This is a genomic window from Boudabousia marimammalium (assembly GCF_001936115.1).
In the GTDB taxonomy this organism is placed as follows: Bacteria; Actinomycetota; Actinomycetes; order Actinomycetales; family Actinomycetaceae; genus Boudabousia; species Boudabousia marimammalium.
The window spans coordinates 57,672-173,014 of the sequence record NZ_MPDM01000005.1 but is presented as its reverse complement, the minus strand read 5'-3'; the positions used below and the strand labels follow the sequence as shown (position 1 = coordinate 173,014).

The window sequence follows — 115,343 nt, the reverse complement described above, 5'->3', positions numbered from 1 at the left end:
TCTGTAACGGACTGGAGTAGCCGAACAGGTTGACGTTCGGGCCCATCGGGATGACCGCGTAAATCATGAAGGCACAGAAAGCCGCGATGGTAGGAGCCAGAATGTAAATAAACTTATCAGATTTTCGGGTCCAGATGTCTTCCTTGGTGAGCAGCTTTACTGCGTCAGCAATGGCCTGCAACAGACCGAAAGGACCGTGCACATTCGGGCCGGGGCGAGTCTGCATCCGACCCAAGCCACGACGCTCAACCCACAGTGCCATCAGCACGGACAGGATCAAGTACACGATAATGAAAACTGCCTTTAGTGCAGACAGCCACCAAGTCTCCTGGGAGAAATCAGCGGGCTGGTAGGCCGAGGCTATCGCAACCGCACTAAGTGTAGCTACAGTGGGAATCATTTGCTTTCCTCCATCACGCTGACAGTGGCAATGGAGCCAACTTCGCCCAGCTTCTCAAACACGTTTACTCCGTTGTTCTGAGGCAACCACACCATCTTGTCCGGCATGCTTGCGGTAATGACTGGCATCGTTACGTGACCACGCTCAGTGGAGATAGTGATCTGCTCCCCTACCTTTAAGTTGAGTGCCTGAGCGGTGCCACGGGAGACTCTGGCGACGGGGCGACGTGCAGACAGCTGCAGGTCGGTGGCGCCGGCAAGAGTCAAAGCGTCATCAATCATCAGCTTATGAGTATCCAAGACCAGCTGTCCGGGCTGCAGCTTCGGTAGCGGGGCGGCAACCACGGCGGGGCCGGAAGCACGCTTGCCGTCCCAATCCATGAGCTGATTGACTTCCTCATAGAGGGACTTCAAAGTGGAAAGACCCAAGTCGAAGCCGCATACCTGCGCAATGCGCTGCAGAATCTGACGATCATCCAAAGCGGTCGAAGAAATCGCCTGACCGAAGGGACGCAAGCGACCCTCCCAGTTGATGAAAGTACCCGGCTTTTCAACTGGCGGAGCGACCGGCAGCACCACGTCGGCGCGTTCGGTAACCTCCGTCGCGTTCACCTCGAGGGCGACTACGAAACCAGCATGATCTAGCGCATCGCGGGCCATTTCCGGGTTCGGGAAGTCACGCACATCAACACCGCCGACCAGCAGAGTGTTGATGGAGCCGGCACGGGCGGCAGCTAGGATACGTTCGGCATCGTAGCCGTTCTCGCTGGGGATTTCAGTTCCCCAAGCGGCTGAGATATCAGCGCGAGCTTCTGGGTCGGAAACCAGACGACCGAAAGGCAACAGGTTGGGCAACGCGCCAGCTTCGAGGCCGCCTCGTTCACCGGCGCGGCGGGGAACCCAGGCGATCTTCGCGCCGGTCCGCTCCGCCAAGTGAAGGGCTGCGGTCAAAGTGCCGGCAATATTGGCGGCACGTTCACCAATCAAAATGACCCCACCGGACGCCAGTGCGTCGGCATGCTCAGCATAGGGGTTACCCTGATCCATGGCGGCCAAAACTTCCGGCTCAGTGCCGGGGGCTGCCTGCACCAGTTGGGCGCGAAGCTTACGGCTACCATGCGAAGCGAAAGGCGCTACCATGGTGACCTTGACTGAACCGGCGAGCACTCCCTTACGCAGGCGTAAGAAAATGGAACCGCATTCATCCTCGGGCTCCAAACCAACTAGGAGAACCTGACCGGCAGTTTCCAAATCGCGGTAGGTTACACCCAGTCCCGTACCAGCCACGCGGGCGGCTAGAAATTTGAGTTCTTCGTCGCTCCCGAAGCGCACGCGCTGGTCAATATCATTGGTGCGTCCCACCACGCGAGCGAACTTAGCCCAAGCGTAGGAATCTTCAAAAGTGAGACGGCCACCGGGAAGATAACCGGAAGTGCCGCTGCGAAGGGCCTGAGCAACCCGGTCAAGGGCATCAGCCCAAGAGGTCGGTACTAGCTCTCCAGCTTCATTGCGCACCAGCGGGTGACGCAGACGCCTGTCTTGGCTCTGCCAAGTGAAAGCGAAACGGTCCTTATCGGTAATCCATTCCTCATTCACGTCCATGTCCTCACCGGCGAGACGGCGGGTCACCTGACCGCGACGCACGTCAATGCGGATGGCGGAACCAGAAGCGTCATGTTCCGTCACGGACGGGGTGGAAACCAGATCGAAGGGGCGGGAGCGGAAACGGTAAGACTTCGAAGTTAGCGCACCGACCGGGCAAATCTGGATGACGTTGCCGGAGAAATAGGAAGCGAAGGGACGACCACTCATATCCAGTTCGTCCTCGGTGGACGGACCGAAGTTGGTGGAGCCAATCACGGCAGACTGTCCGGTGGGACCGGAAAGACTTTCCAGGCCGGTCAGGGTGTGACCGTCAGGGTTAGAAACCGGATCGGTGAAGCCCAGCACCTGAGTGTCGAAGCTACCAATCTGTTCACCCATATGCTGATGATGCTCGGTGGGGGCAGAACCGCCGCCGCGACCTTGCAGATCAATGAAGGGGTCGCCGGCAATCTGCTTAGCGAAACGTACACAACGCTGGCAAAGGATACAACGATCACGATCAAGCAAAATCTGGCTGGTCAAGCTGACCGGCTTGGCGTACACGCGCTTCACATCTGCGAAACGGGAGGTTTCACGGCCGTTGGAAAGAGCCTGATTCTGGAGGGGGCATTCGCCGCCCTTATCACAAACCGGGCAGTCCAAGGGGTGGTTGACCAGCAGGAATTCCATGATGCCGCGCTGCGCTTTTGCTGCGGTTTCAGAAGTGCGCTGCGTGTTGACCACCATGCCGGGCATGACGGTCATCGTGCAAGATGCCTGCGGCTTCGGGAAAGCCCGCACGTTACCTTCACGGTCAGGGGCAGCCACATCCACGAGGCACTGACGGCAGGCACCGGCAGGCTTCAAAAGCGGGTGATCACAGAAACGAGGAATCCTAATTCCGACCTGTTCAGCGGCACGGATAATCAGGGTGCCACGCTCGACCTCTACGGGCACACCATCAATGGTTAACTGCACCATGTTATCGCTCATCGGACACCTTCTTTCTGGGTCGCCCGCGCAAATACTGCGGAAGCTTCATAGGGGAAGAGCTCTCGCGCGGGAGTAGTCAGGCCCGCTTCAAACTCCTCACGGAAGTGCTCAATACCGGACTTAATTGGGGTCGCTGCCGCATCGCCCAGCGCACAGAAGGAACGGCCCGCAATATTGTTCGCAATATCGAGGAGCAAATCCACATCACCCTCCTGGCCTTGACCGGCTTCCAGACGCAGCATCACCTGCTTCAGCCAGTAGGTACCTTCACGGCAGGGCGTGCACTTACCGCATGATTCATGCTGATAGAACTCAGTCCAGCGAGTGATGACGCGAACCACGGAGGTGGTTTCGTCGAAAACCTGCAAGGCACGGGTACCCAGCATGGAGCCCGCTTGACTACAAGAATCGTAATCGAGCGGCATATCTAGCTGTTCGGCGGTAAAGATTGGGGTGGAGGAGCCACCTGGAGTCCAGAACTTGAGCTGGTGACCTTCCCGAATTCCGCCCGCCATTTCGATTAGCTCACGCATGGTGATACCGAAGGGCGCTTCGAACTGTCCCGGATGCTTGACATGTCCAGAGACGGAGAAAAGGCCATGTCCCTTGGATTTTTCGGTACCCATCGCACCGAACCATTCAGCGCCGTGGTTTAGAATACCGACCACGGAGGCGATAGATTCGACATTGTTTACCACGGTAGGCCGCGCGTATAGACCGGCGACCGCGGGGAACGGGGGCTTGAGGCGAGGGTGTCCGCGCATTCCTTCGAGGGAGTCGAGGAGGGCGGTTTCTTCACCACAGATATATGCGCCAGCGCCCGCGTGGACGGTGATCTTCAAGTTGAAGTCGCCGTTGGGGCCAAGGCCTTCACCGATGATGCCGGCTTCTTCCAGTTCACGTACCGCGTTCAGGAGACGACGGTAAACGTGGACGACTTCGCCGCGCAGGTAGATGAAGGCGTGCTCGCAACGTATCGCGCGGGAGGTAATCGCGATACCTTCCAGCAGCACATGCGGGTTACCCATCATGGTGGGAATGTCTTTACAGGTGCCCGGTTCTGACTCATCGGCGTTAACTACTAGGTAGCGCGGTTTACCGTCATCTGGGGGCAGGAAGGACCATTTCAGGCCGGTGGGGAAGCCGGCGCCGCCACGGCCACGCAGGCCGGAGGCTTTAACTAGGTCAACAATCTCCGAACGTTCCATGCGGAGAGCTTTGTCCAAGCCTTGGTAGCCGCCGTTACGACGGTAGCTTTCCAGGCTGTATCCCTGTTCTTTATCCCAAGAATCGGAAAGGACTGGGGTGAGTTTCCCGGCGGGGGTCACGACTGTCACTTCTCGCCCTCCTTTTCAGTTTGCGCCGCGGCGGCAACGGGGGTGGCCTCGACGACCGGGGCACTCCAGTTGTTCTCGCGGGCGATCTTCAAGCCCAACAGTGAAGCACTGCCGGCGACTGGGCCTTCCACAGCAAGACCGTCATCGAAGCCGGCCAAGGTGTGGGAAACCTCTTTGAAGGTGTGCACGGTGTTCGGGCCGCGGGTCGGATGGATTTCGCGTCCAGCCTGGATGTCGTCAACGATCTGCAAGGCAGAGTCAGGAGTCTGGTTATCGAAGAACTCCCAGTTGACCATCACCACGGGGGCATAGTCACAGGCGGCGTTACATTCCAAGCGTTCCAAGGTAATCTTGCCATCCTCGGAAAGCTCTTCATGGCCAATCCCTAAATGCTCAGAGAGTGTCTCCCAAATCTGGTCCCCACCCATCACTGCGCAGAGCGCATTGGTGCACACGCCCACGGTGTAGTCACCGTTGGGGTGGCGCTTGTACTGGGTGTAGAAGGTGGCTACCGCACTGACTTCGGGGCGGGTCAGGCCCAGCACGTCGGCACACAGAGTGATGCCGGCGGCGGACACGTAGCCGTCCTCGGACTGCACTAGGTGCAGCATGGGTAGCAAAGCTGAACGCTCATGACCCTTCGGGTAGCGTGCCACAATCTGGGCAGCTTCAGCGCGGAGACGTTCCTCCACTTCTGGAGCGTAAGCATTCATCGGTCAACACCTCCCAAAACGGGGTCAATAGAGGCTAGGGAAACCACCACGTCAGCTAGCTGTCCGCCTTCGGTCATCATGGCGAAGGACTGCAGGTTGGAGAATGACGGATCACGGAAATGCGCACGGTAGGGTCGGGTGCCGCCATCGGAGACAAGGTGAACGCCCATGATGCCCTTCGCATGCTCAATGGTCTGGTAGACCTGGCCGGCAGGAACACGGAAGCCTTCGGTGACCAGCTTGAAGTGGTGAATCAGGGACTCCATGCTTTCACCCATGATTTCGCGAATGTGTTCGAGGGAGTTGCCCTGCCCATCCTCGGAAACGGAAAGCTGCGCGGGCCAGGCAATCTTCTTGTCGGCAACCATGACGGGAGCGCCATTGCATTCATCTAGGCGATCCAGCACCTGGTAGATGATGCGCAGAGACTCATAGCATTCCGCGAAGCGAACCTGCACCCGGTTGTAGGCGTCAGACTTATCGCGGGTAGGAACGTCGAACTCGAAGTTCTCGTAGCCACAATAGGGCTGGAGCTTACGCATATCCAACGGCAGTCCGGCAGCACGAATGCAGGGACCGGTCAATCCCAGCGCCAAACCAGCGGCCAGAGGAATATAGCCAACATCAACGTGACGGAGCTTGAAAATAGGGTTTTCCTGAGTCAGGTCCTGCAACTGACCAATATCGCGGCGCAGTGAAGGCAGTAGCTCACGAGCCCAGTCGGTGGTGCCCGGAGGGAGATCCTGAGCCACGCCACCGGGACGAATATAGGCATGGTTCATGCGCAGGCCGGTGACGGATTCAAAAATCCGGAGCACGTTTTCACGGCCGCGGAAAGCAATCGTCATCATGGTGGTGGCACCCATTTCGTTACCACCGGAGCCGATTGCCACCAGGTGGGAAGCAATGCGGTTCAGTTCCATCATGAGGACACGAATCAAGTTGGCGCGCTCTGGAATCTGATCGGTGATTCCCAGCGCCTTCTCTACCGCCAGGCAGTAGGCAGTCTCATTGAACATGGGGGCTACGTAGTCCATGCGGGTCGCGAAAGTGGAACCCTGCACGAAGGAGCGGTACTCCATGTTCTTCTCAATGCCGGTGTGTAGGTAACCGGTCCCGACGCGCATCTCGCGGACGGTTTCGCCGTCGATTTCCAGAATCAGACGCAGCACGCCGTGAGTGGAGGGATGGACCGGACCCATGTTAACGACCATGCGCTCAGAGGAGAGCTTGTGCATTTCGTTGATGACGTCGTCCCAGTCACCGCCAGAAGCGACCAGCTCATCCAGTTCGTCCTCGCCGAGGGCGGGGCCCGTAGCGGTAAACAATGGTTTCGAGGATGCCATTAGTTGTAGGACCTCCTAGTATCTGCGGGAGGCACTGTCGCGCCCTTATATTCAACGGGAATGCCGCCCAGCGGGTAATCCTTACGTTGCGGGTGACCAATCCAGTCATCCGGCATGGCGGTACGGGTCAAGGCGGGATGTCCATCAAAGACGATGCCCATCAGGTCCCAAGTTTCACGCTCATGCCAGTCATTGCCCGGGTAGGTTTCCACAATGGAAGGGATGTGCGGATCAGCATCGGGGCAGGTAACTTCCAGACGCAGCAAGCGGGAGTGGGTGATGGAGAAAAGATGGTAGACGGCATGTAGCTCAGCGCCCTGATCGTGCGGGTAGTGCACGCCGGAAACACCTAGGCATAGTTCAAAACGAAGATCTTGATCGTTTCGCAGCATCAGCGCCACTGCCCGAATATGCTCACGGTTAATGAAGATGGTGAGTTCATCGTTTTGAACGACTACGCGCTCAATCACTTCACCGACTTTCAAGCCGCCCTCGGCAATGAGCTCTTCGAGGATGTCGACGACCTCATCGAACCAGGAGCCGTAGGGGCGGGCTGATTCGCCCGGCAATACGACGGGCTGCACCAGGCCACCAAAACCACTGGTGTCGCCCGAACCTGTCACACCGAACTGCCCGTGGCGGGCAGCTACCGGGTGCGGCTCAGGGGAGCGGCGGTCGCTGGGCTTTGCGATTTCCGCGTTCAAGTTCTGTTCTTCGCTCATGCCAGCAGTCCCTTCCGCAGGTGAGTGGGGGTTGCCTCGAGAGCGGCTTTTTCAGCGGCGCGAGCAGCTTCGACGCGGTTCACGCCCAAAGGTGATTTACGCATGTGATCATGCAAAGTGAAGATAGCGTTCAGCAGCATTTCTGGACGCGGCGGGCAGCCGGGCAGGTAGACGTCAACGGGGACGATATGGTCGCAGCCTTGGACCACCGCATAGTTATTGAACATGCCGCCAGAAGAAGCGCAGGCACCCATGGAGATAACCCACTTGGGTTCAGGCATGGAATCGTAGACGCGGCGCACAATCGGAGCCATCCGGTGTGAGACACGACCGGAAACAATCATCAGGTCGGCGTGACGCGGGGAGGCACGGAAGACCTCCATCCCGAAACGAGAAATGTCGTAGCGGGGCGTACCGGTCGCCATCATTTCAATCGCGCAGCAGGCCAGACCCATGGTTACCGGCCAGACGGATGCTTTTCGGGCTAGGCCCAGCATTGCCTCAACACTGGTGAGTGCAACACCAGCGGGGAGCTTTTCTTCAATTCCCATCTTTTATCCTTAATCCCATTCCAGGCCGCCACGGCGCCATTCGTAAATGAACGGCACAGTAATGAGGGCAATAAACAACATCATGGCAACAAAAGCGGCCACTCCGAGAGGTACAAAGTTAATCACCCACGGGTACATGAATACAACTTCGATGTCGAAGATGATGAAGGTCATCGCAACCAGGTAGTACTTCACAGGGAAACGTCCCGAAGTCTCTTGGTGCGGCGCCGGGTCGATACCACATTCGTAGTTCGCAACCTTGGTCCGGTTTTTCTTGCTGGGACCAAGAATTGCCGACATGCCGAGACCACCCAACGCTAGCGCGAGGGCGCCAATGGCCATAACCAGCAATGGCGTGTAATCGTTCATCGGGTCTCCTTCAGAGGGTGACTGATAGTTAGTTGATGATTCATCATGCGGATGGCACCAACTTGGTGAGAAGCTGTAGGGTGCGGTCAGTGAGATCGCCGCCTTGACGCTCATAGCCGTCAGAAAGGAGCTTGTGCACGACCCGCATCAAGCGTTTGCGGGGGAGCCCATACTTGGTGCACAGGCGCATCACTTCGGGATGCTCAATCAGGGCAACGAAAGCGCGGCCCATCATGTAATAGCTGCCTAGCTGCTGTTTCAAAGCGGCGGGGTAGTTTTCCATCGCTAGGTCGAAACCATGATCGGTGCTGCGAACCGAGGCGGAAGCGTAAGTCTGGGCAATAATCCGACCCGCAGCAAGGGCCGGGGCGATACCTTCACCGTTGTAAGGCGAGACCAGACCGGCAGCATCACCGGTAAGGAGCAAACCATCTTCATAGAGCGGCTTGCGGTTAAAAGCCATGGGGAGGGCAGCGGAACGCAAGGGTCCCTGCTGGTTCTCCGGAGTGAAGCCCCATTCTTCGGGCAGGTTCCGAGTCCAGGCTTCGAAAATCTGCTTGTAGGGTAGGCGCGTGGCTTTCTTCGTGGAGGAAACAGAGCCTAGGCCCACATTCACGATGCCGTTACCGAGGGGGAAAATCCAGCCGTAACCCGGCAGCAGGTTAGATTCACCGGGCTTGCCATCCCAAAGCTCCAGATGGGAAACCATCCATTCGGTGTCAGCCAGCGGTGAGGTGAAGTAGGTGCGGGCGGCCACGCCCATCGGCCGGTTTTCGATTGCGGCACGCCCCGCCGAGGTGGCTAAACGCGCGGCCACTCCCCCGGCGTCAATTACTAGGCGGGCATGGAACTCGATTTCCTCCGCCTCTTTGCCTTTGCCGCGGGTGGCTTTCACGCCAACTACGCGGTCTCTGAAGTCAGTAATGAGTGAGGTTGCGGTGGTGCCTTCGTAAACTTGGGCACCACTGTTTTCCGCGTGACGGAGCAGATCATTATCGAGCTCCACGCGACTGCGACACATTCCGTAGTTGGGGAAGCTGCGTTGCTCTGGCCATTCCATCTTGATGTCATGACCGCCGCCAACCACTTGGAGGCCACGGTTGCGCGCCCATCCGTCCGTGTTGATTCCCATTAGGGATAGTTCGTTTACGGCCGAGGGGGTAAGGCCGTCGCCACAGATCTTATCGCGCGGGAAGATCGCCTTATCCATAATGACGACATGCACGCCCAAAGCAGCTAGGTAGTGGGCTGCAGATGAGCCAGCCGGACCTGCCCCGACGATGACCACATCAGATTGCACTACTGTCACAGTCTGACTCCCCTCCCGTGCACACTATTTCATAGCCTAAGCATTTGCTTACACTATGCTGACTATCTGTCTGATAAATATTTGACAGTAGTCAACTCTTCTAGCCTAGCCGGGCATTGTGGGTGGCCGCACCAGCTTGAACAAAAGCGCACTATTATGCGGATTGCGTCCAAGCATGACATCTCGAACAGAAATGTTTAATGCAACTAAAGTCTTACCTAATTGTAAAAGACGGCAACAATTAGGCGTCCACAATCGGAATTGAGTGCGGTTTGCCCGAAATTCGAGACGGCATCGACACCACTTCCGAAACCGGACGCAAGCCCAACCACCACTGTGAAACGGGACGGCGATTCTCCAGTTCAATCTCATCCATGAAGTTCTTCAAAGGTACCGTAGCGATTGAGTTAGTAGACAGTCCAATGTAGACCGCATTTGCTTCACGGCCATTATGTGCGGCCGGATCATTTTGGTCAGCAAAGTACTGCTCCAGCCAGTTCATGCCGTGGAAGACCAAACGTGTCGCCAGCAGACGGTCGAAGGGCGTGGGAGAGCCACCCTGTTGCAAATGTCCCAGCGCTGTCTGTCGAACGTCGAAGAGGCCGCCGCCCTCTTCCTCGAACACTCGCGCCAAGAAGTCACGGTTGTATAAGCCGGAAGCCTCCTCGTTACTAATCACCATGAAGAGGCGACGCCCGCCCTCGAAAGACTGACGCATTCGCTTGCAGTCATTGTTGAGCTGCTCCAAGCTAATACCGTCCTCATGCAGGTAGGTGAGCTCCGCGCCCGCGGCAATCCCAGACATTAAAGCCAAGTAGCCGCAACGACGCCCCATGGTTTCCGCCACGAAGCAGCGCCGGGAAGCTGCCGCGGATTCCTTAATCCGATCCAGTGCCCACACTGCGTTATTGACGGCAGTGTCAGCACCAATCGAAAGCTCCGAACCGGGCAGGTTATTGTCAATGGAGGCAGGCACACAAATCATTGGCAGGTTGAATGCGGGGTAACGAACCCGCTCCTCCATGAGTTTATGCGCGGCCAGGTAAGCATTAAAACCGCCCACAATCATGAGCGCATCGATGCCGTTATTTTCGATGGCGCGACCGAGGGCGTACAGTTCCTCCACCGTCGGAACCGGACGGCGGGTACCCAGCTCGGCGCCGCCGTCGAAAGCCCAGCCTTCCACTGCGTCCCAGGTCAGTTCTGAAACCTGATTATCCATCAGGCCTTTCAAGGACCCCTGCACGCCCAGCATGGTGAAGCCCTTATCGAGGCCGAGGCGGACCGCGGCGCGCGCCGCCGTGTTCATCCCTGGGGCGAGACCACCAATATGAACAATGGCGACCCGCTTACCGGCAGCGGGACGCTCCGAAGTCTGCTCCCACATATGTCCGGGAGAGACAGCCACATCCTCGGTCTGCTCCACCCGATTCAGGTGTTTAGCCTGCTGCGCCGCAAAAGGCGGGGTGGACATAATGCGGTTAATCTGCACCATCTCAGTGAAGGAAGATCCGCGCAGGCGCATCGCTTCCGCATAGTTTCCAGCTTTCACGTGACGGGCCACCGAGCGGGTGTCAGCGACCGCTTTCATCATTGGGATCCGGGCCATGCGGTTATGGCGCACCCCCAAAATGGTGGGTTCATCCTCCGGGGTTACGGACATGATTTCCTGCACGGCCGCGTATCCCAGCACGGTAGACATCCAGCGGTCATAGGCCGAGGGTGAACCACCGCGTTGCACGTGTCCCAAAATGGTGACGCGCACGTCTTCTTGAAGTTTTTCTTCCAAGGTTTCAGCGACCTGGGTGGCGGTAATCGGATTTCCTTCCCGGTCGATGGCACCCTCGGCCACCAGCACGAGGGATTCCCGACGTCCCGCCGCACGGCCAGCTTTCAGCTTGGTTGCCAGTTCATCTTCCCAGCCGTCTTCTGGCGGCACCTCAGGAATGAAAACGTAGTCGCAGCCGCCCGCAATGCCAGCCATCAGCGGCAGGTAACCGCAGTGGCGGCCCATTACCTCGACCACGAAGGTGCGTTGATGCGAAGCAGCGGTGGAGGAAATATCGTCGATGGCTTCCATAATCCGATGCAGGGCGGAGTCCGCGCCGATAGTCATATCGGAGCCGACCAGGTCATTATCGATGGAGCCGACCAGGCCGCAAATCATGAGGGCGGGATGCTCATCGGCATCAGCTTGGGTAATTTCCCCCATCTCCACGAGTTCCTGTACCAGTTCAGGCCAGAGCAGACGGAACTCATTAGTTCCAGTGAGGGAGCCATCACCGCCAATCACAATGAGACGGTCAATACCGTATGCGAGGAGGTTCTTAGCGGCCTGACGCATGCCTTCACGCTCACGGAATGCCTTGGAGCGGGCGGTTCCAATCACGGTGCCACCCTTGTGAAGAATACTGGAAACATCGGACCAGCCGAGGGGGCGGATACGGTCACCGCCTTCAACGGCGCCTTGCCAGCCTTCCATGATGGCGCAAGGTTGCACCCCCATGGCGAGGGCGGTACGGGCGACTGCGCGAACCGCCGCATTCATGCCCTGCGCGTCACCACCGGAAGTCAAAACTCCGATCCGGTGCGCGACCCGGTTCTGGGAATGTGAAGCTGACTGCTCAACCTCAGTTTCGGTTGCCGGGACGGGGTTTAGCTCCTCGACTACCACGCCGTCGTAGCTGCCTGCCTTCGTTGCAGTGGTGCTGTTATCGCTGGACATTGGTCCTCCGAATTGTTAAGAATATGTGCTCCAATTCTCGCATCTAGTGCGCTTTTGCGCCACCAACTTAAAAAAACTCACGCCGGTTGCGAACACTGCGGGCGATTCCTAGGGGCTCTCCTCTAGACTGGGTACACACATTTAACTCTTTTGTCTCTAACTTAATTTTTGACTTCCGTAAGCACTTTAAGGACCGATCTATGCTGTTCAAACTAATCCGCGAATACGCGCGACCACACGTGTGGTCAATTCTGGTGATTTTACTGATGCAGCTAATCCAAACCGTAGCTTCACTGTGGTTACCGTCCTTGAACGCGGCCATTATTGACGACGGCGTCGTCATCGGAGATACCAACGCCATCTGGCATTACGGCCTACTGATGCTAGGGATGACCGTGGTGCAAGTTGCCGCCACCATTGTGGCAACCTACTACGGCGCTAAAGTCGGCACCTCAATTTCTCATCAGATGCGGCGGGACACTTTCGCTACCGTGCAGACTTTTTCCCGCGCAGAAATTCATGAGTTCGAGGCGGCTTCACTAATCACCCGCGCGACCAACGATATTCAGACCCTGCAGATGGTCACCATTTTGGCCTTCACCGAAATGATAATGGCGCCCCTGATTGGGGTTGGCGCGGTCATTATGGCGATCCGTCAAGATGCCGGCCTCTCCCTGCTGCTGGTAGTCGTAGTGCCCCTACTGGGCTTTGCCATGGGAATGATTATGTGGCGGCTCCAGTTCCACTTCCGCCGCGTCCAAACCCGCACCGACCGGATTAACGCGGTCTTACGTGAACAGCTCAGCGGCGCCCGTGTGATTCGCGCTTTCGTCCGCCAGGACGCAGAGCGGGAGCGCTTCGACAAACGCTCCACCAGCCTGCTGGAAGCCAAACAGGGTTTGAGTTTCCTGTTCTCTCTGATGTTCCCAACTATCAACGTACTGCTGGGAGTTTCCTCCGTCGCCGTGGTAGGTTTCGGTGCTTTACGCGTCACCGGCGGCCATATGGAGATTGGCTCCATGATCGCCTTCTTGAACTACCTGATGCAGGTGTTCTTCTCTGTCATGCTGCTCTCTTTCGTCTTCATGATGGTGCCGCGCGGACAGGTCGCCGCGGAGCGTATCGGGGCCGTACTAGAGACCAAAACCAGCATTCATTCACCGCAGACCCCTCGCCCCCTCGGCCCCTACCAAGAAGGCGAGCATCCCACCTTTGCTTTGGAGGATGTCACCGTCCAATACGAGGGCGCGGAAGTCCCTGTCTTAGCGCATGTGAATGCGACTTTGCGGCCCGGCCAAACCACCGCGGTAATCGGTTCGACGGGTTCAGGTAAATCCACTTTGGCGACCCTGCTGCCCAGGCTCCATGATCCTTCCAGCGGCAAACTCACCGCCGACGGAATTGATTTGCGGGAGCTTGATTTGGCGGATCTGCGGGCGCGAATCGCCTACGTCCCACAACACACCTACCTGTTCTCCGGCACGATTGCTTCCACGGTTTCCGGTCTGGCTCCCGAAAATATTACTGAGGAAGTCAAAGAAAAAATCGCGCAGGCCCTGAAAACCGCGCAGGCTTGGGAGTTCGTGAGCAGACTGGAGGAAGGCATGGACGCGCCCGTTTCCACCGGCGGCTCCAACTTCTCTGGCGGCCAGCAGCAGCGCCTCACGATTGCTCGCGCCCTCTACCGCGCCGCGGACCTTTACATATTTGATGATTCATTTTCCGCACTTGACTACGGAACGGAGGCGCGGCTTCGGACCGCCCTCGGCCCCGCCATTAAAGGCGCGGCCGTCCTCATGGTGGCGCAACGCGTTTCCACCATTGCGGGCGCGGACAATATTTTAGTGCTAGATCGCGGCGAAGTGGTCGGCCAAGGCACCCATGAGCAGCTCCTTGAGACTTGTGAAACCTACCGAGAAATTGTGGATTCGCAGATTGATGCACAGGAGGCGACAGCATGAGAGGCGACTTGCAAAAACCCTCCGGCGGTTTCAAAGAATTCCGTGGCATTATGCGCCGGCTCGCGCAGAATATGCGGCCTGAACGGACGGGACTGATCTGGTTCTTCATTCTGTCTTTGGCTTCTATCGCGATGAGCTCAGTGGCGCCCATGATTTTGGGTAACGCCACAAACCTGGTTTTCGAGGGCGTATTCAACCAAAAAGCCGCCCTCGGCACCACGAAAGAGCAGCTGATTGCCCAATATGAGGCGGATGGGCAGAGCCAGATTAGCCAGATGCTTTCCGCAATGGACCTACACCCGGGCGCCCTCTTCGACTGGAGTGGGCTGCTGTGGCTGCTGGGTGTAGTAGCAGTCCTCTACCTGCTGAGTGCCCTGATCTTGTTCTTTAGTGGCTTGCTAGCCCGCTACGCGGTGCTGCGCACAGAAAACCGCCTCCGGCAAAAGGTGCAGCGCAAGATTGATAAGCTCACGCTCTCCTACCTGGATGACTCCTCACGCGGTGATCTGCTTTCCCGTGTCACCAACGATATTGACAATGTGAAAGACACCTTGATGCAGGTTTTCGTGCAGCTGGTGCCGTCAATGATTTCTCTGGTGGCCATGCTCTCCATGATGTTCTGGATGTCTTGGAGCTTGGCGCTGCTAACCATCATTATTATTCCGCTGGCCATCTTGCTGGGCCGGGTGCTGCTGGGTCGCGCGAAACCGCACTTCAAGGAACGCTGGAAGGCGACCGGCGACGTATCGAATGTGGTGGAAGAAAACTTCACCGGTCAGGAAGTTGTCACCCTGTACGGTCTCCAAGATAATTTCAATGACCAGTTCGCTGAAGCTAATGATCGCGTCCAGCACGCCACTTTCATGTCGCAGTTCCTCTCCGGCATTATGTGGCCGCTGATGTCCATGTTGGCGAACCTCGCCTATGTGCTGGTGGCGGTCGCCGGCGGCTTCTATGTCGCGCACGGTCGCATGACTTTGGGTGCGGTGCAGGCCTTCATCCAGTATTCGCGAAACTTTACTCAGCCGCTCAGTGGCCTCGCCCAAATGGCTCAGGTACTGCAATCTGGCGCGGCCTCCGCGGAACGTATCTTCAGTTTCTTGGACGCCCCGGAGCTGTCTTACGATGTCCGCTCCGCTGAGCTGAAAGCCGCTCCGGAGGCTACTCCCACCCACCTAGGGACCTCGCCTAAGGAAACCCCGGTGGTGACTTTCCAGGATGTTACCTTCAGTTATGAGCCGGGCAAACCGGTCATTACTGGCTTGAACCTGAGCGTTAAGAAGGGTCAGACTGTGGCCATTGTGGGCCCGACCGGCGCCGGTAAAACCACGCTAGTTAACCTGCTGATGCGTTTCTATGAGATTGATTCTGGAGCCATCTACGTTAATGGGGTAAACACCCTCGACATTCCCCGGGACGAACTACGTGCCCAGATGGGCATGGTGTTGCAAGAAACCTGGCTGTTTAACGGCACTTTGCAAGAAAACGTCCAGTTCGGCAAGACTGACGCAACCGATGAGGAAGTTCAGGCGGCCACGAAGGCAACCAGTGTGGACCATATTATTCGGGCCATGCCGGACGGCTACCACACCATGATTGACGATGAAGGCAATGGCATTTCCCAAGGCGAAAAGCAGCTGCTGACCATTGCGCGTGCTTTCTTGAGCGACCCGTCCATCCTGATTTTGGATGAGGCGACCTCATCGGTGGATACCCGCACTGAGGTGCTGGTGCAGCGGGCCATGAACCAGCTGCGTTCGGGCCGCACCAGTTTCGTGATTGCGCACCGGCTTTCCACGATTCGTGACGCCGACCTGATTGTAGTCATGGAAAACGGCAACGTCGTGGAGCAGGGCACGCACCGGGAGCTGATGGCTGCCCATGGCGCCTACCGCAGGTTGCATGACGCGCAACTAACTGCCGGCACCGACGCGGATGAAGGCGGCGCCCTACTGGACTGAGTCGCTGGACTGAGTTGCTGGAATAGGCTGCTGGGGCTGGTAGCTTAGGCCAGACGCAAGGCTTTCCGCTCGGCGTCAGTCAACCAGACTGGATCTTTAGCAAGACGCTGATAGTAGCGGTCCACTTCACTCCAGTCAGCGAAGGGTGAACCGGCCCGAGCAACCGCATCAAAGCCCGCCACCTCCGCGCCTTCCTCATCTGCACCCTGCCGAATCGCAGACTCATAACCCACCTGGTAGGCGGCCTCAGCATGCATCGCAGCCAATGGAATCAAGGTGGCGAATAATGCCACATCGCTGGCCCTGATCTGAGCGTCGACTGTCAAATCGCGATCTTTCAGATAGTCGTTGAGATTCACCAAGGCTTCCACGATGCGCCGCTGCGCCAGATCTTTATCTTCCTGCGTGGCAGCATTCTTCACCTTCCCCCAGTACGGGGTCAAATCCTCATTCAACCAGTTCAGGAAAGCGGCAATCTGTTCTGCAACTTCCTCATCCCCATCCAGCGGATGGAGCTGGGGCGCCCCCTCGGCATGATAGGCAGACCAAGCCACCGCTAAATCGTAAACAATCTGGTCGGTTTTGTTCATGACGATTTCGCCAAGGAAATGCGGGTTTCGGTCATTCACTACGACCGGTACCGGGGTAGGCTCACCGGGTTCCCAGCTAGACTGTCGCCGGTAGAGTTCCTGATGCGTGCGCGACCGTAAATCCGGATCGAAGCCCAACTTCGGTCCGGTTGCCGGGGCGATTTCTTCAGAATCCTCGAACACAAAACCATCCGCGCTAGCAGACCAAGCCACAGAGGCTGCCAGCACCGGCTCCAAACCCAAGAGACGGCGGGCGGTAATGACGCGCCGGCACCAAGGACAGCCCATGAAACCCACTATCCGGTAGTGTCCCGGTTCCGGCTGGAGAGTAAATTCGGCGGGATAATCCGCGGCTGGGAAGGAACCCTCAGACGGGATGAAACGAAGCGATTGCACTGACATGGTTCCTCCTCAGGAGACAAAATAATCGTCGGTTATAGCCTTTTCTTTAACTCTATCGCACCGCCGGGACTTTAGAAGCGTGAAAGTCCCGCAGACAGTCACTGGGTGAAGCCCGCTTCAGGCAGGTAGACTGGGAGAGACTTTATTTCAGCAGTGAAGGAGCACTCATGGACATCAGTTGGAAAGTAGTCAATGGCTTAACCCTAGCGGGGGCGGCGATTGTGGCGAACCTAGTGGTGAAAAACGGTTGGAAACTGGTGACCGGGCATAAGCCCCCGACCGAGGGCGAAGAAGAACTCCAAGCCCGTATGCTTGAGGTGCTCGCCTTCGGCGCGATTTCTGGTCTGGTCATGGCGGCTACCCGCCGTTTTGCCCTCGGCAAAGCTAACCAGTGGTACGGCGGTAGCAAGTTTAATCAGCTGGAGGTCTAATTATCTCCTCGCTTAGTGCCGTTTCTTTTTTTCTGGCGCTGACAGCTACCCTAGTCGGGTTAGGGTCTTTTATCACCGGCTGCGTGAAAATCCTGCAGCGGATGCAGATGGGTGCCCCCGCCCCTGAGCGGGTTCGGCCTGTCGGGGCGCGACTTTGGCGTGCTTTCGTTTCCATTTTTTCCCATTCTGGGTTCCGAGGGCGTCCGGTGGTGCGGGTCGCCCACTGGCTGGTGATGGTTTCTTTCCCGCTTCTTTTCTTAACGCTAATCACCGGTTACGGGCAGCTACTCAACCCCGGTTTTGCGCTTCCCTTTTTAGATAGTTTCGCCCCCTACACGTGGACGGTAGAGCTGATTGCCTGGCTGAGCTTGCTGGGCATTTTGGCGCTGATGGTGGTGCGCTTACGTAATGGCGGCGTGCTGCCGTGGCGGAAAGCTGAACAGTTAGAGCGCGGCAATCAGACTGGGGAGGCGTCGAATTTGCCGCGTCGCTTCTTCGGCTCTACCCGCTGGCATGCCATTTTTGTGGAGCTAGTGGTACTGGGCGTCGTTATCTGCGTGCTGGTGTTACGCGCCGCTGAGTATGCTTACTCTCAGCCGGCTCTTTCCCCTGACCATTCTGCGCTACTTTTGCATCCTTTTACCGCCTGGATGGGTACGCTTCTAACCGGCTATTCTCAGGCTACTTTGGCGAATCTGATCACGGTTACCGCCTGCGCGAAGATTGTGATTTCCATGCTCTGGATGATGGTGGTCGGCGTGCAAACCAGTATGGGCGTCGCCTGGCACCGTTTCTTGGCGGTAGTAAATATTTATGCTCGCCGTGAGGTTGATGGCAGTAACGCCCTCGGCCCCCTCGAACCCATCCGGGTTGCCGGTGAGCCCCTCACCATGGAGACCCTAGAGGAGCTCCCGGAGGACGCCAAACTAGGTGTGGGCAGTATTTCTGATTTCACTTGGAAGGGCCTGCTGGATTTTTCAACCTGCACGGAGTGCGGCCGCTGCCAAGAGCTCTGCCCGGCCTGGTCCACGGGCAAACCTCTTTCCCCGAAGCTTTTCACCCTGGCGCTACGCGACCATCATGCCGCCACGGCGGCTTTCATGCGTGCCGCCCAGGAACTGGAACAGCCTGGCGAGTCGCCAGCTGAGGACGCTAACGGGGATTTCCCTTCCGACCTGTTCACCCCCATCCCGGAGCATTCGGGGGATGTTTTAGCGGCCCTGCGGGCCTCCGGCGCGCAAAGCGCTGAGGCTTCCGCTAATCCGCTGGAGCGGCAGCTGGTGCCAGAAGTGATCACCCCGGATGTGCTGTGGGCTTGCACGACCTGCGGTGCCTGCGTGGAGCAGTGCCCGGTAGATATTGAGCACGTGGATCATATTGTGGATGTGCGCCGCCACCAGGTGCTGATGGAGTCCGCTTTCCCGAAGGAACTAGCAGGCGTTTTCAAGCAGCTAGAAAAGAAAGGCAACCCTTACGGTCAAGCCGCCCGCAAACGAATGGACTGGGCAAAGAACCTGGACTTCCCGGTTCCTGTCTTGGGCGTGGACGTGGAGGATGCCACCGCAGTTGAATACCTGTTCTGGGTCGGCTGCGCGGGTGCTTTCGATGATCAGGGGAAGAAAACCTCTGCCGCAATTGCGGAGCTTTTGCACCGTGCCGGGGTGAGTTTCGCAGTCTTGGGTCAGGGCGAGTCCTGTACTGGCGATCCGGCCCGCCGAGCCGGCAATGAGGTGCTGTATCAGATGCTGGCCGAAGCGGCAGTCAGCACTTTGAATGAGGTGAAGGCACGCAAAATTGTGGTGTCTTGTGCGCACTGTTTTAATACGATCGCCCGCGAGTTCCCGGACTTGGATGGCCATTTTGAGGTGGTTCATCATACCCAGCTGCTAAACCGGCTGGTGCGAGAGAAGCGCCTGATTCCGGTGCCGCCGCAGCCGGGTGCAGAAAAGACCATCACCTACCATGATCCGTGCTATCTGGGCCGTCATAATCAGATTTACGAGCCTCCACGTGAACTTTTGGACGCGATTCCCGGCGTGAAGCAGGTGGAGATGCCGCGCTCACGTGAAGGCGCCATGTGTTGTGGTGGCGGTGGGGCTCGCGCTTGGATGGAAGAAAGCGAAGGCACCCGGATTGCGGTCGCCCGCATGGGTGAAGCGGCGGGCACTGGTGCGGCTGAGGTCGCTACCGCCTGCCCCTTCTGCACGCAAATGTTGGGCTCTGCCGGGCAGATTCCGAAGCAGTCTGGAGCTGGCGAAACTGACAGCAGCGTTCAGGTTCACGATATTTCTTTGACTCTACTGGAGGCGGTTCGCCGCGGCGATCAGCCAGATTTAGCATCCGCCAGTGTAGGAGGTAGTAATGAGTAAGATGCCCGCATTCGCAATTTTTGGCCCCACCCTAGGCTGGCTGGTGCTGATGAGTGTCAGCTTCACCGGCTGGACCGTTGCTTCTCTCTTAGTTTCCGGGGTTCTCTATATCTTTAGTGCTAGTGCCCTGCTGGTGGGCCGAAGGCGCCTGTCCGAGGGCGTAAAGAAGTCAGCGAATCAGGGGACCCCAACCTGGTTTATTGCGGGGGTTTCTGGCTATTTCTTGCTACTGCTAACTTTCGGCATGCTGATTTGGGCGCCCTCTAGCCAGACGTGGGCAGTCATAATTCAGGTGAGTCTACTGCTGGGAACCCTCGTTACCAGTATGGGAGCTTGGATGTCATCCTCGGCTCTACTAAAAAACTCCTAGCCCAGCGATTGCCTCTCGCACCCTCATGCCTGAGCAAAGCCTGTGTCGCAAAATGCAACAGTGTGCCGCAAAATCACCCCAAAAACAGCACTTTGCAACACACCACCTCAAACACTAATCCTTTTAACGGTTTCCCGGCTTGCTGGTAAAGTGATGAAAATGAAAAAGATCATCAACCTGTTGCGGGTAACGACGTTAATTTTGGGCACTTTGACAGTCATCTTTGGAGTTACTGGGACAGTTTATTCCTGGCAAGGTACTCCCTCACATATGCTGAACGCTCTGACGAGTTCTTTCGCAATGTTCAGTCTGGCTGCGCTACTCGCATTGATACTGTTGACGAAACCTTCCAAGAAGAAGTGAAACTATTTCGACACAATCGTGACAGTATCAGTCGCGCCTTGCCGCCTTGTAAAGCACCAAAGACATAAAACGAGGATGCGAGAGAAATCCACTGCTCTCAGTTAAAGAGATGGGGTTCTACTCCCGCGATTAAGGTTTTTTGAACTGCGGCTGAGGGCACCATCTCTTTCTTCTATTCGCCAAGAACGTCGTAATAAACCCACATGAGGATGAAATCTGCGTCCTCCGACAATGTATTTCACCCGCTGTGTCGCAAAATGCAACAGTGTGCCGCAAAATCACCCCAAAAACAGCACTTTGCAACACACCGCTGCTCCACACAGCGAAGCCTGAGTAAAACCAGTGTAAGAAATCCCGAAAGCTGTGTGATAAGCGCCTTTACACTAACTAATGTTTGGGACGAAAACCGGTTGAGAAAGCCTAAGTGTCGATAAGTGCATCTGGGCGGTATGCTCTCAGGTCTACGATTTGGTCACAGGCTTGCGCTAGTTCGAAATCATGGGTGGAAATGATTACGAGGGCGCCGCGATTACGTTCATTTAACAGTAGTTCTTGCAGAATGAAAGTTGATTAGCGCCCCGTGAGACGATTTCTGTTTTCAAAACCCCATCAGTGGCAGAAAGTTGATAAATCTCTAAATCATGTTTGACGCCAAAATCCAGCAATGATTCGTTGATTTGGTGGGCAGGTAGCTGTGAAGTTTGAAAGTTGATAAACCCAGTAGTGTCTGCCCCTAAAGGTAGCGCGTTCTCTATTTGCATACCATTTAGATACGCGATACAAATCACGACGATACCTAAAAATACGGCACCCAAATTTATTAACCGCTTCACAACTACCCGCCGACCATTCTCTAGGTTGAGGATACTTTTCGGCAGTACCCCACCCCTGTATCTCTACATTCTTTCTATCGATCAGCTAGTTACTTAGACTTCTCGATTCCGGGAGCAACAATCTGTATCGCCGGATAATTCTCACCGTTACACGTAAAGCCGTCGGGAAGTTTAGCAAAGGAAGGTCCGCTAAACTTTTCTCCGACTTTTACGACGGTTTCACCAACTGTGATGGATTTTCCAGCAGCGTCAGCAGTACCGTCTTCACTGAAAACAATCAGCTGATTGTCACTAGTGAACGGGCAAGCCTGATCTTTCCCGACAACAATCTTGCCCAGCTCATATTCAGCCAGCATGGAGTTGTGTGCTTTATGCGGTTCCAGCTTTGGTAACGGATATGAAGCAGAGCTACATGCTGAGAGAGACAGTGCTGCCAAAGTCAGCACGGTAAACGAAACCAGTTTGACTCCCATGATTTCTCCTCTCAGGGTAGCTAGTTCGCGCTGAGTTCGGCCTGATTTGCCAGCTCAACTTTGAACAAGGAAGGGTCCAAGACTGAACTATTACCGGGCAAGGCCAGCATGGCTTCCGCTTCCGAATTCTTTTCTACAGCCAATGAAACAGTGTTGTTCATTGAATCGATTGAGGCCGCGACCAAGTCTTTACCGTGCAATACCTCTATCGCCTTATCTCTGTGCGATTCCAATTCGGTAATGGAATAGTTGACGTCAACAACTTTGATTAAAGCAGGATTGTCTCTCACAATAGCGTCAATTGCAGAAATTCTAGAAATGCTACTTGGATCGACCACAAATAGCTTCACCATCTGTCGGTCATAGGACAATGCCACACCCCCAAACAAATCGGGGTATTGTGCAACTTCCCCACCCAGTCTCTCAATCAGTCGATCGACTTCCGGTGAAGCCTCGCCATGCCACAATCGTTCTTGACCCATTTCTACAGGCTGTGCCTTGGGTGTAGCAACAGCATTACCAGCAACCATTGGTAATGCGACCAATGCGGGCACAGCTAAAAGTACAACCGCACTTGCAATAATAACCTTCTGGTTCATGGTTTCTCCTTTGAAACTATCAGGTAAAAGCACTTCTCAAATCGATAGAAAAATGCTTATACAACAACAATACCCTAATTGCAAGCCCAAAACCATGAGTTTACCTGTCACAATTAGGGCTATAGGACAAACTGTGGTGGTGTGGAATGCGTCCTTGTGGTTGGGCAGTTCTGGTGTGAAGGGACTGTGATGAGTCGGAAAACTGGGGGTTGGTGTTTGAAGGTTTTGTGCTACTGCTGTGGCGTGTCCGAGGGTCGTGCCAGTGCTGTGAGGAGTGGTGTAAGGGCGTTCTCGCTGTGATCTTTTCCAGCCCGCTGGCTACTCTGTCCACTGGCTGCTCTGCCTACTGTTCATGGAGTGTGTGGGAAAACGTATTTTGTACTAGATAATTTCTAGTACAAAACGCAAAATCCCACACAGTCCGAATGCGCCACCGCAGTTACGTATGAGTTATTCACAAAAACAGGGGTAAAACCGACCATTTCAGCAAATAAGTCATACATAAACGGTGATGTGGGTGGTTTTTCAGTATTTATGTATGAGTTTTTTACCCAAACAGGGGTAAAACGGGCTGTTTCAGCAAAAAACTCATACGTAAACGGTGCGGGTGGCTGGGTGGGACTGTAGTGCGTTAAGGGTGCGGGCACCCCGCACCACAGCAAGGGAAACCAAGCACAACAACACCCAATGTCCTATAGCCCCACAATTAGGTTTAGTTGATTTGCTTTCCCCAGAAGCATTTAGTCCCTATCCTGCTCCTTAAACCACATCAGTTGGTGAAGGCGCGGCAGGTAGCAGCCGGTAGTTCATCCGTACCGGCCTGCCAGTAGCAGTCTCGTAGATGTGCCCGGAGGCGTCCGCAGCGAAGACGCGGTGGCGGGAACGCGCTCTGGCAGCTTCAGCTTCCGCAACCTGACGAAGCATCTGCTCCGCCCGCTCCACGCGGGCTTCGAGCTCCAGAATCCGGCGGATTCCCTCCAGATTAATGCCTTCTTCTTGGGACATGTACTGCACGCGACGCAAAATTGTAATGTCGCGTTGCGTGTAGCGGCGCCCTCGACCGCGAGTGCGCCGCGGGGTGACCAGTCCCAGTCGATCGTATTGGCGCAGAGTCTGTGGATGCATTCCGGCCAGCTCAGCTGCCACCGAGATCACATAGGTTGTTTCAGCCACGGACTCTTTCACCTCCTCGTTAAGTCAAAGCGCGGAGCTAAGCCGGTGCGGCTAGCTCCACGCCACCATTGTATTACTGCGCTGCCAAGTCGAACAGGTCTGCCCGCGGGTCATTTCCCGCCATCGCCTGCGCATACTGCTCTACAGCTGCCCGGGCGGCATCGTTGAGCTCGGCGGGAACCTGCACCTGGATTTCCACGAACATGTGTCCGGTCCTCAGCTTTGAACGTTTCAGGCCACGGCCTCGCAAACGCAGGCGCGTGCCCGAGACAGTCCCGGCGGGAACCTTCACCGTCACGGAGCTGCCATCCACCATGGGCACCTTCATTTTGGTGCCGAGGATGGCTTCATCGAAACTCACCGGGACACGAGCGATCACATCGTCACCCTCAATGGAGAAGACGGGATGCTCAGCAACCTGGATTTTGATAATCAAATCCCCGGCCGGTCCCCCGTTTTGTCCGGGACGTCCCTTGCCGGCCAGTTTGATTTTCTGGCCATCATGCACGCCCGCTGGGATACGGGTTTTTACGGTGCGTCCTTCAACTTTCAGGGTCAAGGTGGTGCCTTCGAAAGCCTGCCTGAAGCTCAGCGTAGTGGAGGCGTTCAGATCTGCACCGCGCCCGGCGGTGGGACCGAAGCCACCAAAGCCTGCGCTGCCGCGGCCGCGACCGCTCGCAGCCCCAAACATAGAGCCGAGGATGTCATCAAAGTTGGCCCCGCCGGCCCCGCCGCCAGTTCCGAAATTGACGTACTGGGCGTTTTGCCCACCGCCAAACATTCCTCCGAAGAGATCTTCGAAGCCGCCCGATGCGCCATTTGCACCAGTTGCGAAGCGGGCTCCACCGCCCGCCATCTGACGGATCGCATCGTACTGCTTGCGCTCTTTTGGGTCAGATAGCACCTGGTAGGCTTCACCAATCTCCTTGAACTTCTCTTCCGCGGCTTTATCACCGGGGTTCTTATCGGGATGGTATTTGCGGGCGAGTTTACGATACGCTTTTTTGATTTCGTCTTCGCTTGCCGTTTTGGAAACGCCTAGGACCGCGTAGAAGTCCTTATCGAACCATTCTTGTGCGCTCATTGTTACTCCCCCTTTCTAGTTAAAAGTGTTTTCACTGTGTCTGTCTTTATCTTTACCTGACTCAGGCTGGATTGTGGACGATTACGCGGGCGGGCCGCAAGATTCTGTCACCGATCCGGTAGCCGGGCTGCAGGACCTGGACGATAGTGGTTTCTTCCACCTCGTCGGAAGGTTCCGCCATCAGGGCCTCATGTAGATTCGGGTCGAAGAGTTCCCCGACGCCACCGTAAATCTCTAGGTTCATCCGGTTGGCGAGGGCTTCCTCGATCTTCTTCACAATCGCGGCGAAGGGGCCTTCTTCAAGCTGTCCGTGTTCCCGGGCGGCATGCACGTCATCGAGGGCAGGAAGCAGCGCTTCTACGACCTCGGCCTGTCCGTTTTGCCGGTGGGTGGGGATTTCTCCCTTAGTGCGGCGCACATAGTTGTTGTATTCCTGCTGCACATTGTAGGTGTCAGCTTGCGCGCGGGCGAGGAGGTCCTCCAGTTCCGCGATACGCGCCTGGGCTGTTTCCAGCGGGTCAGGGGCGCTGTCGGCGGGAGCGTCCTCACCGTCCATGCCTTCCCCCGCTTCCGCTTCCTTCGGGCTGGGGGCATCGCTCGGCGTCTGCTCGGCGGCTTGTTCAGCCAGCCATTCCTCGGCCTGGTCCCCAATCGGGGTTTCTTCGGGGTTATTCGGGTTGGTCATGGTTTCTCCTTTTCGCTGAGTTAGGTGAGCGGCAGGGGCCGAGGACGTGTGTAGTGTCCTCGGCCCCAATCTTAGTTCACACTGCGTGGGGTGCCACGAGGTGATCTATTCTGCTCACTTTTCTTCGTCGTCTACGATTTCAGCGTCGACAACATCATCCTCAGCGGCGGCCTGCTCGGCGCCACCAGCCTGGGCTTCTTCCGCCTGAGCGGCTGCGTAGATGGCCTGGCCGATCTTCTGAGACTTCTCATTGAGCTCATCCAGGGCGGACTTCACCTTTTCGGTGTCATCCCCCTCAAGGGCGTCCTTGACGGCCTGGTTGGCTTCGCGGACCTCAGTGACTAGCTCATCGGAGAGCTTGTCCTCATTCTCCTTGAGTAGCTTGTCAATGGAGTATGCGGTCTGCTCCGCGAGGTTACGGGTTTCAGCTTCTTCACGACGCTGCTTATCTTCGGCGGCGTGCTCTTCAGCTTCCTTCACCATGCGGTCGATGTCTTCCTTGCCCAGTCCGGAGCCACCGGTGATAGTCATGGACTGTTCCTTACCGGTGCCCTTATCCTTCGCGGAGACGTGGACGATACCGTTCGCGTCAATGTCGAAGGTGACCTCAATCTGCGGCATGCCGCGCGGGGCGGGAGCAATCCCGGTCAGTTCGAAGTTACCCAGCGGCTTATTGTCGCGAGCGAACTCACGCTCACCCTGGTAAATCTGGATCATCACAGAAGGCTGGTTATCTTCTGCGGTGGAGAAGATTTCGGACTTCTTGGTGGGGATAGCGGTGTTACGCTCAATCAGCTTCGTCATGAAGCCACCCTTGGTTTCAATACCGAGGGAGAGCGGGGTCACGTCAATCAGCAGGACGTCCTTACGGTCACCCTGGATAACGCCAGCTTGCAAAGCAGCGCCCACAGCAACGACCTCATCGGGGTTCACGCCCTTGTTGGGTTCCTTGCCGCCGGTCAGTTCCTTCACGACCTCAGTCACGGCCGGCATACGGGTGGAGCCACCCACCAGCACGACGTGGTCAATGTCGGAGACCTTGATGCCGGCGTCAGCGATTACCGCACGGAACGGCTTCTTGGTGCGCTCCAACAGGTCCGCGGTCATTTCTTCGAACTTGGCGCGGCTGAGGCTTTCTTCCAAGTTAACCGGGCCGTCCTCGTTCATGGCGACGAACTGCAGGGAGATGTTGGTGGACGAAGCTGAGGACAGTTCCTTCTTGGCCTGCTCAGCGGCTTCACGCAGACGCTGCATGGTCATCTTGTTGTCGGAGACGTCCACACCGGACTGTTCCTTAATCTGCTTGACCAGCCATTCCATGATGCGCTGATCCCAGTCATCACCACCGAGGCGGTTGTCACCGTTGGTGGCGCGCACCTGAATGGTGGAGAAGCCATCTTCGGGGTCCTTGCCAACTTCCAGCAAGGAGACGTCGAAGGTACCGCCACCGAGGTCGAAGACGAGGATGAGTTCGTCTTCCTTGCCTTTTTCCAGGCCGTAGGCCAAAGCTGCGGCGGTCGGCTCATTCACAATCCGGAGCACGTTCAGACCAGCGATCTGTCCGGCATCCTTGGTGGCCTGACGCTCAGCGTCGTTGAAGTAGGCGGGAACGGTAATGACCGCGTCGGTCACGGTGTCACCGAGGTAGGCTTCCGCGTCACGCTTCAGCTTGCCGAGGATGCGGGCGGAGATTTCCTGCGGAGTGTAGTTCTTGTCGTCGACTTTGAAAGTCCAGTCGGTGCCCATGTGGCGCTTGACTGAGGAAATGGTGCGGTCAACATTGGTGACTGCCTGGTTTTTGGCGACGGAGCCAACTAGGACGTCACCGGACTTGGAGAAGGCGACCACCGACGGGGTGGTGCGGGTGCCTTCTGCGTTAGCAATAATGGTGGGCTCGCCACCTTCGAGAACAGCCAGGGCTGAGTTTGTTGTACCTAAGTCGATACCAACTGCGCGTGCCATAATTTTCTCCTTATTTTCTTCTTCTAAGCTATCTGGACTCTTGGCAACTGATTGCCATATTGAGCCGAACACGCTCAACTTTAATAGTTGAGTCTACTATTGTCAAGTTTAAGATAGTGATTCTTGAGTCACAGTGACTCAACTTTGGTTTTCTGATTATCTGGAAAGGAAAGGAGATATCTTACAGACCAAAGATTCCTGACTTCCCCCTTTTTTGCTGTAAAAATGTATTCATGAGTTCCGTATTTATCTCGCTCACCGCCATCGTGCTAGTAGCAACGATCGCCCCCGTGATTTCATTCCTGGTCCCCCGCAACCTGCTCCCCGAATCTGTCCTACTGGTAGTCGGCGGCATCATCATTGGCCCTGCCATGCTAGGCATTGGACACATGGGACACGAAATTGAGCTACTGCGTGAACTCGGCCTCGGCTTCCTCTTTCTTCTGGCCGGTTTTGAAGTGGACGTACACGGACTCAAAGGACGCTCCGGCAGACTAGCATCTGGCGCTTGGATGATCAGTGCGCTGCTGGCTCTTCTAGTCACCGTCTTTATGCCCGGCGTAACAGTATTCTCCGCTGAAGGCTTCGCCGTAGCGATCGCCATGACAGCAACCGCCCTCGGCGCCCTCCTGCCCATCTTGCGTGACCGCAATATGCTGGAAAGCAAGATCGGGAAAGCCATTATTAATCACGGCACCATGGGTGAGCTTTTCCCGATTCTCGCAATGGCCATCTTGCTGGGGGTACGGAACACGGTTGTTAATGCGGTAGTCGTGATTATCTTCCTCGCTATCGCCATCGTGATTGGCCTCATCCCCCGTAAAGCCCAAGCGGTCGGCAACAGGCTCATCGACATTATTCATTTCGGCGCAGAATCCACCGCCCAAACCACGGTACGCCTCACCGTGCTACTGCTGGTCATTTTGATTACCGTAGCCACCATCTTCAAACTTGACGTGGTCCTCGGCGCCTTCGCCGCCGGATTCATTGTTCGTCAAGCCCTCCCGAAGGGACGGCGCGAGCTCGAAGAAAAACTAGACGGCATCGGATACGGTTTCCTCATCCCCATCTTCTTCGTCACCACCGGCATGTCTTTGGAGCTGGACGGCGTTATCCAGAACCCCTGGTTCGCCCTCATCTTCGTTGGACTCCTCATGGTGGTGCGCGGCACCCCAGTTTTCCTTGCCGCCTTCTTGGAGCTGGATTCCGCACCCCTGACCCGGTTCAGGCAGGCATTGCGCATCGCCACGTATTCTTCGACCTCCCTGCCCATGATTGTGGCGGTCACACATGTGGCCGTCAGCTCTGGCGTGATGGAACCGGCGACGGCCTCCACTCTGGTGATTGGCGGTGCCGCCTCTGTCCTCATCATGCCACTGCTGGGCTCCCTGCTGGACTCCCATAAAGACATGGAAAAATCCGATGACACCAAGGTGCGGTCGGCGGAGCAGAAAGCTCACGAAGCTAAAGAAGCCATGGAATCGACCCGCAAAATTATGCGCGAAGCGGCCGTCGCTCAGCTGGAGGCATCCTCGGTTGACCCGGACACCCTCGATGAGGAAACCCGCGAGACCGCCCTTAAACGCCGCGAAGAACTAGCCGATATGGTCAAACATGCGCAGGTCGTGACTGAGGCATTGGCACTGAAAGCCTCACAGGTCTTCCCCGGCTCAGACTGGGAAGCTATCGCGCAGCGCCTCAACTTGGAACGCCGCGCGGTCATTGAGCAGCTGTTCCACCACTTACAAGACGACGTGGACCTGCATGAGACCTGGAAGACTTTGTCTGAGGACGAGGATGAAATGGTCATCAGCAGCGACCTAGTCATCAGGTATTTGGATCGCTTGCAACCACCGGAGAGTGGTTCAGAAGTATGTGCGATTGAGGATGGAGATGCTGCACAGGTACCCGAATCTCCACAAAGCCAGCCCACGGCAGAGTAGACTACTTTCTACATCTCATCATTTGGAGGAACACATGAGCATTGAACTTGTTACCGACGCCAGCCCTGAGCTAGTCGACGCTTTTGCCCGACTCATCCCGCAGCTATCATCTTCGGCTCAGCCGCTGGGCTACGACGGTATTGATCAGCTCCTTGACCAGCCTGACGTTTACCTCTTCATTGCCCGCGATGAGCCGGACTACACGACTGCCGGCCCGGAGGTTGACACCACCCAGCCCGGCCAGATCCTGGGAATGCTCACCCTCGTCACTTTCCATATTCCCACTGGCATGCGCGGCTGGATTGAGGATGTTGTCGTGGACGAAACTGCCCGCGGGAAGGGACTGGGTCGCGCTTTGATTGAAGAATCTGTCGCTTTCGCGAAAGAAATCGGCTGCAAGACAGTGGATTTGACTTCCCGTCCTAGCCGTGAGGCGGCGAACCGCCTCTACCAGTCCTGCGGTTTTGAAAAGCGTGAAACTAACGTCTACCGCCACTGAAAGAGGATTAGCTCGGGTGGCCCCAGAATGGGCCGCCGGCTGATTACTTTCCGGCAGTAGCGCGGGATTGTCGCGGCCACCAATATTGTCAGCCGCCGCCCACCAAATACGGTTAGACAGTGGCGCGGTGGAGGGCCGCGATTCCGCCGGTGAGGTTGCGGTACTCCACTGCCTTCCAGCCTGCCTCAACTAGCAGAGCCCCCAGCTTCTCTTGGTTCGGCCACTGCATAATCGAGTTCGCTAAGTACACGTAAGCGGAATCATTGCTCTGCAACAGGGAAGACATCTTCTGCATGAGCGTACCCATGTAGAAGTGGTAGAGCTTCCGGAAAGGCTTCCAGGTCGGCTCAGAGAATTCGCAAATCACGATGCGACCACCAGGCTTGGTGACGCGACGCATTTCCTGTAGCGCTTTCATCGTGTCATCCACGTTACGCAGTCCGAAACTAATGGTGACTGCGTCGAAAGTATCATCAGCGAAAGGTAAGGCGGTCGCATTACCGGCCACGAACTGGATCTCTGGGTGGAGTTTCTTGCCCTGCTCCATCATGCCGAGGGAAATATCGCAGGCAATCACGGTGGCACCTGATTTTGCTAGCGCCGCCGAGGACGTACCGGTACCGGCCGCCAGATCCAAAATCAACTGTCCCGCTTCAGGCTGCAGAGCCTGGTAGGTGGCGTGACGCCAAGCCCGGTCCATCCCGAGGGACATAACATCATTGGTAATATCGTAGTGCGCCGCCACGGAGTCAAACATTTCCGCGACGCGGTGCGGGGATTTATCAACAGGCTTATCGGCTGCGTAATCAGTCATTTATTCTCCTCATAGTCTGGAATAAGGATAACCGCCCGCCGCGCCCTTTGCCTAATCACGGTAGAATTACCGCTTGTGAATACTGGAACTAATTCTTCTTCCCCCGCCCCGCAGCTGACTTGGCATGCGTGCATTGTGGCCGCCCCTGAAACAGCTTACGGATCCGCCTCACACCCGCAGGGCATGGCGCAACCGTGGGGACGGTGGGCCCTCAGCTTTGTCCCAGCAGACCGGCGGCCGCTAGCTTGGATTGGGCGCGGGCCTTGCCTGGTGGGGTGGGACGAGGGAGCCTCCTTCACAGGCACGCTAGTATCGGCGAGCCGCTCCTACCGAAACTGGGCGAAAAATACCCCGCTGCATTGGAACCGGCCCGGCGAAACCACTGACGCTCCTACGGTCGCGCCTGAGCTAGCAGATTTCAAACTACCGGAAACTGAATCAGATCCCCTCGCCCCGCAGCCGGCCGATTTGGAGCAGATTCTGTTTGGCTTAGGTTCTTTCCCCTTTGCGGGCGGGGACGGCCAAATCACCGTCCCGGCGGTTGCACTGATCGGTCTGCCCTATCTGAGGACCTGCCTGCTGTGGCGTTCAGATTTCACTGCTGAAGCTGAGCACATCTTGCGGCTGGCGGAAGCAGGCGACCCCTCCCCCTCGGCCCCAGAGGAAGAACTGGACGGAAGTGACTGGAAACATCTGGGCGGCACTGTCCCCCGTGAGACTTGGCTGAATCAACTGAGCGCAGGAATCAAGCGACTGCAACACGGTGAAGCCACCAAGTTCGTGATGGCGCGCGATGAGATTTGGCGGTCGTCCCAGCCGGTGCCGGTGAAACAGGTCCTGCACCGGCTGATTAGCCGTGACGACCAGGAAGGCCAGCAGGTTTCCGCCTGGGCTTTTGCGATCGGAAATCAGGTGGGCGCCAGCCCAGAGGTCCTCGCACGAACGCAGCGCGGAGAATTCGCCTGCCGGATTCTGGCGGGCACCACTCTACCCGGATACGGCCCAGAGCTCTTCGACGATCCGAAAGAGGTCCGTGAGCATCAAGTTGCCCGCGACTCGGTAATGGAGCTGCTCACGCAAGCCGGTGTCACCGATGTGCAGGCCAGTGAGCCTTCGATTCTGTCTTTACCGAATGTGGATCATCTCCAGTCGGTGGTTACCGGACAGGTTTCCGACCTAGTTGATTCCGCGACTATTACTGAGGTATTCCACCCCACCGCCGCGATTTGCGGCATGCCCCGACAGGTTGCCATGCAGCTGATTTCTCAGCTGGAAGGGATGGAACGTGGCGATTTCACTGGTCCGGTCGGAATAATTGCCCCGAACGGGGATGGGCAGTGGAATATTGCTTTGCGTTGCGCGCAGACTCTAACTGAAGACGGCGTAAGCGACCCCGATTCTGCGCAGATTAAAGCCTGGCGTTTGCTGGCGGGGGCAGGCATCCTGCCAGCTTCCGACCCAGCCCGCGAATGGGACGAGATGGGCCGGAAGATGCAGCTGATGCGTAAGGCCCTCCGGATTGAGTGACTACTCTGCCCCGAGTAGCTCTCCTTGAATCTCAAGGCGCTTACCATCACGAGCCACCTGCAAAGTGGCCGTGTCACCAGGAGCGTAGTAGCGGACGTGACCGATCAGGTTGGAGGAATCCACGACCGGTTTCCCATCAATGGAGAGGATGACATCGCCAGCTCGCAGGCCAGCGGCCAAGAACTTAGAGGTGGGTTCAACCTCGCTGACTACTGCACCAGTTAGACGGGCATCACCCACCTGCGCATATCCGGCTTTCACCTTTACCCCGATAAGCGCATGCTTGACCTCCCCCTTACTGATGAGTTCGGCACTCACGCGCTTAGCTAGGTCAATCGGAATGGCAAAACCCAAACCAATGGAACCGGCCTGCTGCTGGTCGGATGAAGAAATCGACATGATTGATGAGTTAATTCCGATTACTCGGCCCTGCGCATCGAAGAGCGGGCCACCCGAGTTACCGGGGTTAATGGAGGCATCCACCTGGATTGCATTGGTGAAAACCGCGCCGCCAGCTTGGTTAAAAATCTGCTTATCTGAAACCACAGTAGGACGCTCCAGTGCGGAAATAATGCCCGTAGTCATAGTTGATTTCAGACCTAGCGGAGCACCAATCGCTGCGACCTGCTGACCAACTTCCAGATTACTGGAGCTACCTAGACGGGCGATCGTCAAATCCTTCGGGGCATCAACCAGCTGGATTACCGCTAGATCAGTAGTCACATCCACGCCCACCAGTTTGGCTTGGTAGATACGGGAATCTTCCAGTGTCACCAAAAGCTTTCCACCTTCGGCGGCGCTGGAGCGGGCCACCACGTGATAGTTAGTCAAAATGTGTGCTTGATCGTCGATAATGACGCCTGATCCGGTGCCTCCCTCGCCGCTACCAGAGACTGCTTGGATTAGCACTACGGAGCGTCCCACCGCTTCATTAACTGCTTTCCAGTCAGCGGTCGCGGCCTGAGAATCCACCACGGGTGCAACTTCTGCAGTGGTTGCGGCGGGCGGGGTATTGACCACGCGCGGACCATTGCCCAGCAGGTTCACCGACCAGAGCCCACCCAGGGTGAACGCCATGGTCACGATGGCAACTAAGAAGGAGATTGCAACAACGCCACCCCAGCTAGGTCCGCGGTGACGCGAAGCCGTCATTACCGGTGTGCTTTGCTGATAGTGGGGGGCAGGCGGTGAATAAAGATTATCTCCTTCTGCTACCAGCTTTGGGTTCGCTGGACCGTAACTAGGTTGTGGGGCGAAGGCGGATTCGGGGTGCTGTCCGGCCGGCTGGGCAGCTTGTTGTCCCGTCTGCGGAGAGTACTGCTGTGGCCCCGCCGTTGCAGGTACCTCACCGGAGGTCGCGGGAGCCTGCGAAAATACCGGTTTAAAACCAGGCATCTGTAGCGGTTCTTCTTCACTCTCTACCTGGGCGACAGGTTCAGAGCGTTCTGCGGGAACCGCAGTAGCGCTAGGTCCGTCACCAAACAGACTGGATCGGGTCGGGCCAGTGTAGTGGCGCCGGAGGGTAGCCGCCTGGTTTTCTAGCTGTGAAGCAGAAGTATTTTCACCGTTGGGGGCCGTACCAGAGTTATCTGCATTATCACCCATTGGGGCATAGGGGTTGAACGGCAAGTTCTCTTCGTTCATGACTTTCTTTCTCCAAACCCTACTAATCGTTAGTTACAGTTTTGTGACTTTTCGCTTATCAGTGTTACATGATTGTTACATTTCAGCTACTGCGGCTGCTGTAATCTTCATCACTTGAGTGCCACATTAATGATTTCCAAGCCCTCCGCCGGAGCAAAATCGGCTGATTCGCAGGCTTCCGCCAAAGAAAACTCCCGATATTTTGCCCCCACAGACTGCGCGAAAGCAGCGAAATCTAGGTGCTGCTCAGTCCTAAAGAAACGATCAAAAAGCGCCTGCGGGGCTGCCGCGTGCTCAAGGCCAGCAAAAATACTACCCCCGCCATCATTAAGCACGATCACCTGCAGGCCGGGTAAAGCCAAGACATCCTCGACCCCCAAAGAAGGTAGCAAAGACATGGCATCATGCAAGAAAGTCAAATCCCCCAAGACCACGCGGGTGGGACGGTTCGTGCCGCGACGCACCCCGCGGGCTGTCGCCAAGGTGCCGTCAATGCCCGCTAAACCGCGATTAGAGAAAACCTGCAGCGGCCCATCAGAATCCACCAAGATCGCATCCGCAGCGCGATCAAAGTAGCGGATAATCGAGGAAGCTCCAATCATCAGATTCAAATCAGCCTGCTTCGACTCCGCCCACAAACGTGCCGCCAAATGCTGCGGAGAAACCGCTGGGAAGTCAGGACGACTGGCTACCTGCCAGCGCTCCAACCATTCACCGCGGCCGGACAACTCAGACAGGCTATGGCGCTGCGACCACTGGCGCGCCGCTTCCGCCGCATCGACCGGGCAAAGCACCGCCGCGGCCCTGCCCGCCTGATCAGCCCACTGCCCGCCCGGGGAAAGCACCACTAGGCGGGCCTGCTCGAAAGCCAACAAACGACTCACCGGGCGAGACAAAGTAGGCCGCCCCAACTGAATAATCTGCTTCACCTGCCGCGCCAGTTCAGAGGGCTCCCGCAAACCCAAAGCCTGCTGATAGTCACGCAGCGTCACCGTAGCGTCACCGGCATGGGTGAGACTCCCGCGCGCTAAGGAACTAGGCTCGGCCAGCAGCGGCCAACCGGTCAATGCCGCAATCATGCGGCTTTCCGGGCCCGCACCGGCACCCGCTACGATAACAGTCTGGTCCTCATCCCAATCAATCCCAGTCACGGGAGATTCAGCTAAAGATCCGCCTTCAGGGGTGGCTTGCAAGGAACGCCGCGAGATGTGCACGACCTCAGGTTTCTGACCCGGCCGCCACTGCTGTTGCGGCACCAACGGGTCAGCAAAGCATAGATTCAAATGGGACACTCCCTCGACCCCAGAGAACATCCCGCAGGCAGAACACACTGCGCGACGGAGCAAAGCATCCATTCGTGCCGGATCATAACCGGCAGGAACATCAAAAGCAAAGACCGGGGCGGCACCAAAAATTCCGACCTGCTCGGTGGTCTGGTTCGCCCCCGTTCCCCGCAGTTCATGCGGCCGATCCGCAGACAGTACCAAGAGCGGCACCCCAGCATGAGTGGCTTCCAAAACCGCAGGATGCACATTCGCGACCGCAGTCCCAGAAGTCATCACGATTGAGACCGGGGCTGAGCGATCCTCATCCGAAAGAGACAGTCCGAGGGCGTAGAATCCCGCCGACCGTTCATCCAAACAAATATGCGTGCGAAGCCACCCGGCATCCTCCGCAGTAGCCAGCGCATAAACCAGCGGGGCTGACCGCGAACCGGGACAGACCACGACTTCTTTCACCCCGTAACGGACTAAAGCGGTAACCGTGGCGCGTGCCAAATTCGTGGCTGCAGATTCTGATTCCTGTAGGCTCATGATTTCCATTATCCCATCTGCTGCGTCATCAGTCGGAGTCTTTCCTCCCAACGGGAAAGCAGCTGCCCGGACACTTCTGCATTTCCGTTTCCTTGACTGTCCAGTAACGTCGCCTCATCCAGGCCGGGCCGCTCTAAGGAGACGAAACCGGGCCGGTGTGTAACCTTCATGGCTGGATTACCAGCGAGTAAATCCCCAGTCGCTAGGCCGCAGGCGTAAGGCAAATCCGGCAAAGTGGCGGCCAGTGCAGCGCCGCCCCAAATTCCGACACCAGAATCCAGAGCCGAAGACACCACCGCCGGGAGGCCGAGCTGCTCACAAATCTGGGCGGCCGCCCGCACCCCACCCAAGGGCTGCATTTTCACAATCATCACGTCGGCGGCTTCAGCGCGGGCGACGCGCAGCGGGTCACTGGCGCGACGCACCGACTCATCTGCCGCTATCGGCACCTGCACCCGGCGTCGCACCGCCGCTAGTTCCTCTACCGTTTCACAGGGCTGTTCCACGTACTCTAGGCCACCGGCTACCGCATCCAACTGCGCGATGGCTGAAACCGCCGCGTCCTCGTCCCAAGCTTGGTTCGCGTCCACGCGAATCTTCCCACCGGGGCCGAGGGCGTCTCGCACGGCCTCCAGTCGGGCACAATCAGCGGCCAGCCCAGAATTCGGGTCTGCGACCTTAACTTTGGCGGTGTGGCAGCCGCTGTTTTTGACCCGCTCATAGGCGACTTGCGGCGCACAGACCGGCACGGTCACATTCACTGGAATTTCAGTGCGTAGCGGGGCGGGTAGAGTAGCGGTGGCCAGCTCGATTCCGGCGCGGAGCCAGGTGGCGGACTCCTTCGGCCCGTAATCCCAGAAGGGGCTGACCTCACCCCAGCCGGCACGGCCATGCAAGAGCAAGCCCTCACGTTCAGTGATGCGCCGAAAACGCATCCGCATGGGCGTGGACCAGGCCACCACTCGGTCAATCCCTGCCTCTTGTAAGACGGTGGGGATCTGCGCCGCAGTGAACTCCCGCATGATCAGTTTGCCGCTCATGCGTCTATCTGCTCCAGTTCAAAAGCCTTCAGCTGGGCAAAATTCGCAACATAGAGTTGCTCGCTCTCTTCCCCGGAGAGCGCCGCCAAGTCGAAGGCCCCTTCCGGCGGCTCATTAATCCGCACGAAGGCGGTAGTCCCCACCAGGTCCACCAGTTCAAGATTGTGTTCACCAGTAGTCAACTCATGCGGGTAGGCGGGAAGCGGCTCCCCTAAATGTTTAATCGCGACCGGGTTCACCCACGGGTCCATGTCAGCGAGACCCGCCAGCGCTTCCGGCAGGGACGCACCGAGGGAGCCCAGCTCATTCCCGACTGCTTCACCGCGCAAGCCGTAAGCATCCAGCAGGCCAGCAATCTCCGTCGCCGTATCGGCCAGCTCCCCGGCCAGCTGTCCCACAGTCACATCGGAAAGGAAGCCTTTAGCTTTGGTGACAGTTCGCACAGCCTGTTTAATCCCTCCCTGCTTACTGGCCAGATTTTCTGCTTCACGCACTTCCCAGCCGTCCGCATATTCGCCAAGGCGTACGGTCATCACGGCGCCTTGCTCAATCCAACGGGAGAGCTTACGCGCTGACCGTGACGTTCCCACTTTGAGGGAGCCATCAGCGAACACTGCAACATACAGGAAATGGGGCCGATCTAGGTAAGAAGTCAAAGTCGGGGAGGCTTGTTCGCGGGTAGTGTTGTGAATCTGCCAGGACTCGTCCGCCCGCCCGCACCGGTAGCATTGGGTGCCTTTTTTGATTCGGTTACCCCACGGGCAGGGCACTTCGGTGAAACCGCCCTCGGCTTTGAGCTGCCAGTAGCCGATGCAGTGGCGCTGCCCGTCGGCGCGGTAGTGCAGGGCGTCACTGGGTTTGATCACGGTCGCTCCAGTAGCCAGCGATCCCTCCCCCTCGGCCTCCGCTAGGGTTTGCGCAGTGAGGACTGTGTCTGTTTCGGCAGCTTTGAAGTTGGTGACCAGAATTCGCATGCCTCTAGCCTACCGCGTCCATTCCGCATCTACCCGTGAGGGGTGTGAAGTCGCTAAACTGGACGCATGAGTGTTCTACCTTTCGTTTCTGATACTTTCGACCCGGCCCGCTGGCGGGAAATCCCCGGCTTCGCTGACTTGCAGGAGGTCACCTATCATCGTGGCATTAGTCGCGGGGACGAGGATGGGCGCCCGGCGGGCGCCTTACTGCCGGTCGTGCGGGTGGCGATTGACCGCCCGGATGTGCGTAACGCCTTCCGGCCCGCCACCGTGGATGAGCTGTATCGGGTGCTAGATCACGCCCGGATGAGCGGCGATGTAGCGGCCGTAATTTTGACCGGTAATGGGCCTTCCCCGAAGGATGGCGGCTACGGTTTCTGCTCTGGCGGGGATCAGCGGATTCGTGGGCGATCCGGCTACCAGTATGAAACTGAAGGCGCAGATTTTAGTGCCAATGTGGATGCGGCAACGCGCCAAGCACAGGTCGATAAGGCCCGGGCGGGTCGGCTCCACATTCTGGAGGTGCAGCGCCTGATTCGCACCATGCCGAAGGTTGTGATTGCCGCGGTGAACGGTTGGGCGGCCGGTGGCGGGCACAGTTTGAATGTGGTTTGTGATCTTTCCCTTGCTTCACGTGAGCACGCCCGTTTCATGCAGACGGACGCGAATGTGGGCTCTTTCGACGCCGGCTACGGTTCCGCGCTACTGGCCCGTCAGGTGGGCGACCGCCGGGCACGAGAAATCTTCTTCCTAGCCCGCCCCTACACGGCTGAGCAGGCCGAACAATGGGGGGCCGTCAATGAGGCTGTCCCGCATGAGAAGCTGGAAGAAACCGCCCTCGAATACGCGCGGATTATTGCGACGAAATCCCCGCAGGCGATCCGCATGTTGAAGTTCGCTTTCAACCTGGCTGATGATGGTTTAGCTGGGCAGCAGGTTTTCGCCGGTGAGGCCACCCGTTTAGCCTATATGACCGATGAGGCGGTGGAGGGCCGGGACGCTTTCTTGGAGCGGCGCGAACCCGACTGGACTCCCTACCCTTACTACTTCTAGTCCTGTTTAGGTAGGTTACCGTTCGACTACTGCACGCTCATTCTCTTCAAGAAGGCCGCCATGGCGTCCCGATTCGTCGCCTTCCAAGGCCGGTATTCCCTACCTTGAGGCGTATTCCAGCCAGTGGATAGACCCGAGTACCCCATCCATTGAATCTGCTCGTAGAAAGGATGGCTCGGGGGAACATCCTTGAAGAACTGTGGGCGGCCGTCCACTGTGGCATTTCGGGCCGTTTGGGAACATGCCTGCGGGTACTGGTGACACATGCGGTAGAGGAAGGCCGCCATGGCGTCCCGGTTCGTTGCTGCGGTAGGACGGAAAGTGCCATCACTCCAACCGGTACTGATGCCGTTAGCTTTCGCCCAGCTGATTTCCTTATAAAAGGCCGTTCCAGGGGGAACATCCACAAATTCTTCGACAGTATTTTCTGTCGGAACCTCCACAGTGGTTCCCTTCACCATGCGGTGCAGGAAGGTTATGACAGCATCGCGTTGCACCGGAGTCCACGGACGATAAGTGCCGTCCTCCCATCCCGTGCTCAGGCCCTGAGCTTTCATCCAAGTAATTTCGTTAAGGAAGAGATTATCGTCATCCACGTCAACGAAAGGTAGGCGCGGTCCAGTCACCATATATTGCGCGGCTTTATTGCGCACTCTTTGCAGCTGCATGTAAAGCGCATTCCCGGGGCAGGAAGTGGAACCAACATCACGGTGTCCTCCCACAACCGGGGCGGTAAAAGGCGGTTTGTGGCCCTTAGCTTTCTCCGTGAAAGTTACTTGGCCAAGCGGGTTCAGACCCATCTGATCAGCTTTCCAAGCCACTACTTCTGCTAGTTTCTGTTCCGCAGCGGGGCTAATCTCAGCACTCTCATAAGACCCCAGGACTGAGATTCCGAAAGTCACGCTGTTAACACCCCAAGCGTGCGCGGCCACTGGGTTCAACTGTACATTACCGTTGCGTCCCTGCCAGGCTCGCCCAAAGCGGTCAATGATTACGTTGTAGCCAATATCCCCCCAGCCCCTAACTTTGGCATGGAAGTAATAGATATTCCTAATCAACCCTGGAATCTGCGCTTTTGTGGCATGATCTCCACCAGTCGCAGTATGGTGCACAATGATTGCTTTCGGATGGCCATATTCGACTTTCCAATCCAGAAGTTTCGGGTCGGCACCCCAAGCTTGCCGTGACAGAATTTCAGGCCGACGCAGACGCGGCCGCGGATTTTGCTTAGCGCTCTTTACTACCAGAGGAATCGCGGAAAAATAGGTGCTGCGAATCGGCGCGTTTACTAAGTCGCTGTGCTCAACATAGTCGGCGGCTTCACGATGTCCCGTACCCTCACCATGATTAGCATCCCTAAGGTGATGACCAGCTTCGATTGCGGGACCATTTTGGAAATCAGGATTGTCCTCTCCCTCGTTCTCCTGTCCAGCGGGTGATTGACTGGAGACAATCGTAATCTCTGGTTCCTCCGGCAGAGTTTGCCCCGGCGAGACCATGAGTTTGGCTTCAACCATGGTGGCATTAGTGATTGCCGCTACTTCGGTCCCTCCCCGCTCAAGGAACCGCGCGCCTTCTCTTTCACTAATTTGGTCTTCACTCTGATGGTTGAGATGATTCCACGGCAACCAGTTGCCATCAACTAGGAAACGATAGTAGACGACCACGTCGGAGGGGCTGGTTTTCCACGTCAGTCCCAACACCGTAATATCGGTGGTAAGAGCGCGACGAAAAGTAACTGCTTCCGGTTCGATTGTGCCACCGGGCAAGGGGATTCCATGCTTATCAACCCCCTCCGCTGCGGTGGGGATAGTGGGCACCAGATCCATCCGGTAGGTTTGAGCGCTTGGCTCTTCCGCGGGACTATCCTCATCATTGCGCGTCACAATCCCGTTCAAGTCGTCTGTGCCGCTAGTTTCAGCGGCTACTTGAGCGCCATTCACGCCCGGCCAGGCCGTTATCTCGGGACTACCCACAACCGGATTAAACGAAGAAAAAGCGCCAGCCACTAGGCTGAGCGCCACAGAAGCGCCTACTAATATCCGCATTTCACCACTCAGTTCTCAAAATATAGCAACCGGATTCCCTCAAGCGAAGGTAACCGCCTGTTTCCAAGGTACTCTATTGATATGTCTAGCGTACTCGTTTCCAGCGAAAATCTTGTTTTTCGCCCCTGCGTGGGCGGGCTTATGCCAGATAACATTGCCCGCTTCACCCGGGAACTGGCAGGTTTAATTACCGAGGGCGGCCACAGCGTTAACCCGTCACACCCAATCTTGGTGCCGGTTGATGACGGGGCCGAGGGCGGGCCTGACTCATCACCTGAACGGGTGATTCAGGAAGTGGAAAAGCAGTGTCGCCAGTGGGCTGGAAAAGAGCAGGTCGCGGATTTAGCGCAAACCGATCTGATTGCCCACACCTCCGGCACCACTACTGGCAACTCGAAGTTAGTGTCTTTAACTAGGGAGGCACTGCTTGCCAGCGCCCGGGCGACCCTTGATTATCTGGGCGGGCCAGGGCACTGGGTGGTGACTTTGCCGGTGCATCATATTGCCGGATTGCAGATGCTGACGCGGGCGATTATCTCCGGTACGCAACCGCTGGTGGCGCAGCGCCCGGCGGGTAGGTTCTCCCTGCCACAGTTTATTGCGGCCACGCGGCAGGCGGCTGAGCAGCAGGCCGGCGCTTTGCGGCTCTACACTTCTTTGGTGCCGCGGCAGCTGGAGCGAATCATGGGTGACGCTCAGGCAGTCGCAGCAGTCCGAAGATATGATGCGATTTTGGTGGGCGGCCAGGCCACACCTGCCCCGCTGTTGCAGGCGGCCCGCAATATCGGCTTGCAGATTTTCACCACCTACGGTTCCACTGAAACGGCCGCCGGCTGTGTTTACAATAGCTTCCCCCTGCCGGGTGTGAAACTCAGGCTCTCTGCGGATGGGGTGATCCAGATTGCAGGAGAGCAGCTCATGTCCGGCTACCTCAACGCACCTTCACCCTTCGTGGAAGAAAACGGAATCCGCTGGCTGGAGACTTCCGACCTGGGCCGGCTGGGCTCGGATGGTTCCCTGCAGGTCACTGGCCGCACTGATGACCTACTCATTATTGGCGGACTCAAGGTTCAGCCCGGACTGGTTGAAGAAATCCTGCGCTCCCATCCGCTGATTAGTGACGCCGCAGTGGTGGCCATCCAGTCTGAAACTTCACCGCGCCTCGGGGCACTGCTGGCCCCCTCGTCCTCGGCCCCCAATCCTTTCCCCGCGCAAACTTGGAGGCAACTTGCAGACGCAATCTCCTCCCAGCTGGGGCACGCCAGCGTCCCCCAGATTGTGAAAACCACCCCGGCTCTCCCCTTGCGGGGCATCGGGAAGGTGGACCGCGCCGCCGCGAGGGCGCTGTTGTCCGCGCCGGGCGGTAGACTAGGGGCAGAATCTGCGACAAGTGAGGAATAGCTATGGCCACTGTTGGTGACTGGATTGAGGGCGCGCGGCTACGCACCCTGCCCGCTGCGATTGCGCCCGTAATTTTGGGATCCGCCGGAGCGGGAGCATTAGATTCGTTTTACTGGGACCGTGCGCTCCTGGCTTTAGGCGTGGCCCTCGCCCTACAAGTCGGCGTGAACTACGCGAATGACTACTCTGACGGGATCCGTGGCACCGACGATAACCGCACCGGACCGCCGCGACTGACCGGCGGAAAACTTGCCGCCCCCCGTACCGTGCTCGCAGCCGCTTTCGGATGCTTCGCGCTGGCCGGCGTGCTGGGTCTATTGCTGCTCTATCTGTCGGGGGCATGGTGGTTCCTGATTCCCGGCATCCTAGCGGTGGTGGCAGCCTGGTTCTACACGGGCGGTAAGCACCCCTACGGCTACTACGGTCTGGGCGAAGTTATGGTGATGGTCTTCTTCGGCTACCTTGCCGTGCTGGGCACCACCTGGACGCAAGCCCATGCGGCGCCTTGGTGGATGTGGTTCGCTGCGACCGGTGTGGGACTACTGTCCGCAGATATTCTCATGGTCAACAATCTCCGTGATCTCGCTTCCGACAAGGTTAGCGGTAAGAAAACCCTAGCGGTCCGTTTAGGGGATAAAGCCTCCCGCTACTGGTTTATTGGCATCGCCATGCTGGCCGCCCTCAGCGGCGTCATCACTGTCATGGGCGCGCGCGGCTGGTGGGGCGCAGTGTCAGCCTTCATGCTGTTCCCGCTTTGCTGGCTGCCCACTATCCCGGTCCGACGTGGCGCCAAAGGCATGGACCTGGTGGCGGTTTTGAAAATGACCGGTATTGTTACCGTCGTCTACGCTCTAGTCGTAGGCGCTTGGCTCCTAATCTGAAGTAGGCTGGTCTTATGGCACGAATCTTACTGTACGTTGTACCCATCCTGTTGGCCCTCTATGCGCTGATTGAATGCGCCCTCACTGACGGTGAGGAAATGCCCTACCGGATCCCTAAGCCCTTCTGGTTCGCCATTATCTTGCTCCTCACCGTGATTGGGCCGCTGGCCTGGATAGTGCTGCTCCGCATTGAACGAGCTGAGCGCGGGGAGAAAGCGCCCTCGCCCCGCGACGTGCTAGGGAAAGTGGAAAATATGGCCCGCGGGCAGCAGTCCGAACCGGAACCAGAAGCCGGACCGCACAGCCCCGATGATGACGAAGAATACTTGGAGCGTATCCAGCGGGAAGTCAATCGGCAAAAACTCGCGAAACAGCGAGCGGCAGAGAAAGAAGCCGAACGCAAAGCCCTCTTAGAGGAACAAAAACGTCAGCAGCAGGCCAAATCCAGTCCAGAGCAGCCAGAGAATGACTCAAATCAGGACGGTGGAGAGGCCGAGGACTCCACGAAAAATCAAGCCGAGGAAGACCCGCAGGAGAACTCCCCCGAGGCTGAAAACTAACGGGCTTGCAAAACCCCTGTCAGCTCAACCGGAGATTTACCCCAGCCACCTTTCCGCCCCACATACAATCGGACTGCTAGCTATTTGGCTCCGCCAGTGTTCACTCCGGCAGCGGACTGCCCGGGCGTCACATCGCTAGCTTGACCGAGCAGATGCGCGGATGGTTCCGCGTACTCAATCCCCAACAGGGTGTGACCTGCGAAAACAAAAGAAGTGATGGAGCCGAGGGAGCACTCCCGTTTCCGCGGATCATGCGGCAGCGGCCAACCCTCGGCAAAAGAACGTAGCATCCAGATTGGCAGCTGATGCGAAACCAGCAGAGCCTCCGCCCCGGAAACCCGATCAATCGCGGCAGAAACTGCGGCCCGCATCCGGTCGACCTGCTCCTGATAAGGCTCACCCCAAGAGGGACGCAAAGGGTTCGCGTAGCGTGACCAGTACCGAGGGTGCCCCAAGGCTAAGGGATTAGCGTGAATCGCCATCCCCTCAAAGCTATTTGCCGCCTCAATCAGGCGCGTATCAGCCTGAACTTTTAAACCATAAGCCTGCGCGGTCGGGGTGGCCGTCTGCTGCGCCCGCAACAGCGGGGAAGCAATCACCGCTTGAATATCAGCCTGCAAGGATTGCAGGTAGTCAGCCCCCGCCTGGGCCATCTGCTGACCCAAATCAGAAAGGCGGTAGCCACGTAGCCGGCCATACAAGATTCCTTCCGGATTGTGGACCTCACCGTGACGCATGACGTGGATTATGGTTTTCTTCATAACCGTCATTTTGTCAGAGATTAACCAGAAAATCTCATTTCAAGCTAATCTAGGAACATGACAGAGTCAGATTTTCAGCATCCTTCAGAAGCTAAAGCCCCTTCCGCCGGAGTGGTTTTACACTCGCCACAGGAAAAAGCGGAAGTAGCTGCCTTCTTCGATATCGATGAGACTCTAATTCGGGGGGCCTCCGCGTACCATGTGGCCAAGGAGCTCTACCAGCGAAAATTCTTCGGCAAACGTGACCTAGTTTTCGCTGCCCGTCACGCCCTGCTTTACCGTCTGTTAGGTGAAGACCGAACCCGTATCCAGAACGTGATTGACCGGGCCCTCAACGTGATGGCTGGACGCCCCGCAGCGGAACTAGACGAGATTGCCACCTCCCTGTATCAAAAAATCTTTTCACACCGCATCATCCCCGGCACCAAAGAGATTTTGGATGAACACCTTCGCCTCGGGCATGAAGTCTGGCTGATTTCCGCCACTCCGATTCAGGTGTCCACGCTGCTGGCCGAAAGACTGGAAGCTACCGGCGCCCTCGGCACCCAGGTGAAAATCGGGGAGGACGGAAAGTTCCTGCCCGAGCTGGAAGGCCCCATCATGCACTTGAAAGGTAAGTCAATGGCGGCCCGGGCTCTAGCCCACGAACGCGGCCTTGACCTAGACCATTCCTACGCTTACGGGGATTCCATTAACGACCTACCTCTGCTCACCACGGTTGGGAACCCCTCCGCCATCAACCCTGAACCTCTGCTCCGGATTGTGGCTTTAGAAAAAGACTGGCCGATTCATAGTTTCCGGCGGCGCATCGACTTAAAACTGATTGCGAAGCGAACCCTGAAAACCGCCCTCGGCACCTTCTTCGTGTCGTGGCTGTACCGCCGTTTTACTACGCGACACTAAACGTGAAGAACAGATTGAGGGTCGATCCTAGTAAATCTGACCGACCCTCAATCTGTAAAACTTAGCTAAGTAGTTACTCAGCCTGTCGACTTTGCTACGCACGCGAAGCAGTCTGCTTTTCGGGCAAGCTAAAAGCCACCCGCTAAAAACAGGCTTACTTCTTGTTACGACGCTGGTGACGAGTCTTACGAAGCAGCTTACGATGCTTCTTCTTAGCCATACGCTTACGGCGCTTCTTAATAACGGAGCCCATACGGCCCTCCCTATGTTTCGATCAGACGCAACCCGAATCAGATTACGCAACTTCCGCTGGTGACAGTGAAATCTATATTAGCTGATATTACTGGCCAATGACGGTATCACGCCGGGTAACCCAATCACCCACCCCACGCAGCTTCAGTTGTTCAACCACACCACGTGGAATCTGGAATGAGCGCCCTGCCCGGATAGCGGGCAAAGTACCATCTTGTATCATTCGATACACCGTCATTTGAGACACCCGCAAAACCCCTGCAACCTCTGAAACGGTTGCAAATTGGGGACCATCTGGTTCAGACATGAGGCCTCATTCCAATCACTAGCAAACAGCGAGACTAATGCGTGTGTTTCTTATATTGATTCTATACCAGCCCTTCCCAGTCGCATAGTTTTTACCTCTCAGAACCCTGGCGTGCACCCAAAAATCTGGCATAGTGTGTTAGATACCATAAAATTACATAGGATATTTACCATCTAACAGGTAATCCCCAGACAGGGCACTAAGATAGTCCCAGTGACAGCAGTGAGCTGTCAGGTAACGCCCTGCACGACCGGGAAAGAAAGAGGTGTCACATGGCAGACGATCCTAAGCGTCGGTTCTCGCGGCACTTCAACCGCGGACGTCAGCTCCCCTTGTCTTCCTCTGGCTCACCCGACGGAGCCAGCTCAATCGGATTCAAGGCAGCCCCAGACGCTGACACCAGCACACAGATTCGCTACGCCACCAGCAAGGACCAGCGCTATCTCCATGTATCTCGTTCCCGCACGCAGATGTTTCGGGAGTTCTTTGAGCGGATGGCGCGCGATTATCCGGCCCGCTTAGCTCTTTCCATCTTCGCCGGCTTCATTCTGTTCATGACCGGCTGGCTGATGCTTCCTATTTCTACTGCCAGTCGTCAATCGCCCAGTTTCGCCGACGCCCTCTTTACCGCCACCTCCGCTGTCTGTGTCACCGGCTTGTCAGTCCAAGACACCATCACTTACTGGTCAATTTTCGGACAGATTGGTATTGCTGTCGGGATTGCGGTGGGCGGCCTCGGAATCATGACGCTGTCATCGATCTTGGCGATGGTGGTTTCTCGGCGAATCGGTTTGGCCAGTCGGATGCTGGCCGCCAGCGAACGAAAAACCCAGTCGCTAGGTAGCCTCGGCCCCCTCCTTAAGGCAGTTATCTTAACTTCCGTGATCTGCGAAGGGGTCCTTTTCGCGATTTTCTTGCCCCGCTTCCTCACTATGAAAGAAGACCTCCTGCCGGCCATCTGGCACTCTATCTTCATGTCGATTTCGACTTTCAACAATGCCGGATTTGAAACCATTCAGGCGGGTCTTAGCTCCCACGTGGAAGACGTCTGGATGCTCACCCCAATTGCGCTAGGTACTGTGGTCGGCGCCCTCGGTTTCCCTGTCATTCACAATATGTGGCAATACCGGCACTCTCCCCGGCACTGGACTTTACACACTAAGCTGACAATCTCCACTTACGGCATTATTGCGGCGCTTTCATTCGTTCTGATTCCCCTTTCTGAGTGGAGCAATCCTAAAACTTTTGGTGGTCTGAGCTGGTCCGGCAAACTAGCTAACGCCTTCCTCGGCGCAGTTAACACGCGATCGACCGGCCTGTCTGCCCTCGATATTGGGGAAATGAGCCGTTCCACCTGGCTATTGCAAGACATCTTCATGTTCATTGGGGGTGGCTCCGGCTCTACCGCTGGTGGCGTGAAAGTCACCACCATCGCCGTGCTGGTCTTGGCGGTTGTGGCGGAAGCCCGTGGTAGCCGAGACATTGAAGCCTTTGAACGCAAGATTCCGACTGAGACCGTCCGGGTGGCCGTGTCCATCGTCTTAATCAGTACATTCACCATCGTCGTGGCAGTGTGGCTGCTCATGCAGATGACCAACTACAGCCTAGACGCACTTCTTTTTGAATCTATTTCCGCTTTCGGTACCGTTGGCCTATCTACCGGCATCTCTATGGCCAGAGACCTGCCTGATGGTCCGAAATATGTGCTCACCGCGCTGATGTTCTTCGGCCGTACCGGTACCATGACAGTGGCTGCCGCACTCGCTATGACCAACCATCGTCGGCTATTCCACTACCCGCCAGAAAGCCCAGCGGTCGGCTAATCCATATGCTCTCCCGCTAATGTCCCGCGGGTCAGCTAGTCTTAGAGATAGCATTATTACATTGATTTAATGGCTGCAGTCGCGGCCTTGGTGAAGGAGTCTTAATGGCCAGTAAGAACGAAAGCTCGCAGGCGTCCACCCTAGTGATCGGCTTGGGACGTTTTGGCTCAGCGGTGGCTGCAACCTTGGATCGCCTCGGCCAGGAAATCTTAGTGTTGGAAAAGAATCCCGCCACCGTAGAAAAGTGGGCGGGACGCATCCCCCTCGTCGAGGGCGACGCCACCAGCCCGGAGGTTTTAAATCAGGTGGGAGCCAGCGACTTCACAACTGCCGTAGTGGGCGTGGGTAGCTCCTTGGAAGCCTCCGCGCTCATCACCGCAAACCTCGTTGACTTAAAGAAAGTCCAGATTTGGGCGAAAGCTACCTCCCGTGAGCACGGACGTATTCTGCGCCGTATCGGCGCTCATCACGTTGTCTACCCGGAGTTTGACGCAGGCCAGCGCACCGCCCACCTAGTGGGTGGGCGAATGCTTGACTATATTGAGCTGGAGCGTGATGGCTTCGCGGTCGTGAAGATGCTGCCGCCGCGTGAAATTCAGGGCTTTACCATTGGCGAGAGTGAAGTCCAAACCAAGTACGGTGTGCGCATTATTGGCGTAATGTCTCCCGGGCAGCAGTTCGAGTATGCCACTGAGACTACCCTGGTCGGCAGCAACGATATTTTGATTGTTTCAGGTGACTCTGAACTGTTGGATGCTTTTGGTCGCCGCCCGTAAACACAGTCAAATCAAAGCGAAAGGGATCCTAATTTAAATGGCACGGCAAAAGACCCTGTACAGTTGCACCGAATGTGGTTGGAGCACAACCAAATGGGTGGGACAGTGCCGAGGGTGCCAAGCCTGGTCCACCCTGGAGGAAAACCTCCCACAAGCTACCGGCCAAGTACAGAGTCTAGCCCCAGCTACCCCGGCGCAACCGATTAGTCAGATTGATGGGCAGGCCACTAAACGTCGCTCCACGGGGGTGCCGGAACTCGACAGAGTGCTGGGTGGCGGCTACGTTCCCGGCGCGGTCGTCCTGCTCACCGGCGAACCTGGTGTCGGAAAATCTACTCTCCTGCTGGAAGTTTCCGCCAAAGCGGCTGCCGCTTCGCGCCGAGATGGGCTCTCCCCCGTCCTGTATGTGACCGGTGAAGAGTCTGCCTCCCAGGTGCGACTGCGGGCCGAACGGATTAACGCCCTCGATGACTCTCTTCTGCTGGCGACCGAAACTGATGTCTCAGCGGTACTGGGACAGGTTGAGAGCACTAATCCTTCGCTCCTGATTGTGGACTCTGTGCAGACTATGACTTCCAGTGAGGTCGATGGAAGCGCGGGTGGCGTCGCGCAGGTTCGAGCCGTGGCGGCAGCCTTGATTGCGATGGCTAAGCGCCGTAATTTACCGGTCATTCTAGTCGGACATGTCACCAAGGATGGTTCCATCGCGGGACCGCGCAACCTGGAACACTTAGTGGACGTGGTTTGTCATTTCGAGGGCGACCGTCACGCTCGCCTACGCCTGTTGCGTTCTATTAAGAACCGGTACGGAGCAACCGATGAGGTGGGCTGTTTTGAAATGGGAGATTTTGGCATCCACGGTGTAGATGACCCTTCGGGATTGTTCTTGAGTGACACAGCTTCAGACGTGTCGGGCACCTGCGTAACTGTCACGGTGGAAGGACAGCGCCCCATGCCCACTCAGGTGCAGGCCCTAGTCGCAGCTTCTGGCGGAGGCTCCCCGCGACGTACCACGGCAGGCGTTGATCATTCCCGCGTGGCCATGACCCTAGCAGTTTTGCAGGCCCGGGCCGGCTTCGATTTATCTTCCCAGGATGTCTATGTTTCTACCGTGGGTGGAGCGAAAACCACGGAACCGGCAGTAGACGCAGCCGTGGCTCTGGCCTTGGTCTCAGCCGCTACGGGAAGGCCTCCAAAAGCCGGTCTGGTAGCGATCGGTGAGGTCGGATTAACCGGAGAGCTACGCTCCACAACAGCGATTGGAAGGCGGCTAGCTGAAGCCCACCGTTTAGGTTTCAATCACGCAATCGTACCCCGCCAAGGCTGGGATGCGGCAGCGAAACCGGCCGGCATGAAAGTCACTGCTGTGGACCATATCCGGCAGGCGATTGCCGCCGGGTTGGCACCGGCCAGCTAGCGGAACCACCGGGGAAGCCGAGGAGACTTTTCGGTCTTTACGCCGGCTATTTAATGACAAAGGGAGCGGCAGGCGTACCCAAATCACCTTTGATGAAAGGGGTAGCGACGTAGGTTCCTGGTTCTGCCCAGTCACCCACCTTGCATTGTCCATCCCGGCTATGCCCATCCCATTGCACGCCGTATTCCACTGTGGACCTGCCCGCAATCAAGATGACGTCGCTAGTGTCTTCCCCGCAGGTTTTCGGATCATACACTTGTGCGGGACCAGAAACAATCTTCACGCCCAACTCATTGGGCGAGGCCTCCAAATTACACGGGTAGTCGCTCTTATTGCTGAGCATCAGCGCAAACTTGACCGGTTTGCCGTGATCAAGCTGAGTGGATGGCAGCTTCACTGAGACATCTAAATCCGATAATTCGCACCGGTACACTTGCACGGGAACTTCAGTTGTGGAGCGGGCTTCAACTTGTTGGGGATCTTCCGCACCGGAATCGTCCATGCGGAAAATCCCAATCACGATCGCTGCTATAACCATCAGGGCAATCCCTAGGTATAGCAACACCCATGCACCCCACTCGAACCAGTGCAGGCTATGGAAGGGCTGTTTCGGGACGGTCCATCCCAGTAGTCGGCTGCCTGCCAGCCAGTCCCGCGCTCCCCCTGATTGGGGTTTCTTCGGCCGCGGACGGTTAGCGGTTGGGCGCCGACGCGCCGAGGGCGTGCGAGGGGCCCGGTCAGCAGCCCGAGGTCCACTTCCCTTGATTGACGGCGTCGGACGAGCCTTGCTTTTACCTGCTGGCCGCGCCGTGGGCCGCGCCGTCGCTCCGGCTTTGGGGGCACGCCCTCGTCGAGCTGATTCTTGCAGGCGGTCAGCTTCGCTACGCATACTGGGGGCAGGACGATCCGAACGCGGGCGCGGACGTGAGGCACGTTTAGCTTCGCGTTCTTGAGCTTCACGCTCCATCTGCTGGGCACGCTCCCACACACTCAATGGTGGTTGCGGCTCTTTTCGCCCGTCCGCAGGCCCCTTGGGGCCTTGCTGCTGTCGTCCGTCCCCGCCAGCCGAGTTTCCTCGATTGGACCTAGCTTGGTCACCGCGGGGAGGTAAAGGCCGAGGACGTCCCGCCGCTGGGGGCTTCGGCTTTTTCCGGTCTCGTGAATCCATATTTCGACGTTAAGGCAAAAGGGAGTCACTTCGAGAAGTGGCACGCCGGGGAACATTCATTGGACGAGGATGAGATACCTGATCGTTACTATTCTCGTCATCATCAATCACGCACCAGCGTTCCACAATGATGGACACAATTAGCAGGGCTAGGGCTCCCAGAGCGTTTAATCCTGCGTAGAGGGCATTGGTCCGAAGGAGCGGAATCTCCCAGTGGGCTGCGCCAATCCAGATTTGACTGGTCAGCAAACCTAAGAACAGGGAGGCAGTGTAGGCGCCAGAATGTGACATCACAACCACACGGAAGGCACCTAGAGGAGTCATCCTGGTCCGTTCACGGCGCTTGAGTTTGAGTACTTGACGGCCCTGCACAAACAGATAGACAGCTACCCCGAAAAACAAAATGGACAATAGCGGCGTCATCACGATGGGATTATACGCATTGACAATGATCCACTGTGTAATGACCCAACCGCCTACTCCTGCTATCAGCACAATACCCGCTAGTAGCAGATAGTTTAAGCGTTTCATCACTTGCCCTTTTCGGCTTCATCCGAGATTATGCTGTCGAAATCCTCCGGAGGCAGGATCGGGATAGTACCGGTGGTGGTTGGACGAACAACGACCCGCCGCATTGAGGTTGAGGTACGCACAGCGGGGGACTGCGCAGGTAGATCAGCTGTATTCAGGACGCTTTTCGCGTCCTCATTACCGTCTTTGAGTTCACGTTCCATTTGCGCAACTACGGGGTCTTTTTCCTGTAGCCGCTCACGAATTGATCTGCGTCGAGGAACGCTCTTAACCGTTTCAGTGACTACATCAGCAGCCTGGGTGAAGGTTGGAACCGGGTCTTCCTCGGCCACCACGAGCGGGGCCGCAGGGAAGCCTTCAGCTAGCCAATCAGTATCGAAGGAGACTATGTCGTCCCTAGTGGGAAGGGCATCTGCCATGTCAGCAACCAACTGACCGTCCGGGAAACTTGCTTCCTGGTCGGTCATCGCCCAGGGGCCCAGCACGAAGATGCGTTCGTGGGCACGGGGGTGCGGAATAGTTAGCCGATCATTTTGCCAGCGCTGATTCCCGATGGCAATAATGTCGATATCAAGGGGACGCGGCTGCCAGTGCTCACCCAGTCTACGTCCCGCTTTAACTTCCAGATTCTGCGTAAACTCAAATAGTGCTTCCACTGAAAGCTCAGTAGTCAAAATAACGATCGCATTGGAGTAGTCTGGCTGCGGAGCTTGCCCGGGAGCCAAAGCCGCTGGAGTTTTTACCAGCGGAGAGACTTCCAGCAGTTCAATCAGAGGATGACTCTCTAACTGTCCAACCGCCCACCTCAGATTATGCTGCGTAGCGCCGATGTTCGCACCTAGCGCCAGCACGTATTTGTCTGTGAAAATATGATGCGGTTGTTCTGCCTCAGCTTCTCCAACTACGGTTTCATCATCGGTTTGAGCATGATCGGTTTCTGTATCCCCCTTAAGGAGTTCAGCGAAGGAAGCAAAGCTAGGATTCGGAGCGGAAACCACCACCGGCATAGCAGAATCTGGTTCTTCACCAGCTTCGTTTCCCTCTGCTTCGTCCTCAGGGGAGGAAGGCTCAGCTGACTCCGATCCCAACACATTAACATAGTCCGCATACCAGCTGCGGTCACGCTCAATCGCAACTGAAACATCGGAGGCCCCCACTCCGCAATCAGCGGCAGGCTTATGCAAAGTGATTTTCACGGCCAGAATCCGCTCATCATCCAGCACTCCGACAGCTACGCGCTGCGCGACAGACTCAAGCAGGTTGAAGGTATTTCCCGCAATAATAGAATGAACTTTTTTAGCGAGGTCTGAATAGTTTACGGTGTCGTCAAGTTCGTCGCTGTGGGCAGCCACCTCGGTGTCGACCGACAGCTCTATATCGGCGATGAACTGCTGTCCCTGGACGCGTTCCCATTCGTGCACCCCATGGTATCCAAGGACCGATATTCCTTGGATTCGAATAATGTCATTGTTCACGGGGATCCTCCGTAGTCTGCGTCTCCAGTAGCTGCCTGCTTGCAGCCACATTGTGTACTCTCACTGCCCAAACATTACTGCGCGCCATTTGCGCAGATATTTGGGCGGTCGCAAAATCACGTTGCGCCATGGTCGGTTCGGATACCAGTTGCGTGTTCAAAAACCGTTTGCGCGAAGCACCAACCAGCACCGGGTATGATTTTTCAGTTATTTCGCCAATTCTATCAACCAGTTCCCACGACTGTGTGGCGGTTTTCGAAAATCCCAGACCCGGGTCAATAATAATCTGTTCGTTTTTGACGCCGGCAGATTGTAACTCAGCGATGCTAGCTTCTAGTTCAGCCCAAACGGTGCCGACCAGGTCACTCCCGTAGTCGGTCAGCTGATCCATCACATCCGGGGTTCCACGCCAATGTTGGCAAACATAGAGTGCCCCTGACCCAGCGATTACTGCGGCCATTTTGGCATCATAGTGGCCGCCGGAAACATCGTTAATAATGTCTACACCGTAGCTCAAACAGGCTTGAGCCGTCTCAGCATGCAAAGTATCAACCGAAATCGCGAAGCCCTCAGCCGTCATTGCTTCCACCAGCGGCAGGATGCGGTCACATTCTTCCGCCGGGCTGATTCGCGTGGAGCCGGGCCGGGTGGATTCTCCCCCAATATCGATTAGGTCCGCCCCTTCCGCGCGCATCTCTTCGGCTCTTTCTAGGCCGAGGTCGAGGGTGTTCCATTTCCCGCCATCGGAGAAGGAATCTGGCGTCACATTGAGAATCCCCATGATTCGCAAAGGGCCAGGAGCAATCAATTCAAGCTGGGAGGCTTTCATTCATGGTCACCGTCCACGTGAGGGTTACCCAGTAGGGCCAGAAAATCAGCGCGATGAGAGCCACCGGGCGCGCACTCTCCACGCCCCGCGATGGTTACCGTATCCGCCAGTCTCTGCCGGACTCCCCGCACACTCATACAGGTATGCTCTGCCTCCATTACGACCCCCACCCCGATCGGGTCGAGGGCCTCTTGTAGAGCGTCAGCAATCTGGTTCGTCAGCTTTTCTTGTAACTGGAGGCGGTGCGCATAACCGTCCACTAGGCGGGCCAGTTTAGATAAGCCGACTACTTTCCCGTCACGCGGAATGTACCCAATATGGGCGACGCCCTTGAAGGGTAACAAATGGTGTTCGCAGACTGACTCGAAACCGATATCTCGGACAATCACCAGATCTGAGTGGTGGCTTTCAAAAACCGTTTCAAGCTGCTGTACTGGCTCCGCGGCTTGGCCGTTCAGCATCTCCTGCCAGGCTTTTGCCACCCGCTTCGGCGTGTCAACCAATCCAGGACGAGTAGGATCTTCCCCTAGTGCCTTCAGCAAATCAGTGACTGCCTGCTCTACTGATTTCAGGTCGATTGCTTCACTCATGGTTTCATTCCTGCGGCTGATCGGCGCCCTCGACACCCTCGACGGGTGTGCTGCCATCGGGACCGTGCTCTTCCAGCTCTACCACCGGAGCACTCGGGGTGGTGGGGACTTCTCCTTCCCCTGTACCAATGGGGTGACCGAAAACGGCACCCTCAATGGCAGCTTCGTTCAGGTAGTTCCAGACCTCACGGTCAGGCTGTTTGACGACATCGTGGAAGATTTCCGCCAGCTCATCTTCCAGCAGCGTTTCAGCTTCCAGCAGCCGACCCGCCAAACGATCCAAAACCTTACGGTTACGGGTCAGAATCTCCCAAGCTTCACGGGTGGCGTGGTCCATCAGGGCGCGGATTTCTTCGTCCACGGTGGCTGCGACTTGACCGGAAACGGGGGCTTCCTGCTTGCCGCCGTAGCGACTACCAGTGAGCCCATCAGACTGCCCACCGCCCAGCTTGACGTTACCAATCTTGGAGCTAAAACCGTAGTCGGTGACCATCTTGCGGGCATTCGCGGTGGCGTTCTCAATATCGTTGGAAGCACCGGTCGAAGGATCTCTAAAGACTAACTCTTCCGCGACCCTACCACCTAGGGCATAAACCAGATCATCGAGAAGCTGATTGCGGGTACGTGAATAGCGGTCCTCTGAGGGCATCACCATGGTGTAGCCGAGTGCGCGTCCACGCGGCAGAATCGTCACCTTCGTAACTGGATCAGTGTAGTTCAGGGCGGCCGCACAGAGGGCGTGTCCGCCCTCGTGATACGCGGTGACAAGCTTGTCATGCTCGTTCATGACGCGGGTCCGTTTTTGTGGGCCAGCAATCACACGGTCGATAGCTTCATCAATCGCACGGATATCAATCACATCCGCGTTTTCACGGGCCGTCAGCAAGGCTGCTTCATTGAGCACGTTGGCTAGGTCAGCTCCGGTGAAACCTGGGGTGCGCTTCGCGACGGCTGTAAGATCGACATCAGGCATCATAGGTTTGCCTTTGGCGTGTACCTGCAAAATCGCGGCGCGGCCCTTCAGGTCTGGGGCTTCCACCGAAATCTGACGGTCGAAACGTCCCGGACGGAGCAGGGCAGAGTCAAGAATATCGGGGCGGTTAGTCGCAGCGATAACGATGACGGAGGTCCGCTCATCGAAGCCGTCCATTTCCACCAGCATCTGGTTCAGCGTCTGTTCGCGTTCTTCACCGCCACCGCCCATGGCGTAACCACGGGAGCCGCCGACTGCGTCGATTTCATCCACGAAGATAATGGCGGGTTCTGCGGCCTTAGCGCGCACGAACAGGTCACGGACACGGGAGGCGCCCACGCCGGCGTACATTTCCACGAACTCTGAGCCGGAAATGGAGAAGAAAGGAACCTTCGCTTCACCAGCGACCGCTCTAGCTAGCAGGGTTTTACCGGTACCGGGAGGACCGTACAGCATGACACCCCGGGGGATCCGCGCACCAAGCTCAGTGTATTTCGAGGGGTTGGTCAGGAAGTCACGGATTTCTTCTAGTTCCTCAACGGCTTCGTCTTCGCCGGCTACGTCAGCGAAGGTAACGGTCGGGTTCTCATGATCAAACTCTTTGGCCTTAGCTTTGGAGAATCCACCCAGACCACCTAGGCCGCCGGAGTTTTTAAGTAGGTAACGGTAGAGGAAGAATAGACCACCCACGAAAATCACCATGGGGAGAACCAGGTTCGCAATGGAAGTCAGTACCGAAGGCTGGGGGTTCAAAGTGTTGTAGCCCTGCTCTGGTACTTTTCGGTTGATCAGGTCAATGACCCCGCTTGCTTGCGCTTGGGAGTACACGAAGCTGACCTCTTTGCCGCGCGGTTCGGCGGGGAGTTCCCCGCGCGCAGGCGTCGTATAAGCCTCTTTCAAAGTCAGGTTCACCCGCTGGGTGCCGTCATTGACGACTACCCTCTGCACGGTGTTGCCACGCAGCAGCTCCATACCTTCAGAGGTATCAATCTGGGAGGGGCCGAACAGCGTGCTGATGGTGCTGCCCAAAAGGACGACCAGAACCAGTGCGGGTAGCACCCACATCCACTTCCGCCCGTTTGGCTTTGCTTTCTTCGTTTCTGCCAATGCACTACCTTTCTGGACTACACATAATGCAATTCACTGTACTCTGCACAGCAAATTACACGGTTTTCGATACTTTTTCCGTCCAAATCGGACGCAATGACACTAAACTCGCTTACCGCGTAAGCGGGACCTCTACTTATCAGCGTAAACCGAGGGGGAAAGCACACCCACGACATCCAGATTGCGGTACTTTTCGGCGTAATCCAGCCCGTACCCAATGACAAAATCGTTAGGAATATCGAAGCCCACGTAGGCGACCTCAACCTCAACCTTAGCGGCATCAGGCTTACGCAAAGCGGTCATAATCTTCACTGAAGCAGCCCCGCGGGCCTCTAGGTTCCGCTTCAACCAAGCAAGTGTCAAACCGGTGTCGATAATATCTTCCACGATGAGCACGTGACGCCCCTGTAAATCGGTGTCAAGGTCCTTCAAGATCCGCACCACACCAGACGATTTAGTGCCGGCGCCGTAGGAAGAAACCGCCATCCAGTCCATGGAGATGGGCAGGGTGATAGCCCGGGAAAGATCAGCCATTACCATGATGGCGCCTTTGAGCACGCCCACCAAAAGCAGGTCCTTATCGGCATAGTCTCGATCGATTTCAGCAGCAATCTCAGCCAGTCTGGCTTCCATCTGTTCTTTGGTAACGAGAATATCTACTAGCTCAGACTTAATGGCTTCTGCCTTCATTTGCGCTCCTTCAAAGTCGGTCACACCGGAGAGAAGCACACGGCGTGCCCCCTCGTCCCTATCTTAACCCGCCAAAGGTGCGCGCGGTGGCGGCTAGGAGAATCGTAATCGAATCGGCGCATCCGGTTGTGGGGTAATCAATCCCGGCTGGCCCTTCTCAGTAGGCGGATCCAGCCGCACCCGTTGCGCCACAATTTTTCCGGGCAGGAACAGCGCACCCTGACCAGTGTAGTGCAAAACCAAAGTAACCATGGAGTCAATGTGTCCAGAGTTAAGCGCCGCCGCATCCGCGCCCGCTTCCAAAGCGGCAAAACGGAGCACTCGGGTCAAAATGCCCTCATGTAGTCCGCGGAGCTTCTCCCAGTCCAAATCAACTTTCGCCGGCCGCCGAGTATAGGCAGAAATACCGGGTTCACAACGAACCATTTCCAGCACTTGAGCGGCAATCTCATCCAAACAGTCATTATCACGACGCAACTGCTGCGCGGTGCGGGTGAGATTAGGAGCAACATCTTTACCTAAAGCCGAAGAGAGAGAAGGCAGGGCGAACTCACGCACAGCCGCGCGGCGCAAAGCGGAACCATCCGCGGCCCGCCAAGGGCCGTTCGCCCGGTTGGTCGGATCATCTACCGGTAATAGTCGCAAGGCTTCACAGGCACTGACCGTATCAGTGCGGCGAATTAGGAGCAGCGGATGAACCGTGATCGGGTGCTCTTCCCGATCGGGCATCGTCACCGGGGACATCCCGGCCAGGGAGCGTAAACCAGAACCGCGGGCCAAACCCAACAGTACAGTTTCTGCCTGATCATCCATGGTGTGACCGTAGAAAGTCATGACCTGCAAGCCTCGGGCGCGTTTAAGCACGCGGCCGACCCGGTTCAAAGCTGCGTGCCGAGCTTCCCGCGCCCCACCTTCGGGACCGGATAGCCACCGGGCATTACGCATTGCGATTTCGTCGAGGGGGACCACCTCGGCCTCGTCCGCACCCAGCTGCCGGCACAGGTCTGCGACCCGCTGAGCTTCCGCGGCGGAACCTTCCCGCACTCCATGGTCAATGGTAACCGTGTGAACTGGAATTTTGCGACGTGAACATAAGTCGATTGTGGCGACAGCCAAAGCTAAAGAATCCGCACCACCGGAGCAAGCCACCATCACCAAAGGCTTTTCTGTCGTGGCGGTGAGGCTGTCAAGGCTGGAGCGGACAGCCAAAGAGATTCGCCGAATTGCCCCCTTCGGATTAGCGCCCACCAACACTGAGGCAAGTGATTCCCCCGGACGACGCGGCGGCGGGGTAGCCACCCAGCGGGGACGCAGCAACGGTGGAGACAGTGTCTCTTCCGGCGCGGGGCTAGTCCGCCGGCGGGCAGCCGAATCGGTTGGGGCCGGTGTAGCTGACGTAGAATCTGCAGCTTTAGGCGCCGGCTGCCACCGGAACCGATACGCTTCGGCGCTTTGCGGGCGTGTTTGGTGCAAGCGTTTACGACTGGGGAACCTATCCTGGGGCATCCGCTTCACCTCCTACACGGCCGAACTGATTTCATGATACCGGATTGTGTTCCATCCGACGCACCCACTGGCTAGGATTAGCCAGCTCCGTGCGGGTAGGGAGATTCTCTGGCGACGTAAAGACACGGTTAAGCACTTGCGCGCCTTCCTCGGAACGCACCTGACGGATGAATCGCCGCAAGCTGGAAGGATTCCAGGTCACCGGGTCAAATCCCAGGCCTCTGGTGAAAGCCCGCAAAAGCAGACTGCCGGGCGTGGGGGTACCCCGCATGAGTGCACGAATCCGCTGAATCGACGTAATCTGCGTAGGCGTCAAATACTCCATGCTGACACGCATATAGGCGTCCATGAAACCGAAAAGTTCAGTCAGCTCCGTCAGCGCCGCAATAGGATCAGTCGGCCCGGCAGCGGCAATCTCTTGGGGACTCAGTTCCACAGTGTCCCCACTCTCAGTGCGCCGCGTGTATCCACGGGCCCTTCGGGTGCGCAGCACCAAAGTGGAATTATCCTCCGCGTCCGCTGCCAAGCTATCCGCATTCCGCACAGTATTCCACAAGCCGGACAGGGAAATATCGCCAATATCGTCTGCCTCAACCGACCGCATAAGCAAATCAACGCGAGCGCGAATATACTCCACTATCCACGGCGCTGCCCGGAACTGTGCGCAATAAACGGCGGAGCGCAAAGCAATCCACTGACTAAAATCAATTGCATCTAGGGATTTGAACCGTCTAGTTTGCACCAGATTCGGAACAGACAGGTAGATTGGTTCTCCCGGTACGGTTGGATCACAGTGACCATACACGCGCAACGCAGACAATCCCATCATTGCTGAGACGGCTAAACCACGAAGCGGATTAACCGTGGATTTCACGACCTGTGTTGCCGGGGCCGGGTCAATCAAGTTTTGCAAGGTCCGCCCCGCCCGGTAAATCCAGCGGCTACGGTCAACTGCCACAATATTAAGGTTTTCAGTGACAGAGGCAGGCAATCCAGTAATCGTAGCCACTAGCTTCGATACCGTTTCCGTATTGCTTTCAACCACACTGACTACGGCTCGCGCCCGCGCACGCGAAATTTTCGGGCCGGGCGGCACCAGCGTTCCCGCTAAATGCATTGCCTCAGTCCATGTGATTGCCATGAGTCTCCTCCTCGAACAGTACCTTGATAGTACAGATTAACCTGTTACCACGGTATGTAAAAATTCGTCGATCCGCTGTTTCATTCCCCAGACTTTGTCTTTCTCGCAGTCGTCAATCATGACGGCAAAAATCAGATCCCGACCGGAGCTGGTACGAAGCACGCCGGCTAGCGAACGAACCGAAGGTAAAGAGCCAGTTTTAGCCCGCACCATTCCAGCAGTATTAGAATTCGAGAGTCGCTGTTGTAAGGTTCCGTCAAGCGAGGCTACCGGAAAAGCTGAAAGTGCCATCCGCGCCTGCGGTTCTTTCTGGTCGAGGACGTCTTTGATAATTGCGGTGAGTGCCTGAGGGGTAATCCGGTTGTCCCGGTCCAGACCCGAACAGTCATTCAGGACCACGCCTTCCATATTTAGACCCTGCGCGGCATACTGCTTGACAATCTGCGCGGGCGGGCTAGTGAAGTCTGCTGTAGCGCCGAGGGGGTTTGCCATCAGCCGGCAGAAATGCTCAGCCAAAGTGTTATCCGAAGTTTTATCCATGTAGTGCAGTAGCTGCCCGAAGCTAGCTGACTGTTCTTCAGCTAAGACTGTGGCCCCCGGTGTTTGGGCGCCAGTACTGAAGTGCCCACGCACGGTTACCCCCTCGGCCTCTAGTGCCTTCACGAAAACCCCAGCCGCGTCAGCGAGTGCCGTATGGGAGAAGTATTTGGCATGGTTCGGATCTCTCCTCCCCTGCTGGATGGCGATATCGGTGACGTTGCCGGCGTAATCATCCACGTCTTGGGCTGTCCATGCTGGATTCCTTTCTGGGCCAGCAATCGCGGTGTCATCCACAACTAGCTGCACAAAATCGACTTTGCCGCGCAAAGCGACAGCGGTCTTATGGGCTAGGGTTGCTAATCCGGCGTGCCCTAGCACTCCCTGCGGATCGGTTTCCCCTGCTGCCATGGTGATGTCGCCGTTACTTTTCAGGAACAGCGTATTCCCGGCAAGTGCCGTGGTGGTAGTGAAGGTAGCTTTCGGATCCAGTTCTTTAATAGCGGAGAAAGCAGTGAAAAGTTTGGTAGTTGATGCCGGGGTCATCGGCACGGCCTCATGGTAGCTGTACACAGGTTCCCCTGTATGCGCATCAATCAGGCTGATAGCTAGCCGCCCCCCAGCAGCGGAGACGTGCCCGTTCAGTTTTTCGGTGGCGGCCTTCAGTTTGGCCTGGTCCGGAAGTGGCGCATCAGGATTGATTGCCCGCTCCGGTAGTTCCGCCGTGGGGCTGAGCGGCGGCATTTGGGGAAGTTTTTGCTCTACTGCAATCGGGGTATTGGTGAGAATCCCGGGCACCACATCGTAGGCGTCTGCTACCGCGTACCCGATTGTGCCTAAAATCAGGATGGCGCTCAACGCGACCGGCACTGTTGAGGGGATTCGCACGCTCTCACCTTTCATATTTCACATTGCAAATTGGTGCATTTTTCAGTAAATCTGATGTTTACGATGCTCTCGTATGCTGTTTGTAGTCTACAGTTATACTATCTCTAACGGGAAGCAAAGTGGTTTCTCTGGCTTTTGGTGCCGCAATCAAAGGCTGCTGAAACCGCCGGCGCACCTTAAGGAAAGGCACAAAAGATGTTGGAATTTGATGTAACTATTGAAATCCCTAAGGGGAATCGTAACAAGTACGAGGTGGACCACGAAACCAACCGTATCCGCCTAGATAGAATGCTGTTCACGTCTACGCGCTACCCCGATGATTACGGTTTTATTGAGGACACTCTGGGCGAAGACGGAGATCCTTTGGATGCTCTGGTTCTGCTGGAAGAGCCGACCTTCCCCGGTTGCCTGATTCGTTGCCGTGCTTTGGGCATGTTCCGTATGCGTGACGAAAAGGGAGGCGACGATAAAGTCCTGTGTGTGCCTTCCATGGACCAGCGCGCTTCTTGGCGTACTGATATCGAGGATGTGTCTGAGTTCCACCGTCTCGAAATTCAGCACTTCTTTGAGGTGTACAAGGATCTTGAACCTGGCAAGAGCGTCGAGGGCGCACACTGGGTTGGCCGTGAGGGAGCCGAAGCCGAAATTCTGCGTTCTTACGAGCGTGCGAAGGCAGCCGGATACACTACTCACTGAGCCTGAGTTTAAATAAACTTTTGGCCCGTCCGCTTGATTCGGACGGGCCAAAAGTTTATTTAGCTGTGTGGCTTAGCCTAGACGTACCGCGTAGGGCATGATTCGGCGGTATCGAACCTTCGTAATCTGGGTGGTTTTACCCGGCCGCGGGGCTTCCATCATTTGTCCGTTGCCAATGTACATGGCGACATGGTGGATGCCGCCCGGGCTGCCATTGCGACTCCAGAACAGCAAATCACCAGGCTGGGCCGCGTCCAGTGGCACTTTGGTTCCATAGTTGTACTGCATTCGAGACGAATGCGGGATACGCACACCCTGGGTCCGCCAGGCTGCTTGCACATAGCCGGAGCAGTCGTATCCTGAGTCGCTAGCGCCACCCCAAACATAGGGGATTCCAAGTCGAGATCGGGCCCAAGCTACCGCACCTAGGGCCTTTGAAGATGCCGGCCTGTTGGCAGCTGCAGCCGCGGCATCACGTTCAGCTTTTTCGCGGGCGGCCTTCTCCCGGGCAGCTTTCTCCCGGGCGGCTTTCTCCAGGGCAGCTTTCTCCCGGGCGGCCTTGTCAGCAGCGGCCTTCTCCCGGGCGGCTTTTTCGCGGGCAGCCTTGTCAGCAGCAGCCTTGTCCTTATCCGCTTGGCTAGTTCCGGTGTTCGTCCCACCGGGTTTAGGTTTATTTTGGCCCGCGGACTGACGTGCTAGTTCCTCTTGTCGGGCAGCCTCAGCTGCTGCCCGCTGTTGGGCTTCCCGTTCAGCCTTGGCGCGAGCCTGCGCGGCGTCCTTCTGCGCTTTCACTTGGGCAGCAGCCTCAGCCCGAGCCTCTGCCTGACTTTCTAGCTGCTCCTGCCGTGCACGTTCTTGTTCGATACTGACCCGGCGAAGCTCAGCTAAGCGGACAATCATCTGATCGCGTTGCCTCTCTAGTTCCACCACGCGGTTAGCAGATTCGGCAGCGACCCGGTTGGCGACTTCTCTTTCAGCTTCAACTTTTTGTAAAGCTGTTTGGTGTTTTTCGACGTTCTTTTGGGCTTCTCCGTGAATTACTTTCGCTACGGCTTCGGCGGCGTCATAGCGCTGGATTTTACGGTCAGCTTCCTCACCGAAGAGGCTGACCGCCTGCTGCCGAATCTCCATATTGTAAAGTCCGTCCGCCTCTAGGTAAGGGGTCAGCGCCGCAAGGGAGAGGGACCGGTCGCGGTAAACTGACATAATCAGCTTAGCTAGTTCAACCTGAGCTTTATCGCGTTCTAGGTTGGCTTCAGACTCAGCTTTTTGTGCCTGTTGCATTTCTGCTTGTGCTACGTCAAGTTCATCGCGGGCACGGTTAAAGGATTCGACTGCTTCCTCAGAAGCCAGCTGGTTTTCATCCTGCTGAGCTCGCAGAGAAGCTAATTCTGCTTCTAACTGGCCAATCTTTGCCCGATCGGAGCCGCTCAAGCTGTCCACGTTGACGCTGTCAGGGGAGACCGGGTCAGGGTCAGCTAGAGCCGCTGAAGGAGTGGCAATCAGCAGCACAACGCTGAGCGCTACCGCCATCATTGCGGTCAGCAACTTTGGTTGTGAGGGCTGCTTAGGCACGAAAAACCTCCCTAGAAATTCACGTATAGGTATATCCACAGTACCGAAAGGCACAGAATTTAACAAGATTAATAACTTTTCTGGGGCTGTATACGTTTTTGTCTCGCGCTTAGACTATGATTATTACTGCTGGTGAAAAGTCAAAGGAGCTCTAGCAATGGCACTCTTCGAGTTTACAGATGGGCGGTTCAAACCCGCACAGTTAGGCAAGCCTGCCGATAGTTCAACCCTGAGTGCCACCTTGCGTACTATCCGCACTAACGTCCTCGACATCCTCCCTCGTCCTCTTTTTCCCGTGGCTTGGCTTTCGGGCGAGGATGAGCCCCCTCGCCTGATCGGCGTTGACGGGTCTGGCCAAGTGGTCTGCATCTATGTAGTGGAATATTTAGGCTCTCAGCAGATGGTCAGTGTTTTAGCCAAACTCAATGAGACCCGGATGTTGGGTTGGAATGAGCTCTCCGAACTTTATGAAGGAGGCCAGGCTGCTTTCCGCACTCGCGTGACTGAGTTCCGCAGCCGGGTTCCCACCAGTACCCCCTCGGGTCCGCGTCTGATTGTGGTCGCCGCCGAGGTTGAAAACACTCTCCGCTCCGCCATTGAAGTGCTGGCGACTTCAGGCATTGAAGTGAATGAGATTAATGTGCGGGAAATGGAGGACGGTCGCCAAATTGTTCAGGTTAAGTCGATTTCCCCATCCCTTTGGGGATATTCCCAACGGCTGTTACGCCGCTCCGGGCGGCCCATTCCGGTACGCTCGCGTAGTTACTCCAATCAGGAGGTTTACGCGCTGATTGGGCAGATTACTGCCGCCACTGAAGAGCAGATAACTCCCCCACCAGTGAAGGAAACTGACCTGGTTGAGGTTTCAGATAAGTCCGCTGATCAGCTCTCTTCATCTGCCTTGCTAGGGCACTCCCCCTCGGCCTTGAATCCCTCGCAGCCGCAGATTCCGCGCCGTTCCCGGCATGAAGGTTCCATTCTGCCTCCAGTGCAGGTAGCGGAGAAAATCGCCGCAGCGGAAGCTCCACAAGCAGAACCCACCCCGGCCCACGGAGTCCTCAATGAGGCAATTTCCTCTCTGGTGGAGGCTGCCTCGGTAAAGGAAACTAGCTCCCCTGCTGGCGCTGCGGAACCGGAGTCTGCCGCTCCACTGAGCATGTTTGAACGCGCTGCCCAGGCTGCTTTCAAGCGGCGTCACCAGAGCCAAACTCCGGCTGCCCGCCCCCGAGTAATGCCGACTCGTCGCGCCAGCAAGCCGACTCCCGCACCGGTGCAGAGCCCTGTTCCCGCCCCGCAAAAACGTACTCACCGTGGCGATGTCCTCTCCCATCGAGGCAGCATTCCTTCCCGCCGCGCACTCTCCCACGCCACGGTGGATGAGCCGGAGGCAACCACCAGACCGATCGCTCTCCCGCGCCGCAAGCAGCTCACCCGTGAACAGCGTTACCAGCAGAGCCTCGCCCTAATTGCTGAGGCAGTGGGGATGGAAGTGCCCCTAATTGCGATGGTGGAAGGCAGCCATTTCACTGCGCAACTGGGCACCAATGGCCTGATCTTTACCGGGCAGAGCAGCACTCCAGATCCCGCAATTGCACTGTATGAGCTGAGCGAAAAAATGTTCCCGAACGCGTGGGAAATCTGGCGGATTGGCCATGAGGCCGGTCCTAGTTTGGCGGAAGCATACTCAGAAATTACCGGGATGATTCATGACCAAGAACTGGAGAATCCTGAGGAGCTCGCTCCGCATCTTGGATTGCAATCATCCATCGGCATTACTCCCGCAAGAACCCGTAGCTTCCCTTCCCGTCGACACTAAAGAGACGGCTTAAGCTCAGCCAGCGGGTTTAGCTGAAGTACTGACTCTGGTTGAGCAACAACTTGCGCAGCCTCAGGGGCAGAGAGTAATAGTTTGCGGGATCTCCGCGCAAAGACTGGAACCGTCTTCGGCCCGCAGGTAAGCGTGCGCCCAACGGAACAGGCCCATCCAGATTTCGCGCCGCACCTCAGGGTCGGACAAAGCCACATCATGCTTGGCTTCAAAGCGCTGAATATTCACGTTGCGGCCCAAGTTCACGGCCCGCTGCGCCAGCGCTTCCACATCCAAAACCGTGTCTTGGCGGCGCATGATGGGGTCCCATTTATCTCCCGAGGAAGATTCCACTGAGATTTCCATCAAAATCGGGCAAGTGATATCTAGCCCCTCAGCAACCCTGTCATGACCGTATAGAACTGCGTTAAACCAGCCGGCAGGGGTCTGCTGCCCTGCCGGATTCTTCCACTTCGGGTTGGTTCCCCACCCTACCACTGACGGATCATCAGGATAATCCTCCAGTTCCAAGGGCAGCTCGCCATCTTCCGGCAGCCAGCCGCTCAAAGACATTCCGTAGAAATTCGGTCCTGAGCTCAATGTCAGCGGCCGGTATGGAGAAACCGCAGCGATCCGTTCAATCACCGGATGTGAAGCATTGCGGATAGCCGTGAATGATGACAGCTCCAGCCAGGGAGCGTTCAACACTAGGCCAGCCAGCGCGCCTGGGTGCCGGTCTGCCCACAAAGTCGCAGTCAGACCGCCAGTCGAATGACCGGAAAGTACCAAGGGCCGCAAAGCACCCGTTTCCGCTTCGTCTTCTGCTTTGATGGCCTGTAAGGCAGCGTGCATATCCTCATCATAGGTTTCGAGGGTGTCCACGTAGCCGAAAGTCTGATGATCAAGCCAGGATCGGCCATATTTACGAAGATCTATCGCGTAGAAGCGCGCTCCAATCCGCGACCATTGCCGGGCCAGTTCTTTCTGGAAAAAGTAGTCGTTCCAGCCGTGAATATAAAGCACTGAGAACTGCGCCCGAGCGGGGGTTCCCTCAATCTGCTGCGGGTCAGCCTCAGGCTGATGTCGCACCAAAGTGCAGACAACCTCACCCTCGTCATCATCATGAAGCTGAATCTGTTTCGCTTCAAAGCCGGCGCCCAAAATATCGGGGGCCCATTCGTTCAATGCGGGTGCAGGTGACTCATTCATAAGCACGATTCTACCCTTTCAACCTATCGCGCGAGGGGCGACAAGGATGACACTTCGCCGCTCGGTTCCAAGAGGAAACGGTAGGTCCGTTTCGCCTGCTGAGCTTGCACAATGAATCCGTCCTGCAACTGTCCGGCACCACTGGCCTGCAAAACCAGCGGGGAGAACACCCTGATTGCTTCACGACGAGACGGCGTAATCAGCACGAAAGCCTGCTCAGCTCCGAACATTCTGGCGCTGAGCGGGTCAGCTTCCCCCTCTGGGGTGGCGACAGTTTCACTGGTTGGCGCGCTGTCGGTAGCGGGCGTCACCCACACCCTCGGACTGGAATCTGACAGAGCCAACAGAACCGTATCACCCAGTATCCTCACTTGTTTCAGACGGCTATCCATCCGCAGTCGTAGGGTTTCTACGGGAGACTGTCCATCCTCGATCTTCCCGAACTGGGTGTATTCCCCGGCGGTGCGAACGAAACCTGCTTGAGTTTTGCCGGCGGGAAGCACCCGGATAGATTCCCCCGCATACCCCGAAAGCTCAGGAACCACCGCAGCATCAGTCACTTTTCCGGTAACATCCAGGTGGAAGCGGGTAGTCTGCCACAGTCCGGCCTGTTGCGCGCTAACGTAGAGGTTCGCCTGCGTCACCGCTAGGCTCGGGATCGGGGCGGTCGCCCGGCCAGAAGTCTGCACGGGCTTGAAGTTGTCGCCCTCAACCTGATGAATCAAAGTGGCGCCAAGGTTGCCATCAGTGTTGATCTTAATCATCCACAGGCTCACCTGATTACTGTCCGGGGCGGCCACCAGAGTGTAGAGCCGCTCCGCGACTGCCACCGCCTGCACAATCCGGATGGGCGCTTGGAGTTTCGTGTCAACCGTTAGCGGGCTTGGCTGAACACCGGTGTTTTGCCCTAGCCCGAGGGTGAAGTGTAGGCGGCTTCCAGTCAGATCAGATTTGATACTCCAGTTGAAACCGCGAGCGGATTGCTCGAAGGGGAACACCGGATTTACTTCCACAGTGGCGCTCAGGTCTAGTTCGCGTAGATTCTCCGGGTCAGATTCCACTATCCGGTCGGATTTCCCCGGCAGCGCGGCATCCTCGGCTCGTCTCTCCGGGGTGGGCATGAGAGCATCCGCGGGTAGGCTTTCACCCGTAATCAGTAGGTTTTGCACCTGCAGGTCTGCCCATTTCAGGGCCGAGGACGAGGTCTCCTCCCCTGAATTCTCGGGAGTGGATAAGCTGCTGCCATCGCGCTCTGCTGCTGAATTGGAAATCGGGCCGCAAGCACTCAAAGTGAAAGCCGCCGTGAGCGCGCAGAGTCCGGCCAGTAGTCGCTGCGCAGATTTCACTTCGGCCCCCTGTCTTCCCGTCTTAACCACACAGTAATGCTACCTGCTGCGGGGGCTGGGCGTCCGCAGCGCCCAAATTAGATAACTGCGACGAAGGAAAAATCCTTCGCCGCAGTTAATCTCTAGCTAGCCGAAACTAGGTTCAGCCCTCCATCACGGCCGCGCGGCCAGCCTCTAGGCGGGCAACGGGGACGCGGAACGGGGAGCAAGACACGTAGCTCAAACCGGTCTTGTGGAAGAAGTGGACGGATTCGGGGTCGCCACCGTGCTCACCACAAACACCCAGCTTGATGTCCGGCTTGGTAGAGCGGGCCTTCTCAACACCCATTTCCACTAGCAGGCCAACGCCGTGCTTGTCGATGCTCTCGAAGGGGGAGACACCGAAGACGCCCTCGTCCATGTACAGTCCGAAGAAGGAGCCTTCCACGTCGTCACGGGAGAAGCCCCAACCGGTCTGGGTGAGGTCGTTGGTGCCGAAGCTGAAGAAGTCGGCTTCGTGAGCCAGGTCTTCAGCGGTGAGAGCTGCACGGGGTAGCTCAATCATGCAGCCAATCGGGATGTCCAGCTTGAGGCCGTGTGCGTCTTCCACCTCAGCAATGATGTGCTCGGCTTCTTCACGCACAATCTGCAGCTCACGGATGGAGCCGACCAGCGGAACCATCACCTCGGGTAGCGGATTCTTGCCAGCTTCCTTCAGCTCTGCAGCGGCCTCCACAAGGGCACGAATCTGCAGGGCGAAGAGGCCCGGCATGCTCAGGCCCAGGCGAACCCCGCGCAGGCCCAGCATCGGGTTGGACTCATGCATGCGGCGAACCGCGGTCAGCATGGTCTTGTCAGCTTCCAGCTGTGGGCCGGTTTCGCCCTTGGCTTCGGCAACTGCAACCTTGACTTCCAGTTCGGTCAGGTCGGGCAGGAACTCATGCAGCGGCGGGTCGATCAAGCGCACGGTCATGGGCTTGTCGTCCATGATTTCCAGCATCTGCTTGAAGTCGTTCTTCTGCAGAGGAATCAACGCATCCATAGCTTCCTGACGTTCTTGGGAGCCATGCTCAGCCAGGATGACACGCTCAATCAGAGCGCGACGCTCACCTAGGAACATGTGCTCGGTACGGCACAGGCCGATACCTTCAGCGCCGTAGCCGAGGGCGCGCTCAGTGTCTTCAGGAGTGTCAGCGTTGGTGCGGACGCGGAGACGGCGGACCTTGTCGGCATGCTTAAGCATGCGGTCCACGGAGCGGACCAGATCAGCCATGTCTTCGTCATCTGCGGCGGCCTTCAGGCCAGCTTCAAGGCCTTCCACGAGGTAGGTGGTGACGGGTGAGTCAACCACTTCGACGCGGCCTTCAAATACTTCACCGGTGGTGCCGTCGAGGGAGATTTCGTCGCCTTCCTTGAATACCTTGCCGTTCACAGACAAGGAACGTGCGCTCATATCAATCTCTAGCTCTTCAGCGCCACAGACGCAGGTCTTACCCATGCCGCGGGCAACCACGGCGGCGTGTGAGGTTTTGCCGCCACGAGCGGTCAAGATGCCTTCAGCGACAACCATCCCAGCCAAATCTTCGGGGTTGGTTTCACGACGCACTAGAATGACCGGTTCCCCGGCCTCCGACATGGAGATAGCGGTCGCGTTATCGAAAGCAATCTTGCCGACTGCAGCGCCGGGCGAAGCAGCCATAGCGCGGGTCAGCAGTTCACGGTTGGCATCAGTGTCAAACTGCGGGAACATCAGCTGGGTGAGCTGTTCACCGGTGACACGCTCTAGGGCTTCGTTCTTGGTGATGAGTTTTTCATCAATGAGCTGGGAGGCGACGCGGAAAGCAGCCGCAGCGGTACGCTTACCGACGCGAGTCTGCAGCATCCAGAGCTTGCCCTGCTCGATGGTGAACTCAATGTCACACAGGTCTTTGTAATGGGTTTCGAGGGTGCGCATGATGCCGCGTAGCTCATCGTAGACGGCCTTATTGTGGGTTTCGAGGGCGGATAGTGGCAGGGTGTTACGGATACCGGCTACCACGTCCTCACCTTGCGCGTTCATCAGGTAGTCGCCGTAAACGCCGGAGTCACCGGAAGAGGGATCGCGGGTGAAGCAGACGCCGGTACCGGATTCGTCACCCATGTTGCCGAATACCATGGTGCAGATATTGACTGCGGTGCCAAGGTCGTGGGGAATGCGTTCACGGCGACGGTAGATATGCGCACGCTCGGTGTTCCAGGACCGGAACACTGCCTCGACCCCCATGTCTAGCTGCTCACGCGGATCTTGGGGGAAGTCGCGGCCAGTAGCTTCCAGCACGATCTGCTTGAAGACAACTACCAGTTCTTTCAGGTTTTCAGCGGTTAGCTCGAGGTCACCCTTGACCCCCAGCTTGGCTTTCATCTCGTCAAGAGCGTCAGAGAAAAGGTCGCCGTCAATGTCGAGTACGGTCTTGCCAAACATCTGAATCAGGCGGCGGTAGGAGTCCCAAGCGAAACGCTCATCGCCGGACTTGCGGGCGAGGCCTTCCACGGACTTGTCATTCAAGCCAACATTCAGCACGGTTTCCATCATGCCGGGCATGGAGAACTTGGCGCCGGAACGGACGGAAACCAGGAGTGGGTTTTCCGGATCTCCTAGGCGCCTGCCCAGTTCATCTTCCACGGCTCGCAGGGCGCCGGTTACTTCGGTGGCTAGTTCTTCTGGAACTTCGCCGTGCGCCAAATAGGTACGACATGCTTCAGTGGTGATGGTGAATCCGGGCGGTACGGGTAGTCCAAGCCGGGTCATTTCGGCTAGGTTCGCACCCTTTCCACCTAGCAGGTCCTTCATGGACTTATCGCCTTCATGGAAGTTGTAGACAAACTTCGTCATAGTTTCCCCTCAGTGTTAACTGCATCTTTACAGTGATTGACATTGGACTCACGACTTTTCTCGGTGAGTCCGTTCTTCCCAATCTTACACAGTGACATAGGTCCCACGCGAGTGATAACGCACGATTATCCGCGAATCGCTAAATCTACTTCGCAGTTTTGCACCGACTTGCAAGAAATCTGAAACACGCTGCAAAAATGTCTAGATTTCCCATACAGCTTGTTCAAACAAACTAGACTTTAAGTGCGTAATGTTGCATAATACTAAGTGAATCTAGTCATGTTTTTTCACGTCGGTAGTGAGGAAGAGACTAGCCCGAAGACATGGTTTATCTCAGCCATGCACAATGCCGAAAGAGACAAAATGGATTACCCAGAGATTATTTCCACCCACAAAAATGGAGATCCGATTGGCATTTACTCAATCTGCTCCGCTGACCCCACAGTTCTACGCGCATCGCTCAAGCAAGCTAAAGCTGACGGAACTTCAGTCCTGATTGAAGCCACCTCGAACCAAGTCGACCAAAACGGCGGCTACACCGGGCACACCCCGGCCACCTTCCGGGAAATGGTTTACCAAATCGCCGACGAAGAAGGCTTCGACCGTGACGCAATCATCCTCGGCGGCGACCACCTCGGCCCAAACCGCTGGCAGGATCAAACCCCCGATATTGCGATGGCACATGCTGAAGAGCTAGTCCGCGTCTACGTTGCCGCCGGCTACACCAAGATCCACTTGGATTGCTCCTTCTCCTGTGTTGGAGACCCCTACCCCATCACCGATGAGATTGCCGCTGAGCGTGCCGCCCGCCTGATGAAGGTCTGCGAAGAGACTGCCCCTGAGGCCGGCACCGCTGACCGCATCCGCTACGTGATCGGCACGGAGGTTCCTGTCCCCGGCGGCCACCAGTCAGAGCTGGGCGAACTCACCCCCACTTCCGCTGAGGCAGCCCGCACCACCCTGGCGAAGCATCGCGAAGCTTTCGACAAGGTCGGCCTGACCGACATCTGGCCGAAGATCTCCGCCCTCGTCGTGCAGCCTGCCGTGGAGTTCGACCACCTCAAGGTGGTTGACTACCGCACCGATATGACCACCGAGTTGCGCACTGTTCTCGACAATGAACCGACCCTGGTTTTTGAAGCGCACTCCACCGACTACCAGACCCCTGAGAACCTCGCTCAGCTAGTGAAAGACCACTGGGCAATTTTGAAGGTTGGCCCGGGCCTGACCTTCAACCTGCGTGAAGGCCTGTTCGCCCTCGCCCATATTGAGGATGAACTCATCCCCGCTGAAAAGCGCTCCAACCTGCGTCAAGTGGTGGAAGCTCGCATGGTGGAGGACCCCGCCCGCTGGGAGAAGTACTACACCGGTTCCGCTGATGAGCAGCGCATTGCTCGCCGCTACTCCTACAGTGACCGGATGCGTTACTACTGGCCCGATGAGCAGCTCAAGGAGGCCCGCGAGGTCCTGCTGAAGAACCTGTCGGAGGTGGACATTCCACTGCCGCTCCTCAGCCAGTACCTGCCGCACCAGTACGACCGGGTTCGTTCCGGGGAACTGGAAAACACTCCGGAAGCACTACTGCTCGACCGCGTCCGCGACGCCATCCGTCCCTACGCTGCTGCCTGCTACCCCAGTTTGGAGGCATGAGCAGATGCCTAACTACAATGAGTCAGTAACCTACACTGAGATTTTGCAGCAGACCAACAAATGGCGGGCTCTGCAGGGAATCTTGTCTGCGGGGATGCCGCGCTTCCGTGAGTTCTTGGAGCCTTTGCTGAGCAACCCGAAGCTGCGGATTGTTTTGACCGGTGCCGGCACTTCCGCTTTTGTTGGCGAGATTGCCGCCCCCGCTTTGCAGGGCAGCACGAAGCGTCGCGTGGAGCAGGTTCCCACCACCACGATTGTTTCCAACCCGCGTGAGGTATTCGCCGAGGATGTGCCGGTGCTGCTGGTCTCCTTTGCGCGTTCAGGTAACTCCCCAGAGTCCGTGGCCGCCACCCATCTGGCTGACCAGGTCGCTCAGGATGTTCACCACCTGATTATTACCTGTGCGGAAGATGGCCAGCTGGCGGTGGATCACCGCGACCGCAGTGAGTCCCTGGTTGTTATTATGCCGGAAGGCTCCAATGACAAGGGCTTCGCCATGACTTCTTCCTTCAGCTGTATGCTGCTGAGCGTGCTGGTGTTGCTGGGTGGTTATGACGTTGACCTGCTCCCGCGTCTGGCTGACACCGCAGACGAGATGGTGGAGCGCCGTCATGATCAGATTGAGGCTTTGGCTCAGAAGCTGCCTGAGCGGGTAGTCTACTTGGGCTCAGGCCCGCTGCATGGCCTTGCCCATGAAGCCAGCTTGAAGTTCTTGGAGCTGACTGCCGGCGACCATTTGGCTTTCTTTGAGTCTTCCCTTGGTTTCCGCCACGGCCCGAAGGCCGTGATTGATGATCAGACTCAGGTCTTTGTGTTCGTTTCCTCTGACGCTTACACCCGTCAGTATGACCTGGACATCATCAAGGAGCTGCGTGGCAATATTGGCGTTGACGCAGTGTTGGCTCTATCCGCCACCGATGTGGAGCTGGAGAATGCTTGGGTGTTGGATGACCTGCAGGATGTGCCGGATGCTTTCGTGGCAGTGGTACATGTGATGGTTGCTCAGCTGATGGGCGTGTTCACTTCCGCCGCTTTGGGTAAGACCATTGATAACCCGTTCCCGGCCGGTGATGTGAACCGGGTGGTGAAGGGCGTTATCATCCACGGACTTCCCCAGTAAAGGTACTACAAAACACAATGGGGGCTGCGAGAGATTATTTCTCTCGCAGCCCCCACTTTTAGGTTGACTTTCAGGCGACAGGGACTTCCTCGGCCGCAAGCTTAGGAAGCTTTTGGTTGAAATCCACTACCAGTCCTACCACCAGCATGATGCTGGCCGGCACTAGCCAAGCCATATCGATGCTAGAGAGTGGCAACACGTCCCAGGCAGCATCTAGGCTGAGTAGGCCGGCTGCGCGCAGTGAACTCCAAGCGGCGAATACCGCAGCAGTCCACACGGCCAGACGGAAGGACCAGCGCAGCTCGAACCGTACGAAGATGCTGATGAGGGCTACGCCGATTAGCGCGATGGTCACCGGATAGGTGAGCAGCACCAAGGGCACCACGACCTTCAAGATCAGGGTCAAACCCAGGTTGGAGATGACGAGGGAGATAAGCAGGTGAATCAGCAGCATCGGGTTGAATCCGACGCTGGGGAACAGTTTCTGGAAGTACTGCACGGATGCACCAACTAGACCCACGGCGGTGGTGAGGCAGGCTAAGAATACGGTGAGACCAAAAACTACCTGACCAGCGTTACCGAAAAGCAAACCGGCGGAAGCTGAAAGCACCTGGGCGCCATTTTCTAAACCTTCAGCGGGAGTGCGCGCGCCCAGCATGGCTAGGCCAATGTAGACCACGGCCAAGAAGAATGAGGCAATTAGTCCAGCACCGATAGTAGCTTTAAACAGTTTGCGGGGATTCACGTATCCAGCCCGACGCAATGAGTCAATGATGACGCCACCGAAAACAATCGAAGCCAGTGCATCCATCGTGTTGTATCCATCTAGCAGGCCAACGGCGAGCGGATCTTGGGCGTACTTTTCGACCGGTGCAGCGTTCATCGGGCTGAGAGTGAAAAGACCCACCACAATGAGCAAAGCTAGCAAGATGATGAGCGCCGGGGTCAGCCAAGTACCGACCCGGTCCACTAGCTTGCCCGGAGAGTAGGTTAGCAAGGCGGTAACCGCGAAGAAAAACAAGGTGAACGCAATGAGGCCAAGATATTCGCCGGTTGCGCCGGGAGACACATCAACGCCTTGTGCTTCCAATAGGGGATGCAGGGAAGTTTCGTAGGCAACTGTTGCGACACGGGGAATAGCGTACAAAACACCAATGGAAAGGAAGACGATGGTGGTGTAAGTGCGTCCAAAAATCAAACCTACATGTTTCGTCAATCCAAAGACCCCGGTGGTGGAAGTGCCTGCGGCAACAATACCCAGTGCCGGCAACAGGACAGCGGTCATGACGAAACCGAAAATAGCGGCAACCAGATTGGTGCCGGATTGGACGCCCAACATGGGCGGGAAAATAATGTTGCCTGCACCAAAGAACATGGCGAACAGGGCAAGTCCCGAAACGAAAACGGAACGCAAAGAAGTGCTTTGCTGATTCATCACAGTGCTCCTTTCCAATATTGCACTGCAAAGCATTATGACACAGTAAAAAAGTTAAGGGCGGCATAAATGTTATTTTACGCAGCCCTTAACTAAACTGTTACCATATTTGAAGAATTATTGACCTTCAGGGTTCTCCTCAGTCTGGATTCCGGAGGTTCCCTCACGCAGCCCTTCCGCTAAAGTAGTTTCACCCTGCGGGGCCGGTGCGTCACCGATATTTTCCAACTCTGCCGGGGTATCAGGAACATTAAGATCCATGTACTCACCACGGAAGGTGAAGTTACGCTCCCCCTCGGCACCCTCAACATCAACAGTAACCATCTGCCCGGGCTTAATCTCCCCAAACAAGATGCGCTCAGAAAGCGCATCCTCGATGTCACGCTGCAGGGCGCGACGCAACGGACGGGCACCCAGCACCGGGTCGAAACCACGGTCGGCCAGCAGGATGCGGGCCGGTTCGGTGAGGGTGATCGCCAAATCCTGCTCACGCATCCGCTTATCCAAGCGGGCCACCATGAGGTCAACAATCTGCTCGATTTCTTCACGCTGAAGCTGCGGGAAGACCACAATCTCATCGACACGGTTCAAGAACTCGGGACGGAAGTGCTGCTTCAGTTCCTCATTCACCTTCGCTCGCATCCGCTTGTAGTCGGTCACATGAGCTTCCCCGGCTTGGAAGCCAGTGAGCACACCCTTGTTGATTTCACGGGTACCAAGGTTTGTGGTCATAATGATGACCGTGTTCTTGAAGTCCACCATGCGGCCTTGAGAGTCAGTGAGACGACCATCTTCAAGAATCTGCAACAGTGAGTTGAAGATATCGGGGTGAGCCTTTTCTACCTCATCAAAGAGAACCACGCTGAAGGGGCGACGGCGGACCTTTTCAGTGAGCTGACCGCCCTCTTCATAGCCGACATATCCGGGAGGTGAACCGAATAGGCGCGAAGCGGTGTGCTTCTCACTGAACTCAGACATATCCAACTGGATTAGCGCATCTTCATCACCGAAAAGGAACTCAGCCAAGGCTTTCGCCAGCTCAGTCTTACCAACACCGGTCGGGCCGGCGAAAATAAAGGAGCCACCGGGGCGCTTCGGATCTTTCAAACCAGCGCGAGTACGGCGAATCGACTGAGACAGCGCCTTCACTGCGGCGTCCTGACCGATGATTCGCTTATGCAGCTCATCTTCCATATGAAGTAGCTTCTCAGACTCCACCTCAGTCAGCTTCATAATCGGAATACCAGTCGACATGGCCAGCACTTCCGCGATTGAATCCTCAGTCACCTCAGAAATGGAACCCTCAGCGCCTTCACGCCAAGCCTTTTCCGCTTCATCACGCTTCACAATCAGCTTCTGCTCAGTGTCACGCAAGGCGGCAGCCTTCTCAAAGTCTTGCGCCTCAATGGCGTCTTCTTTATTGCGGCGAGCAATCGAAATCTGCTCATCCAGCTCACGCAACTCGGCGGGGGCCGTCATCCGGGCGATCCGCAGACGCGCGCCAGCCTCATCCATCAAGTCAATCGCCTTATCCGGCAAGAAACGGTCAGAGACGTAACGGTCAGCCATCGCTGCCGCAGCGGCAATCGCTTCATCAGTGATGATGATCTTGTGGTGCGCTTCATAACGGTCACGCAGACCCTTCAGAATCTTCACGGTCTCTTCCACTGAAGGCTCTTCCACCTTGACAGGCTGGAAACGGCGCTCCAAAGCGGCGTCCTTCTCAATATGCTTGCGATATTCATCAATGGTGGTCGCACCAATGGTCTGCAGTTCACCGCGTGCCAGCATGGGCTTAAGGATCTGGGCGGCATCAATCGCGCCCTCCGCAGCCCCCGCACCGACGAGGGTGTGGATTTCGTCGATGAACAAGACAATGTCACCGCGAGTGGTGATTTCCTTCAGAATCTTCTTCAACCGCTCTTCAAAATCACCACGGTAGCGGGAACCAGCGACTAAAGAGCCCATATCTAGGCTGTAAAGCTGCTTATCTTTCAAAGTTTCTGGCACGTCACCGGCAACAATGGCCTGAGCGAGACCCTCCACAACGGCGGTCTTACCAACACCGGGTTCACCAATCAGCACCGGGTTGTTCTTGGTGCGACGGGAAAGGACCTGCATGACGCGCTCCATCTCCTGATGGCGTCCAATCACCGGGTCCAGACGCTTCTCCAGGGCGGCAGTGGTCAGGTTACGACCGAACTGGTCCAAGATAGCGGAAGCGCGCTGCGACTGGTTACCGGCAGAAGAGCCACCCACGCCGACAGATTCTTTGCCGTCTTCATCAGTGCCGTTATAGCCGGACAGTAGCTGCATTACCGCGTTGCGGACCGCAGACAGGTCAGCTCCCATATTGACCAGGACCTGGGAGGCCACGCCCTCGCCCTCGCGCAACAAACCTAAAAGTAAGTGCTCGGTGCCAATGTAGTTGTGACCCAACTGCAGGGCTTCCCGCAGGGACAGCTCAAAGACTTTCTTGCCACGCGGCGTGAAAGGAATATGTCCGCTCACCTCAGTGGTGCCGCGACCAATAATCTCTTCAACTTGGGCGCGCACGCCTTCTAGGCTAATGTCCATAGACTCCAAAGCCTTAGCTGCGACGCCCTTACCTTCACTAATCAGGCCCAGCAGCAGGTGCTCGGTGCCAATGTAGTTATGGTTCAGACCCCGTGCCTCATCTTGCGCTAGGACAACGACCCGGCGGGCACGGTCGGTAAACCGCTCAAACATGAAAATTCCTCCATTGCTTCGGGGCAGACACAGCCGAAGCGTACTGAGTAACAGCGTAGTGGTAGCATCACCGTGATGCTCGTCTGTTCGCCAGCGGCGAGGGTTGTCGCCTAAATTTCAACTGTCAAAGTATAGGGACCGTCATTAATTAAGGACACGTCCATCATTGCCCCGAAGCGTCCGGTCTCCACGGTGACACCCAACTGCCGGAGTCGGTCACAGAATTGTTCATAAATGGGTTCCGCAACAGGCCTCGGCGCCGCCTCAGTCCAGGAGGGGCGGCGGCCTTTCACAACTGACCCGTACAAGGTGAACTGGGAAACGACGAGGGCGGGCGCTGAGAGAGACAGCAGGCTCTCTTCTGTTCTGGCCGCAGGATCATTCTCCTCCGGCGTGCGCAAGATCCTTAAGTTAGCAATCTTTTCAGCCATCTTATTGATCTGCTCAGGCCCATCAGTGTGGGTGATTCCCAGCAATATCAGTAAGCCGGCTTCGTTGATTTGGCCGACAGTTTCCCCCTCGACCACTACGGAAGCCGCCTTGACGCGCTGCACTACCGCTCTCATAGTGACCTACCAGTCGCGCGGCCCACGGGAATCCCCGTAAGGGTTGCCGGGACGCTGGCGGAACTGACCGCGACCTTTGCGGTAGGCCTTGAAATGCTTGACCTTCTTGTAGTCGCCGGCAAAATAGGTGGCGGGGGCGACGAAAAGCAAGATACCGAAGAAACTCAAAGTGGGCGCGGAACTTGCAATCCGAATCGAGATTGCGGGCACGGAAATCCCCATCAGACTAAGGATTTGCATGAGCCCGTAGGCGGCCGATCCCCAAGTGAAGAAAGCACCCACGAACAGCAAGATGACCCAGAACTTCTTGGAACGGCGGGCAAAAGCAATAAAAGCGTCTGAGGGTTGCACCGCGGCATGAACTGCCCCGTGAATCATCATGCCAAACAACAAGATGGCTAGGACTGCTTGCACAGTCACCATGATCGTGTTGAGGACTACACCCATAACTTAGCTCCGCTCTATCGTTTCTCTAGAGTCTATCTTACTGCCCGCTGGGCAATTCTCGGCCGCTTAGAGGATCGGGTAGTGTCGCGCGGTGCGATTCAATCCGATTCCCGGCCGCTGCTGCGGGGAAGCAAGGGAACGACCTTCGGGTGTGACAATGGTGGTCGCAGCGGCAGCCTGTCCAGCTACCCGGTAGTCTGCGTGTTCTGGGGCGGCGCGTTTCAACAGTCCCAGCGCGATCGGTCCGGCTTCATAGTGGGAGGCCGAGGTGGTCACGATGCCGCAGACTTTTCCCTCCAGCATAATCGGCGTGCCCGCAGATACTTGCGTCCCTTCTGAGCCATCAATATGAAGCAGAACTAGGCGACGGGGTGGACGTCCTAGGTTCACAACCCGGGCGACAGTCTCCTGCCCGCTGTAGCAGCCTTTGCGCAGGTGAACGGCGGTGCGTAGCAGATCCAGCTCATGCGGAATGGAGCGCTCATCAACCTCCACCACGGAGGGCTTCCAGGCGATCACACGCATCGCTTCCCAGGCCAGGAATCCAGCCAGGTAGCGCCACGGCAATGCGCCTGCCAGGTCATCTTCTGGAGGCGTTGCGGAGCCGGGGAATCCGCTCCCCAAGCTTCGCAGCCACTGCCAGGTTTCCGGCTGGGAACGCACCACCGTGAAGCGGCGTTTTTGTCGCTCTCCCGGATGGGCAATATCTGGTAATGCACCCGTGTACGCGGTACCTCCCTCGACCACGTCCGGCCACGGGTCACGGCCCGAAACCACATATCCGGGCAGGTCTTTAACCTGCCCTAGATCGGGGGTAATTTCACGCACAACTAGATCGCCCAACACCAGCATTTCATCACTCAGGTCAGTGATAGTCACGTCCGTGCGGAGCTTGAAACGCTCTAGGTGCTCACGCAGGCCTTCCGGATTCTGGGTAACCAGCAGAATCTGGTCACCCATCTCCATCCCCCAGGCCATGAAACTGATGTGACCTTTCGGGTCCAGCCAGAGGGCGTGCCGCCAATACTTATCGATTTGCGAGGAAGTAGCAGTCCCATCTGGGCGCACTAGGTCATCAAATTTTTGGGTGCAAAGTTTGGTCAGCCATTCCCCGCGCTGCGGGCCGGAAACGGAGATCACCCCGTGCGGTAAAACGGTGACGGCTTCGCCTTTGGCGAGGCGTTCTTGCTCACCATAAAGATCCCCGTAGTGCAGGGGCAACCCTGCGGGAAGCTCATGGTGGCGAATAGTTTTTTCATCAACTTTCGCATCTTCACCTAGCAGGTTGTCGCCGGCTTCTGCGACTACCGCACCAGGTTGTTGGGCTAATGGAGCAAATCTTTCACTCACTTTAGACTCCTTTTATGCGCTCGTATTAAACAGGGGATGGAGGTCGATTTTGCTTAGGCGCCCGGTAATATCGGTGCTCAGGTCTTCATCTGTGACGCGGCCTGTGGCCTGTAGTTTGGCGGCGGAAAACTCTGATTGTGTCCACATGAGTTCTCCCCCGACCAGCCCAAACATCCGCACGAGGCCCCGATCGGGCCTGTCACTTTGGGCTGAGACCGAGGACGAGGGTGCGCGGCCACCGGCCGACTGTATTTGGATTCGCGGCCCTTCCGCCACTCCGCTCCAATCACGAGTCTGCGTCTGCCCCTCCAACAGATGCCTAGAACTTACTTCAGAGTTAGCGGTATCAGAGATTTGCGTATTGAACTGTTTTACCGCTGCTTCGCTGAGGGAAAGGTAGAGTTCCTCCGTGCGGAGCAGATCTCCTCTGACTAGTTGGGAGACACCCTCGGCGGCAGGGGTGGGGGGCGGCACGGACCCGGCAGCTTCCCAAACTCTTAAGGAGAGCAGGAGCTGATTATCTGCCGCCGTGATTTCTAGGTCTTCTAGAACCATCTGATCATTTTTGTCGCCGAACACTACGCCGTAGCCTTGCCAGCGTCCCAGTAGCCAAGACAGGGGTCGAATCGGGACGGGGAGGCTGGTGTCGATTGTGATCATGGCTTAAGACTATCGCGTTTAAGCCCCGGAGAGGCGAACTAGAGCATAGGTGGGAAGTGCCATGCAGATGGCGGGAAGCACTCCCCAAGCGATGGCACCCCAGAGGGAGACGCGCGGGTTGGTGGGCCGCACAATGCGGTTGCCCAGCTGCACCACTGCGCCACTAAGCAGACCTGCGCCCAGACCAATTAGGATCGGGCCGATGGCGGTGATGCCCAGGATGTCTGAAATCCTGACCATCACCCCAAGGGTCTGACCGGTCAGCAAATCTGCCGCATACATGAGTCCGGCGGCTAGCGCCCCAATCACGCCGGTGATAATGACTGCGAAGGTGCGCGCGGTTTCAGTGAGCATCCAGTAGTAGGTGACAGCCTGAACGGCGGTGTATTCATCGCTGCCTTCCAGGCTCCAGGTGTTGGGCACCCAGCGAGCAGTATCTACCTCATAGGTGCGCAAGGCTTCAGCCGCGTCAGAAGCGTCGGGCCAGAACAGGCGCATAATCTGGAAAGTCAAGGCGGAAAGCGCCACGCAGATAGCAGCACCCATCAGGGCGAGTTGCCAGGAAGATTGCGGTGCAAGCCCGACGAGGGCGACGGCGCAGGTTGCCGCTACCGTGGTGAGGACCGTAGCGGAGATTGAGTCAACTAGACGGGTGCGACCATCTTTACGCATCATCTCAGCGAGGAAGGCCCCCACTACGGAAAGCGCACAAATAATACCGGCGATGTAGAGGTCGTCGAGGATGCGGACAGTGATAACGGAAGTCAAGGAGAAAACTAGGGCAACAGCACTGGAGCAGCGGGCTGCGGGGGCGCCGACTGTGCGCGGCAATCCGACTGATACCAAGGCGGCAGCGGCGAGGGCGACTACCGTGAGAATGTCGCGGTGTAAGAAGACTCCCAGAATCACAAAGAGGGCGAGTAAGGAACTAGCGATTACTGTCAGCCATGCGGCAGTGGGAATCTTCACCCATGACCGCGCATTCGCTTCGTGCTCTAGATATACTCCAATTTCCCCTGTAGCAGGTCGTTGCCTTCGATATTGCACAGATTTATCTAGGGGATGCACAGTTTCGGGTTGCGGAGTCTCAGCAACGGACCTGTCGCTCATCTTGGAGCCGGTCTGCTCTGGTTCTTGGGCCATGCTGTCACTCACTCTAGGATAGTGCCACAATGTGTTATAAAACCGCCACTTGGCACGCCGCACAGACATCTAATTATCTCATAGTTTGCGCACGATTCCGAAGGGTTCCCCAATTTTGTCAGGTTTTGCACTGGTTGTGCAAAATGGCTTTTTCCAAATCGGTTATTTTTTCACCCGCTAGCAATCCGCGCTTCATCATGCGTATACTGAGAGGGCACTGGATTGAATAGCCCCGGGCTCCACCTTTAGCCGCTTCGAGCGGCCTCAGCGCCGACAGGCGCTTTTCGGTCCAGTGCTCTTCTATGTCTAGACCTATTTTTATCTCTTAAAACCCCTTGCACCCTTAGGCTTTCGTCATTGCTGACGGCCTAAGGGCGCAAGAGTGAGGCCACAAGATGCAGGAGCCGCATCTTGGAGGACAAGTCCTTTCACCTCGATGCTGCTAATGCAGGTAGCTTTTCGGTGGCCAGATTTCCACCCCCAGTAGAAAATTCTGACCGAAGCTAAACTGCTTCAGCAGCAAGACTTGGGGTATCACTGTACCGCATGTTTACCGAAATCTAAAAGTGAAAGTAATCTTGCCGTTTTGGGTTGGCTGACTTGTCTTAGAGTTGCTTCAGGTTACGGCGGCGCGATGCCAGCAGGGTCAAGCCTGCTAGGAACAGCGCACCTCCGAAGATAACTGCGTTAGTTGACGAGGGCGCACCGGTCTTCGCCAAGCCACCTTTTCCGTACTCAACAAGCTGAGAGCCTTGCCCGACGTATGCAATTCCGGCGCGTTTTTGATCCAGCTCTGAAGGAACGCACGGATTACCAGCCGCGTCACGCCAGTTCACAACCTCAACCCGATTGTCGCTAACTACTGCACCGAGGTCAAAGTGTCCGGAGGTGATACCTGATCCGCCACCAACTTTGAAAGTGAGTGTCGTACTTCCGGTTAGTTTCTCTCCATTATTGCCACGGGTAGTCTGGGTGATACCAACACGGTAGGTGCCGGGAGCAGAGAATACCCAGTTGGGGTGCACGTGCGTGTTGCGCGGAATGGTGACGGAACCACCTGCATTTGAGAACCAGTGGCTGCCCACAATGGTACCGAAGTTTCCTGAGGTGAAAACTTCCATCTTACCGGGGCCACTGAAGGAGTTGAGTGTCCAGGTCACTTTCCCGGTGGTTTGGTGGAGCAGAGATTCAGACATAGTGTTTGCACCTAACCACGGCACATTTGCCACCTGCGTACTACCAATCATCCACACGGTCTGTCCGGCGGGGATGGAGCCAACCGGCTGGTTCGTCTTGGTCTTGCCGGCTTCACCAATTACGAAGCTAAGGCTGGCCGGGTTGCGCATGGCCGCCGGAGTGGATCGGTCATCCTTTAGCTTCGGCGTCAGAGCCTTGCCAGTTTTGGTGCTCTTGTGAGCGAAGCAGACCTGCGGGGCCTCAGCCGGTGCCTGCGCAACCTTCGGCTGTTGTGTTTGAGCTGGAGCTAGATTCTCCGGGCTTGCTGCAACCTGTCCCGCATCTCCAGTTTCGGCGGGGCCGGTCGATGAGTTCTCTGGCGCATCTTCAGGAGTCTCAGCAGTCATCACCCTTTCAACTGTCGGCTCGGGGGAGGCGGGTGTTTCCGCGGTAGCTACCGGGCTTGCCTCTGGCGACACCGCTGGCTTGTCTGGAGTTATCTCAACAACCGGGGGCTTTGGTGCTGGAGCCTTGCCGACCTTCCAGGTGTAGGTTGCGGTATTAGAGGTATGGGACTGACCATTCTTCTCACCGCTAGCCTTCACCTTCATGATGTAGGTGCCGGGCTTTTCAAATACCCAGTGGGCATGCGTGTGGGCAGGGAAAGCCTGCTGACGGACAGAGCCGGTCTTGAGCTCAAATCCACCGTTTTTCAGGAGCGGCTGGAAACCACTTAGGTTGCCGTCACCAAAGAGCCAAACCCTGCCGGCACCGCTTACTTCTGCAAATTCAATATCGATCACCTTGAAGCCTTGGGTGGCTACCTGTGAGGTATCCCAACCGGGCCAGAGCATTCCTTCAACCGCTGTTTGGGCAAGATGGTAGCCGGGGACGCCAATCTGCGGCAAACTCTTGGTTTGCTGGGTAAAGGCCTCCTCCTTGACCACCAATTGAACCGATTCGGGGGCGTGTGTCACATGCGACCCCGTAATATCTTCTTTCAGATTCAACCGCAGCTGATCCCCTTGCGCCACAACATTGAAGATATCGGCGTGGCCGGAATCCAGGCGGAGCTCTCCGGCCGCAGTTGCGGCAGTAATCGGCACTGTCAGGACAAGAGCACAAGCTGCCACTAGGGAGGCTGAAAGGCCTTTCAGAAAACGTGAGGTAAGCACGAAAACACCTCTAACTTAGACACTGATAATCATTACCATTATGGCTATAACTTTATAACCGTTCTCCACCCTCGTCAATGTGAAAAATTTGGCAACACAAACAGAGCGTTCCACTTAACTATTGTTGCGACCCATTCCCATTAAACATAAATCCTCATCCACTAACGGCGCATTTTCAACCCACACAACTTAGATATAACAAGTAAAGGTCTACAAGTCACTGCGATTTAAGATGAACTGCAGTTAAACACTGAGCAAAATCTGTGATTCGCTCTACAATGAGTATGGATTCTGTACCAAGATCACGAGGAGACACCCAGTGGGTATCAACTTCAAGTCATCAGACAACGCCTTTTTCGAGATGTTCACACAGTCCGCAATGCATTTGCTTGACGGAATCAAATTGTTGAACCAACTTGTCGGAGCTCCGGTCGAAGAACGGCCCGCTCTCCGCGACCAGCTTCACAGCGTAGAACAGTCAGCGGATCAAACGCGTCACCTACTCAACAACAAGCTCAACGCTAGCTTTGTTACCCCTCTAGACCGTGAAGACATTTCTAGCCTTTCTCGCGCTCTAGACGACTGCATGGACTACATGGACGAAGCTGGCGATTTAATCACTCTGTACAAGATCCAGACCGTCCCCGCGATTGTGCTCAGCCAGATTGAGCTGCTACAGCGTTGCTGCGAACTCACCGCGGAGGGCATGCCAGCGCTACGCAAACCTGAAAGCCTGCGCGATTACTGGGTTGAGATTAACCGCCTTGAGAACGAGGGAGACAAGCTCTACCGCAAAGCGTTGGCCGATATCTTCGACTCCGGCATGGACCCGCTTGAAGTAATCAAACTCAAGGACATTGTGGAGACCTTGGAAAAGGCGATGGACAAGTTTGAATACCTCGCCAACACGGTCGAAGCAGTCTCCTTCAAGGAGTCTTAATCGTGACACTGACGCTGGCTCTCGTTATTGCGGTCATAGTTATTGCCTTAGGCTTCGATTACACTAACGGATTTCATGACGCTGCCAACGCAATCGCTACCTCGGTTTCCACCCGCGCCCTAACCCCGCGCGTGGCCTTACTGATGGCCGCAGTCATGAACGTGATTGGCGCACTGCTGGGCACCGAGGTCGCAAAAACTATTGGTGACGGCATCATTGATGTCAAACAGTTCGCGGAATCTTCCGATGAGTCTTTGCAGTTGCTTGGTCTTACCATTGTTTTAGGCGCTCTCATTGGAGCCATCGTCTGGAACCTCATCACTTGGTGGTTTGGTCTTCCCTCTTCTTCTTCACATGCACTCATCGGCGGCTTGGTTGGCGCTGGTCTTGCGTCTAGCACTCAGGTCGAATGGGCTGGAATTGGTGAAAAGGTCATCATCCCGATGTTCGCTTCACCGGTGGTTGGTTTCCTCCTCGCCTACGGGTTCATGATGATTTTGCTGTGGGCCCTGAAGAACCGCCCCTACCACCGCACCATGCGTCGTTTCCGCATTCTACAGACCATCTCCGCTGCCGCCATGGCACTAGGCCACGGCCTGCAGGACGCACAAAAAACTATGGGCGTAATTGTTATGGCACTGGTTGCCGGCGGCTACGCCGAACACTGGAATCTCCTAGATGCGGACGACTCTCTAGTGATTCCGTGGGAAGTAAAGATTGCTTCCGCTCTAGCTATTTCCTTGGGCACCTATTCTGGTGGCTGGCGCATTATGCGCACTCTGGGTAGAAAGATGATTGAACTGGATCCGGCACGTGGTTTCGCCGCTGAAACCGTTGCTGCTGGCGTTCTTTACGTGACAGCTTTCATCACCCACTCCCCGATTTCCACTACCCACACCATTACCTCCGCGATTATGGGAGCAGGCGCTACCAAGTCGATGAAGGCAGTTAAATGGAATGTGGCGAAGGATATTGTTATCGGATGGTTCCTAACTATTCCGGCAGCAGCCGCCGTGGCAGCGGTGACTTTCTGGTTAGTCAGCTTGATTATCCTCTAAGACACCCCCTCGGCACCAGAGTGCACCCCCAAAACCGGGGGTGCGTCGCCCCGCACGCGAAAACGTGCCGACACAAAGGAATAATTCGTGAAAACGGTTAAGACACTCACGAACGATCAAGAATCGAAGGCTACTTTGAGCTTCCTCGATCGAAAGTTTAAAATCACCGAACGAGGCTCCTCCATTGGCGCCGAACTGCGAGGTGGCCTAGTCACTTTCTTCGCAATGGCCTATATTCTGGTCCTCAACCCTATTATTCTTGCAATTCCTGCTGAAGCCGTAGGTATCAGCCCGTCGGCCATCGCCGCGGGTACCGCTTTGGTTGCTGGCATCATGACCATCCTGATGGGTGTAGTTGCTAACTTCCCCCTAGCTATGGCTGCCGGTATGGGACTCAACGCCATGGTGGCTTTCACTCTGTGCCTCGGCCTAGGCCTCAGCTTCCAAGAAGCCATGGGCCTAATCTTCTGGGAAGGCGTCCTCATCACCATCTTGGTTCTGACCGGCTTCCGTAACGCGGTCTTCAAGGCGATTCCGACTCAGCTCAAGATTGCCATTTCTGTCGGCATCGGCATGTTTATTGCTTTCATTGGCCTGGTCAATGCAGGCATTGTTCGTCCCGCCGCCGGCACCCCGGTTGAGCTAGGTATTCATGGTTCGTTAGATGGCTGGCCGGCCCTCATCTTCGTGATTGGCTTGGTTGTCACCATCGTCCTGTATGTCCGCAAAGTTCGCGGCGCCATCTTGATTGGCATCTTCTCATCCACTATCGTGGCGGTAATCGTTCAGTACTTCGTACATCTGCCCAACAAGTCCGAAGCAGTTCCCACAGGCTGGGGCTTAACCATCCCCGCTTTCGAGCATGGCATTGTGGCGATTCCTGATTTCTCTACGCTGGGCCAGATTTCCTTCTTTGGCGCTTTCCACAAGCTCGGCTTCCTTGCCGTGCTACTCCTAATCTTCAGCCTCATGCTCGCTGACTTCTTCGACACCATGGGCACCATGGTCGCTATCGGCGCTGAGGCAGACCTGCTGGACGAAGATGGCAACCCGGAACACTCTAGGGCTATCTTGCTGGTCGATTCCCTCTCCGCTGTTGTCGGCGGTCTGGGCGGCGTCTCCTCCAATACCGCTTACGTAGAGTCTTCCGCTGGCGTTGGTGAAGGTGCGCGCACCGGTCTTTCCTCCGTATTCACCGGCATTCTCTTCCTGCTGGCCACCTTCCTGGCCCCGATTGTGGAAATCGTTCCTTCGGAAGCGGCATCCACCGCTTTGGTGTTCGTCGGTTTCTTGATGATGATGCAGGTTTCCGAAATCAACTGGAAAGATCCGGAGATCGCTATTCCCGCATTCTTGACCATAGGTTTCATGCCTTTCTCTTACTCCATTACCGTGGGTATCGGTATGGGCATCGTGTCCTTCTTCGTCATCAAGTTGGGCAAGGGCAAGCTGAAAGAAATCCATCCGCTGATGTGGATTGTTTCGATTCTCTTCATTCTGTACTTCGTGCTTGGACCGGTCCAACGTGCCTTGGGTGCCTGATAGAGCTTAGCTAAAATAAATCCATCCTCTTTCCCCAAGGGTGGACTTTCGTCCCGGACACTGAAATGATGTCCGGGACGATTAACTTTATGCTCATTTCAGCCATAAATTGAGCAACATTATTCATTGATTCCTGACTTGTCCTACCTGTACAATGAGAAAGCTTGAGTCTGTCAAACAAGCCGACAAGGAAGTTGGATAACATGAATAAGACCCCTAACTACACTTGGCGCCGTACGAAACAAGCCGTTGCTGCGGTTTGCGTTTCGGCGCTTGCTTTCACTGGGATGGTAAGTATGAATACTGCCTACGCAGATGAAAACACCCCTAGCGGAGCTGCCCCCGCAGCATTCGCCGTTCCTCAAGGAACAGTTGCTTTCCCCGGCAACGATGGCCAGCCGCACACGGTTACTTTCGATAAAAACGCGTTCAAGATTGATGAGCAACGAATCAACCTGTACGCTGGCGAATTCCATTACTGGCGCATGCCTTCACCTGAGCACTGGCGTGACCTGTTCCAGAAGATGCGGGCGGCCGGCTTCAATGCCGTCTCCCTCTACTTCTTCTGGGGCCTACACCAGACCACTGAAGGTGGCCCCTACGACTTTGAGACCGGGGTCAAGAACATTGACAAACTGATGCGCATGGCCGCAGAAGAAGGTCTTTACATTATTGCCCGCCCCGGCCCGTACATTAACGCCGAGGTTTCCATGGGCGGCCTGCCCTCATACATGGTGAATAAGGATGGCGCTTCCTTGCGTTCCAACCTCTACGCAGAGCAGTCCAAAGCATGGCTGCATGCTTTCAACCAGGTGGCTAAAGAACACTTGATCACCCAAGGCAAGGGCAGTCTCATCCTCTACCAGGTGGAAAACGAGGTCCCGAACAATAATTACACCTCCTTTGTGAAGAACCTGGCAGACTCGGTTCGTGCAGATGGTATTGACGTGCCGCTATTCAATAACGACTATGGTCTGAACGGCTTCCTCGCCAACTCCGAAGCTGCCGGCCTCGATTTCTACGCCTACGACTCCTACCCGCTACGCTTCAACTGTGGCGCCAACCGCGGCGCAATCTCTGATACGGAAGATAACTTCCGCCGCCATGAACCCGACGCCCCGCAGTTCATTGTGGAAGGTCAAGGTGGTGCCTTCACGCCGTGGGGCGCTAACTTTAACCCCGACCAGTGTGGTCGTTTTGTTGATCCCAACTTCATTCGTCAGTGGGGCACCACTAATATCGGTAACGGCGTTACGGCTTTCGCCTACTACATGATTTACGGTGGCACCAACTGGGGTTGGACCGGAGCTCCCGCTTCTGGCTTCACCAGCTACGATTACGGGGCAGCTATCACTGAAGATCGCGGAATCACGGACAAGTTCCTAGCCCAGAAGGAAGTAGGCTACTTCCAGAAGGCCTTCCCGGCTTTGACTCAGGCGAATCCTGTCGCCGCACCGGATGTGCAAAGCTCCGGCTCAGTTAAGGCATACCAGCGTCACGCTGAGGGTACACCCTCGGCCACCGGCAATGGCGCCCGCTACCTGGGTTTCCGTTTGAATAACTCAAACTCCACTAACAACACGAATTTCACTTTCGGGCTCTCCCTCGGCACCCCGGCAGCAGCGGAAACTGGTTTCACCTCCGATAACGCAGCCTCCGAGGTCACCTACACGGGCACCTGGACCGAAGTGAGCGACGTGAGCGCCTACGAGGGTGCGTTTAAGCGCTCCAACACTGCCAATGACACGGTCAGCTACACTTTCTCTGGCACCGGCATTGAGGTCATTACCCCGACCTCCACCAATGCGGGCCGTTTCCAGGTGCTAGTGGACGGCGTCAACAAGGGCACTTTTGACGCATACACTGAAACCGAGCAGAACAAGCCCTACCAGCAGAAGACCGCGGTGATTACCGGCCTGTCCAAGGAAACCCACACTGTGGTAGTGAAGGTGCTGGGTGAAAAGCGCGAGCAGTCCGGCGGCACCGATGTGGAGATTGACGCTTTCAACGTCTTGGGCAAGTTCACTCCCGCCCAGTACACCGAGCACAACGACGCTGACATGTCCTTCTTCACCTACCATGGTAACGGCTGGCTACATCACTCCGGTAAGCCATGGACGCAAGCTGACTTGAATGGCGATGAGTCCTACTCGAAGAACGCTGGCGACTACGTTGAGTTCAGCTTCAACGGCACCGGTTTCGAATGGCTTGCCCCCTACTCTGAGAACCATGGCACCGCCACCATTACGGTTGATGGTGTTGAGGTAGGTAAGAACCATGAAGAGGTCACCGGCAACGCCCAACCGCGTAAGGTGCTGTTCTCCAAGCAGGACTTGGAGAAGGGCGACCACACGGTTCGCATCACCGTTGATGGTACTGCGTTCCCTGGCTCCTCTGATGTTTGGGTAGCTTTGGACTCCATCCGTATTTATGAGAACCCGCCGGTAGAGGAGACCATCCCGACCGGTGAGATCGGCTGGCTGCGGATTCCGCAGAAGGAAGGCACTTCCCTCACCATTCATGGCCGCGACGCTCTGAACCTAGTCGCCGACACCATGATTGGCCAGCACAAGCTGTACTACTCCACCGCTGAACTGTTCAACGCTCCGTTGACTGTTGATGGCGGCATGGTGCAGTACGTGACCGGTACCGAGGGTGACGCAGGCGAAATGGTATTCACCTACGATGCTGAGCCCACTGTGACCGGCGCTGAATCCACTTGGAACGCTGAGAAGAACGAACTGCGTCTGAACTTCAACTACGCCACTGCCCCGCAGGACGTCAAGATCACCCCGGCAGGCTCCGGTTTGAACCCGTTGACTGTCCGCGTGATTAGCCGCGATTACGCGAAGCACGTGTGGATTGTCGAGGGTGCACGCGGCTCCGGCAATGATGCGATCGCGATTGAAGGCGCAGACTTGGCCCGGACCGTGAAGTTCGATGGCACGACCGCGAAGATTTCTGGTTCCTCTGCTACCGCTCAGGACATTGAGGTTTTGGCTCCGGCCGGCATCACCGCGGTGACCTGGAATGGCGCTGAGCTGACCGGAACTGACGGCCGCTACACCGGCACCACCTCGGCCCCCGCCAGCGTGACTCTGCCAGAGCTCACCTGGGTGAAGCGTGAAGGCGCCCCAGAAGCGAATGCTGATTTCGTTGACACTGACTGGAAGGTGCTGGCTGACACCACTGCCTCACAGTCTCAGCAGCGTCCTACGCGTAGCTCGGTAGTACTGGATTCGAACCATTATGAGTTCTACCAGGGTTCCGTCTGGTATCGCGCTCACTTCACAGCTTCGAGCGGCAACCAGATTCGTTTGCAGGGCAATGGCGGCTCTGGCGTTCCCGGACATGGCCGTAACCCCGCGTTCATGCAGGTTTGGGTGAACGGCAACTATGCTGGCGCCTACCCTGCCAGCGGCAGCTGGGTGGATGTTCCGGTTCCGGCTGGCTCCCTCACCGCGGGCGAGGAAGCTGTGGTTTCCGTCTTGGTGAACAACCTGGGTCATAACCTGGACTGGTCCGATAATGGTCTTTCCCGCCAGAACCGTGGCCTGAAGGATGCTGTCTTGCCTGCTGAAGGCGCCATTGAATGGCGCGCGAATGGTGCAACTGTCGCCCAGGCGGACAGCAAGTTCACGCTGTACAACTACGGCGGTCTGCACGGTGAACTGGCCAACTGGATGGATCCGACCCATCCGACCACCGGCTGGCTCCCGACTGAGGACCTGCATAATGACGGCCCGGGCGTGACCTGGTACCGTTCAGATTTCAACCTGGATATCCCGACCACTCAGGACACTGGTTTGAAGCTGACTTTGGATTCGGCACGTTTCGACGCGGGACGCGCTGATCGCTCTCAGGTCATTGTCTTTGTGAACGGACACAACACTGGCGTGTATGTGGGCGATATTGGTCCGCAGAAGTCCTTCACTATCCCGTCGCAGTACCTGAATATGCGTGGCAAGAACACTGTCGCGCTGGCAGTGGTCGCGAAGGAAGCTGGTATGGGTCCGGAAGGAGCTCACCTTGAGGTTGCTTTCAACCACAGCTTGGCTCCGGTTGCGACCGCAGCAGATGTCATGGTTGGGACTGAGGCTATGCGCACTCCCCCGATTGTGGATCAGTTGGAGGATGACGGTTGGGATGATTCCGTGGAGGCTACCGTAGCGGTTTCCGCTCCGGCGGTTCGCGCGGGTGAGAAGGTCACCGTGAACATCACTGGTTTCCGTCCTTCCGTCCGTACCAGCCTGCTGCTGGGAGACACCTACTTGGGCGCGATTACTCCGAGCACGGAAGCTGCTGGCTCCGTTGAGGTTACTGTTCCCGAGGATGTGGACTCCAACGTGTGGCAGCTGAAGGCCCGTCAGGGTGCCCGCTCAGCTACTACTGATTTGGCTGTCTTGGCTAAACCTGAAATCCACAAGGGTAGCGCAATCGAGGGCGTCACTGTGGCGGGCTTCGACTCTGAGGAGGCCAGTGGTGAAGGCGCTAACAACGGTCACGCAATCCACGCGGTTGATGGCGATTTGAGCACTTTCTGGCACACTCGCTGGTTGGGCGCGAATGACCCGTTCCCGCACTGGATTTCCTTGCAAACCCCGCAGACCTGTCTGCTGACCGGCTTGGAATACCAGGGTCGTCAGAACATGATTAACACCCGTGTCGGCGATTACGATGTATTCGTTTCTGAAACTGGCGCTGATGGTAGCTGGGGTGAAGCAGTGGCAACCGGTCGTTTGGCTGACACTGCGGCAACTCAGGCCATCGAGTTCAGCCAGCCGGTAGCGGGACGCTTCGTCAAGTTCGTCGCGAAGAACGCTCTCAATGGTCAGCCTCACGCTGGCGCCGCTGAGATCCGCGTCGTGGGCAAGTGTGGCGGTGACGCCATTCGGGTGACCGCGACATCTGCTGCCGGTAATGTCACTGACACGGAAGCTGGCGAAGCCTCCGGCACTTTGCAGGTAGCTGCCGGTGAGGAAGTATCCGTCTCTGTCACTGGTCTTCCGACCGAAGGGCTGCCTGATCCGACAAAGCTGACTCTGTGGCTGCTCAAGGAGCCGACAACTACGACTGCTGGATTCTTTAGCTTCTTCGGAGTCCGCGACGCAGGAGATAACGGCCCGACCTTGGTATCCGCACATGAAGTTACTGGCTCTGATGCGGCAGTCACTTTCACGGTTCCTGCTGACGCGGCTGGGAAGATGACTCTTCACGTAGGCTACCCTGGACTCTATGGTTTGAACGTACCGTTAGTCACCGCAGCGGCACCTACCCCGTCACCGGAGCCGACTGTGGAACCCACCGTGGAACCGACCGTCGAACCCACAGTGGAGCCGACCATGGAACCTACCGTCGAGCCCACCGTGGAACCCACCACCGAGCCGACCGTGGAACCCACCACCGAGCCCACAGTGGAACCTACCGTGGAGCCGACTGTCGAACCGACCGTGGAACCCACGACTGAGCCCACCGTGGAACCTTCGGTTGAACCTTCAGTGGAACCGACGACCGAGTCCCCTGCTGAGGTGAGTGTGAAGGTCTTTGCTAATGGCATGCCTGCTAACTCTTTCACTCAGGGTAAGGCTACTTCGTTGGTGTTTGTCTTCACTAATGCTGCTGAGGGGTCTGAGTGGAAGGTTGCGCTTCACTCTATTCCGGTTGAGCTGGGTACTGTAACGGTCAGTAACGGGCGGGCGAAGCTGGATATCAGTGCTGAGACTGCCGCGAAGTTTGTGCCTGGTGCGCATACTCTGAAGCTGACCTTGGTGAATGGTGCTGCTCAGGTACTTGAGCTTCCTTGGGCTGTGCACGCAGCTGAGGCCGGCACGCCGACCGTGGAGAAGACTGTTGAGCCTTCTCCGGGTGGTGCTGGCGGTGGTGTTGGCGGTTCAGGCTCTGGCAAGGGCAGCTTGTCTAAGACCGGCGTGGCAACCACTTCGGCTGCCGTCTTGGCTGGTCTGCTTGCGGCCGCTGGCGTCTTCCTCCTTCGCCGGAAGAAGACTCTAGGCTAATCGCAACTAGATAACCTACAAGTTTGGGCCCATCCTCTCCGGATGGGCCCAAACAAATTGTCTAAACTTTCGTGTCACTTGACCACAGAAAATCTTCCCCGCAAGGATTTCTCCTTCAAATTAGCCAAATGAAGCTGAACTCAAGCAGGCAATCATGAAGATACCTCGGTGGAGCACCAGAAAACATGCACATCAGACTTCTTTCCACACCAGTCGCACGGTTGTAGAACTTCCTGTTCTAAGCGTGCGGCAACACTATCTTCCAAAGCTGCCCAAATGTAGATGTCAGTGGCATCGTCAGTTTCTCCTGCTGATGTCTTCTCCGCTAGGGTGCTTTCCACCGGCTTTATTTTTGTCGTCTCCGCCAGCGCGTTCAGTCGCTCCGCCACTGTCGCCACCAGATCCATCCCGGGTAACACCCAAAAAACCTCGGCCCCTGCTAGCACACGCCGATCGGCCTTATGTGGAACCTGCCCAATGACGATGAGTTTCCGCCCTGTACCCGCCTCCCGCTCCGCATTAACCAGTTGCTCCACGGCAGGCAGACCAGCAGGATCGGCCACCAACACTACCTGCTTCGCGCTATCGGGACAATAGTAAAGTAGCTCTTCCTCGGCTGCCGGAAACTGCGCCAAAATTTGGTCCCCCACCTGCACGGTCGCCGCCCAGCGTGCACCTGGACCGGCCTCCACATCGTCCGCGGAAATTACCGCTGGGGGTAGCTCCCCGACAGGCAATCCGCTCAATAGAGTCCCGCTAGACATCATCGGATTAGGGGTAAGCGTACTGGCCGCAGCGGCACTCATTCCGGCATCCTCAGGCGAGAGGAAGGTGACGTCCTTAGCTCCTGCTCCGGCTTCCGTAGCCTGCTCACCCTCGTTAGCAATCCCGGTCACCCCAAAACGCGCCAGATTGTCGTGTACCACCACATCAACCGCGAACTCTCTGATTTGCCCTTCAGATTGCGCCCGTATCGCAGACATCAGGTAAAGTCGCGGCACCACTTGGGTACTTCCCACATTCTCCGGAACCAGCAGTCTCACAGGTCGCAATGGCCCCGAGGGTTCTCCCAGTTCCAAAGGTACATAATCAGTCTCGCCAGTCACGTGGGAACGCAACCAAACCCGCTGAAAAATACGGGTTAGGCGCTGTACCCGAACGACTTTACAGGGTGTTGCCAACCCAAAATTCGTCAAAACCATGCTCCCAGATTACACGCTGCGGGATTGTCGGGATGGTTCACCGTAAATGTCCAGCTACGTTGGTAACCTATTTTTAGCCTGCTTGATGCAGGCCGCACCAGCCTCCGCTACAGGATAAAGGACTAATAATGACCGCGAATAACGTTGCACCAACCCTTAGAGTTGGAGTTGTCGGCGCTGGGGCGCGCTCACATTTGGCTTTGAAAGCTGAAACAGCGGCTAATCGCGGGAAAATCGTCGCGGTGGTTGATCCCAGCCCGGATACGCCGCGACGGATGAAGCTGCGACTGGGACGGGAAGTCCCTTGGTATCAGACCGTGCCTGAGATGATTTCCGCTGGGGTGGATGTTGCCTTTGTGACCTCGCCCGATGACACGCATGATACAGTGACCGTGCAGCTGCTGGAAGCGGGGATTCCAGTGTATTTGGAGAAGCCCTTAGCAATTACTTTGACGGGCGCCAATGAGATCCTGGAAGCCGCCTACCGGAGCGGAACACGCCTTTATGTCGGCCACAATATGCGACATATGAATGTGGTGCGGCAGATGCGCCAAATTATTCAGCGCGGTGAGATTGGTGAGGTGAAAGCCATATGGTGCCGCCATTTTGTGGGCTCGGGCGGGGATTTCTATTTTAAGGATTGGCATTCGCAACGCCGTCATGTGAATGGGCTGCTGTTGCAGAAGGCCGCGCACGATATTGATGTGATGCACTGGTTGGCGGGCTCCTACACGGAGCAGGTTGTCGGCATGGGTGGCCTCACTGTTTACAATCAGGTCACTGCGCGTGGCGGGCAGGGCGATAAACTCATGTCGGAGTGGCATAGCTTGGATAATTGGCCGCCTTTATCGCAAACTGGCTTAGCGGATGTGATTGATGTTGAAGACTTATCCATGATGCTATTGCGTCTGGAGTCCGGTGTTTTCGCCTCCTATGAGCAGTGCCATTACTCGCCTGATTATTGGCGTAACTATACCGTGATTGGTACCGAGGGTAGGCTGGAAAACTTTGGCGACAGCGAGGGCGGGGTCATCCGGGTGTGGAATCAGCGCACCTACTATAATCCAGATGGGGATAGGCAATATCCGATTGTGGGTGACGCTCAGGGACATAATGATGCGGATCAGTTGACGGTGGATGAGTTCATCAGATTCGTGCGTTATGGCGATTCAACAGATACTTCCCCGCTGGGGGCTTGGCATGCGGTGGCCGCAGGGATTGCCGCGACTGACTCGCTGCGTCAGGGGTCAACTCCACGACACATTAGTGCACCGCCGGCAAAGCTTCGGAAATATTTTGAAAGTAATCAGCAGCGAATCTCTTAAGTCGCCAGCCTTTTCATCAACGGTATGCGCGACCCAGTGCGGGCGCATGCACTATCTGCTACCCTATTGGTCCCGGGAGTGCAGGGAAATACAAGATCCATATTGTGGAGAATACTCTGCTCACTGCTTTAGCTGTGCTTTGCTCCCGGCACAACTGCGTATCTGCCCCCTGAGCTGTTTACACAAGGGACGGGGGCCGATTCTACCCGCGACATGTGGTGAACATTACCTGCGCAAATTTGCGTAAAACCCAGTAACCGCGTATAGTTTTTCTTCGTTGGTAAAACTCAATAAAGCGCTCGTAGCTCAATGGATAGAGCATCTGACTACGGATCAGAAGGTTGGGGGTTCGAGTCCCTTCGAGCGCGCTCCACGCACATCAGATTGACCCGATTCTCTGATGTGCGTATTTTTATGTGGACAGTGGTTTGTCACTCTGAAGTAGCGTAACCCTTTGGTCCTGGAAGTAGCAATTCTGGGGTGGCTTGACCCATATCTGAAGTGGGTATATCCGGACTACAGCACTGCTTAGTTAGTTGAGGTAATCACTAATCAGTGCACTTAGGCTAGCTGTGTCATAGATGCACGAAATCGCCTAAATCAAAGGAATGCCACGCGAGTCAGTGGACCAGCGCGGCTGCGTTGAAGCCAAATAGAGGATGCCCTCGATCAGCCCCCAAATATAGGTGACTGGCGAAAGCAAACCGAATGACAGAACGGTCAGTAGGAGTTGCACCAGGCCCAAACCGATTCGTCCCAGATAAAAGTTGTGGATACCAAAAGTGCCTAACAGAATCCCAAATAGGCCAGCGGCAACACGGGATTTAGGGTTGACCAGCGGCTGCTGCGGCTGGATGTAGTAATAGTTTTGCTGGTAACCGTTAGGGTTCGTCATATTGTAACTCCTGTTGGATGCTCATCAAGCTACCCTCTCAGCGCCAAGAAGGAGAGGTTAACACCTTGATTTTACAACAAGTTTCGTGCTCTACATTGGGTCCATTTCAGTTAGGATTGGGTCCATTTCAGTTAGGCCCATTTCAGCTAATCAGCGTTTCCCTAATATGCTGTGTCGCAAACTGTGCCAGTGAGTCGCAAAATCAACCAAAAAACAGCACTTTGCAACACATTGATGCGCTCACTCGAATCGGCTTTGATGAAAAAGACTTGTTTCTCTTACAGAAAGGGTGGCACTTCCTGCTGAAGCAACCCTTGTGCTACTTCTCAACGAGTGGGAGAATCCACCTAAGAAATGGAATTGGGATACCCATGTAAATGTAATGATTATTATTTCCAACCGAGGGGACGCAATCAACTACAGCGTAAGAAGGCAGAGCGGTTTTCCAGCTCACTTGGAGGCGATAGCTGGAGTGGGACGGAGCCGGTAAATCAAGAAGCCGCCCGCCCCGAAAGCAGCGACGGCCAGCAGGGGCAGAGCCCAAATCCCGCTCATCCACCAGGGCTGGGGCAGACCCGCGTCGGCAAGATCTAGTCCGATGCCGAAGCCACGGAAGAATAAAACAACAGCGGCAACAGAAAGTGCCCAACAGACCAAAACTATGGCTTTATGTGAGCCGGTCATGGCCTTGTCTCTAATCAGCAGCACCGCGGCCGCTACTGCCGTAAGGGCGGCAAAAACAAAGCCGAGAGGTAAAACCTCCCACAGCAACACAGCCGCCAACGGCCAAAACATCAGATACCAGATTATGGCTGACTGATTTTTCATCCTGCACCTCATTCCCAGCAGCAAACGTGATTTAGAGAACTTTTTTACCGAGTTAAAGCAACGTTAGCATAGCGACAGGGGGCACCTCTCATACCTTGGAATGAATTTAATGCGAAGACTCAGCAAACCCATTTTCGCTTCCTCCACATGGTGCTATTCTTTTCCTAAGTTCTACTGGCTCCCACTGGAGGGAAAATTCTCATGGATTCCAAGACCAATAGTCGAGTACCTTTCATCAGCCAGTTGGCGTTTGTGGGCGTCCTGGCTGTCATGTTCCTACTGGACAATGCCGCACCGGCGTTGCCGGGAGTGCCCATGAAAACAGTGTTTATTGTGTTACTGTCCATCGCTCTAATCGCCGGGCTGGTTTACATGCTGCGTGGTGGCTTCAGCAAAGCACGTAAAGCAATCTACGGAGTGGGCACAATCCTTAGTTTCGCGGGACTGATTTCTTTCCTGATTCCGCAGTCTTTGACCACAATCAATCTGGCGGGAGGAATCGCAGTCATCGCGGGTATCATAGTTGCGCTAGCTGCCAGTTTGCCGTTGCAATCACGCGCTAGCTGACTACCCTAGCAAGCATGAAACAGCTTATCCTTGCATGGAGTTCACCCTCCGCAAGAATAAGCTGTTTCCTATTTCGATATCGTAAAGGAAAGTAGAGAGTCATCTTGGGAGCCCTTTTGGTAGCAATGAAAAACAATCTCTGCTAAGAGCCCAAGGTCTGCTGCCTTACAGCTAGGCAGCTTAAATGTTAGATTGTCCGTCACCGCCATCTTAGACTTGTAGACATCCATGTAATCTTTATCGTGGATTCGCTGATTGATGATGCTGCCGCTAGGGGTAGCGGATTGCTCAACCTTGATCACATCCGGTTCCTGCGCAAGCAGCGCATGCAGATTGTTCCTAAACTCAGGGTTGCCTGCAATACCCGATCTAACCTGCAAATCTATTGCATATTCTTCACCGCTAGCGCGAGATAGATCATCCCATAAATGACCCATATGGTAACTAAGATAAAGTTCCGTTCGGGGTTTCATTTGCTGAGGAATCAAAAAATCTACAGAGGACAACTCCCAAGTCCCCAGCCTTTCCATAGCAGCCGAGGCTGCACAGACTATTTGGCCAATCCCCAAGGGGCCAGTATGCTCAGAATCAATAACGCTAAAGTCAATGAAGATGCCCGGCATAACAGACCCTTTATCAAGCATACTGGGCTGAAAAACATAATAGGCGTCATGAATTTCGACTCCATTGACCGGATTGCCAAGACTTGCCCCATTGCTTATGCCACTAAGCGCAGAGAACATATCGAGCGCATACTCTGGATCAAACAAGCCTTGATCCAAAGCATTTTTCAAGCCCTGATTCGCAACCAGTCGACCCGACAACCGAACAGCTAAGTTCCCCCGAAACGGGCCCGTAGTCTGTGTCTTAAACCATGACCGGATGGACAAACCAGACACCTCCAACAATGCTTACTATTGCTATTGAGTTTGCCGTCGATTTAACTATTTGACGAAACACGAAACTCCTTGCTATAGTAACTGTGAAGACAACCCCTTGTCCCGCGATTTAGCTTCTTTGAACTGCTGGCCGGGGGATTTCTTCTTTTAATCTGAACCCTATAATCTAACTCTTGGCATTGCTTTGGGCGAAAAACACATATAGAATCCAACAGAGGTGGCGTTCCACCCCGCGATTTAGCTTCTTTGAACTGCGGGCCGAGAGCGCCACCTGTTTATTTCTTGGTTTCAAGCACAGGTGGGACAGCGGGAGTCCCGCACACTGAGGTCGACACAAAAGCACCAGAACCAATAAACCCCGCCATTTCAATGAAGCAGCGGGGTAACCGGAGCCAACTGCGGGAATCGAACCCGCGACCTATTCAAACTCAACCCACCTATTTTCGTAGGATTTGTGGCGAGGGACAACTCTTATCGCGCTAAGCTGTCGCCACAAATGCTACGACTTATATTGCCTAATCATTTTAATGATTTGTTGTTTACCGTGACTTTAATTGCTTTTAGCTTTTCTGTTGTGAGATACTACACGCATGTCAAAAGATTCTGTTAGAGACGTCGTGTTAAAGTACCTGCACCCAGCTAGGATGCAGTCTTATTTGGATATGTGTAATGGGAATAAGAAAAAAGCTCTAGCATTATATGTTTGGCATGCAGAGCTTACTTCAGCTGTCCAGTCTGTTTTGGGTATCACTGAGGTAATGTTGCGCAACGCTATGGATCGAGAGCTTCGTAAATGGTATAAAGACACGGGCACCGAAGATTGGCTACTTGACTTGGTTCCCCGCGACCCTGTAAACCCTCGACGTCATATTGTAAGGGGCGGGAGACAGGGCATTCTTGATGTGATAGTTACTAATGATCGTGAACGTGCCTATAGGAGAGCGGTTGCGAGTCTAAGAGGCCGCTCGGTGGGGCACGACGATGTTTTAGCTCAAACCATGTTCGGGTCTTGGGAGCATTTGTTGCCTATTGCCAGCTCGCAAGCTCGCAGTCAAAGCTCAGTTAGACGCAACCAAGTCCGTGAACAACTTTGGGACGAATGTTTCTGCTTTGCTTTCCCAGGCGATACTAGCACTAGAGGGGCCATTACTTTCGGGCGAGTAAATGAGTTGCACCTGCTACGCAATCGCGTCTCTCACATGGAGCATTTGTTTAATACTAATATTGAAAGAAATATGCAAACCGCTTTTGCTTTGCTTGAGTCCATTGATCCCGACTTAAAAGTATGGGTATCGTCGGTTAGTCGTGTTGGCGAGGTTCTTTCAAGGAAACCGTCTTTATAAGTGAAAAAGCCTACAGGCGCATATGTCCCGCAGACTTTTTCTGGTTATAGCGAGGTTGGTTACTCACTCTCCATTGGTTTAACTATAGCACTAGTTAGACTAAGCAATCAACTTATTTGCTTAGTGTATTTCGCTCTCAGGTGGGGGATCAGCTTTCTAGCAGCTTTGGGCCTTCTATATTGCTCAAAGAATACGCCCCGACTGTCAAGAGCCAGGGCATATTCTTTTTTCCTAGAGCATATGCGATTGCCCTGGCTGTGCAGGGTCTGGCCAGTCGGTTGGTAGTGGAGGTCGTGCGTATAGTTCCTGCTCGGCCGAGATTGGCTCAGGTGGCGTTTCTTGGGCTACAGTGCTTATTTGTTCTTGTTCTAGCGCTTCTTGGAGTTGGGGCATTAAGTATTCGATATTGCGTAGGTCAATGTCGATTTCGTTGATGTTGATGATTACTTCGCGTACATCGTTGCCATTGGCGTCTTGTTTTACTGCTTGGCTTGTTTGCCCCTCGATCTTGATGGGCATCCCTTTACGCAGTAGCCGCGCTGTGGCAGCGTTGCCTTTACGCCTATCTGCGCAGAGGTAGAACTGTGCTTGTTTTTCTTTCCACTCCCCTGCTTTCTCGTCGTAGTACCGGGGTGCTACTGCGAGGGTGAAGTAAACGACTGGGTACTTCCCTGTGGTGTCTACCTTTGGGTCTTTTGTCAAACGCCCGTTGAGGTTGATTTGTGTTGCTGTCACGATTAGATCCTTTCAATAGTTGGTACACCGTAAACACCTGCGTTTACGGCATTGCTGGGGTTGCTGGGGTTAAGCAATGTGCTGCAACTTGTTTGTGACTATACTTCGTTTTCTCTTTCCCCAAAAGCTTCAGCTTTCTTGATTTGTGCGCACTTTCCACCTGTTTGTATGGAGAATTATTGGCCACCGATTCGTATCTTTGTGGATTCGAACGAGGTTCGTGTGTACGCTGCTTCGGAGCGGCGTGCAACTATCTCGGGCGAGATTACGCCCGAGGCTGTACTGGATGCTGGGCGCGTGCAGGTTGATTATTTTCATCGGGCTTTAGAAGTAACCATTATTGACAGTGATGGCAGTGCATCCCAAATGGTTATTGAACCAGATGGCAGCACTCACTCATTAATGACTGTAGAGGCCCCCGCCGAGCCGGTACCAGGAACTACATACGCAAAGTCCACTACAGCGGATAAAAGCCATAAGAGTATGGTTGTGAGCGCTGCTGCGGTGGCTGTTGTTATCGGTGCAGCTGGTGGAGCGTTGTTTTTTATGGATGACGTACCGAGGCTCAACTGGTGGAGCAGTCATTCCGCGAGTCCAACAGTTGAAGATTTTCGCGTTAGCCCATACTTGCCTGGAGAGACTGTTTTTAGGCAGAAGCAAAGGGCGGGAAATGAACGTGCCCTAGTGGCTCGGGCTGAGGCGGCAGAAGCTGCGTTGAAAAAGGAGCGAGAGCAAGCTGCACGAAAGCAAGCTTAGATACAAGCTCAGGCGGCTCAGGTTGAAGCTGAACGCAAAACGGCTGCCAATCCTGCACCTAAACCTCAACCTGGGTCGGCTCCTCGGCCAAAACCTGTTCCTAAGTCGCAGCCGCAAACTAAGCCGGCTCCTCGGCCAAAACCCGCTCCACCATCTTCGAGTGGCAATGCGGGCTTTAGCACTAGAGTGTCTACGAATGGATCTGGAGGGGCAAAGTTTGCGGTGACTTTTCGTGGCGGGTCATCGTCTGTGGCAGTCTCGATTGGAGGACAGTCGCAGATTGTCTCGGGTTCTGGGGGGAAAACTGTTACAGTGTCGTTTACCGGTCTGCCGTCTGGCCGGCAGAGTTGGCGAGCCCAGGCCAGTAATGGGTTATCATATAGTGGTTCTGTCACGATTAACTAAGGAAGCTGTTTATGGAGATTACTCTGGAGGAACATAATCTCCCTAAAATTACTTTCGTTATAGATCCGGTTGTGAGACTAGGGAATAGGATAATTATCTATGACGGTATTGCTCATGCTTTTAAGATTGCGGGTCCACATTTCATAGTTCGCACCACAAAATATGTTGATTGGGGGTATCGTGACGTTACTCCTAATCCTCGAGTCCGCTTTGTTGATGATCTGAATGAATTTGTGTATGAGACTCCTGGCGTAAGGGGTCCTCATAAAACCAAGGCACTTAGTACATTCTTAGTGTGGTGGCCAGATTTGTCTATCGCTGAAAAGTTCACCGAGCCACTTCCCGCTTTGAAACGATGGCTAGAGCTAGGGCATCCGGCCAAGCTCTTAGAATCAAGGATTGAACGAACTACAGTCGAAAAAGAGGTAATCGTTCCTTCTGCAGATACAACATTAAACTGTTCCATATCTTTTTCTGTACACGACAAAGATACTCGCCTATATAGTGGAGACAGCTATTTCCGAGCCTATAGGATAGCTACCGGCTACATTTCAGATAATCTCATTAAGATTCACAATAAGTACACATTGGGTAATTTTAGGCAGCTCGGATGGAGAGCCACTTCTAGCCTTGAGATTAATGTAGATTCCACATTTGCTTTCGGCGGCTCGTTACACGAACGAGCAACTGCTGAGACTTTGGCAGAAGAGGGATGGGACGGATTTTCCTGAGAGTACTAGGGGCGGTCAGAGTGTCCGCCCAAAATTATGCAGGTGTGAGATATAACACGCCTGCTTTTATTTTCTTTAGTAGCCTTTCGTGTTCCTCTGTCATTATTTCACATGTTAGCAGGCTGGTTTGCTCACCATGAGTCCTTGATCCCGCGATTAGTGAGACTAATGAGCTAGCTGCTGCAGGTGTCAGACCTAGTGCGGTTAGGGTTTCGTCTTTCCTGGCTTCGGTTTGTTGCCGGCTTTTTCGGTGTTGGGCCGCAAGGGCGCCAGCTCGTATAGTCATTGCGATAGCGTCCGATTCTTTGACTCCGATTTTCATTAGACTCTTGATTACTGGCTCGAGCGCTCCGATTGTATCTAGCCCAATGAATGCGTCTTTGTTTATGGGGGTTATGGATGGTGTTGTGGTGATGTCTTCTTTTAGATCGGCTTTTCTTCGCTGCACTGTCCTTACCTGTCCAGTGGCTTCTCTGACCTTCTCTGAGAGAGTATCCCACGGTGTGGGGCTGTTGAGGACATCTTTCCAGTCGTGGTGAATAATTGCCCAGGCTTCGGAGCAAGCGACGGCGTGAGCGTCGGTTAGTGAGACACTTTCAAGGCTGGAGCTATTTATCCATTTCATTTTTGCTGGGATGAACATCTGTAATCCAGCTGCCAAGGTACTTGCGTAAGCGCTGTCCCAACCGTGTTCTTGGATGCTCTCGATTACGGTCTTGAGTGTCGAGTTTTTACCCATTTTGTTGACCAGTTCAGTTTGTGCTTTAGCCTGGTTTATTTTTTCATATGGGGTAGTTTCTGGGCGTTCTTGACAGTATTCTGCTAGTGCGTAATGTAAGTGTCTCAACGTCCATACAACCGATCTTCCACCGTGGGGCCTAGCATATTCGTCGCGTTCAATTATTCCTCGTTTTTCGAGGCTGCCTAGAACTCTCCTGACTGTGCGTTCTGACAGGTGAGTAACCCGAACAATATCACTATTGGTTGAGATGCTCTCATAGCCGTTTGATCGCTCGATTAGGCTTAATAGCACCAATTTTTCGTTAGGGGTGTAGACGGGGGCGTGGAAGACGATACTACGTAGTTGCGCTTTTTCAGACATCATCCTGCCTGTTCGTGTCGGTATTTCTCCACAGATTCTGGGCAACCGGTTTCTAGCCACTCTCTCCGAGTGGTGGAGTTGTCCTCAAATCTGCCGGCTTTGCGCTCTGACTCGCAATAATCACAGATCCCGTGATACTTGTTTCGGTGGTAGTTGCAATAGCCTTTAGCGGCTTTAGAGACGCTACAGGGTTGTGGTGGTGCGGGTAGCATATCTTTGAGCCTTGAGGCTATAAGCGCGGGTAGGTAGATTACTTCTGCAGGTAAAGGCTTAGCGTCGAGATGGTTGTGAATCTGCTCAACCGTCCATCCTGCATTTAAGAGTCTTTCGACTTGTGCCCAGATTTTGATTAGTCCAGGGATCTCTGTGACTTTCATGTGCCCTGGCAGACAAGCGTAAGCGGTCTGCGCTTGTTCTTCGGTTAAAGCAATATAGATTCCGTTCCTGCCCTCCCCTGCCGTCTGGTCTGAGTCGGGTTGTTCGTGTTGGGAGGTAAGGAAAGATTTATCTTTCTTGGAATTAATATCTTTAGATATTAATTGTGCATGGGTTGACCGTGCCACGGTGTGCCGTTGCAACGGAAACTCACGCAACGGGGAAGTTGGAGACTCATTTTCCGTTGCGTTATTTTCCACGCAAGGGGCATTTTCTCCGTTGCGTTGATTTCCACGCAACGGGACTACTGTCCCCTCGCGTTGATTTTCACGCAAAGGGGTTACTGTCCCGTTGCGTTGATTTTCACGCGAGGGGCTATTACTGGTTCGTGCAGCTTGTTCTTGAGCAATTGTGTCGCGTTGATGCTGGGCGATTCTTTGCCGCTCAAGGCGCTCGTTATCCTTTGTCGCTTGCTCTATTGCTTCTTTCTTTAACTGATCTAAATCTTGCGTGCCATCTATGTCTAGTGAATCAATCACGCGGCTTAACTCATCAATATCTATCGGAGTTAAAGAGTCATCTACCCGTGCTGGTTGAGATACGCAAGCATGAGGCTTTGTCCCTAACTTTGTTAAGGCTGCACGCGCTTGTTCTTCTGTAGTAGGAACGTCAAACACAATAACTACCTGACGGATCATCCCATCACTATTCCTGGTTGAAAACCGCCAACGATAGCCAGCTACTTCCAGCTCTTTCATGGCTTTAAGAATTGCTGATTGCCCACTGCCTCGACCTAGGAACTGACGGTACCCCAAAGGAGCGTCAGGCGGCATTGACAGCATCGTCGTTAAAAGCCCTAAAGCAGTAAAACTTAGACTCTTGTCGTGCACAGTCTCGTTACGCAAGGCTGTAGCACCCGACCTAACCGCAAAATACTTATCAGCCACGACTCACACCTCAATCACGGTTTGAACACCCTGAGAGGTGTGAGTTTTAGTAGTTTTAGGAGTGATAGCTTCGATAATGTCCGATCTACGGAAAAATCTCTGCTTACCGATCATAACGCTAGGTATCTCTCCTGCCTTAGCCCATCGGTGAAGCGTGGTTCTGGTAACAGGTAGGTACTCTAGTGCTTGAGTGGCATTTAACAATGGATCTTCTTGCAATGAATGGGTTTGTAACATGTAATCTAAATTTGCACAGCAATTAAAGAATGTCAAGCGATACAGTTGCATTGTTTTGTAACATCTTATATAGTTGCAAACATGAACAGCAATTACGGACTATTCGCATTTGATGAAGCGTTAAACATTGCGATAAATCAGCAAATGTTTTACCGGAACATCACCCGAGCACAGCTGGGCGCAGCTATCGGTGTCGCGGGTCAAAACATCAGTGGTCGCTTGCGGGGCCGCATTAAGTGGAGCGCTGAGGATTTAATCCTGACAGCTGAAGCGCTAGGGGTTGAGCTGTCTGCATTAACACCGGTTCGTGAGCAAAAGATAACCCCCGATGGGGAGACCATCGAGGGTTATGTTCCGGCACCGTTTGTGCCGGTAATGGAGCCAACTGCGGGAATCGAACCCGCGACCTATTCATTACGAGTGAATTGCTCTACCGACTGAGCTAAGTTGGCGGCACCTTTACAGGTAACGCAGTTACTTTAGCGAACTTACCTGCAATTGTGCAAATCATCTACCGGCAAACCAGCCCATTTTCAGGAAGCTTACCGTCAATGAAGAAATTGTCGACCGCATCTTTTATACAGTTGCTTGCCCTTGAAGAATAGGCGGTATGATCCCAGCCTTCCTGAGTGACCAGAACCGCCTTCGGCATTTGCTTAGCTAAAGACTGAGCCATCGCCAGTGGGGTTGCCGGATCATGGGTCGTGCCAATCAGGACCATCGGCGGAGTCGTGTCACCCGGATACGATCCTCGCTTCCCGACCGGTTTCACCGGCCAATCAGCGCGAGTATAGTCACCCCAAGCAAAGCTCTTCCACAGCGGCGAAATCTGCTTCAACTCCTTCGCAGCGCTACTCCATTGTGACTCATCAGACAGAGGATAATCCAAATTGTTGATCGCCAAGAAGGCCTCCGTCTGGTTAGAACCGTAAGTGCCATCCGCATTACGTTCATTTAGGACATCCGCCATCCGGAGCAGCATATTCCCGTTAGCGTCGCGAATAGCGAGTTGCAGAGCATTCGTCAACGTATCAAACCACTGGGTGCTGTACATTGCCCCGAACACCGCGGTTTCAGCCAGCGCCTCCGTGAGCTCCCGATCCTTATCATCAGTAGGCAAAGGACGTACCCGCAGGCCATCAAGGAAGTCAATCAGTTGACGCTTACCAGCCTCACCCTCCTTCAACACGCAACTCTCTTTAGCGTAAGTATTACACCAGTCCACATAGTTCCCGATAGAATCATCAAAACCAGCTAGCTGCTGCTTACTTAAATCCTCGAAGCTAACAGAAGGATCAACCACACCATCAAGCACAAAACGGCCCGTATTCTGCGGGAACAACTTCGCGTAGGTGGCACCCAAGAAAGTGCCATAGCTATATCCCAGATAATCCAGCTTGTTCTGCCCCATCAGATGACGCAAAATATCCATGTCGCGGGCAGCTGATTCAGTGTCCACCCACTTCACGACGTCATCCTTCTCCAAGCACTTAGCACCCAGCTCAGCTAATTCCTGGCGGGCTGTCAAACGGCCTTCCTTAGTGGAAACATCAGGAGAATTAGAGGCAGTCTGCTTGTCCTTCTCTTCATCGGTCAGACAAGTAACCGGCGTGGACCATTTCGTACCGCGCGAATCCATGCCGACCACATCGTACTTTTCCATGACCTTATCGGTAAACATGTAGTCGCCGTTTTCAGAGACAAAATCAACCGCAGAGCCACCCGGACCGCCCGGGTTCACTAAAATCGCCGGCCGCGAAGCCCCCTCGTCACCCAGACGCACGGCCATGACCTCCAGATCCCCATTCTGCGGGTTCTGATAATCCTTCGGAGCCTTAAACGTTGCACACAGCGCCTTGTTCCCGTCCGGCACCTCAGATGGGCAAGATTCCCACTTAAAAGACTGACTGTAATAGCTTTCCAACCCGGCAGGGACCTCTACCGTTGACGGGGTCGGAGTCGCCTCCACTACTTTCCCCTCGCCCTGAGAACCAGCTAACCCGCAAGCACCCAAAAACAGAGCGCAAGTAGCCATCACAGCGGCAGGGTATTTCTTTACAGTCACTATTAACCTCCAAAGCAAGTAATCCTAATAGAAGAATACGGTACCTGCGGAAAGAAACGTATCGTACTCAAGGACGAATCAGAAAACTCTAGCTTTGCGGACGCAAAGTAATCATCATCGCTTCCACCGCTAACTGCGGCGGCACGTTACCGGCAATACGCTTACGCGCCTGCGCTATCGCATCCATCCGGGCCAGCGTCTGCTCAGTTGAAGACTGCGCAGCCAACTCATCAACCAGCGGAGCCAAATCAGTATTAATCACCGAAATCTCAGAACCCAACTGGCGAACCACCACGTCACGGTAGAAACTCAACAGATCAACCAGCGCAAAATCCAGCTCATCACGCTGCCGGCGGGTCGCGATCCGCTGCTGCTTCTCTTCCTCGTCCTTAATCTGGCTACGAATCGCAGGAGGGATACGTTCCTTCTCATCATAGCCGAGGGTGCGTTTCAGATCCGCAATCGCCTGGGGAGCCTCCCGGTCCAAATAATCCTTCGCTACTTGACTGGTTCGATCAACCAGCTGCTTCGCCTCATAGACGGCCTCCGGGGCGGAACGAACCCGCACAATCTTCGTGATGCGCTCACGTCGAATCGCGCGCATTTCCTCATCCATAGCGAGGGGGCGGGCCCGCCCAATATGGCTCTGCGCAATCCGGGCCGCCTGCAAAGCAATCTCAGGGGAAATTGGCCCCTCTGGTCGCGTCGCAGACTCCTCAACCAGGTAGCTGGCAACGGCATCTGCCGGGGGAATCCGCAAAGCCACATTCCGGCAGCGCGAACGAATAGTAGTTAGCACATCCTCAGGCGAGGGCGTACACAGCAGCCACACGGTCCGCTCTGGTGGCTCCTCAATGGCTTTCAATAAAGTATTCGTGGTCCGCTGTACCATCCGGTCCGCGTCCTCCACAATGATGACGCGCCAACGTCCCTCCTGCGGCGCCGCATAGGCGCCAGAGACCAGCTGCCTGACCTCTTCAATAGAAATCACCACCTTCTGCGTGCGCGAAGTAGTCACATCCGGATGCGTATCAGCCAGAACCGCACGGCAGCCCTCACAGACACCGCAACCAACCTGCGGACCAGTGCACTGCAAAGCCGCCGCGAAAGCGCGCGCCGCCGTGGACCGGCCGGAACCGGGCGGACCAGTAATCAGCCAAGCATGCGTCATGGAGCGTTCCTGCTCCAATGGCGTCGCGTCAGCTGCCGTGGCCGGGGCCGAGGAAGCCCCCTCGGCTATTCGCCTTTCCACAATATGCCGAGCCGCCTCAGCAGCAGCGGTAAGCACCTCAGCTGCGGCGGACTGGCCAATCAGCTTATCCCAAACCGTCATGCTAGTTCACCCGGTCTGGGAGTGGGCCGAAACGGGACTCACACAGTTGGCGCACATGAGCCCACACCTGCTGCTCGATCGCCTCAACTGACTGGGCGGCATCAACCACCACGAAACGCTCCGGGCGCTCCTCAGCCAGCGACAAGAAACGCTCACGAACCATCAGGTGGAACTCCCGAGACTCCCGCTCCAAACGGTCAGTGGCCTCACCGCGGCGAGAAAACAACACATCCGGATCAGCATCCAAAAGAATCGTCAAATCAGGGAGCAGCCCCTCCGTCGCCCACAACGAGATCGCTTCCACCGCGTCACCCAGGCCGCGGGCACCGCCCTGATAGGCGATCGAGGAATCCAGGTAGCGGTCGGTCAGCACAATGCCGCCCGCCTCCAAAGCGGGACGAACCTTAGTTGCCACATGGTAGGAACGATCCGCGGCATACATCAATACTTCCGCCCGCGGATTCAAATCATCCACATCATGTTGGATCAGGCGACGCAACTGTTTTCCCATCTCAGTGCCACCGGGCTCCCGCGTCACCGTGATGGGACGGCCAAAAGCCTCACAGCGCTTCCGTAAAAGCGCTATCTGAGTGGTTTTACCGACCGCTTCACCGCCCTCAAAGGAAAGGAAAATCCCCGGATAGTTACGCGGATCCGCTGCGGTCTGCAATGGGTTCGTCATAGTCATAGTTCCTATACTACCCAGCCGGCGGGACAGATTGGCGCCCGAAAACTACTTGGGGGAAGATTTCTTCGCTGCCGGCTTCTGAGCGGCAGTCTTCTTCGCGGTAGCCTTCTTGGCGGTAGCCTTCTTCGTAGCGGCCTTCTTCGTGGTCCGTTTCTTAGCTGGACCCTTCGCCCGCTTCTCCGCCAGCAAGTCAATGACCCGCTCCTCAGAGATTTCCTCCACCGACTCTGAACGCGGCACCGTCACATTCGTGGTGCCATCCGTAATATAGGGGCCAAAACGACCATCCTTAATCACAATCTTCTTACCGGAAGTCGGGTCCTCACCAAACTCACGCAACGGCGGCTTCGCAGCCGCCCGACCACGGGTCTTCGGCTGCGCATAAATCGCCAACGCCTGCTCCAAAGTCACCGTGAACATCTGCTCCTCAGACTCCAAAGAGCGCGAATCCGTACCCTTCTTCAAATAAGGACCAAAACGACCATTCTGGGCGGTAATCATCTCACCAGACTCCGGGTCAACACCCACCTCACGCGGCAGCGACAACAAACGCAAAGCATCATCCAAAGTCACCGACGACAAATCCATCGTCTTCAACAAAGACGCGGTGCGTGGCTTCGGGGCCTTCACCTTCCGCTTCTTCCCAGATTCCTCCGGAACTTCCACCTCCGGCAAAACCTCAGTCACATAAGGACCATAGCGGCCATTCTTCGCCACAATCACATGGCCACTATCCGGATCAACACCCAGCTCACGGCCATCATCAGCGGAAGCAGCAAACAGCTCCTTCACCTTTTCCTCAGACAACTCATCCGGCGCAATATCATCGGGGACTGAGGCGCGGGAACCATCCTCGGCCTCCAAATAAGGCCCATAACGGCCCACCCGCAGCTCCACGCCGGGAGCCACCTGCAAAGAATTCACGGCCCGGGCATCAATATCGCCCAGATCCTCAACCTCTTTCCGTAAACCACCAGGCAGCGCCTCAGAGACCTGCAAGTCACCCTCACCCAGGTAGAAAGCGCCCAGCCAAGACGGGCCATCCAGCTCACCCGAAGCGACCTTATCCAAATCCTGCTCCATCAAAGCGGTGAAATCATAATCCACCAGGCCACCCAGATTCTCCTCCAGCAGGCGAGTCACAGAGAACGCCAACCAAGACGGAATCAGCGCCTGACCGCGGCGCAACACATATCCGCGATCCATAATCACCGAAATCGTAGAAGCATACGTGGAAGGCCGGCCAATGCCCAGCTCCTCCAGCTTCTTCACCAAAGAAGCCTCCGTGAAGCGCGCCGGCGGAGTCGTATCATGCCCGGCCGCCTCAGTGGACCGCACGGTCAGCTGCTGACCGACCTCCAGCTGCGGCAAACGCTCATTCTTACCGGACTTATTCTTCCGGTCTTCCTCGTCCCGGCCCTCCTCATAGGCGGCCAAGAAACCCTTAAAAGTCACAATCGTGCCAGACGCCGTGAAAGTTACCGGCACCATGCCGGTTGTCGGCAGGCTCTCAATGCCGAGGGCGTCCGCCGACAAATCTGCGCCCACAGTGACAGTCGCAGTCTCCACAATCGCCGACTTCATCTGCGAAGCCACAGTACGCTTCCAAATCAGCTCATACAGGGCCAGTTCACGCGGACTGAGCTTACCGCCAGCCTGCTCCGCCACCTGCTTCGGGGTGCGGAAATGATGGCCGGCAGGACGGATAGCTTCGTGAGCCTCCTGCGCGCCCTTCGCTTTCTTACCGTAACGGTTAGGCTTATCCGGAATCGAATCCGCACCATACAGCTCAGTGGCTTGCGCCCGTGACGCCTGCACTGCCTCATTAGAAAGGTCAGTGGAGTCTGTACGCATATAGGTGATGTAACCGTTCTCGTACAGGGTCTGGGCGGCCCGCATCGTGTCACGCGCAGCCATCCGCAGCTTCCGGGAGGCCTCCTGCTGCAAGGTCGAGGTAGTAAACGGCGGAGCCGGATGACGCTTCGACTGCTTAGTCTCCAGATTCTCCACCTTCGACGCAGCCTGCTTGAACTGCTGTGCGATTGCTTCCGCGCCCGCCTCACCCAGCACCAGGGTTTCATTCTTCTCGGCGGCAGCCTTCAGCTGACCGGCATCCGTAAAGTCCTTACCGGCCGCAATCTTACGTCCCGCCAAGGTTGAGATACGGGCGGTAAAATCCCCCTCGGCCCCCTCAGCGGTCGCCAAAACTGCGGAAACATCCCAGTAATTCACGGAAACATGCGCCATGCGTTCGCGTTCACGGTCCACCACCAGGCGGGTCGCAACCGACTGGACACGACCGGCCGACAAGCCAGCCCCAACCTTACGCCACAGCAGCGGAGAAACCTCATAGCCAACCAGACGGTCCAAGATGCGGCGAGTCTCCTGCGCATCCACGAGGGCGTCATTCAAGTCTCTAGTTTCAGTCAAAGCCCGGTCGATAGCTTCCCGCGTGATCTCATGGAAAACCATGCGCTTTACCGGAATCTTCGGTTTCAGGACTTCCAGCAGATGCCAGGCGATGGCCTCCCCTTCACGGTCCTCATCAGTTGCCAGATAGAGCTCATCAGCATCCTTCAAAGCCCGCTTGAGCTCAGTGACTTTTTTCTTCTTATCGGAATCAATCACATAGTAAGGGGTGAAACCATCCTCCACATTCACCGCGAACTTACCGTAAGGACCCTTCTTCATGCTGGCGGGAAGCTCAGAAGGCTGCGGCAGGTCACGGATGTGACCCACTGAGGCTTCCACAGTGAACTCATCACCCAGCAAAGCTCCAATGGTGCGTGCTTTCGCGGGAGATTCGACAATGACCAGCTTTGTACCCAAAATGTTTATCCTTCATTACAATGTGTCTGATGCGAACACTATCCCTTCAATTAAGGGCAGGTCAATTCGATTTACGCAAATGTGCAAAACAGATTCTGTCATTTTAACCATACTTTGTCAGCGCAGCCTTCCAGACATCCCCGCATTCCCACTAGATTGGAATCAGCATCCCAGAAAGTAGTGCCTGCCGTAACGGCTCCTCAACCTGGCCCAGCACCTCAGTTACTTCAACATCTCCTAAAACCGCTAAAGCCTGCGTGATCTGCCCCAGATTCAGCTCCCCATCACAGGCCCCGAACAGGGCCGCAAACATGGAGTTCACCATGACTTTCTGGCCACTCCCGCCCGCATGAAGCATGATGATTAACGGATCAGGTTGCCCGGGTAAATGGTAGCGCTCCTCAGTCACATCCGCGGCTTGGCGCACAGTTCTCTCACTCAAAGCTAAGGGCTGGACGGAAGAATCCCCCTCGGCCCCCTCAGTTTCCCACAGCCAGTCGAGCACCCCAAAAAACCGGGAAATATCTTGACCCGAAGGAGGGTTCCCCGCCACACGTTCCTCAAAATGGTGCTGCGGAGCCCTCACTTGGGTGGCGCGAATCGCTAGGTAGCCGAAGCCGACACCGCGGGCCTGCTGCTGCGCAAAATAGTCCAGGTAGTCGCTGATTCCCTGCCGAAATTCGGTCGGCTGCGTGCGCGGCTCAATCCCGCCGTCACGTAGCCACATGGCGGCGTATTGGGCTGGATTGTAGCTGTCTCTTTGGATGATCCAGGCGTCACAGTCGCCCAGCCAAGTGCGCGGTCGGGCCGCCCAGTCATCCTCTGTCAGCAGCCAGTTGCCCAGCATCACGGCCACACCCTCGTCGGCAAGCACCTGCGGGAGGTCCTGCACCAGGTTCGCCACGATGGAATCATCCTGCCCACCACCGTCACGATACTCCATGATGGGTTGTCCGGCGGCGTCGGTGGGGCGCGGCGTAATCACGAACGGCGGATTGGAGATAATCAGATTGAAGCGCTCCCCCGCGACAGGCTCTAGCATTGAGCCGGCCCGCAGGTCCAGCGTCACCTGATTGAGGGCAGCATTGAAAGCCGCCATGTCGAGGGCGCGGAGACTAATATCGGTCGCCACCACCCGGGTTGCGTGCGCAGCCGCAATGATTGCCTGAATGCCGCAGCCGGTCCCAATATCCAGCACGGATTCAACTGGCTCTCTGGGGGTGAGACGCAGCAGCGAGGTCGTGGCGCCACCAATCCCCAGCACATGGTCGGGTTTGAGTGGCTCCCCGGTGACGTCCTCACCCAGGTCGGAGAGGAACCAGTACGTACGTTCCCTGGTTTGCCCTGCTGGGGCCGAGGGCGAGACGGCCGGCAAATCAATAGAGAAGGGGCGCAGATCGAAGTTCGCTTGCCATTTGGAGGCGTCTTGGTCGCCGGGACGGATCAAACCAATCTGGGCCGCCTGGTCAAGTCCGGTGTTGGGGAGAGCTGCCGCGATTTCGGCGGGGTCGAGGAGGTCTCCCAGCATGAACAGGCGCGCCAGCTCAGCCACCTGATCGGCGGATCCTAGCTGCCTGAGGGCCCGAACGGCAGGGAAAACTATCCCTTGTTCCAAGGCATCTTGGGCGTCTTGCGGTAGCTTCTCGTAGACCTCCGGAATCGTATAGTGCGTCAAATCTGCACGTAGCTGCCCAATTATGGCTGGGCTGGAAGTGGCGCATTCTTGGAGTTTTTCGGTCCGAGGGGAAGAAGCCAAGATTTACCGCCTAACGCTGACTAACGTTGAAATTAGCGCGGCGCATGTTGAACTGCACGCCGGTGAGCTTGTTCCAGCAGGTGACGCCGCTTTCTTCCATAGCGCAAGCGTAGGGGCCGAAGGTGGCGGCCTGACCGTACTGCAGAACCGGCGGGGCGCCCGGAATCTGGTTCACGGAAGCATCATTACAGGTGGCAGTCGGGGTGGTCTTGCCGGATATCTTCAAGCCGAAAACTCCGAAGCAGGCGTCGGGGCCTTCATTCGCGTACTCACGGGTGTTAATGGCGCAGAAAGCTTCATTGTCATCCATGCGGCAGAAAATATTTTGGCTAGGTGAAGCGAAGGCCGGTATTTCTTGGGCGCCCAGAGGTTCAGGGAATTTGATGGTATCTTCCGGGGTTTCTTCGGTGGGTTCAGGGGGCGCCGGAGCCGGCGCTTCGATGGTCTCCACTGTGCCGTCACTGGCCTCAATGGTTTTCACTGTCTCTGCGGTGGGGGTGGATTCCGCACCAAATTTGAAGAAACCGGTGGCCAGACCGAAGGCCGCGGCGACCAGAGCGACTGCCAGAACAGCGAGGGCAATAAAGATGATGACCATTTTGTTGTTGCTGCGGGCTTTTTCTTGGACTGGTGCAGCTTGACCGCCAGCAAACGGCATT

General features: G+C 56.0%; 92 protein-coding genes and 2 tRNA genes (2 of these 94 cut by a window edge). 31 read left to right on the top strand and 63 right to left on the bottom strand.

The genetic code is table 11. The annotated features are described in order from the left end of the window. The 10 genes from nuoH to BM477_RS06025 all read right to left on the bottom strand — a co-directional run. Window positions 1–400: the 5' end (the start) of an NADH-quinone oxidoreductase subunit NuoH gene (nuoH, locus tag BM477_RS06070; RefSeq protein ID WP_075361767.1), read on the bottom strand. Its footprint begins 962 nt before the window's first position; only the first 400 of its 1,362 coding nucleotides appear in the window; its start codon is at window positions 398–400; its stop codon lies off the left edge, out of view. Further along, complete coding sequence (locus BM477_RS06065; RefSeq protein WP_075361766.1) at window positions 397–2,976, bottom strand: NADH-quinone oxidoreductase subunit G; 2,580 nt, start codon at window positions 2,974–2,976, stop codon at window positions 397–399. The genes nuoH and BM477_RS06065 overlap by 4 nt, the downstream gene beginning before the upstream one ends. Beyond that, on the bottom strand, window positions 2,973–4,313 hold the full coding sequence (nuoF, locus tag BM477_RS06060; RefSeq protein WP_075361765.1) for an NADH-quinone oxidoreductase subunit NuoF: 1,341 nt from the start codon (window positions 4,311–4,313) through the stop codon (window positions 2,973–2,975). The genes BM477_RS06065 and nuoF overlap by 4 nt, the downstream gene beginning before the upstream one ends. Continuing rightward, a complete protein-coding gene (gene nuoE, locus BM477_RS06055; protein ID WP_075361764.1) occupies window positions 4,310–5,026 on the bottom strand; it encodes an NADH-quinone oxidoreductase subunit NuoE in 717 nt (238 codons plus the stop codon). Before nuoE ends, nuoF begins: the two co-directional genes overlap by 4 nt. Then, complete coding sequence (locus BM477_RS06050) at window positions 5,023–6,372, bottom strand: NADH-quinone oxidoreductase subunit D (protein ID WP_075361763.1); 1,350 nt, start codon at window positions 6,370–6,372, stop codon at window positions 5,023–5,025. Before BM477_RS06050 ends, nuoE begins: the two co-directional genes overlap by 4 nt. Continuing rightward, window positions 6,372–7,094, bottom strand: coding sequence for an NADH-quinone oxidoreductase subunit C (locus BM477_RS06045; RefSeq protein ID WP_075361762.1), 723 nt, complete (start codon window positions 7,092–7,094; stop codon window positions 6,372–6,374). The genes BM477_RS06050 and BM477_RS06045 overlap by 1 nt, the downstream gene beginning before the upstream one ends. Then, complete coding sequence (locus BM477_RS06040; protein ID WP_075361761.1) at window positions 7,091–7,645, bottom strand: NuoB/complex I 20 kDa subunit family protein; 555 nt, start codon at window positions 7,643–7,645, stop codon at window positions 7,091–7,093. Before BM477_RS06040 ends, BM477_RS06045 begins: the two co-directional genes overlap by 4 nt. Window positions 7,646–7,654: 9 nt before the next feature. Then, window positions 7,655–8,014, bottom strand: a complete 360-nt coding sequence (locus tag BM477_RS06035) for an NADH-quinone oxidoreductase subunit A (RefSeq protein WP_075361760.1) — start codon at window positions 8,012–8,014, stop codon at window positions 7,655–7,657. Window positions 8,015–8,057: 43 nt separating this feature from the next. Further along, window positions 8,058–9,323 (bottom strand): geranylgeranyl reductase family protein, encoded by a 1,266-nt coding sequence (locus tag BM477_RS06030; RefSeq protein ID WP_075361759.1) that lies wholly within the window; start codon window positions 9,321–9,323, stop codon window positions 8,058–8,060. 241 nt (window positions 9,324–9,564) lie between these two features. Beyond that, window positions 9,565–12,048: a 6-phosphofructokinase gene (locus BM477_RS06025; RefSeq protein ID WP_084543758.1), complete on the bottom strand. Its 2,484-nt coding sequence runs from the start codon at window positions 12,046–12,048 to the stop codon at window positions 9,565–9,567. A 200-nt stretch (window positions 12,049–12,248) separates the two neighbouring features. Here BM477_RS06025 and BM477_RS06020 point away from each other — a divergent pair, with 200 nt between their 5' ends. Continuing rightward, window positions 12,249–14,009, top strand: a complete 1,761-nt coding sequence (locus tag BM477_RS06020; protein ID WP_075361758.1) for an ABC transporter ATP-binding protein — start codon at window positions 12,249–12,251, stop codon at window positions 14,007–14,009. Next, a complete protein-coding gene (locus tag BM477_RS06015) occupies window positions 14,006–15,970 on the top strand; it encodes an ABC transporter ATP-binding protein (protein WP_075361757.1) in 1,965 nt (654 codons plus the stop codon). The genes BM477_RS06020 and BM477_RS06015 overlap by 4 nt, the downstream gene beginning before the upstream one ends. A gap of 44 nt (window positions 15,971–16,014) precedes the next feature. Here BM477_RS06015 and BM477_RS06010 read toward each other — a convergent pair whose 3' ends face one another. After that, window positions 16,015–16,962 (bottom strand): glutathione S-transferase family protein, encoded by a 948-nt coding sequence (locus tag BM477_RS06010; RefSeq protein ID WP_075361756.1) that lies wholly within the window; start codon window positions 16,960–16,962, stop codon window positions 16,015–16,017. A gap of 167 nt (window positions 16,963–17,129) precedes the next feature. On the opposite strand from BM477_RS06010, the gene BM477_RS06005 reads away from it, so the two are divergent. The 4 genes from BM477_RS06005 (at window position 17,130) to BM477_RS08475 (ending at window position 20,495) form a co-directional block, all read left to right on the top strand. Then, the gene (locus BM477_RS06005; protein WP_075361755.1) at window positions 17,130–17,393 is read left to right on the top strand and encodes a DUF4235 domain-containing protein; all 264 of its coding nucleotides are present in this window, start codon (window positions 17,130–17,132) and stop codon (window positions 17,391–17,393) included. Window positions 17,394–17,476: 83 nt separating this feature from the next. Continuing rightward, window positions 17,477–19,762 (top strand): heterodisulfide reductase-related iron-sulfur binding cluster, encoded by a 2,286-nt coding sequence (locus tag BM477_RS06000; protein ID WP_342741782.1) that lies wholly within the window; start codon window positions 17,477–17,479, stop codon window positions 19,760–19,762. Further along, on the top strand, window positions 19,755–20,132 hold the full coding sequence (locus BM477_RS05995; RefSeq protein WP_075361753.1) for a hypothetical protein: 378 nt from the start codon (window positions 19,755–19,757) through the stop codon (window positions 20,130–20,132). The genes BM477_RS06000 and BM477_RS05995 overlap by 8 nt, the downstream gene beginning before the upstream one ends. 42 nt (window positions 20,133–20,174) lie before the next feature. After that, window positions 20,175–20,495, top strand: coding sequence for a hypothetical protein (locus BM477_RS08475; RefSeq protein ID WP_222842283.1), 321 nt, complete (start codon window positions 20,175–20,177; stop codon window positions 20,493–20,495). Between the two features lie 922 nt (window positions 20,496–21,417). On the opposite strand, the gene BM477_RS05980 is transcribed toward BM477_RS08475, so the two are convergent. The 6 genes from BM477_RS05980 to dnaK all read right to left on the bottom strand — a co-directional run bounded on the left by BM477_RS05980 (window position 21,418) and on the right by dnaK (window position 27,304). After that, a complete protein-coding gene (locus BM477_RS05980) occupies window positions 21,418–21,801 on the bottom strand; it encodes a hypothetical protein (RefSeq protein ID WP_075361750.1) in 384 nt (127 codons plus the stop codon). A gap of 20 nt (window positions 21,802–21,821) precedes the next feature. Next, window positions 21,822–22,400, bottom strand: a complete 579-nt coding sequence (locus BM477_RS05975; RefSeq protein WP_075361749.1) for a hypothetical protein — start codon at window positions 22,398–22,400, stop codon at window positions 21,822–21,824. Between the two features lie 759 nt (window positions 22,401–23,159). Beyond that, window positions 23,160–23,573 carry a heat shock protein transcriptional repressor HspR gene (locus BM477_RS05970; RefSeq protein ID WP_084543766.1) on the bottom strand — a complete coding sequence of 138 codons (414 nt, stop codon included), beginning with the start codon at window positions 23,571–23,573 and terminating at the stop codon, window positions 23,160–23,162. Window positions 23,574–23,646: 73 nt separating this feature from the next. Next, window positions 23,647–24,657, bottom strand: a complete 1,011-nt coding sequence (locus tag BM477_RS05965; RefSeq protein ID WP_075361748.1) for a DnaJ C-terminal domain-containing protein — start codon at window positions 24,655–24,657, stop codon at window positions 23,647–23,649. 61 nt (window positions 24,658–24,718) lie between these two features. Beyond that, on the bottom strand, window positions 24,719–25,342 hold the full coding sequence (locus tag BM477_RS05960; protein ID WP_075361747.1) for a nucleotide exchange factor GrpE: 624 nt from the start codon (window positions 25,340–25,342) through the stop codon (window positions 24,719–24,721). Between the two features lie 114 nt (window positions 25,343–25,456). Next, a complete protein-coding gene (gene dnaK / locus BM477_RS05955; protein ID WP_075361746.1) occupies window positions 25,457–27,304 on the bottom strand; it encodes a molecular chaperone DnaK in 1,848 nt (615 codons plus the stop codon). A 233-nt stretch (window positions 27,305–27,537) separates the two neighbouring features. Here dnaK and BM477_RS05950 point away from each other — a divergent pair, with 233 nt between their 5' ends. Then, the gene (locus tag BM477_RS05950; protein ID WP_075361745.1) at window positions 27,538–29,247 is read left to right on the top strand and encodes a cation:proton antiporter; all 1,710 of its coding nucleotides are present in this window, start codon (window positions 27,538–27,540) and stop codon (window positions 29,245–29,247) included. Between the two features lie 34 nt (window positions 29,248–29,281). Beyond that, the gene (locus BM477_RS05945; protein ID WP_075361744.1) at window positions 29,282–29,746 is read left to right on the top strand and encodes a GNAT family N-acetyltransferase; all 465 of its coding nucleotides are present in this window, start codon (window positions 29,282–29,284) and stop codon (window positions 29,744–29,746) included. Window positions 29,747–29,858: 112 nt separating this feature from the next. Here BM477_RS05945 and BM477_RS05940 read toward each other — a convergent pair whose 3' ends face one another. Further along, window positions 29,859–30,560 carry a demethylmenaquinone methyltransferase gene (locus BM477_RS05940; RefSeq protein WP_075361743.1) on the bottom strand — a complete coding sequence of 234 codons (702 nt, stop codon included), beginning with the start codon at window positions 30,558–30,560 and terminating at the stop codon, window positions 29,859–29,861. A gap of 75 nt (window positions 30,561–30,635) precedes the next feature. Here BM477_RS05940 and BM477_RS05935 point away from each other — a divergent pair, with 75 nt between their 5' ends. Continuing rightward, the gene (locus BM477_RS05935; RefSeq protein ID WP_075361742.1) at window positions 30,636–32,087 is read left to right on the top strand and encodes a chorismate-binding protein; all 1,452 of its coding nucleotides are present in this window, start codon (window positions 30,636–30,638) and stop codon (window positions 32,085–32,087) included. Here the strand turns inward: BM477_RS05935 and BM477_RS05930 are convergent, their stop codons facing one another. The 4 genes from BM477_RS05930 to BM477_RS05915 form a co-directional block, all read right to left on the bottom strand. Then, window positions 32,088–33,731, bottom strand: coding sequence for a S1C family serine protease (locus BM477_RS05930; RefSeq protein ID WP_075361741.1), 1,644 nt, complete (start codon window positions 33,729–33,731; stop codon window positions 32,088–32,090). Window positions 33,732–33,841: 110 nt separating this feature from the next. After that, window positions 33,842–35,596: a 2-succinyl-5-enolpyruvyl-6-hydroxy-3-cyclohexene-1-carboxylic-acid synthase gene (gene menD, locus BM477_RS05925; protein ID WP_143230225.1), complete on the bottom strand. Its 1,755-nt coding sequence runs from the start codon at window positions 35,594–35,596 to the stop codon at window positions 33,842–33,844. Next, window positions 35,554–36,585, bottom strand: coding sequence for an o-succinylbenzoate synthase (locus BM477_RS05920; protein ID WP_075361740.1), 1,032 nt, complete (start codon window positions 36,583–36,585; stop codon window positions 35,554–35,556). The genes menD and BM477_RS05920 overlap by 43 nt, the downstream gene beginning before the upstream one ends. After that, window positions 36,582–37,559, bottom strand: a complete 978-nt coding sequence (locus BM477_RS05915) for a DUF2797 domain-containing protein (protein ID WP_075361739.1) — start codon at window positions 37,557–37,559, stop codon at window positions 36,582–36,584. Before BM477_RS05915 ends, BM477_RS05920 begins: the two co-directional genes overlap by 4 nt. A gap of 66 nt (window positions 37,560–37,625) precedes the next feature. Between BM477_RS05915 and BM477_RS05910 the strand changes: the two genes are divergently transcribed. Then, the gene (locus BM477_RS05910; protein WP_075361738.1) at window positions 37,626–38,612 is read left to right on the top strand and encodes a 1,4-dihydroxy-2-naphthoyl-CoA synthase; all 987 of its coding nucleotides are present in this window, start codon (window positions 37,626–37,628) and stop codon (window positions 38,610–38,612) included. A gap of 26 nt (window positions 38,613–38,638) precedes the next feature. Here the strand turns inward: BM477_RS05910 and BM477_RS05905 are convergent, their stop codons facing one another. Then, entirely contained in the window at window positions 38,639–40,660 is a 2,022-nt protein-coding gene (locus tag BM477_RS05905) for an S-layer homology domain-containing protein (protein WP_075361737.1), read from the bottom strand. Between the two features lie 141 nt (window positions 40,661–40,801). Here BM477_RS05905 and BM477_RS05900 point away from each other — a divergent pair, with 141 nt between their 5' ends. Genes BM477_RS05900 through BM477_RS05890 form a run of 3 tightly spaced genes read left to right on the top strand, consistent with a single transcriptional unit; the run spans window position 40,802 to window position 43,502 of the window. Beyond that, entirely contained in the window at window positions 40,802–42,061 is a 1,260-nt protein-coding gene (locus tag BM477_RS05900) for an AMP-binding protein (RefSeq protein WP_158024384.1), read from the top strand. A gap of 2 nt (window positions 42,062–42,063) precedes the next feature. Further along, window positions 42,064–42,942: a 1,4-dihydroxy-2-naphthoate polyprenyltransferase gene (locus tag BM477_RS05895; protein ID WP_075361735.1), complete on the top strand. Its 879-nt coding sequence runs from the start codon at window positions 42,064–42,066 to the stop codon at window positions 42,940–42,942. Window positions 42,943–42,956: 14 nt separating this feature from the next. Continuing rightward, window positions 42,957–43,502, top strand: a complete 546-nt coding sequence (locus tag BM477_RS05890) for a PLDc N-terminal domain-containing protein (protein ID WP_075361734.1) — start codon at window positions 42,957–42,959, stop codon at window positions 43,500–43,502. Between the two features lie 80 nt (window positions 43,503–43,582). On the opposite strand, the gene BM477_RS05885 is transcribed toward BM477_RS05890, so the two are convergent. Further along, the gene (locus BM477_RS05885; RefSeq protein WP_075361733.1) at window positions 43,583–44,263 is read right to left on the bottom strand and encodes a histidine phosphatase family protein; all 681 of its coding nucleotides are present in this window, start codon (window positions 44,261–44,263) and stop codon (window positions 43,583–43,585) included. Between the two features lie 57 nt (window positions 44,264–44,320). Between BM477_RS05885 and BM477_RS05880 the strand changes: the two genes are divergently transcribed. Then, window positions 44,321–45,166 carry an HAD family hydrolase gene (locus BM477_RS05880; protein ID WP_075361732.1) on the top strand — a complete coding sequence of 282 codons (846 nt, stop codon included), beginning with the start codon at window positions 44,321–44,323 and terminating at the stop codon, window positions 45,164–45,166. A gap of 154 nt (window positions 45,167–45,320) precedes the next feature. On the opposite strand, the gene BM477_RS05875 is transcribed toward BM477_RS05880, so the two are convergent. Together BM477_RS05875 and BM477_RS05870 are read right to left on the bottom strand one after the other, a co-directional pair. Continuing rightward, complete coding sequence (locus tag BM477_RS05875) at window positions 45,321–45,419, bottom strand: 30S ribosomal protein bS22 (RefSeq protein ID WP_003792170.1); 99 nt, start codon at window positions 45,417–45,419, stop codon at window positions 45,321–45,323. An 87-nt stretch (window positions 45,420–45,506) separates the two neighbouring features. Continuing rightward, window positions 45,507–45,725 carry an excisionase family DNA-binding protein gene (locus BM477_RS05870; RefSeq protein WP_075361731.1) on the bottom strand — a complete coding sequence of 73 codons (219 nt, stop codon included), beginning with the start codon at window positions 45,723–45,725 and terminating at the stop codon, window positions 45,507–45,509. Window positions 45,726–45,997: 272 nt separating this feature from the next. Here BM477_RS05870 and BM477_RS05865 point away from each other — a divergent pair, with 272 nt between their 5' ends. The 3 genes from BM477_RS05865 (at window position 45,998) to radA (ending at window position 49,741) form a co-directional block, all read left to right on the top strand. Then, a complete protein-coding gene (locus tag BM477_RS05865; RefSeq protein ID WP_075361730.1) occupies window positions 45,998–47,548 on the top strand; it encodes a TrkH family potassium uptake protein in 1,551 nt (516 codons plus the stop codon). A gap of 104 nt (window positions 47,549–47,652) precedes the next feature. After that, window positions 47,653–48,324: a potassium channel family protein gene (locus BM477_RS05860; RefSeq protein ID WP_075361729.1), complete on the top strand. Its 672-nt coding sequence runs from the start codon at window positions 47,653–47,655 to the stop codon at window positions 48,322–48,324. A gap of 37 nt (window positions 48,325–48,361) precedes the next feature. Next, a complete protein-coding gene (gene radA / locus BM477_RS05855) occupies window positions 48,362–49,741 on the top strand; it encodes a DNA repair protein RadA (RefSeq protein WP_075361728.1) in 1,380 nt (459 codons plus the stop codon). A 46-nt stretch (window positions 49,742–49,787) separates the two neighbouring features. Here the strand turns inward: radA and BM477_RS05850 are convergent, their stop codons facing one another. The 10 genes from BM477_RS05850 to dacB all read right to left on the bottom strand — a co-directional run bounded on the left by BM477_RS05850 (window position 49,788) and on the right by dacB (window position 61,176). Further along, window positions 49,788–50,909, bottom strand: coding sequence for a hypothetical protein (locus BM477_RS05850; RefSeq protein WP_143230224.1), 1,122 nt, complete (start codon window positions 50,907–50,909; stop codon window positions 49,788–49,790). A 9-nt stretch (window positions 50,910–50,918) separates the two neighbouring features. Continuing rightward, entirely contained in the window at window positions 50,919–51,440 is a 522-nt protein-coding gene (locus tag BM477_RS05840; protein WP_075361725.1) for a DUF3180 family protein, read from the bottom strand. Further along, window positions 51,440–52,915 (bottom strand): 2-amino-4-hydroxy-6-hydroxymethyldihydropteridine diphosphokinase, encoded by a 1,476-nt coding sequence (gene folK / locus BM477_RS05835; RefSeq protein ID WP_075361724.1) that lies wholly within the window; start codon window positions 52,913–52,915, stop codon window positions 51,440–51,442. The genes BM477_RS05840 and folK overlap by 1 nt, the downstream gene beginning before the upstream one ends. Beyond that, window positions 52,905–53,744 carry a dihydropteroate synthase gene (gene folP / locus BM477_RS05830; RefSeq protein ID WP_075361723.1) on the bottom strand — a complete coding sequence of 280 codons (840 nt, stop codon included), beginning with the start codon at window positions 53,742–53,744 and terminating at the stop codon, window positions 52,905–52,907. Before folP ends, folK begins: the two co-directional genes overlap by 11 nt. Then, complete coding sequence (gene folE / locus BM477_RS05825) at window positions 53,741–54,334, bottom strand: GTP cyclohydrolase I FolE (RefSeq protein ID WP_075361722.1); 594 nt, start codon at window positions 54,332–54,334, stop codon at window positions 53,741–53,743. The genes folP and folE overlap by 4 nt, the downstream gene beginning before the upstream one ends. Before the next feature lie 4 nt (window positions 54,335–54,338). Beyond that, the gene (gene ftsH / locus BM477_RS05820) at window positions 54,339–56,414 is read right to left on the bottom strand and encodes an ATP-dependent zinc metalloprotease FtsH (RefSeq protein WP_425425749.1); all 2,076 of its coding nucleotides are present in this window, start codon (window positions 56,412–56,414) and stop codon (window positions 54,339–54,341) included. A gap of 132 nt (window positions 56,415–56,546) precedes the next feature. Then, window positions 56,547–57,104, bottom strand: coding sequence for a hypoxanthine phosphoribosyltransferase (gene hpt / locus BM477_RS05815; protein ID WP_075361721.1), 558 nt, complete (start codon window positions 57,102–57,104; stop codon window positions 56,547–56,549). Window positions 57,105–57,197: 93 nt separating this feature from the next. Beyond that, window positions 57,198–58,610, bottom strand: a complete 1,413-nt coding sequence (gene tilS, locus BM477_RS05810) for a tRNA lysidine(34) synthetase TilS (protein ID WP_075361720.1) — start codon at window positions 58,608–58,610, stop codon at window positions 57,198–57,200. 31 nt (window positions 58,611–58,641) lie between these two features. Further along, window positions 58,642–59,751, bottom strand: coding sequence for a zinc-dependent metalloprotease (locus tag BM477_RS05805; protein WP_075361719.1), 1,110 nt, complete (start codon window positions 59,749–59,751; stop codon window positions 58,642–58,644). Between the two features lie 36 nt (window positions 59,752–59,787). Then, complete coding sequence (dacB, locus tag BM477_RS05800; protein ID WP_158024382.1) at window positions 59,788–61,176, bottom strand: D-alanyl-D-alanine carboxypeptidase/D-alanyl-D-alanine endopeptidase; 1,389 nt, start codon at window positions 61,174–61,176, stop codon at window positions 59,788–59,790. 198 nt (window positions 61,177–61,374) lie between these two features. On the opposite strand from dacB, the gene BM477_RS05795 reads away from it, so the two are divergent. Continuing rightward, entirely contained in the window at window positions 61,375–61,872 is a 498-nt protein-coding gene (locus BM477_RS05795) for an inorganic diphosphatase (protein ID WP_075361798.1), read from the top strand. A 72-nt stretch (window positions 61,873–61,944) separates the two neighbouring features. On the opposite strand, the gene BM477_RS05790 is transcribed toward BM477_RS05795, so the two are convergent. Further along, window positions 61,945–63,447 carry a C40 family peptidase gene (locus BM477_RS05790; RefSeq protein WP_075361717.1) on the bottom strand — a complete coding sequence of 501 codons (1,503 nt, stop codon included), beginning with the start codon at window positions 63,445–63,447 and terminating at the stop codon, window positions 61,945–61,947. 157 nt (window positions 63,448–63,604) lie between these two features. Between BM477_RS05790 and BM477_RS05785 the strand changes: the two genes are divergently transcribed. Continuing rightward, window positions 63,605–65,263: a hypothetical protein gene (locus BM477_RS05785; RefSeq protein ID WP_075361716.1), complete on the top strand. Its 1,659-nt coding sequence runs from the start codon at window positions 63,605–63,607 to the stop codon at window positions 65,261–65,263. A 72-nt stretch (window positions 65,264–65,335) separates the two neighbouring features. On the opposite strand, the gene BM477_RS05780 is transcribed toward BM477_RS05785, so the two are convergent. The 3 genes from BM477_RS05780 to ppdK form a co-directional block, all read right to left on the bottom strand. Continuing rightward, the gene (locus tag BM477_RS05780) at window positions 65,336–66,463 is read right to left on the bottom strand and encodes an alpha/beta hydrolase (RefSeq protein WP_075361715.1); all 1,128 of its coding nucleotides are present in this window, start codon (window positions 66,461–66,463) and stop codon (window positions 65,336–65,338) included. A 23-nt stretch (window positions 66,464–66,486) separates the two neighbouring features. Next, window positions 66,487–67,809, bottom strand: coding sequence for a hypothetical protein (locus BM477_RS05775; RefSeq protein WP_075361714.1), 1,323 nt, complete (start codon window positions 67,807–67,809; stop codon window positions 66,487–66,489). 142 nt (window positions 67,810–67,951) lie between these two features. Next, window positions 67,952–70,660, bottom strand: coding sequence for a pyruvate, phosphate dikinase (ppdK, locus tag BM477_RS05770; protein ID WP_075361713.1), 2,709 nt, complete (start codon window positions 70,658–70,660; stop codon window positions 67,952–67,954). A gap of 363 nt (window positions 70,661–71,023) precedes the next feature. Between ppdK and BM477_RS05765 the strand changes: the two genes are divergently transcribed. Further along, window positions 71,024–72,310 carry a D-tagatose-bisphosphate aldolase, class II, non-catalytic subunit gene (locus BM477_RS05765; RefSeq protein ID WP_075361712.1) on the top strand — a complete coding sequence of 429 codons (1,287 nt, stop codon included), beginning with the start codon at window positions 71,024–71,026 and terminating at the stop codon, window positions 72,308–72,310. 4 nt (window positions 72,311–72,314) lie between these two features. Further along, a complete protein-coding gene (locus tag BM477_RS05760; protein ID WP_075361711.1) occupies window positions 72,315–73,430 on the top strand; it encodes an SIS domain-containing protein in 1,116 nt (371 codons plus the stop codon). A 70-nt stretch (window positions 73,431–73,500) separates the two neighbouring features. On the opposite strand, the gene brnQ is transcribed toward BM477_RS05760, so the two are convergent. From brnQ to BM477_RS05720, 8 genes are all read right to left on the bottom strand, one after another. Beyond that, window positions 73,501–74,865, bottom strand: coding sequence for a branched-chain amino acid transport system II carrier protein (brnQ, locus tag BM477_RS05755; RefSeq protein ID WP_075361710.1), 1,365 nt, complete (start codon window positions 74,863–74,865; stop codon window positions 73,501–73,503). A gap of 117 nt (window positions 74,866–74,982) precedes the next feature. Continuing rightward, the gene (locus BM477_RS05750; RefSeq protein WP_084543755.1) at window positions 74,983–77,595 is read right to left on the bottom strand and encodes an ATP-dependent Clp protease ATP-binding subunit; all 2,613 of its coding nucleotides are present in this window, start codon (window positions 77,593–77,595) and stop codon (window positions 74,983–74,985) included. 110 nt (window positions 77,596–77,705) lie between these two features. Then, window positions 77,706–78,161, bottom strand: a complete 456-nt coding sequence (dtd, locus tag BM477_RS05745) for a D-aminoacyl-tRNA deacylase (protein WP_075361709.1) — start codon at window positions 78,159–78,161, stop codon at window positions 77,706–77,708. 6 nt (window positions 78,162–78,167) lie between these two features. Beyond that, the gene (locus BM477_RS05740) at window positions 78,168–78,608 is read right to left on the bottom strand and encodes a DUF2516 family protein (RefSeq protein WP_075361708.1); all 441 of its coding nucleotides are present in this window, start codon (window positions 78,606–78,608) and stop codon (window positions 78,168–78,170) included. 66 nt (window positions 78,609–78,674) lie between these two features. Then, on the bottom strand, window positions 78,675–79,958 hold the full coding sequence (gene ygfZ / locus BM477_RS05735; protein WP_084543754.1) for a CAF17-like 4Fe-4S cluster assembly/insertion protein YgfZ: 1,284 nt from the start codon (window positions 79,956–79,958) through the stop codon (window positions 78,675–78,677). A 12-nt stretch (window positions 79,959–79,970) separates the two neighbouring features. Continuing rightward, a complete protein-coding gene (locus BM477_RS05730) occupies window positions 79,971–80,618 on the bottom strand; it encodes a heme-binding beta-barrel domain-containing protein (RefSeq protein WP_075361707.1) in 648 nt (215 codons plus the stop codon). Window positions 80,619–80,636: 18 nt separating this feature from the next. Then, on the bottom strand, window positions 80,637–81,761 hold the full coding sequence (locus BM477_RS05725; RefSeq protein WP_075361706.1) for a hypothetical protein: 1,125 nt from the start codon (window positions 81,759–81,761) through the stop codon (window positions 80,637–80,639). 605 nt (window positions 81,762–82,366) lie between these two features. After that, entirely contained in the window at window positions 82,367–84,112 is a 1,746-nt protein-coding gene (locus BM477_RS05720; protein WP_075361705.1) for a TIGR03773 family transporter-associated surface protein, read from the bottom strand. 319 nt (window positions 84,113–84,431) lie between these two features. Here BM477_RS05720 and BM477_RS05715 point away from each other — a divergent pair, with 319 nt between their 5' ends. From BM477_RS05715 to BM477_RS08440, 4 genes are all read left to right on the top strand, one after another. Continuing rightward, window positions 84,432–85,052 carry a DUF47 domain-containing protein gene (locus BM477_RS05715; protein WP_245792881.1) on the top strand — a complete coding sequence of 207 codons (621 nt, stop codon included), beginning with the start codon at window positions 84,432–84,434 and terminating at the stop codon, window positions 85,050–85,052. A gap of 2 nt (window positions 85,053–85,054) precedes the next feature. Next, window positions 85,055–86,110: an inorganic phosphate transporter gene (locus tag BM477_RS05710; RefSeq protein WP_075361704.1), complete on the top strand. Its 1,056-nt coding sequence runs from the start codon at window positions 85,055–85,057 to the stop codon at window positions 86,108–86,110. A gap of 87 nt (window positions 86,111–86,197) precedes the next feature. Beyond that, window positions 86,198–87,652 (top strand): NCS2 family permease, encoded by a 1,455-nt coding sequence (locus BM477_RS05705; protein WP_075361703.1) that lies wholly within the window; start codon window positions 86,198–86,200, stop codon window positions 87,650–87,652. A 203-nt stretch (window positions 87,653–87,855) separates the two neighbouring features. Further along, window positions 87,856–93,666 carry a beta-galactosidase gene (locus tag BM477_RS08440; RefSeq protein WP_143230222.1) on the top strand — a complete coding sequence of 1,937 codons (5,811 nt, stop codon included), beginning with the start codon at window positions 87,856–87,858 and terminating at the stop codon, window positions 93,664–93,666. 152 nt (window positions 93,667–93,818) lie between these two features. On the opposite strand, the gene BM477_RS05660 is transcribed toward BM477_RS08440, so the two are convergent. Next, window positions 93,819–94,772, bottom strand: coding sequence for an SIP domain-containing protein (locus BM477_RS05660; RefSeq protein WP_158024380.1), 954 nt, complete (start codon window positions 94,770–94,772; stop codon window positions 93,819–93,821). Window positions 94,773–94,996: 224 nt separating this feature from the next. Here BM477_RS05660 and BM477_RS05655 point away from each other — a divergent pair, with 224 nt between their 5' ends. Continuing rightward, window positions 94,997–96,193 (top strand): Gfo/Idh/MocA family protein, encoded by a 1,197-nt coding sequence (locus BM477_RS05655; protein WP_075361700.1) that lies wholly within the window; start codon window positions 94,997–94,999, stop codon window positions 96,191–96,193. Window positions 96,194–96,488: 295 nt separating this feature from the next. Next, a tRNA-Arg gene (locus BM477_RS05650) sits at window positions 96,489–96,561 on the top strand. Between the two features lie 227 nt (window positions 96,562–96,788). Here BM477_RS05650 and BM477_RS05645 read toward each other — a convergent pair. Together BM477_RS05645 and BM477_RS05640 are read right to left on the bottom strand one after the other, a co-directional pair. Beyond that, window positions 96,789–97,088: a TM2 domain-containing protein gene (locus BM477_RS05645; protein WP_075361699.1), complete on the bottom strand. Its 300-nt coding sequence runs from the start codon at window positions 97,086–97,088 to the stop codon at window positions 96,789–96,791. A gap of 450 nt (window positions 97,089–97,538) precedes the next feature. Continuing rightward, complete coding sequence (locus tag BM477_RS05640) at window positions 97,539–97,916, bottom strand: hypothetical protein (RefSeq protein ID WP_075361698.1); 378 nt, start codon at window positions 97,914–97,916, stop codon at window positions 97,539–97,541. 201 nt (window positions 97,917–98,117) lie between these two features. Between BM477_RS05640 and BM477_RS05635 the strand changes: the two genes are divergently transcribed. After that, on the top strand, window positions 98,118–98,483 hold the full coding sequence (locus tag BM477_RS05635; protein WP_075361697.1) for a hypothetical protein: 366 nt from the start codon (window positions 98,118–98,120) through the stop codon (window positions 98,481–98,483). 68 nt (window positions 98,484–98,551) lie between these two features. Here the strand turns inward: BM477_RS05635 and BM477_RS05630 are convergent, their stop codons facing one another. Further along, the gene (locus tag BM477_RS05630; RefSeq protein ID WP_158024378.1) at window positions 98,552–99,253 is read right to left on the bottom strand and encodes a hypothetical protein; all 702 of its coding nucleotides are present in this window, start codon (window positions 99,251–99,253) and stop codon (window positions 98,552–98,554) included. 746 nt (window positions 99,254–99,999) lie between these two features. Between BM477_RS05630 and BM477_RS05625 the strand changes: the two genes are divergently transcribed. Beyond that, on the top strand, window positions 100,000–100,725 hold the full coding sequence (locus tag BM477_RS05625; protein ID WP_158024376.1) for a hypothetical protein: 726 nt from the start codon (window positions 100,000–100,002) through the stop codon (window positions 100,723–100,725). A gap of 231 nt (window positions 100,726–100,956) precedes the next feature. On the opposite strand, the gene BM477_RS05620 is transcribed toward BM477_RS05625, so the two are convergent. Beyond that, window positions 100,957–101,460 (bottom strand): single-stranded DNA-binding protein, encoded by a 504-nt coding sequence (locus BM477_RS05620; RefSeq protein WP_075361695.1) that lies wholly within the window; start codon window positions 101,458–101,460, stop codon window positions 100,957–100,959. A gap of 168 nt (window positions 101,461–101,628) precedes the next feature. Between BM477_RS05620 and BM477_RS05615 the strand changes: the two genes are divergently transcribed. Continuing rightward, window positions 101,629–102,216: a hypothetical protein gene (locus BM477_RS05615; RefSeq protein WP_143230220.1), complete on the top strand. Its 588-nt coding sequence runs from the start codon at window positions 101,629–101,631 to the stop codon at window positions 102,214–102,216. A 416-nt stretch (window positions 102,217–102,632) separates the two neighbouring features. After that, complete coding sequence (locus BM477_RS05610; RefSeq protein ID WP_075361693.1) at window positions 102,633–103,352, top strand: hypothetical protein; 720 nt, start codon at window positions 102,633–102,635, stop codon at window positions 103,350–103,352. Window positions 103,353–103,386: 34 nt separating this feature from the next. Here BM477_RS05610 and BM477_RS05605 read toward each other — a convergent pair whose 3' ends face one another. The 10 genes from BM477_RS05605 to BM477_RS08290 form a co-directional block, all read right to left on the bottom strand. Next, on the bottom strand, window positions 103,387–104,457 hold the full coding sequence (locus BM477_RS05605; protein WP_075361692.1) for a helix-turn-helix transcriptional regulator: 1,071 nt from the start codon (window positions 104,455–104,457) through the stop codon (window positions 103,387–103,389). Next, entirely contained in the window at window positions 104,454–105,776 is a 1,323-nt protein-coding gene (locus BM477_RS05600) for a hypothetical protein (RefSeq protein ID WP_075361691.1), read from the bottom strand. The genes BM477_RS05605 and BM477_RS05600 overlap by 4 nt, the downstream gene beginning before the upstream one ends. A 3-nt stretch (window positions 105,777–105,779) precedes the next feature. Continuing rightward, a complete protein-coding gene (locus BM477_RS08630) occupies window positions 105,780–106,013 on the bottom strand; it encodes a helix-turn-helix domain-containing protein (protein ID WP_425425750.1) in 234 nt (77 codons plus the stop codon). 376 nt (window positions 106,014–106,389) lie between these two features. Further along, window positions 106,390–106,465: transfer RNA gene (locus tag BM477_RS05590), tRNA-Thr, on the bottom strand. Window positions 106,466–106,524: 59 nt separating this feature from the next. Further along, entirely contained in the window at window positions 106,525–108,078 is a 1,554-nt protein-coding gene (locus BM477_RS05585) for an alpha/beta hydrolase (RefSeq protein ID WP_084543750.1), read from the bottom strand. Window positions 108,079–108,166: 88 nt separating this feature from the next. Beyond that, window positions 108,167–109,411: a DNA polymerase III subunit delta' gene (locus BM477_RS05580; RefSeq protein WP_075361689.1), complete on the bottom strand. Its 1,245-nt coding sequence runs from the start codon at window positions 109,409–109,411 to the stop codon at window positions 108,167–108,169. Window position 109,412: 1 nt separating this feature from the next. Next, window positions 109,413–110,093, bottom strand: a complete 681-nt coding sequence (tmk, locus tag BM477_RS05575; protein ID WP_075361688.1) for a dTMP kinase — start codon at window positions 110,091–110,093, stop codon at window positions 109,413–109,415. A 51-nt stretch (window positions 110,094–110,144) separates the two neighbouring features. After that, window positions 110,145–112,928, bottom strand: a complete 2,784-nt coding sequence (topA, locus tag BM477_RS05570) for a type I DNA topoisomerase (protein ID WP_075361687.1) — start codon at window positions 112,926–112,928, stop codon at window positions 110,145–110,147. Window positions 112,929–113,079: 151 nt separating this feature from the next. Further along, window positions 113,080–114,684 (bottom strand): DUF7059 domain-containing protein, encoded by a 1,605-nt coding sequence (locus tag BM477_RS05565; protein ID WP_075361686.1) that lies wholly within the window; start codon window positions 114,682–114,684, stop codon window positions 113,080–113,082. 10 nt (window positions 114,685–114,694) lie between these two features. Further along, window positions 114,695–115,343, bottom strand: the 3' portion of a protein-coding gene (locus tag BM477_RS08290) for a variant leucine-rich repeat-containing protein (RefSeq protein ID WP_075361685.1). Its footprint extends 353 nt past the window's final position; the window shows 649 of its 1,002 coding nt (coding positions 354–1,002); its start codon lies off the right edge, out of view; its stop codon occupies window positions 114,695–114,697.

Bases quoted from the DNA above. Each gene is read 5' to 3' on its own strand.
- radA (WP_075361728.1), top strand. From the start codon at position 48,362: ATGGCACGGCAAAAGACCCTGTACAGTTGCACCGAATGTGGTTGGAGC.
- BM477_RS05805 (WP_075361719.1), bottom strand. From the start codon at position 59,751: ATGGCAATCACATGGACTGAGGCAATGCATTTAGCGGGAACGCTGGTG.
- BM477_RS05580 (WP_075361689.1), bottom strand. From the start codon at position 109,411: ATGACGGTTTGGGATAAGCTGATTGGCCAGTCCGCCGCAGCTGAGGTG.
- dnaK (WP_075361746.1), bottom strand. From the start codon at position 27,304: ATGGCACGCGCAGTTGGTATCGACTTAGGTACAACAAACTCAGCCCTG.
- BM477_RS06020 (WP_075361758.1), top strand. From the start codon at position 12,249: ATGCTGTTCAAACTAATCCGCGAATACGCGCGACCACACGTGTGGTCA.
- BM477_RS05635 (WP_075361697.1), top strand. From the start codon at position 98,118: ATGGATTCCAAGACCAATAGTCGAGTACCTTTCATCAGCCAGTTGGCG.
- BM477_RS05780 (WP_075361715.1), bottom strand. From the start codon at position 66,463: ATGAATGAGTCACCTGCACCCGCATTGAACGAATGGGCCCCCGATATT.
- BM477_RS05605 (WP_075361692.1), bottom strand. From the start codon at position 104,457: ATGATGTCTGAAAAAGCGCAACTACGTAGTATCGTCTTCCACGCCCCC.
- BM477_RS05840 (WP_075361725.1), bottom strand. From the start codon at position 51,440: ATGAAACGCTTAAACTATCTGCTACTAGCGGGTATTGTGCTGATAGCA.
- tilS (WP_075361720.1), bottom strand. From the start codon at position 58,610: ATGCCCCAGGATAGGTTCCCCAGTCGTAAACGCTTGCACCAAACACGC.
- BM477_RS05965 (WP_075361748.1), bottom strand. From the start codon at position 24,657: ATGAGCGCACAAGAATGGTTCGATAAGGACTTCTACGCGGTCCTAGGC.
- BM477_RS05765 (WP_075361712.1), top strand. From the start codon at position 71,024: ATGGATTACCCAGAGATTATTTCCACCCACAAAAATGGAGATCCGATT.
- BM477_RS06065 (WP_075361766.1), bottom strand. From the start codon at position 2,976: ATGAGCGATAACATGGTGCAGTTAACCATTGATGGTGTGCCCGTAGAG.
- BM477_RS05910 (WP_075361738.1), top strand. From the start codon at position 37,626: ATGAGTGTTCTACCTTTCGTTTCTGATACTTTCGACCCGGCCCGCTGG.
- BM477_RS05760 (WP_075361711.1), top strand. From the start codon at position 72,315: ATGCCTAACTACAATGAGTCAGTAACCTACACTGAGATTTTGCAGCAG.
- BM477_RS05895 (WP_075361735.1), top strand. From the start codon at position 42,064: ATGGCCACTGTTGGTGACTGGATTGAGGGCGCGCGGCTACGCACCCTG.
- BM477_RS05655 (WP_075361700.1), top strand. From the start codon at position 94,997: ATGACCGCGAATAACGTTGCACCAACCCTTAGAGTTGGAGTTGTCGGC.
- BM477_RS05900 (WP_158024384.1), top strand. From the start codon at position 40,802: ATGCCAGATAACATTGCCCGCTTCACCCGGGAACTGGCAGGTTTAATT.
- BM477_RS05885 (WP_075361733.1), bottom strand. From the start codon at position 44,263: ATGAAGAAAACCATAATCCACGTCATGCGTCACGGTGAGGTCCACAAT.
- nuoE (WP_075361764.1), bottom strand. From the start codon at position 5,026: ATGAATGCTTACGCTCCAGAAGTGGAGGAACGTCTCCGCGCTGAAGCT.
- BM477_RS05610 (WP_075361693.1), top strand. From the start codon at position 102,633: ATGGAGATTACTCTGGAGGAACATAATCTCCCTAAAATTACTTTCGTT.
- BM477_RS05725 (WP_075361706.1), bottom strand. From the start codon at position 81,761: ATGGCCCAAGAACCAGAGCAGACCGGCTCCAAGATGAGCGACAGGTCC.
- BM477_RS05850 (WP_143230224.1), bottom strand. From the start codon at position 50,909: ATGGATTCACGAGACCGGAAAAAGCCGAAGCCCCCAGCGGCGGGACGT.
- BM477_RS05645 (WP_075361699.1), bottom strand. From the start codon at position 97,088: ATGACGAACCCTAACGGTTACCAGCAAAACTATTACTACATCCAGCCG.
- BM477_RS05980 (WP_075361750.1), bottom strand. From the start codon at position 21,801: ATGGGAGTCAAACTGGTTTCGTTTACCGTGCTGACTTTGGCAGCACTG.
- BM477_RS05930 (WP_075361741.1), bottom strand. From the start codon at position 33,731: ATGAACGAAGAGAACTTGCCGTTCAACCCCTATGCCCCAATGGGTGAT.
- BM477_RS05940 (WP_075361743.1), bottom strand. From the start codon at position 30,560: ATGACTGATTACGCAGCCGATAAGCCTGTTGATAAATCCCCGCACCGC.
- BM477_RS05860 (WP_075361729.1), top strand. From the start codon at position 47,653: ATGGCCAGTAAGAACGAAAGCTCGCAGGCGTCCACCCTAGTGATCGGC.
- folE (WP_075361722.1), bottom strand. From the start codon at position 54,334: ATGAGTGAAGCAATCGACCTGAAATCAGTAGAGCAGGCAGTCACTGAT.
- hpt (WP_075361721.1), bottom strand. From the start codon at position 57,104: ATGAAGGCAGAAGCCATTAAGTCTGAGCTAGTAGATATTCTCGTTACC.
- BM477_RS05960 (WP_075361747.1), bottom strand. From the start codon at position 25,342: ATGACCAACCCGAATAACCCCGAAGAAACCCCGATTGGGGACCAGGCC.
- ppdK (WP_075361713.1), bottom strand. From the start codon at position 70,660: ATGACGAAGTTTGTCTACAACTTCCATGAAGGCGATAAGTCCATGAAG.
- tmk (WP_075361688.1), bottom strand. From the start codon at position 110,093: ATGACGAACCCATTGCAGACCGCAGCGGATCCGCGTAACTATCCGGGG.
- BM477_RS05945 (WP_075361744.1), top strand. From the start codon at position 29,282: ATGAGCATTGAACTTGTTACCGACGCCAGCCCTGAGCTAGTCGACGCT.
- BM477_RS08440 (WP_143230222.1), top strand. From the start codon at position 87,856: ATGAATAAGACCCCTAACTACACTTGGCGCCGTACGAAACAAGCCGTT.
- BM477_RS05750 (WP_084543755.1), bottom strand. From the start codon at position 77,595: ATGTTTGAGCGGTTTACCGACCGTGCCCGCCGGGTCGTTGTCCTAGCG.
- dtd (WP_075361709.1), bottom strand. From the start codon at position 78,161: ATGAGAGCGGTAGTGCAGCGCGTCAAGGCGGCTTCCGTAGTGGTCGAG.
- BM477_RS06035 (WP_075361760.1), bottom strand. From the start codon at position 8,014: ATGAACGATTACACGCCATTGCTGGTTATGGCCATTGGCGCCCTCGCG.
- BM477_RS05870 (WP_075361731.1), bottom strand. From the start codon at position 45,725: ATGTCTGAACCAGATGGTCCCCAATTTGCAACCGTTTCAGAGGTTGCA.
- BM477_RS05975 (WP_075361749.1), bottom strand. From the start codon at position 22,400: ATGAACCAGAAGGTTATTATTGCAAGTGCGGTTGTACTTTTAGCTGTG.
- BM477_RS06050 (WP_075361763.1), bottom strand. From the start codon at position 6,372: ATGGCATCCTCGAAACCATTGTTTACCGCTACGGGCCCCGCCCTCGGC.
- BM477_RS05995 (WP_075361753.1), top strand. From the start codon at position 19,755: ATGAGTAAGATGCCCGCATTCGCAATTTTTGGCCCCACCCTAGGCTGG.
- BM477_RS06015 (WP_075361757.1), top strand. From the start codon at position 14,006: ATGAGAGGCGACTTGCAAAAACCCTCCGGCGGTTTCAAAGAATTCCGT.
- BM477_RS05865 (WP_075361730.1), top strand. From the start codon at position 45,998: ATGGCAGACGATCCTAAGCGTCGGTTCTCGCGGCACTTCAACCGCGGA.
- BM477_RS05740 (WP_075361708.1), bottom strand. From the start codon at position 78,608: ATGGGTGTAGTCCTCAACACGATCATGGTGACTGTGCAAGCAGTCCTA.
- BM477_RS05875 (WP_003792170.1), bottom strand. From the start codon at position 45,419: ATGGGCTCCGTTATTAAGAAGCGCCGTAAGCGTATGGCTAAGAAGAAG.
- BM477_RS06010 (WP_075361756.1), bottom strand. From the start codon at position 16,962: ATGTCAGTGCAATCGCTTCGTTTCATCCCGTCTGAGGGTTCCTTCCCA.
- BM477_RS05915 (WP_075361739.1), bottom strand. From the start codon at position 37,559: ATGCGAATTCTGGTCACCAACTTCAAAGCTGCCGAAACAGACACAGTC.
- BM477_RS06005 (WP_075361755.1), top strand. From the start codon at position 17,130: ATGGACATCAGTTGGAAAGTAGTCAATGGCTTAACCCTAGCGGGGGCG.
- BM477_RS05730 (WP_075361707.1), bottom strand. From the start codon at position 80,618: ATGATCACAATCGACACCAGCCTCCCCGTCCCGATTCGACCCCTGTCT.
- BM477_RS06045 (WP_075361762.1), bottom strand. From the start codon at position 7,094: ATGAGCGAAGAACAGAACTTGAACGCGGAAATCGCAAAGCCCAGCGAC.
- BM477_RS05615 (WP_143230220.1), top strand. From the start codon at position 101,629: ATGGAGAATTATTGGCCACCGATTCGTATCTTTGTGGATTCGAACGAG.
- BM477_RS05920 (WP_075361740.1), bottom strand. From the start codon at position 36,585: ATGAGCGGCAAACTGATCATGCGGGAGTTCACTGCGGCGCAGATCCCC.
- brnQ (WP_075361710.1), bottom strand. From the start codon at position 74,865: ATGAATCAGCAAAGCACTTCTTTGCGTTCCGTTTTCGTTTCGGGACTT.
- folP (WP_075361723.1), bottom strand. From the start codon at position 53,744: ATGAAAGCCTCCCAGCTTGAATTGATTGCTCCTGGCCCTTTGCGAATC.
- BM477_RS06025 (WP_084543758.1), bottom strand. From the start codon at position 12,048: ATGTCCAGCGATAACAGCACCACTGCAACGAAGGCAGGCAGCTACGAC.
- BM477_RS05950 (WP_075361745.1), top strand. From the start codon at position 27,538: ATGAGTTCCGTATTTATCTCGCTCACCGCCATCGTGCTAGTAGCAACG.
- BM477_RS06040 (WP_075361761.1), bottom strand. From the start codon at position 7,645: ATGGGAATTGAAGAAAAGCTCCCCGCTGGTGTTGCACTCACCAGTGTT.
- BM477_RS05890 (WP_075361734.1), top strand. From the start codon at position 42,957: ATGGCACGAATCTTACTGTACGTTGTACCCATCCTGTTGGCCCTCTAT.
- BM477_RS05640 (WP_075361698.1), bottom strand. From the start codon at position 97,916: ATGAAAAATCAGTCAGCCATAATCTGGTATCTGATGTTTTGGCCGTTG.
- BM477_RS05905 (WP_075361737.1), bottom strand. From the start codon at position 40,660: ATGCGGATATTAGTAGGCGCTTCTGTGGCGCTCAGCCTAGTGGCTGGC.
- BM477_RS05785 (WP_075361716.1), top strand. From the start codon at position 63,605: ATGGCACTCTTCGAGTTTACAGATGGGCGGTTCAAACCCGCACAGTTA.
- BM477_RS08630 (WP_425425750.1), bottom strand. From the start codon at position 106,013: ATGTTACAAACCCATTCATTGCAAGAAGATCCATTGTTAAATGCCACT.
- BM477_RS05880 (WP_075361732.1), top strand. From the start codon at position 44,321: ATGACAGAGTCAGATTTTCAGCATCCTTCAGAAGCTAAAGCCCCTTCC.